A 115,343-nucleotide genomic window follows, 5' to 3' on the forward strand; every position below is an offset into this window, starting at 1 on the left:
AAAAGAAGAGAAAAGTTGCCTTTTCAGAAATGAAGGGGCTTTTTTCTGTAGATATGATTATGTTTTAACAATAAAAATGTTTTTATCCATTATTCGGAAGATAACCTTTTGAAAAAAGCAGTGATCATATTCCAACCAGCTAATGATGATGAGGTTTTTTTGTTGATGTGATAAACGAAATATATGCCTAATTTCTTTTTTTAGAAAAATAAAATAGTATCTAAATTCCACTAATAGTTTTTTGAATTATTTTAATTTTATAAAAAATATTGTTGACATCTTCAACAATAACATTCTATGATTATTAACGTAAACGCTTACCGTAAACGTTTACTTAAATTAGGCGAGGAGGAATTTGTTTATGAAACAGAAAGAAAAATGGAGTGGTGTATTCCCGGCTGTATTGATCCCTTTTAAAGAAGATTATTCAATTGATGAACCTGCATTTCGTGAGCTTGTCCGTTGGGTAGCAGGACACGAAGGCATTAATGGGATTGTTGTAAATGGACATACTGGAGAAATTATGACATTACTTCCTCATGAACGAGCTGAGGCTGTGCGTATCGCAGCTGACGAATTAAAAGGGGAAATTCCTGTCATCTCTGGTGTTTCTGCTGAAGGGACAATTGAAGCGATTCAACATGCAAAAGCTGTTGAAGAGGCTGGAGGAGAAGGTATACTTCTCATGCCGCCACATTCATGGCTTAGATTCGGTATGCAACCTGAGTCACCTGTTCAATTCTTTAGAGACGTTGCAGAAGCGATTGGTATTTCAATCATCGTACATCAATATCCAACATGGACAAAAACCTCTTATACAACCAGTCAATTACTAGAAATGTCAGAAATTCCAAATGTCGTATCATTTAAAATCGGTCAAAGAGATATGGCTCAGTACGAAGTGGACGTTCGGGCATTGAAAAAGCATGCGCCCGATGTATCATTGCTTACGTGCCACGATGAATATTTATTGCCTACGTTAATTCAAGGTATTGATGGAGCGCTCGTTGGTTTTGGTTGTTTTGTGCCTGATTTAATTGCTGAACTTGTCAAATGTGTAAAAGAACAAGATCTAGTAGCCGCTAATAAAGTATACGATAGAATATTTGAACTAAAGCATGCTGTATATAAAATGGATGAACCTTCATCTACGTCTCATTTGCGGATGAAAGAAGCTATGTTCCAGCGAGGCTTGATAAGTAGTTCACTAGCTAGAAAGCCAGTATTACCTCTCACTAATGAGGAGAAAGATGAGATTCGCCAAGGCTTACAAAGAGTGGGTTTGCTCAAGGAAAATATTATTAAATAAAAACAAGTAAAGAGTGAATCCATTGATTTCATGATGAAGGTGAGTCAGGTTATAATAAAGAATAAAACAACAGACTCCCGGAGGTATGAAATGTGGCAGTAAGTATTAAAGATGTAGCGTTAAAAGCAGGTGTATCCATAGCCTCTGTTTCTCGAGTGTTGAGTGGTAAACCTGGAGTAGGTGCAAAAACGGCTGAAAGAATAAGGCAAGTTATCGATGAATTAGGCTATCGTCCTAATTTAGGAGCGAGAGGACTCGTCAAACGCAAAACTGGGAATATCGCTGTAGTGGTTCCTCGTGGTTCATATATTTTGAATAATCCGTTTTTTTCAACGATTTTAGATGGTATAGCGAAAGAAATAGATCAAACGGAATTCAATTTGTTGATGTCATTTACGTCTGTACAACAACAGCGGTTGCTTGAAACGCAGGCTGTTGATGGAGCTATTCTATTTTCACCGAGAAATGAAGAATTAAGCATGGATTGGCTAAAAAGTTTAGCAATTCCTATTATTGTAGTCGGAAGTTACCTGGAGGATTCTCCATTCCCATGTGTGAGACCAGATGATGAAGAAGGGGTACGTCAATCAGTGACAGCCTTATTTAATAAAGGCCATCGAACCATTGGGCTTGTCAATGGTCCAATGAGTTCGATGCATAGTGTTAGGTATTACAAAGGATATGAAAGCACACTTAAATATTTAGGAATACCATTTTCTAAGGAACTTGTATTTGAGTTGGATGAATTTGATGGGGGAAAAGTAGTAGAAGTGGTTTCTGAATTCTTAAAAGGAAACCAACACATGACTGGAGTTGTTTGCTCTTCGGATTTTTTGGCGATGGGGGTCATGAAAGCTGCAGATAACGCAAATGTGTCGATACCTCATGATTTGTCTGTCGTTGGTGCCGATGATGTGCCTATTTCAAGTTTTCTTACTCCTTCTTTATCTTCTGTTCATGTAGATTTAATTGGGATGGGGAGAAAAGCAGTATCTATACTGACACAGTTGTTGGAAGAGAAGGAGTTAGAGAAGAAGGAATACATCTTTCCTATGCACTATGTAGATCGAGGCACTACAGGTACGCCAAAAATGAAAAGATAAATGCTGAAAACTCAAATGATCACCTCTAAAGTTTACTTTACAATTTAATGTAAGCGTTTTCTTGGAGGCGTGCTTCAGTATGTACTTTTGCATCATTTCCTCTATATTAAGGAGGAGATAAAATGACATCAGAATTCAATGAAAATATCGTATCTCAAGATAGAGAAGCTGGTGATAGAGCGTCACAATTATTGACTAGGATGGAGAGTGTTCCTTTTTCTCGATGGCATTTAAAGCCTCGTATCATTATGGGATCTGCCACTTTTTTTGATGCTTTTGATGCCCTGTCTTTAGCGTTTGTTCTCCCGGTTCTGATCGGACTATGGAATCTATCACCTGCTCAAATTGGTCTTCTTATTGGAGCTGGTTATATAGGACAAGCGATTGGTGCCATTTTCTTTGGGTGGTTAGCTGAAAAGTATGGTCGAGTATTTAGTGCAAAGTGGACGGTATTCCTCATGTCAATCATGAGTATCGCCTGCGTTTTTTCTGGGAATTTTATGGCTCTTTTTATTTTTCGTTTTATACAAGGGATTGGGGTAGGAGGAGAAGTACCCGTGGCAGCATCATATATCAATGAGTTGTCTCGGGCGCAAGGAAGAGGTAGATTCTTTATGCTTTATGAGATGATTTTTCCATTAGGATTAATGATCTCAGCTCAAATTGGCGCATTTATCGTGCCTAGCTTTGGGTGGAAATGGATGTTTTTAATTGGAGGCATTGGAGGATTAATCGTTTTTGTATTTTTTTTCATGCTGCGTGAATCCCCACGTTGGCTTATATCAAAAGGTAGGTTAGATGACGCAGAAAGAATTATTGAAGAAATTGAAGCAAGTACCGATAAACGAGTGCCTGTTCAGATGAAAGTATCTAGTAGTAATGCAAAAGGTGACTGGAAAGAACTATTTTCAACTTTTTACCGTAGGCGAACATTGATCGTATGGGGATTATGGTTTTCTGCCTACTTTGTGTCAAATGGTTTAAATAACTGGTTGCCGAGTCTTTATAATACAGTGTATCATTTGCCAGTTGAGGACTCGCTTAGAGCTGCATCGATAACAAACATTTTACAAACAATTGGGGTATTTGCATGTGCATTTTTAATCGATAAGGTGGGACGAAAGCGTTGGGCAACCATTGCTTTTATGATAACAGGTGCTTTATTAACTGCTTTATGGATTAACGGAGCAAGTTCCCCAGAAAGTGTTATTTTTTTAGGCTCTGCTGCGTACGGTATGATGGGGACAATTACAGTTCTTCTATATTTATATACACCTGAAATTTATCCAACACGTATGAGGGTTATTGGAACAGCATTTGCAACAGCTTGGCTAAGATTAGCTTCAGCGATAGCTCCAATTATGATTGGTTTTATTTTAGAGGTGAGTGGTGTTTCAACCATTTTCATTCTCTTTGCAAGTGTTACCGTGATTGGGGCGATCCTTGCTTTTAAAATGATAGAAACGCGAGAGAAAGTATTAGAGGACATTGCACCGTAATTCATGCATGTGATAAAAGCCGAGGCTTGATTGAAGTGTGTCGTGAAATATATGCCCTTCATAAAGGACTAATTATATTGTGGACACGGCTGAGATTTATACTCAAATAAAAAGTCTACCGTCAATGGTAGACTTTTTTCTATATAGAAAAGGGTTAAACAAACGTTTAATTAAACACGAAGATTTCGTTTTTTAATATAAGTCCAGACGCTGATCTGTCATGACAGGAATTTGTTGTCTCACTTCATCCACTAGCTCAAGCTCAATTTCTGCATAATAAATGTCTTCGTCATGGCTTGTTTCAAGCAGGATACGGCCGAGTGGGTCAATCACCATGGAATGTCCAGGGAATTCAGTGTCCCTGCTTGTGCCCGTCCTGTTGACAGCAATCATAAATGATTGGTTTTCGATCGCTCTTGCGATGAGCAGGCTGCGCCAATGGTCCACTCTTGCTGACGGCCATTGGGCGGTATTGACGAGCACTTTCGCACCTTTGTTCACAAGTGTTCTGGAAAGCTGCGGGAAGCGGAGATCATAGCAGATCATTGCGCCGATCTTCACATCTTCACCATAGTCAAATAAACCAAGCTGATCACCAGCGGTTAAATAGTTGTGCTCATCCATTAAGCGGAATAAATGAATTTTATTATAATCTAATACAAGCTCACCTTGACGGTTAAACACATACATTGTGTTAGTGGTGTCTTTATTTTCTGTACGCTTATTCAATATACTTCCTGCGATGAGATACACTTGGTGTTTGCGGGCAAAGGAAGAGAAGAGCTGTTTTGTACGTTCTCCGTTTACATCGGCAAGCTGATCTGCCTGTTCTAGCGCATATCCGGTATTCCACATTTCGGGTAAAATGATCAGGTCAGGCTGCTCGCGGACCGCTTTTTCTAAAAACGCTTCTGCTTTTTGAAAGTTCACTTTAGGTTCTCCAATTTGTACATCCATTTGGATAAGGGCGATTTTCATAGGGGTTCCTCCTTTTTTCGCTATATGTCATGTGAAAATTCATGAACGATCGATCATCTTCATGAATATATGTATAGAATGATTCTGCCTGAGAACATCTAGTCTTCATGGCCAGTTTCTTTATCATAAAGGTTTCCATCATCTTTGCCAATAGAAATGTCAGAAGGTTTTGTTAAATGACTTTCTCAATCGAGAAATGAGTGTTATGATACATATAACTAATAAAACAAAGGGGAATAGTAGGTTATGCAATTGTTCGATTTATCACTAGAAGAGCTAAAAGAATATAAACCAAAGAAAACAGCACGTCCTGATTTCTCAGACTTTTGGAAGGCATCGCTCGAAGAACTGCGTCAAGTGGAGGCAGATTCAGCGCTTGAACCTTATGACTATCCAGTGAAAGGGGTCAAGGTGTACCGCCTGACGTATCAAAGCTTTGGACATTCTCGAATTGAAGGATGGTACGCCGTACCAGATCAATCAGGTCCGCATCCAGCGCTCGTTCGTTTTCATGGCTATAATGCCAGCTATGATGGCGGCATTCACGACATCGTCAACTGGGCGCTGCATGGCTATGCAACATTTGGTATGCTCGTCCGCGGTCAAGGCGGCAGTGAAGATCAGGCAGTGACACCAGGCGGTCACGCTTTGGGATGGATGACAAAAGGCATTTTATCCAAGGAGACTTACTATTATCGCGGCGTTTATTTAGATGCCGTTCGTGCACTCGAAGTGGTTCAATCCTTCCCCGAAGTAGATGAACACCGAATCGGCGTGATTGGAGGAAGTCAGGGAGGTGCATTAGCGGTAGCCGCTGCAGCTCTTTCAGACATTCCGAAGGTCGTAGCAGCAGATTATCCTTACTTATCAAACTTCGAGCGTGCAGTGGATGTGGCATTGGAGCAGCCTTATTTAGAAATCAATTCGTACTTTCGGAGAAATAGTGATCCGGAAGCGGAGGAAAAGGCATTTGAGACATTAAGCTATTTTGATTTAATCAATTTAGCTGGATGGGTGAAACAGCCAACATTGATGGCGATCGGTCTGATTGACAAAATAACCCCGCCATCTACTGTGTTTGCGGCATACAACCATTTAGAAACAGATAAAGACTTGAAGGTGTATCGCTATTTTGGGCACGAATATATCCCGGCTTTTCAAACAGAGAAGCTCGCCTTCTTACAAAAGCATTTGCTCAAATAAAAGAAAAAAGAGGCCGCTCTAGGAGGGCCTCTTTTTTAATAACTCGTATTCTGTCTCGTTTTTTCATCAGGCACTAACGCCGTGATAATGAGGGCAAGAGCTGTGATGATATGAAGGATGAATCCGAGTATCGGAATCCAGGCGAGGCATGATGTGACAATTCCGATGATACTTCCAATCATTGGTCCTTGGTCTCGCCTCGATAAGACGAGTGTGATAATATGCAGAATAAGCATGACCATGAGCGGTGAATAACCATTGCTGATAACAAATAATCCTCCAATTACAGGGATAGCCAGACAGGCTTCAAAAATCCCGGTGATCCATTTCATGATGCGAGATATAGACATGAGATCCAACTCCTTTTTCTTATATGTCTTATTCGTATTTTCCCTAAACATGAAGAAGTCATGCAGAATTCTATAGAAAGAGTTGATGGATGATGAGAGAGAGAATCAAGGAAGAGCTGAAAATCATTGAAGAAACATATGACGTAAAGATTTGCCTCGCGGTCGAATCAGGCAGCCGGGCATGGGGATTCCCCTCGACTGATAGTGATTATGATGTTCGTTTTTTATATGTTCCTCGAAAAGAATGGTATTGGGCGATGGAAGAGCATCGTGATGTCATTGAACGGCCGATTGATGACATGCTTGATATAAGCGGCTGGGAGCTTAGAAAGGCACTTCGTTTATTCAATAAATCGAATCCGTCCATCATGGAATGGCTGTCTTCTGACATCATCTATGCTGAATTCTTCTCGTTGGCAAAGCAGCTAAGAGACTTAAAGGATCAAGCCTTTTATCCTGCAGCTTTGATGTATCACTATCTCAATATGGCGAAGCGGAATGAGAGTCAATATTTACGAGGAGAGCAAGTCCGAATCAAGAAGTATTTTTATGTACTTCGTCCGCTGCTTGCCTGTCAGTGGATTGAACGCTACCGGACGGTTCCGCCGATGGATTTTCATGAATTGTTGAAAGAGCTTGTGGAGGATGGACCGCTTTTAACTGAAATTCATGAGCTGCTCAAACGCAAAATGGACGGGGTAGAGATGGATGTAGAGAACCGTCTTGCGCATGTCCATCCATTTATCGACAAAGGGCTGGCTCACTTTCATGAATTGGTGAAAAGCTACAATCAGCCGAAAGACAATCTAACTGAAGAATTAAATGAGCTACTGCAGTCTACCCTTGATGAGGTATGGGCGTAAGTGATCAAGAGCCAGCCGATTAGCGGCTGGCTCTTTTTGATCTCTTATTGTGATAAAACCACAAAAAAAGTCAGAATTTTTGTCATCTTCAAATATTGTAGCGGACAGCTCATGAGCCTTACAATAAAGACATAGCTTACAAAGAGTGGGAGGTGCCCTTTATGGAGTCGGTCACAAGAAATTTCTTCTTGTTTTTGTCAAAGAGCAGTCTCTTGAACCATATTGCTCGTAATTGGGGAAGTGCTGTTGCATCTAAGAAAATCATCGGAGGGAAGGATTTTGAGAGTGCCATCCCTGTCATCAAACGATTAAATGAACAAGGAATGGCCGTGACAGTTGATCACCTTGGTGAGTTTGTCACAAAGGCAGAGATTGCAAATGAGCGGACGACTGAGTGTATTCAAACCATTCAGCGGATTGCAGAGGCCAAGCTCAATTCCCACGTGTCACTCAAAATGACATCACTTGGCTTGGATATTGACGATGACCTTGTGTATCGCAATATGAAAAGCATTTTAGATACGGCAGAGAAACACCGTATCATGGTAACAATCGATATGGAGGATGAACAGCGCTGTCAAAAAACGCTGGACATATTTAAAGAGATGAAATCTCAATATGAGTATGTCAGTACGGTCTTGCAGGCGTATTTGTACAGAACAGAAAAGGATCTTGATGACCTAAATGAGTTACAACCATTTTTAAGACTTGTAAAGGGTGCCTATAAGGAATCCGCCGATGTGGCGTATCCAAACAAAAAAGACGTCGATCAGAATTATCAGAAGCTGATCGAAAAGCAATTACTCACAGGGAACTATACAGCCATTGCGACACACGACGATCAAATGATCGAGTTCACGAAACATATTGTGAAAAAACACAACATACAGACAAGTCAATTCGAATTTCAAATGCTGTATGGCATGAGATCAGAAACGCAGCAGGCGCTTGTGAAAGAAGGCTATCAAATGAGGGTCTATACCCCGTATGGACGAGAGTGGTATGGCTACTACATGAGACGTCTTGCAGAACGGCCGGCAAACATTGCCTTTGCTTTAAAAGGGATGACGAGAAAATAATTTGAAACGGGAGCGTGACAAAAATGACAACACCTTACAAGCATGAACCATTCACGGATTTTAGCCAGGAAGAAAACCGCAAAGCGTTTGAACAAGCATTAGCCAAAGTAACAGAATCTCTTGGTCAAACCTATCCGCTTGTGATTAATGGAGAAAGAATCGAAACGAAAGACCAGATTGTTTCAATCAATCCAGCGAAAAAGGATGAAGTCGTTGGAACCGTATCAAAGGCTGGAAAGGAAGAGGCAGAACAAGCAGTTCAAGCTGCGGCGAAAGCATTCGAAACATGGCGCTACACGTCTCCAGAAGAAAGAGCCGGCGTATTATTCCGTGCTGCGGCAAGCATTCGCCGTAAAAAGCATGAGTATTCAGCCCTTCTTGTAAAAGAAGCAGGTAAGCCTTGGAATGAAGCAGATGCAGATACAGCGGAAGCGATCGACTTCCTAGAGTATTACGCCCGTCAAATGCTGGAGCTGGCGAAAGGAAAGCCAGTAAACAGCCGCGAAGGAGAACGCAATCAATACGTGTACACACCAACTGGCGTGACGCTCGTTATTCCGCCGTGGAATTTCTTGTTTGCGATCATGGCAGGAACAACAGTAGCTCCGATCGTCACAGGAAATACTGTTGTCTTAAAGCCAGCAAGTGCGACGCCTGTCATTGCAGCTCGTTTTGTGGAGGAGCTTGAGCAAGCAGGTCTGCCAAAAGGTGTTGTCAACTTTGTACCAGGCAGCGGTGCAGAGGTGGGAGATTACTTAGTGGATCATCCGAAAACAAGCCTCATTACATTCACTGGTTCAAGAGAGGTAGGGACACGTATCTTTGAACGTGCGGCAAAAGTACAGCCAGGACAGCAGCATTTAAAACGTGTCATTGCTGAAATGGGCGGTAAGGATACAGTTGTTGTAGATGAGGATGCAGATGTTGAACTAGCAGCTAACGCCATTTTTACATCAGCCTTCGGTTTTTCAGGACAGAAATGTTCGGCTGGATCTCGCGCTGTCGTCCACAAGAAGCTGTATGATCAAGTGATCGAGCGAGTGAAGGAAATCACAGAAACGAAAACAACAGCCAATCCTCTATCTGCTGATGTCTACATGGGACCTGTCATTGATCAGGCTTCCTTTGACAAGATTACGGACTATATCGAGGTTGGCAAGCAGGAAGGACGCCTAGTTACTGGCGGAACGAGCGATGATTCGGAAGGATACTTCATCCACCCAACCATTTTTGCAGATCTTGAGCCAACGTCCCGCTTGATGCAAGAAGAAATCTTTGGACCAGTCTTGGCCTTCTCGAAAGTCTCTAGCTTTGATGAGGCACTTGAAGTAGCCAATAACACAGAATACGGATTAACAGGTGCTGTCATTACCAATAATCGTGATCACATCAACCGTGCGAAGCAGGAGTTCCACGTGGGGAACCTCTACTTTAATCGTAACTGTACAGGAGCCATCGTAGGATACCACCCATTCGGCGGCTTCAAAATGTCAGGGACAGATTCAAAAGCAGGCGGTCCAGATTACCTAGCACTGCATATGCAGGCAAAAACGATTAGTGAAATGTTTTAATATGGAAAAGCATGAACCTGTGCAGGCAGGTTCATGCTTTTTTTGCCTGTCTGCGACTTGTTTCTATACAAATCTGACTGGAAAGCAGTATGATAAATGTATCACTTATTCAGGGAGCAATCGGGATGGAAGAGATATTAGAAAAGCTTCATACATTTTTTGATGTCGATAAATTAATAGCATTTATTAGCGGTTATTTAAAAAAACCAGTCATTTTAGAAAGCACAGAGTGTCAGCTACTTGCTTATAATTCTTACAGCATTCAGCAGTTTGACCCAGTGAATCAGCAAACGATTTTCTCAAAGGAATGCCCGGGGTCTGTGGTCGATTGGTTAAAAAAAACAGGGGTGATCGAGCGGCTTCTCGCAGATTCTAACCCTTTTTATGTGAGTGGTCATGAGGAGCTTGGTTTTAATCGCCGGGTGGCTGTGAGCGCAAAGCATAAACAAGAGGTTGTGGGCTTTATTTGGGTGCAGGACATTGAGGATTCCCTCTCCCAGGAGGAGCTGCAATTTTTGCATGAAGCTTCCTTTCAGGTTGGAAAAGTTATTTATAAAAATAAAAAACAGCTGGAGAAAAAGGAAGGCAAAATTGAGGAATTTTTCAAAAAGGTCATGGATGATCATTTTTATACAGAAGAAGAGCTGAAATGGGAGGCTGAGAACTTAAGCATTCCCCTCCCGGCTGTCTTTACCGTCATGGTTGTTCACGCTGCCGATAACAAAAGTGAAACGGCGGAAGATGTAAAGGATGTCATTAGAACATATTTGCAGCTAGAGGATAAGGTGAACCATGTCTATTCTGTTCAAGCAGACATCGTCGTCATATTAGGCAGTCTATCAGACCGGCACTCACCGAAAGCGACCGCCGCGGATGTTATCGCTCATCTGCAATCGAAAACGCATTCACATCCATCCCCTTTGTATATTGGGATGGGAAGAGAGTATCGCGATGTGATGAAAATGAGTACAAGTCGATTTGAAGCGATAGAGGTAGTGAAGGCTGTGAAAATTGTCGGGAGACAGGAACTGATTCCCTATGATTACGAGAAGCTGGGGGTCTTCCGTTTCTTAGACTCGATTTACAGCCATCAAAAAAAGAAAAACGACTTCAATCCAGATTTGTTACGTTTGAAGGAAAAAGACCGCGATAGCCAAACCTCTTTTTTAAAAACCCTTGAGGTCTACTTATTGAATAATTGCAAGTTAAAGCCAGCTGCGGAGCAGTTGTTTATTCATCAAAATACATTAAACTATCGAATGAAACAAATCTTTGATATGACCTCGATTGATTTGAGTCATTTTAGTCAGCGATGTGAGTTATTTATTGAATTGATGCTGATGAAAAAAGATCAATAATCATGGAAGCCGCAGGTGCACAGGGAGACCTGCGGATTTTCATGCGAAAATGGCATACAACTGCTGCGTTTCGTTGTATGATAGATAAAGATTTTATGAGAAAAGCGAAAGGGGGGCCACCCTTTGGGATCAATCACCTTGGCCATTTTAATTTTCATCATGACCCTCGTCCTTGTCATTTGGCAGCCAGGACGTTTAACCATTGGATGGTCAGCATGTGGCGGAGCCATTCTGGCTCTTGCCTTTGGTGTCGTTCATCTGAGCGATGTATGGGAAGTCACGCAAATTGTATGGAACGCCACCTTTGCATTTATTGGCATTATTATCATTTCGTTAATTTTAGATGAGATCGGGTTTTTTGAATGGGCTGCACTGCATATGGCAAAAGCCGCAAGAGGGAATGGTTTCCGCATGTTTATTTATTTAACATTGCTTGGCGCTGTGGTGGCAGCTTTTTTTGCCAACGATGGAGCGGCGCTTATTTTAACCCCTATTGTCTTATCTGTGGTGAGAGCGTTGAAGCTGGATGAGCGTATGGTACTGCCATTTGTGATGGCAAGCGGCTTTATTGCAGATACCACCTCCTTGCCATTTGTCATTAGCAACCTCGTCAATATCGTATCAGCCGACTATTTTCATATTGGCTTTCTCGAATATACAGCGAACATGTTTGTGCCAAACCTTGTGTCGCTTGGAGCGAGCATGCTTGTTCTTTATGTGTTTTATAGAAAGCTTATCCCAAAAACATACGATCTGTCACAGGCGAAGGAACCAGCATCTGCGATTCGAGATGTTCGCATGTTCCGCTTGTCTTGGTATGTGCTCGGCTGTCTGCTTGTTGGTTATTTTGCCGGGGAACTGATTGGGATTCCCGTGTCAATCATTGTAGGAGGCATTGCCCTTGCTTTCTTGTGGCTGGCGAAAAGAAGTCCGCAAGTGGCGACAAAACGAGTGATCAAAGAAGCACCGTGGTCCATTGTATTTTTCTCTATCGGCATGTATGTCGTCGTATATGGACTGAAGAATGTCGGTCTTACAGAGATATTGGCCGCTTGGATTGAACAAGGGGCATCGCATGGTTTGCTTGCAGGAACGATGTTTATGGGAGTGCTTGCCGCAGTGCTATCTTCTGTGATGAACAACCTTCCAACCGTTTTAATTGATGCGATTGCCATTGGTCACACAGATACAGCAGGCGTCATGAGAGACGGACTGATTTATGCCAATGTCATCGGCTCAAACCTTGGTCCAAAAATGACCCCAATCGGCTCATTGGCGACATTGCTGTGGCTTCATGTCTTGAAGAAAAAAGGCGTCCATATCTCTTGGGGCGCATATATGAAAGCTGGAATCATTCTGACCATCCCAACATTGATCCTTACTTTATTGGGGCTATATGTGTGGTTATGGCTGATCCATTAAAGAGAAGGTGCAGATCTTATCTACGCTGAATATAAAAAAAGAGCAGATCGATTGGATCTGCTCTTTTTTGTTACAGATATGTCGCATAGCGTTTTTCCAAATGGTCTTGTAGCAATGAGACCACACTGCAAATACCCCAGTAAATCATTGCGACCAAAATATACATGGTCATATAATCGAATTCTCGTCCGCCAACAATTTTTGCTTGCTGGAAAAGCTCTGGCACAGTAATCATAGCTGCCAGTGAGGAGGCTTTGATCAAGTCGAGCATGACATTGGTCAATGGTGGCAGTGCAATGCGAACGGATTGAGGCAAAATGACCCCACGCATGGTTTGCCAATAGCTGAGACCTAGTGATTTAGCAGCTTCCACCTGACCACTAGGAACAGAGGAGAGGGCCGCTCGGTTGATTTCTGCAATATAAGCAGCACTATTGAAGGTGAACCCAATAATGGCAGCAGTGACAGCTGTAAACTCAATGCCGATATAAGGGAATCCGAAATAAAGAATAAACAAAATCACCAGAATGGGAACGCCTCGCATGAATGAGATATACAGCCGTGCAGGCAGCTGAAGAACCCACGTGTTCGCCATTCTGGCAAGGGCAATAAAAAAGCCAAGAATCGTGCCAAAAAACATGCTCACAAAGGATATGAGCAGCGTCAGCCAAATGCCTTTCATGACAAACGGAAACGACGCCTTTGCCAGTGCAGGATTAAATATATATTCTAAATGAATATCTCCCACGATTGTGGCTCCTTATTTGGAAATGTCGACATCTTCGACATCAGCATCAATTTTCTTTGAGACGTCTGCATGATTAAAGAATTTCTCAGAAATCTTTTTCATGGTTCCGTCTTTTTTCATGTCGTTTATTACACGATTCAATTCTTTTTGAAGCTCTGTGTTGTCTTTCTTCATCACAAAACCTTGTTCATTCGGCATGTATTTCAAGTCAGGGTGTATCGTAATATTTAATTTAGGAAATGCAGCAAGAGCAAGTGTTTGCAAGTAATAATCATTTAAAATGACATCTGTTCGGCCGTTTGCGACATCCTTTAAGTATTGCTCGTTTGTGGCATTATCATAAATGACTTCTTTTGCACCGTACTTACGGGCGACATCCATGTAAATGGTCGTTGCAGCACCTGCTGCTTTCTTGCCTTTTAAATCTTTTAAAGTTTTAATGCCAGACAAATCATCTTTCCGTACGATAGCCGTTCCGTAGGAATATTTATAAGGAGTTGAAAATGCAAACTTATCCTTCCGGTCATCTGTGATGTCGATGTCGTTTGCAGCGGCATCCACTTGACCAGAATTAATGGCGCTCAGCATCCCATCATAGCCCATTTCTTTAAATTCCACTTTCACGTCAAGGCGTTTAAAAGCTTCTTTGACGACTTCAACTTCATAGCCAGTCAACTGATCCTTGCCGTTAGATGTATCATGGTAAGACGTAGGATAAAGGGTGCCTGAAGTAGCAACCACGATTTTCCCTTTCTTTTGAATCTGATCCCACTTTGATTCTCCAGACTGAGATGAGCCTGATTGACTGCAAGCAGACATGACAAGCATGAAAGCAGACACAACAAGCATCGCCCATATAGATTTTCTATGATAAAAACGACTCATTTAAGAATCCTCCTCTATTTTTTATACAAAACAAAACATAGCACGCTTTTTCTGTTAGGACAACGTTTTCAGACGAAAAGCGAAAAAGTAAGAATATTATGTGCAATTTGACGTGTGAAAGAATGTATAAAAAAGGAAAGGGCGTACAAAATAAATTCGAATAAAGGAGGGAACAAAAGATATGAAAAAAATAAGTGGCTTGATCTTATTAACAATGATGCTGTTATTTGGTTTTCATATGGAAACGGCCCATGGAGAAACACCACAAATGGAAAAGCGTCCAGTGACGCATCAAGTAAAATTAACGACAGAACAACAAAAACAAATCGAAGTGCTGGAGCAGCAAATTCTTTCTAAACGAAAAGAAGTCATTGAGAAATACGTTCAGTATGGTGTGTTAACAAAGGAACAAGGCACACACATCACGAAACGAATGGATGAACATTACAATCACTTAAAAAATAACGGATTTGTTCCACTACTGAAAAAACCTCAGCACCATCGACCATAATGATGAAACCGGCAGAGAGGTGCCGGTTTTATCTTGTTTATCGATCCTATCTGAAGGTGAGAGTCTCACCGTCTTTAGGGACAAAAATAGCTTGATCTGCATGATGCTCTTGAATGTAAGCTTCCAATGTAGCTCTTGTTAACAAGCAATGATTCACAGCCTCAAGATGACAAGCGATTATTTGAGCATTTGGTTGAGAGCGGTGAATGTCTAAAATCTCTTCCTTGGTCATTGTAATCGGATCGCCTTCTAAAAATTGAGCAGCCCCACTATTGACCACAATGACATCTGGCTTACATGTATTCACAACCTCTTTCGGCTCATCACACCAAACGGTATCACCCGCAATATAAAGAGTAGGTTCATCAGGGTGAGAGAAAACAAAACCGCTGACCTGTCCCATCCGTTTTGCGGTTTCTCCTGTTCCATGCTGCCCGCCTGTACGTCTAATATGAACACCGCAAATATCCATTTCAACTTCAATGCATGTGACATGCTGGAAGCCAGCTTCTTTGACTTCTTTTCGATCCTTTTCCGATTGAGTATAAATTGGTTGATCTTGAGCTAATGCCCTTTTCGCCTCATCGTCAAAGTGATCAACGTGTAAATGAGTGAGCAGGACAGCATCCGGCTGTAACATCTTGTCTAAATCAATGTTTACAGGCAGATCGACAATGGGGTTGTTCAAATGTTGATTCGCTGTATGAGGGAACGGTGGATATGTTCCTTTTTCTGCTAAAAAGGGATCGATTAAGAAAGTTGACTGACCATAGTGAAGGTATAAAGTAGCATTGCGAATGAGTGTTATTTTCATCAAAAAGGCCTCCTTTTTTTCTGATTAAGTTTACAGTATATTAAAAGAGCTTCATGTGACAGAGGAACATGAAAGTCTTTCAGCGGAAGGACTTGATTTTTGAAAGAGGTGAGCCAATGCTAGATCAAACAGATATGGACATTTTAAAAGAACTCTCAAAGAACAGTCGATTAACCATGAAAGCACTAGGTGAAAAAGTTCATTTAACCGGTCAAGCGGTTGCAAATCGTGTGTTAAAGCTAGAAGGAGATGGTGTGATTGAAGCATATACCATTTCGGTAGATTGGCGGACTCAGAAGACCATCCAAACATTTATGCAGCTCTATACCCGAAGCCTTCATCATGAACCACTGCTGTCGTTTCTTCATCAAAAGGAAGAAATCAAGAATCTATTTAAAATAAGTGGAGAGGGCTGTTATATGGCCGAAGGACATTTCTCCAGTCATGATGAGCTTGATCAGTTTTTAACGGAGCTGATAAATTACGCAAATTATAAATTGTCTATTGCGGTTAAACGTCTCATCCATCAGTAATAGAAGAGCCGCAGGAGGAAATCAATAATGCAAAAATTAATCGAAAATCAAGCTGAACCGATGACAAAGGAAAGAATCAAAGCAGACTTGGTTCAACTTGGTGTGAAAAAAGGCATGATTTTATGTGTTCACTCATCTTTATCATCTGTCGGCTGGGTGAATGGAGGCGCTGTAGCCGTCATACAAGCATTAATGGAAACCCTAACAGAAGAGGGAACACTGGTTATGCCGGCACAAACGTTAGAACTGTCTGACCCCGCCGATTGGATTGATCCGCCCGTTCCCTATTCATGGTGGAAATCGATCAAAGAGACGATGCCTGCATTTGATCCGGCTCACACGACGCCAACAGCAATGGGAAAGGTAGCGGAAACGTTTTGGAAGTACCCAGGCGTGACGAGAAGCAATCATCCTAATTTTTCATTCACAGCTTGGGGGAAAAGGAAACATGAAATTCTGAAACACCATGCGCTTTCTTATGGTTTAGGAGAAAATTCGCCTCTTGGGCGCATGTACGATCTTGATGCTCAAGTGCTGCTGATTGGTACGTCATTTGAGAGTCATACAGCTTTCCACTTAGCTGAATATAGAATCTCTCAGCAAGACCTCATGACACGAGGTGCCCCTATTTTAGAAAATGGATGGCGGGTATGGAAAGAGTATCAGGATATCATTACTAGAGAAGAACTATTTGAACAGATTGGTCGTGATTTTTTACATTCAGGATATACCCATTATCGCGGTCAAATCGGGCTTGCCAATTCGTATTTATTGCCGGTGAGAGAATCGGTAGATTTTGCGGAAAAGTGGCTTGAACAGTACGACCAGTCGTGATCTACACAGTCTGGAAATCAAAATAATAGAGATCTTGATCAGGTTGTTGTGAGGTGTAGCAGGTGAGCTGATAGTCTCCTTTTGGAATGGAGAAAGACAGAACCTGTGCCATGACGCTTGTGATATGAACTTGATCGCTTGAATGTGTAAAAGGCACCGTTATGACTCTATCAACGGATGTTGGCGGCTCATTTTCATTTAATGTCACGATCACAAAAGCCTTTCCATTGTTGACGCCTTCAAAAGAAACACCCTGGTCTCCAGTTGCGAATCCTTGAAGAATGTCATCATCTGTCCAATCAATCACAGGGGGTGTATCGCTTCCAGCGTATACGGTGATTTGGTGATAGGAGATCGATAAGGAATGGGTTTGATTTAAGTCATTCATATAAAAAACTCCTTTATTAATGGATTTATGTTGAAAAGGGGATGTTAGGCAGCAAGACGATTGTCGCCGTCTTGCGCTACTGTTTGAGGGATCTAGATGCGAAATTGTGAGACCATTTCTTTTAAGTCTCCTGCTAAATGGGCAAGAGCTTCTGATGAAGCTGTTACTTCTTCCATTGCAGCAAATTGTTCTTCTGTTAAACCGGCTACTTGCTGTGAATGTTCACTTGTCAGTTTAACGCCTTCTGTGATTGAGGCAAAGGATTGTTTCGCATCGTTTGTATAAGCTGCAATTTTTTGTGATGCACTTGATAAATGATTAATGCCATCTGCCATTTCTCTCATTGCCTGCTGGATATCAATAAATGATTCCTCTGTATGAGAAATGAGAACAGCCCCTTGAGCCGCTTCCTCTTTTACTCGTTTTATGGCACTCGTCGAATGAGTCATCTCTTTTTGTATTTCAGAAATGAGGTGAGAAATCATGTTTGATGATGCTTGAGATTCTTCAGCGAGCTTTCTCACTTCGTCTGCGACAACGGCAAACCCTTTACCATGTTCACCTGCTCGTGCTGCCTCTATTGCTGCATTAAGAGCAAGAAGATTCGTTTGGTTGGCGATGTCTGTAATGACTTTGGAAATATGGTCAATTTCGACTGAACGTGTTTCCAGTGCTTGAATCGCTGTACCATTCTCTTCAATTGATTTTGCAATAGACGTCATTTGTGAGTTCACTTCTCCAATATTCTGTACACCTTTTTGGGCCATTTCTTGTGCGAATTGACTTCTTGCTGCCATTTGTCCCGCGTTGTTAGTGATGTTTGTCAGCTCATTGGATACTTGAATCATCGTGTGTTCGCTTGCTGTCATTTGATCCGATTGTTGTTCTGACGACTGAGCAACTTCCTGGATGGTGTGAGTGATTTTTTCTGATGCTGCACTCGTTTCTTCTGCGCTAGCTGATAGCTGCTCAGAGGAGGTGGCTACTAAATCAGACGTATTCATGACATTTAAAATGGTTTGATTTAATTTTTCCCGCATCTTATTAAAATGACCTGCCAGTTCAGAAAGTTCATCGCCTGCGTGATCCGTCACATTGATTGTCAAATTTCCTTCGCCTGCACTCTTAATAGCAGAAGCCATGTGCTTGAGGCGTGTCTGAATCCGTTTTGTGAAAATAGAAATTATGATAACAGAAACGATGAGACTTAACAGCAGGACAATGACAAATTGAATATAGAATGACTGAAGCATTTGTGAAATCATGCTTTGATTTGCACCGGTATAAAAAATACCAATCGTTTCGCCTGCTTCATCTTTGATGGGCATATACGCCGTTTGATAGTCTTTCCCGGCAACATTTGCTGTTCCGTAATAATTTTCTCCTTTATCTAAAACAGTGGCCTTTACTTCAGGTGAGACTTCTGTACCCACAGCTCGTTTCCCATTTACCATGACATTCGTGGCGACACGGGTATTTCCTTGAAAAATCGTGATTGTATCTCCAGTGTAATTGGCTAATTGATCAACCAATGTGTCATGATCATTGATTTGGGTATCGCCTTTGTATAGCTTGTCCTCTTTAATCTGCCATGAGCCAGCAACCTTTTCATTTAGGTAGGCGTATCCTAGTTTTAAATCACCTTTTGCTTTTTCGGTGGCCATTTGCTTGATGTTCTCTGTCATTTCGCGATTCACCACATAACCAACAACCGCTGAAAATACGATGAGGACACTTAAAAAGATCACCATTATTTTGGCACCAAGCCTCAGTTTTCCCTTTTTCTTCATGCTTTTTGACTCCTTTAGGTATAAGGTAGGGTATCCCTCCTTAAGGATTATCGGCATGAAAAAAATGTTTAAAATACCTGTATACAGTTACGTGAAACTTTTTTTAATGTAGAAAAGATGAAAGGGACTAATCAATGATAAATTGAATTCTTGTGCCATCAGGATCATCCGATAATTGATGACTTACCCAAGAGCCTGCTCCCCTGTTATCTGAAGGACGTACATATTTAACAGAAGCTCCTGTGCCTCCTTCTTTACACATCGCCATCGGCCATTCGTCCCGATCATATCCGCGCTTTGTTGGGATGCCCCGAAGTGATCGGTCTCTCTGCTCATCGCTATTTTTACGATCAATCGTACAAATGGAGGATTGACCTTCATCAATTGCCTCTTCAATGTGCTTCGCTGTTTCTGGATAACGATCTGATGGAAAGTGAATGGTTTTATCGTAAGATGAATTCGTCGTCTCTTGTTTACTTTGCTCCAGCTGGATATAGCCTGTTGCTACACCAATGACAATCAATAAAAGCAAGAGAATGGTTTTAAGAAGTTTCATAGATGCTAGCTCTCTTTCTTATTTTGTAAACAGAAGTATAGCAGAATTACTTACCAATTTCTCCTGGTTTTGAAAAAACGTCTTTTAAAGTTCTAAAAACGCTTTTTAATCGTTTTTTCTTGTTTCATATTTGTAGGAAATCATAAAAATTTTAATTTTGCTGCTCATAAAATGATTCTGCTTATGCAAAACGGCTTTATCACTGCTTTTTGGGCTAATTTCAAGATTTTAACACACAGAAATTTTAAAAAAATAAAATTGACTAGACCGATCTGCTTTAATAATATGGAGTCAAATATCAAAAAATGTCGTAATTTATCAAAATATGATTCCATTTACATTGCGGGAGGGAAGTACAAATGGCGGATGTCTCTTATCGGCTCGGAATAGACATAGGCGGAACATTTACTGATTTATCGCTCATGAATGAAGCAACAGGGGAGCTGACCGAACTCAAAACACCCACAGTGACTGATGACCCAGCCCAGGGGATTATCAATGGGCTAAATCTTCTAAAAGAGAGAGGTGTTGATTTATCCAAAATCCAATATCTCGTACACGGAATGACAATCGGTCTTAATACATTATTGCAGCGAAAAGGAGCAGATCTAGCCCTTTTTGTGACGGAAGGTTTTCAAGATATTTTGTCACTACAACGTTTACGATTACCCATTCCTTATGACTTCAATTCTCGTTTGCCAGAACCATTGATACCACGAAAGCATGTATATCCAATCTCTGAAAGGTTGATACACGATGGTACGATCAAAAAACCTCTCCATCTGCAGCAATTAGATGATGCTGTCCAGCAGGTCATATCCAAAAAGCTAGCAGGTATTGTCATTTCTTTTTTACATAGTTATCAAAATCCTGTTCATGAATTACAAGCAAAATCCTATATCAACCATCATTACCCGCAGTTAGAAGTCCTTACTTCATCTGAATTATGGCCTCAAATGAGGGAATACGAGCGTACAGTGATGTCGGTTGTCAATTTGTACATTCAACCAAAGGTGAAACAGTATTTACAAACATTGAAAAGCCGCTTGAAAGAAGAAGGTGTACCAACTTCTCCATACATTACGCAATCAAATGGTGGGTTGATGGATGCAGAAAGTGCAGCAACCTCACCCGTTAAAACCCTTTTTTCTGGTCCGGCAGCTGGTGTCATTGGTGCAGCAAGAATCGCAGCATCTGCGAACGAATCCAATCTGATCACTTTTGATGTTGGGGGTACAAGTGCGGATATCTCGATCATTCAAAATGGGCAGCCTACAATGGCCCAATCAAATCAGCTTTCAGGTTTTCCTATCATTCTTCCATCTGTTGCGATGTATTCAATAGGAGCAGGTGGAGGTTCTGTAGCGTGGATTGATCAGGGCGGACTTTTAAAAGCAGGACCGGAATCCGTTGGCTCGCAGCCGGGTCCAGCTTCGTATGGAAAGGGAGAGAAAGCAGCTTTAACCGATGCGTTTCTCATATGCGGTTATCTCAATCAAGAACGTTTTGCCGGCGGACATTTACAATTGCAGCTGTCTGCAGCGAAAATGGCCTTTCAGCCAATTGCAGATCAGCTTCATAAAACGGTTGAACAGGCGGCTGACCAGCTGATTCAAGTAGCTGTAGCCAATATGTACACGGAATTAAGCAATGTCATGGAGCAGCAAGGGTTTGACCCGAGAGATTTTAGTTTGCTAGCGTTTGGCGGCGCAGGACCTGTTGTGGCAAATTTCCTTGCAAGAGAAATTCATGCAAAAAATGTGGTCGTTCCTCCAAGTCCTGGCACATTATGTGCGTTAGGTGCTCTCACAGCTGATTTTATTCATGATGCGGTGTTGTCTAAAAAAATATGTTTACAAGACTATACGATAGATCAATTAAAACAAGATTATGAGATGCTTTCACGTAAAGCAACTGATTGGTTCAGTCAGCAAAACATTCAACATATCAACCAGACATCTATTCTATTATTGGCGGACGCACGCTACCAAGGGCAGGCATTTGAGATTGAATTGCCATTATCAGCTGATTGGCTGAGGCAAGAACAAGACATCGAGCAACTCACTGAAGCATTTCACAAACTGCATAAGCGTCAATATGGACATAGAGACGATCAGGCGAACATTGAATTTACGCATTTACGAGTTCGAGTCATAGGCGAGACGCCGCCGCTGCCTTTCTCTCCTGTTCATGAAAGCAGCGGACAGTCTTTGGAGCCACATGAATGTAGACGTATCTTTATAGAAGAAAAAGAGTACGAAGCATCTGTTTATAACCGAGATACTCTGTCAGTAGGTTCTGTCGTAAAAGGACCTGCCATTATTGAGCAGGATGATACGACAACATTGATCCTACCAAACTGGTTAGGCAGTATTGATCCATCAGGAAACTTAGTGATTTCAAGGGAGGCGGCTTTACATGAGAACTGATCCAGCAAAGCTTGAGATGATGCGCAGTTATTTTAATGCGATTGCATCAGGCATGGGGCATGTCATTGAGCGGACGTCATTTACGACCTTCGTAAAAGAATCTGCTGATTTTGCGACAGCATTAGCCACGCCTTCTGGTGATTTCTTTGTTTATCCGAAGACAGTCGGTGTGACGATCTTTCTAGGGCTGAGTCTAAAAAAAGCGATTGAAGAAAGCGGACCGATGCAGCCAGGAGATATTATCATCACAAATGACCCCTATACAACAGATGGTTTAGCGACTCATCTGCCAGATGTCCATATCATTAAACCTATTTTTGTAGATGGAGAAATTGTAAGCTATGCCTGGTCTTTTGTTCATGTAAGTGATGTGGGCGGACTTGTGCCTTCGAGTATTTCACCGACTGCGACGGATGTTCATCAAGAAGGATTAAGAATACCGCCAGTGAAAATTTATGAAGGCGGAAAAGAGAATCAGGTGGTTCGTACCTTTTTAAGAGCCAACAGTCGAACCAGTCATTTAAATGATGGGGATATCAATGCGATGATTGCCGCAGTAAATACAGCGGATATTCGGTTAAAAGAAATGATCGAGAAATTTGGGAAAAACGAAGTGAAACAAGGAATGATTGACCTGCTGAAGCAAGCCGAGGATCGTGCAGGAAAGGTCATTGAAGCTATTCCTGATGGAACGAGCGAATTCGCTGATTATTTGGATGATGATATGATCTCAGACGTGCCTATCCGATTGAAAATCACGTTAACGGTCAAAGGAAATAAGCTGACGCTCGATTTTTCTGAGTGTGACCCGCAAGTAAAAACGGCCTTTAACCTTGTCACCAATGGTCAGAAGCATTCCTTCCTATATCAAGGATTGATTAATTACATCATTAGTAAAGATCCTTTTATACCGATCAATGGTGGGATTACATATCCAATCGAAGTGATTTCTCCTAAAGGAACGCTTGTACATCCAGAATATCCAGCTTCTGTCGGTATTCGGCATTCGATTACGATGAGGCTGTACAATGTCGTGTTAGGCGCCATTGGTAAACTATTACCTGCAGCAGTACCTGCAGCAGGTGCTGGTCAATCTGCCATTGTTGTTCTCTCTGTTCCTGATGATCAAACAGGAGGCAGGAAGATGTCAGTTGTCGAACCATTAGGTGGAGGCGGTGGTGCTCAAAAAGGTGCTGATGGAGTGGATGGTATTGATCATTCATCAGGCTTTTTAAAGAATACACCGATTGAGAGCTTGGAACAGCATATTGATATTCATGTTCACCGATATGAGCTTCTGCCGAACACAGGTGGAGCGGGAGAAACTAGAGGCGGGCATGCGATCGGTTTGGAATTTGAGATGATCAAGCCTGAATCCATGGTGACAGCACGAGGAATGGAACGGATGAAGTTTCAACCTTGGGGATTAATGGGCGGCCGAGCGGGAGCTGTTGGTGAGGTAAAGCTGATCACAGCAAATGGGGAAAAACAAGACCAGCCAAAAATAGATGTCCTGCGTCTTGAAAAAGGCGATATTGTTCAATTGGTTTCACCAAGTGGAGGAGGCTGGGGGAACCCATTTGCTAGAAAGAAAGAAAAAGTCCTTCAGGAAGTGGAAGCAGGTCTTTTAAGTGAAGAACGAGCGCTGGAACAATATGGTGTTAAAGTCTATCGAGACCAAAATGAATGGAAAATTGACGAAGAGCAGAGCAAGTGGCTTCGCGAAAAGATTGATGATGATACTGACGTCGTGTGGGATTTTGGAGAACAAAGAGTAGCTTATGAGAAAGTATGGACGGACGAAGCAAGCAGCGAACTTGCTATTCAGCTGCGTTCATACCCAGCTAATGAACGTTCGCACTATAAACATGCGGTTCATACCCATTTCAGTCATAGAAATGAACCGTTAACAAAGACAGATGTTATTCAAGCACTTCGTCAAATGAATGAACAAAAAGGGGGAAATGAATCATGAAAAGAAGATTAATCACTATTTTTGCAGGCATCCTATCAATGGTTCTATTGCTGACTGCTTGCGGTGGAAATGGACAGGATCAAAGCAAACAGCAGACTGTCATCGTTGGCGTATACGGCGGCGATTGGGAAAAGAATATTAAGCCAATCCTTGAAAAGTTTGAAAAAGATACGGGAATAAAAGTTCAAACCGTCTCTGGGGCGGATTCTGAATGGTTTACGAAATTAAAAGCATCAAATGGTAAAAATCCACCGTATGATTTGCTGATTTTACAGCCTGATACGATTCAAAGAGGCATTGCAGCAAACGTACTTAATCCTATTGACGAAGATCAAGCACCGAATGTGAAAAAACTTTATCGTTCTGTTCAAAAGAAGCTCACTGTTGACGGAAAACAATATGCAGCAGGCTTTAGTATGGGGCAGCTAGGAATTGCTTATAGAAAAGACCTTGTCAAGCAGGAGCCAAACAGCTGGACAGACCTTTGGAGCAGTCAGCTTAAAGGAAAGGTGGCTATTTCTTCTCCGACCTATTCAGCCGGCTTGCAATTTTTCTCTGCGCTTGTCCACGCTCAAGGGGGAACAGAATCGAATCCTAAGGATATCGACAAAGCATTTAAAAGCCTAGCACAATTAAAAGGGCATGTAGCTGCTTTTCCAGATAACCCAGGGTCTATTCAAACCTTGTTAGAACGAGGTGACGTTGCGGCAGTTCCATATTGGGATGGCCGATCATTTGCTCTTGAAGAAGAAGGAATGGATATTGGTTTCTCATATCCGAAGGAAGGCGCTGTTGCAGCTGTTGCGAGCTGGGCTTTAACGAAAGGAAGTCAGCATGAGGAAGCTGCTTACAAACTATTAAACTATTTAAGCGGAAAAGAAGCCCAGGAGGCTTTCTCTGAAAAATCATATTATGGCATGTCGAATTCTGATGTGAAATACGGTGACAAGATTAAGGGGAAAGTGAAGGTTGGAGAGAATTATTATAGCAAGCTGACTTGGGTAGATTACGAAACAGCGACTTCGGAGCTTGGTAATTGGACAAATCGATGGAACGAAGTATTAGGCGGAGGAAAATAGGTGATCGCATGAGTGGAATCCATTTAGAACACATCAGCCAGCATTTCGGTGAGCAGATTGCTCTTGATGATGTCAGTCTTACGGTGCATGAGGGAGAGTTTTTCTCCCTTCTTGGCCCTAGTGGCTGCGGAAAATCAACGTTATTAAACATCATTGGCGGTTTTTTAGAACCGACAAAAGGAGTCGTCTATATTGGCGATCAGGATGTGACAGCTTTACCGCCTTATCAAAGAAAAACGGGTATGGTCTTTCAAAGCTACGCGCTTTTCCCTCATCTCACCGTATTTGATAATGTGGCGTACGGGTTGAAGGTTCAAAAGAAAAAGAAGGCAGAAATCAAACAAAAGGTCATGGAGAGTTTATCTCTTGTTCAATTGGAGGAATATGCGAAACGTATGCCGCACCAATTGAGCGGTGGTCAGCAGCAGCGGGTAGCCATTGCTAGGGCGCTTGCGATTCAGCCGTCTGTTCTCCTTCTTGATGAACCTCTCAGCAACCTAGATGCAAAACTAAGAAAAAATATGCAGACTGAGCTTCGAAATATTCAAAGGAATGTCGGGATTACGACCATTCTCGTGACACATGATCAGGAAGAAGCCTTAAGTCTATCTGACCGGATTGGGATTTTAGGAGAGGGAAGAATCCAGCAGATTGGGACGCCTTTAGAAGTGTATCGTCAGCCAAACAATCGATTTGTCGCTGAATTTATCGGACAGGTCAATCTATTTGAGGCAGTGTATGATGAAGCTGGTTCCACATTCACTGTTCCGCATTTAACCCAGTCAAACGGACAGCATGTTCAGCTGAAGCCTGCAGGGCATAAAAGAAAGAGAGAGAAGTATCTACTCATGCTGCGTCCTGAGAGAATCAGCATATCTTCTGTCAAAGAGGAATTTCAGCCAAACCATGTCACAGGTGTTTTAGCAGATGTCAGTTATATCGGGCACTCATTACGTTTGGTCGTGGGGCTTGATAAAGGTGAAATCATAGTACATGCATCAGATGCAGCATTTCCACAGTTGCCGGAGGTTGGAGAAACTGTCCATATCAATTGGCAGCCTGAAGATGTCGTTTTCTTAGATTCGAAGGTGCATACGTGATGCGAATCAAAAAAAAGAATCAACGATTTCATTGGTTTATGCTGCTGCCAGCCTGTTTGTTTCTTGTTGTATTTCTTCTGGCTCCACTTGTGATGATGTTCGTCCTCAGTTTTCGTGATGTTGATTCGATGATGAATACATTACAAACATACAGCTTTTCTCAATATATTCATGTGTTCACGACAGATGCATATGTGAAGGCGATCGGAAGTACAGTGTGGGTGGCCTTGCAGACAACGGTGATTTGTTTATTGATGGCATATCCCGCAGCGTACTTACTAGTCAAGGCACCTAACCGACGGCTACGGGCATTTTTCTATATCTTACTTGTATCGCCGCTTTTGACAAGTGTTGTTATTCGGACGTTTGCATGGATCGTTCTTCTCTCGCAAAATGGTCTGATTAATGGCATGTTATTAGATTTACATGTGATTGAGAAGCCGCTATCTATGCTCTGGAATATGAATGCGGTGATTATTGCTTATGTTCAAGTCATGCTGCCTTTTGCAGTGCTTCCTATCGCAACAAGCTTGACCGATATGGATCGTCATTTAAGACTGGCTTCTATGAGCCTTGGAGCTGGCCGTATTCGAACCTTTTTTCATGTGACTCTACCACTTACCATTCCAGGCATGATCACTGGAGCGATTATTGTCTTCTCACTAGCAGCAGGCAGCTATATCACCCCGCTTTTAGTCGGCGGAAGGATGCAGCCGCTATTGCCGCTGTCTATTTATCAGCAAGTCATGCAGGTCTATAACTTGCCTCTTGCTGCTGCCATGTCGTTTACTTTGTTGGTGTGTGTGCTTGTGGTGGTCAGTCTACTAAGCTATCTATTGAAGCGTTGGGAGGCGAGGATGCATGCGTAAAAAGTCAATTGGTGACCGCTTTCTTTCGATCCTGATTTGGACTGCTGGCTCATTGGTTTATCTCTTTTTAACCATACCTGTTCTTGTCATTGTTCTTTCTGCTTTTAGCCCGAATGCATTTCCTGAATTCCCACCGACATCGTTCTCCGTTCGTTGGTTTCATGAGGTGGTGTCAAATCCAGAATGGATGGAATCTCTGCGTATCAGTGTCATTCTGCTACTTATCGTGACGCCTCTTACTGTTCTTTTAGGAACAATGGCTTCGTATGCTTTAGCGAGGCTTTCCTTTAAGGGAAAAGAGGCCATCCAAGCCTTTATTCTTTCACCTCTCATGATTCCTCAGGTGGTGTTAGGGATTGCAATGCTTTATTTGTTTACAGCTATGGGCTTTACAGGTTCTTTGTGGGCGCTAGTCATTGGTCACGTCATCATTGGTTTTCCATATGTGGTTCGAACGGTAGGCGTTAGTGTCTCGAATCTTGATCCACGACTTGAGCTAGCTTCAATGAATCTTGGCGCAGGACCCATTCGTACATTCTTTCGAGTGACGCTGCCTTTGATCAAGCCAGGGATCATTGCAGGCGGAGTGTTTTCAGCTGTGACGTCATTTGGGGAAATATCGATCAGTTTGTTCGTCTCCACTCCCCAAACCATTACGATTCCAGTGAGGACGTTTAATTACATTGAGCAAACCTTTGATCCAAGTGTCAATGCGATATCTGTCATATTTATTATCATTTCTATCATTGCGTTGCTCATTATTGAGAAAACGATTGGTTTGTCTAAGGTGATGTAAATATAATGAAGAAACAAGGAGCTGTCATTTGAAATGGCAGCTCTTTTTGTATTGTTTTTATGGTAAAAATTTTCGGAGTTTCAGGGAATATAGTTCTTAAGATTTAAGAAATTGCAAGAAACGAAAGGAGACCTCTCTCCTACATTTTCGGTCATATTTGCAAAATTTAAGGGAAAACATGAAATTTTTGCGGTATTTAGTCGATTATTTTCGGTGATGCGCAACTATTATTAGTTATTTTCGGTAAATATCGTAAATTATGATGTGATCCCTTCGGCATAACGCATGAATCTTTACACCCATTTTTCGGTGAAAAAAACAATAATTTCATATAAAGTGGACGTAAATAGAAAATATCTAAAAGAAAAGAAGAAAAAGGCAAATCTATGGAAACATAGAGACGCAAAGCCATGTCCTAAGGTAAAAGTTGTTTTTTTGCTAAGGTCGGCAGGCTACCGAATCAAAATGGGAGTCTCTCCGTTTTATTCGGGGTGGGCTCCTTTTCCGTTATTCCGTCTATTTTAATGAAATAGACTTGGTTCTTTTGATATAGAGGGTGCAAGGTTTCATGTTGGTGGAGAAAACATAGAAGAGGCGGAGGATAAGAATGAATACAGTTTATTACCCCTTAACACATGCGCAAAAGAGAGTATTCTACACGGAAAGATTTTATCCAGGTACAAGTATTTCTAATTTGGGTGGATTCGCCAGATTGAGATCGGTATCAGGTCTGAATCCCTCTTTGGTCGTTGACGTTCTTCAAGAGTACATTCGCCAAACTGACTCTCTTCGTTTGAGGCTTGTGTATCGAAATGAACAGGGGGAGCCTGTTCAATATATCAAACCATATGAGAAGCAGCCGATTCGCCTGGTGAAAGGCTGGAGTGAAGAGGATGTGAGGGCTTGGGCGAACGAGCAAATTCGTGAGCCGATGCCGTTGATTGACAGCCCCTTGATTGAATTTACGGTCTTTCAAATCAGTGATCAAGAGTGCTGGCTGTTCTGTAAAGCGCATCATATTGTGGCAGATGGTATTTCTATTATCTTGATGGGAAATCGCATCATCGATTTATACCATGACATGCTGCACGGGGGAGACATTTCGCCAGTTGAGGAGATTTCCTTCGTTGATCACATTATGAGTGAGCAAGCCTATGAATCTTCTAAACGTTTTCAAAAAGACCAAGCTTTTTGGAACGGGCAATTTGATCATATTCCAGATTTCGCTTCTTTAAAACCGCATAAGGGATACGAGATAGGTTTACATGCGGAGCGATTTTCAGGGGATATTCCAGATTCTTTGAAGGAGAAGCTTCGTGTCTTTTGTGAAGAACAGAAAGTCAGTATGCTTTCTATGTTTATGTCCACTGTTTATATATATTTACATCGATTTAGCGGCATGGAGGACGTGGTCCTTGGAACCTTTATGGGCAACCGGACGAATGCCAAAGAAAAAAAGATGATTGGTATGTTTGTTTCCACGATCCCAATGCGCGCATCTGTTCATGGGTCACAAACCTTTCTTGATTTTGTGAAACAGGTCATGGCGGATCAAATGAAGATATTGCGTCACCAAAAGTATCCTTACAATCTGCTTATGAATGATTTGCGAGAAAGAGAAGGGTTTACAGGGCGCCTTTTTGATATTTCTTTAGAATATCAGGTCATGCAGTGGCAGAAAAAAGAGAATCTGTCTTTTATTACCGAACCGATTTTTAGTGGGAGCGGAATGAATGATATTTCGATTCATGTGAAAGACCGCTGGGATACAGATACATTGACCATTGATTTGGATTACCGTACAGATTTATTCAGTGAAAAAGATATGAGTAAGATGTTTGATCGGTTCACGATCTTGTTGGAAGCGGCGGTTTCTCAGCCTGATCAGCTGATCGGGACATTGCCTTTACTTTCAGCAGGTGAGCAAAAGGAGCTGCTGCAATTATCTGAGGGAGAATCGTTTGAACTACCAGCAGCGAAACCGGTTCATCAGTTATTTGATGAATCGGCAAACAAGTATGCAGAGCGGGTTGCCGTTGTAGCGGAAAATGAAACATTGACTTATGGTGAGCTGTCTCAAAAGGCAGAAAAGCTTGCACGATTTTTACAAATGAAAGGTATTTCGCGTGATGTACCTGTTGCTGTTTTAATGGATCGAACGGTAGATGCCATGGTGGCGATCTTCGGCATATTAAAGGCTGGCGGGGCGTATGTACCGATTGATCCGGCATTACCTGAGGAGCGTATTCAATTTATTGTGGAGGATTCAGGTGCTTCCATTGTGTTAACAGAGGAATTGTTAGCTCAGCAGTACCCAGTCCTCTCGGAGAAAATGATCGTGCAGCAGCATATTTTATTAGATGATGGCTTGCTGCCTGAGCTCGTAGATCAGACAGCACCCGAGGATTTGGCTTATATGATTTATACATCGGGTACGACGGGAAAGCCGAAGGGCGTCATGATCGAGCATCTTCAGCTGCATCATTTGGTCCATGCTTTGCATCATGAAATGTATCAAGGGGCTAGTGAGCTTCAAATGGCGCTTCTTGCACCATTCCATTTTGATGCATCGGTGAAACAAATCTTTGCAGCCCTTTTATTTGGGCATACGCTTCATATTGTCCCAAGAGAAACGACGAGAAATGGTGTGCAGTTAGCGGCTTATTATCAAAAACATCAAATTGAAGCAGTGGATGGAACACCGGCACATGTGCAGCTTTTACTTGCAGCGGATTTGAGCGGGCTGTCATTGACTCACATGTTGATTGGAGGAGAAGCATTGCCTGCGAAAGCGGCGCAGTCTCTGATCGAAGCTGTTCGTATGAGTCAGCCTGACTTTGCTCTATGGAATGTGTATGGTCCGACAGAGACGTGTGTGGATGCGGCGGTTCATCGCCTAGATCTCAATGAACTGCGGGAACTATCCGAACAGCGTTATGTCTCGATTGGAAAGCCACTTGGTCATCACCGTATTTATATTTTAAATGAACATAATCAATTACAGGTGAAGGGGGCTGCTGGAGAGCTATGCATTGCGGGGATAGGTGTTGGACGAGGCTATGTGAATCAACCTGAATTGACGGAGCAGGTATTTACAGCAGACCCGTTTTCTCCACATGATCGAATGTATCGAACAGGGGATTTAGTCAGATGGCTTCCAGATGGCACGATTGATTATCTTGGCAGAATGGATGATCAAGTGAAAATAAGGGGTTACCGCATAGAAACAGGCGAAATTGAAGCGGTGATGGAGCAGGTAGAGGGAGTCGATCAGGCTATCGTACTTGTGGTTGATGAGGCGGATGGTGAAAAGGAGTTAAGCGCTTATTACCAGGTCCATCAAGAAGGTGTGTCAGTGGACACACTGCAAGCTGCTATCAAACAGCAGCTTCCTGCTTACATGATGCCTCTCTATTTTAAAGAACTCGATGTATTTCCACTCACAGTAAGCGGAAAAGTCGACCGGCGTGCACTCGCCGCATTAAAAGGGGACAAGGCTGGCAGTGCGGTTTATGTAGCGCCTAGAAACGATGTGGAAACGAAGCTTGTTCGCTTGTGGGAAGAAGTTCTTGATCAAGAGAAGATCGGTGTATATGATTCATTCTTCGATCAAGGCGGGCATTCGCTCAAAGCGATGACAGTACTCACACATATTCAGCGAGCTTTTCAAGTAGAGGTGCCGTTGTCTGTTTTATTTGAACAGCAAACGATTGCCGCATTGGCTGCCTATATTGAGCAAGCGGAAAAATCTGCTCAAATGGTCATACCGAAAGCACCGATTGCAGCCGATTATCCATTGTCACCTCCACAGCAGCGCGTCTATATGGTGAGTCAATTGGAGCAGAGCAACGCATATCATATGCCAGCTGTTGTGAGGTTAAAAGGAACACTGCAACGAGAAAAGCTGACTGAAGCCTTTGAAAGACTGATCACACGTCATGATATGCTGCGCACTTCTTTTCATACAATCAAAGGTGTCCCTCGTCAGCGGATAGCTCCATCAGTGCCATTTCAAATGGAGCAGCTGACAGGCGGCACGCTGGAAGAGAACATGCAGCAATTTGTTAGACCTTTTGATCTTGAGTGTGCACCACTTCTTCGTATTGGCTTGCAGTCAATACACGATCAGGAGCATCTGCTCTTTTTCGATATGCATCACCTGATTTCGGATGGTCTTTCGATCGATTTGCTGCTGCGTGAGCTGTCAGATGCTTATGAGGGATCGGTGAAAGCGCCACTTAAGCTTCAATATCAAGATTATGCTGTTTGGCAAGAACACCAAGGTTTTCAAAAAGAAGAGGCATTCTGGCTGCAAGAATTTTCGGGAGATATTCCTGCTTTACAGCTGCTAACAGATTATCAGCGTCCAGCTGTTCAATCCTTCGCAGGGGATCGTGTGATCAAAGAAATAGATGAAGCGTTAAAAGATCAATTACATGAGCTTGCAGCGAATCATCACACGACACTGTATACAGTTCTGCTTTCTGCTTACTATACATTGCTTGCGAAATACACAGGTCAAAAGGAATTTGTGGTCGGGACACCAACAGCAGGACGTGTGCATGCAGATCTGAATGACATGATCGGCATGTTTGTCCAGACGCTTGCTTTGCGGTCAGAGGTTGATCCGAACAGAACAATGGCGCAGTTGATTGAGCAGGTAAAGGAAAAGACGATGCGGGCATTTGAGCATCAGCAATATCCATTTGAGAGGTTGCTTGAAAAGCTGAATGTGCAAAGAGATTTTAGCCGCCATCCGTTGTTCGATACCGTCTTTACGCTGACGCCGGATCATTCAACAGCCCAGTATATTGGAGAGATGCAAGTCGAAGTCGAAGAAACCAATTTCCACATTGCGAAATTTGATTTAACACTGCAAGCGATGGAGTCGGGTCATGGTTTATCCTTCGTTCTTGATTACAGTACAGCATTATTTAAACGTAGTACAGCAGAGCAGATGCTCAAGCATTATGTTTATCTTCTGGAACAGATGGTCAAAACGCCGGAGGAAGCCATTCATTCCTATCGTTTACTGTCTGAACAAGAGGCGGAAGCTCAATTGAATATGTGGAACCCGTTACCTACGCCTTATCCGGCAGATGAAACCATTGTGACGCAGTTTGAAGCACAGGTGCAGCAATACGGTCAAAAGTCTGCATTGCAATGTAAAGATGTGGTTCTTTCTTATCAAGAACTGAATGACCGAGTGAACCAGCTGGCTCATTATTTGCGTGAAAATGGTTTTGAAAAAGGAATGAAAGCGGCCTTATTCTTTGAACGATCCAATGAGATGGTGTTGTCTGTTCTGGCTGTACTAAAGGCGGGCGGTGTCTATGTACCAATCGATCCCGATTTCCCTGATGAGCGCGTAAAGCACTTTTTGACAGATAGCGATGCACAATTTTTACTGACACATTATGTGCTGCGTCATCGCTCGGTGCTCACTGCTTTTGAGGGAACAATCATAGAAACAGAAGATCAGGCTATTGATCAGCAATCAGCTAGCAATATAGATGCACGTATTTCACCTGAGGACTTGGCGAATTTGACCTATACATCTGGTACAACTGGCAAGCCTAAAGGAAATATGGTGACACACCGGAACATTTTGAGAACGGTGAAGCAATCGAATTATCTCACCATTTATCATGAAGACACGGTGATGAGCCTCTCAAACTATGTATTTGATGCCTTTATGTTTGATGTGTTTGGTTCTTTATTAAACGGAGCAAAGCTCATTGTTCTGCCAAAAGACACCATTTTAAACATGAATAAGCTTTCTGGAGCGATCGAGAAAGAAAAAGTGAGCATTTTAATGATCACGACAGCTCTTTTTCACTTACTCATTGATATGAAAAAAGACAGCCTGAAGAATGTAAGAAAAGTTCTGTTTGGCGGAGAGCGAGCTTCTGTACCTCATGTCGTGTCAGCGCTTGAAACGGTTGGGGAGGACAAGCTTGTTCATATGTACGGACCGTCTGAAAGCACGATTTTCACCACGTATTATCCTGTGGATTACATCGATGATCAGGCGTTAACCATTCCAATCGGAAAGCCAGTGAGCCAAACAGCCGTTTATATTGTTGATGAATTTGGTCATGTGCAGCCGCCGGGTGTTGCAGGAGAGCTGTGTGTTGCTGGTGATGGACTGGTGAAAGGATATTATGGGCAGCCAGAACTCACAAGCGAAAAATTTGTAGAGAATCATTTCCGCCCTGGTGAGAACATGTATAAAACGGGTGATCTTGCACGTTGGCTGTCAAATGGAGATATTGAATTCATTGGACGGATCGATCATCAAGTCAAGATTCGAGGACAGCGAATTGAACTTGGAGAAATTGAACATCAGCTGCTGCGACATCCGCAACTGAAGGAAGCCGTCGTAATTGCAGCATCGAATGATACATTATGTGCGTATTTCACAGCAGAAGGTTCTGTCTCATTAGCTGATTTACGTGATCAAGTAGGACGTGAATTACCTGTATATATGATACCAGCATTCTTCATGCAATTAGACGAGCTTCCGCTGACGGGTAACGGCAAGGTAGATAGACGGGCTTTACCGGCGCCTGATCTAAGTGAGCAGGCAGCAAATGAATACGTCCTTCCTCAATCGGAGACAGAGCGTACGTTGGCACACATTTGGGAGGAAGTACTTGAAGTGCCGCGAATCGGCAGGCACGATCATTTCTTTGAGTGCGGGGGCCATTCGCTGCGCGGCATGAAAATGCTGAACAGGCTGTACGAAGAGATGCAGGTGGAGCTCACCTTGAAGTCTTTATTTGAATCCCCAACATTAGAGGCATTTGCCCTTGCGGTTGATCAAGCGGATCAAACGGAGATCAAGCGAGTGGAGAAAGCGGAAGAGGCAGCCTATTATCCAGTGACGTCTGCTCAGAAAAGACTGTACGTTCTGGAGAAAATGACTAATGCTGAGCAAAGCTATCATATGCCAGCTGTCTTAAAGCTTGAAGGCGTATTTGATGAAAAACGATTTGAAAAAGCCATTGAACAGCTTGTTCATCGTCATGAGGCTTTCCGAACGAGCTTTGATTTTGTTCAGGATGAACCTGTTCAGCGAATTGAAGAAAATGTCTTTTTGGATATTGAAAGAATCGAAGGGAACGGTCGAGATATTCAAGAATTGATGAATGATTTTATCCGTCCGTTTGATTTAGGAAGAGCACCTCTACTCAGAGTGGGTCTTGTGTCTGTTGCGGTAAATGTTCATTATTTACTGATTGATATGCACCACATCATTTCAGATGGAGCGTCTGTCGGTATTTTAATTGATGAGCTTTCGATCTTGTATCGAGGAGACAAACTAGAGGACTTACCTGTTCAATACAAGGATTATGCGGTTTGGTCAAAAAGTGAGGAATCCGTTGCACAAAAGGATGAAGAAGAGGCATTTTGGCTGGAGCAATTACACGGAGAACTGCCTGTACTGGCATTGCCTGAAGACCTGCCAAGGCCAAAAGTACAGACATTCGCAGGAGGTCGCATCGCATTCACGATCGATGGTCCGCTTAAAGCACAATTTGATGAGTTGGTCAGGTCACTCAACAGTACGACTTATACAGTCCTGCTAGCTTGCTACAGTACCCTTTTAAGCAAGCTTTCGAGACAAGAAGATATCATGATCGGTTCTCCGATTGTGGGCAGAACCCATCCTGATATTCAATCTGTGATCGGCATGTTTGTGAATACGCTGGCACTTAGAACGAAGCCAGCAGGACATCAGACATTTGCTGAATTTGCGATAAATGTTCATCAGCTCGTGTTAGAGGCAAACGAACATCAACTGTATCCGTTTGAAGAATTGGTGGACCAAGTGCAAACGGTTCGAGACACAAGCCGTCATCCAATCTTTGATGTGGTGTTCTCAATGGAAAATGCGGATATCCGTGACTTGTCGATGGCTGGACTTCACATTGTTCCGCAACCATATGAAGAGAATATCGCTAAATTTGATTTGACCTTAACTGGAAACGAATCTGCTGATCAGATTGAGCTTGTGTTTGATTTTAATTCTTCTATCTTTCATCAGTCGTCAATTGAGAAGTGGAAGGAGTATTTCCTTTATCTGATTGAACAAATGGTGTCAGCGCCAGATCAATCGTTAGATCAAATGCAATTATTATCACCGCAAGAGCAGCGAGAATTGCTCAGCGAATGGTCAGGGCCTAACCTTGACGTTCCCGCAGATCAAACTGTTCATGCACTGATTGAGGCTCAAACGCACAAAGCACCTCATCAAAAAGCGGCGACCTTCTGCGGAACAAGCTGGACGTATGAAGAGCTGAACAATAGGGCGAATGGAGTCGCTCAGAAACTCATCTCTCTCGGCACAAAACCAGGAGATCGAGTGGGCATTCTCACCCGCCCATCCCTTCACATGACGGCCGCCGTCCTTGGCGTCCTCAAGGCTGGTGCGGCATTCGTCCCGATTGATGCCGATTATCCTGCGCAGCGCATTGCGTTCATGCTTGAAGACTGCGGGGCAGAGATGCTTCTTATCCAAAAAGGACTCAATGCACCACCTTCTTTCACAGGTCATGTTCTGTTTATAGAAGATGCCGCAGAAGGAAAAGCACAAGACGTTCAGGTTGATGTCAAACCAACTGATCTCGCATATATGATTTACACATCCGGAACGACTGGACAGCCGAAGGGTGTCATGGTCGAGCACCAGTCACTTGTGAATCTTGCTTTCTGGCATAATGATGCCTTCCAGGTGACGAATGAAGATCGAACCGCCAAATATGCCGGCTTTGGCTTTGATGCCTCCATTTGGGAGATGTTCCCAACGTGGATTGCCGGCGCAGAGCTGCACATCATCGACGAAGCAATTCGCCTCAATATGATCAAGCTCAATACGTATTTCAATGAAAAAGGCATCACCATTGCTTTCCTACCGACCCAGCTATGTGAGCAGTTTATGTCGATGGACAATCACTCTCTGCGCTACTTACTGACAGGTGGAGACAAGCTGAAACAGGTGAAGCCGGTTCGATACAAACTAGTGAATAACTACGGCCCGACTGAAAATACGGTCGTGGCAACAAGCGGTATCATCGATCCATATCAAGGCACGCTTCCTATCGGAACAGCGATTGCCAATACCCGTTTTTACATTTTGGGTTCGTTATATGACTTCTCGCCGCCAGGTGTACCGGGTGAGCTCGTCATTGCGGGGAAAGGACTGGCCAGAGGCTACTGGAATCTCCCGGCGGAGACGGACAAACGATTTGTCCCAGACCCATTTTATCCAGGCGAGCGTATGTATCGCACAGGAGATTTGGTGAAATGGACAGAGGATGGCGAGCTGATCTACCTCGGTAGAAAAGACCATCAGGTCAACATTCGCGGCTTCCGTATAGAGCTATCGGAAATTGAAGCCCAGCTCCTTGCGCTGGATGCAGTCAAAGAGGCAGTTGTAACAACAGTCAAAGATACGAGCGAACAAGATTCGCTTGTCGCATATGTCATCACCGATGAAGAAAGGACAGCCCTGAAAGAAAGTCTAAAACGAACATTACCAGACTATATGGTGCCATCATGGATTATCCATCTCGATCAATTTCCGATGACGGCAAACGGCAAAGTCGATCTCAAAGCATTGCCAGCTCCCGATATAGAGGCGAATCAAACAGCATACGAAGCGCCAAGAGATGAAATCGAAGCCCTTCTTTGCGACATTTGGGCAGACGTGCTCGGCGTGAGTCAGGTAGGCATTCACGATCACTTCTTTTTCCTAGGTGGAGATTCCATTAAAGGCATCCAAATGGCAAGCAGGCTCACGCAAGCGGGCTGGAAGCTTGATATGAAGCTGCTATTTCAGTATCCAACGATTGCCGAGCTCCGCCCATATATTGAAGAAGCTGATCAAATGAAAGCCGACCAGTCACCAGTCGAAGGGGAAGCCATTTTAACGCCAATTCAGCGCTGGTTCTTTGAGCGAAACTTTAGCAGCCAGCATCATTGGAATCAATCCGTTATGCTTCATGCGCCAAATGGTTTGAATGAAGCAATCGTCAAGCAAGTGTTGGAGCAGCTGATGATCCATCATGATGCCTTGCGAATGGTTTATCCATTGGAAGAAGGACGCATCATCCAGCGTCATCGTGGAGTCGAGGAAAACGTTGTGACAGTTGATTTGATTGAAGTACAAGGAGAGCTCACGCAACAAATGCAGCAGGTAGAAAAGCTGGCAAATGAAGTGCAGGCGAGTATTTCTTTAACAGAGGGACCATTAGTGAAACCTGCTATTTTCCGAACGGAGCAGGGAGATCACCTATTGCTCGCCGTACACCACCTTGTCATCGATGGTGTGTCATGGCGTATTTTCCTTGAAGACTTCATGGCTCTTTATGAACAGTCGAAGCGCGGGGAGGTCCTTACACTTCCTGAAAAAACTCATTCCTTCCAAGAATATGCCCAGAAGCTGACAGAATACGCTGTGTCAGATGACCTGCTAGCGGAAAGAGCCTATTGGAAAAAGCTCCTTGCACATTCAGTCACGCCGCTTCAGAAGGATCATGTCACGGAGGATCAACGAATGCTTCATACGCAGACAATTCGATTTACATTGTCTGAAGAGGAAACGCACAGCCTCCTGACGGGTGTACACGAGGCCTATCACACAGATATAAACGATATTTTGCTGACAGCATTAGGGTTATCAATGAAAGAGTGGACAGGTGATGACAGACACTTTATTCACCTGGAAGGGCACGGAAGAGAAGAAATCCTTCCGGCGGTCAATGTGTCGCGGACTATTGGCTGGTTTACAAGCATGTATCCTGTGTTACTGGATATGTCGCATGCAGACGATCTTTCTTATCAAATCAAGCATTTAAAAGAGGAACTCAGGCACATTCCGAACAAAGGGATCGGTTATGGCATTTTAAAATATTTAACACCTGACAAAATGAAGGGGGATATCGCCTTTGATGTCACACCGGACATCAGCTTTAACTACCTTGGCCAGTTTGACGAACAGATCGGCGGCGGTGAACTGAATCGATCCGCATGGCATGCAGGTCAATCGCTTAGTCTTGAATCAGAGAAACCTCATGCGCTAGATATTGTTGGTTTTGTTGAACAAAGCATGCTCCATGTGACGATTTCATATCATCACCTTGAATTTGAAGAACATACGATGGAACAGTTCAAGGATCTCCTAGAAAAGAATGTGAAGGCTCTGATCTCTCATTGTGTATCTCAGGATGAGACCCAGATCACACCTAGTGATGTAGGGGATGATGATCTCACGATGGATGAACTTGAAAAGCTAATGGATATATTTTAAGCAAACGAAGAGGTGGACTATGAGCAAACAGAAAATTCAAAAGGTATATCCTTTAACACCAATGCAAGAAGGCATGCTGTATCATGCCATGCTAGACCCTAATTCCTCCTCTTATTTCACACAGCTTGAGCTGGGAATAAGCGGAGAGTTTGATCTCGATCTTTTTGAAAAGAGTCTCAATGAGCTTATACGAACATATGACATTCTCCGTACAGCCTTTGTCTATCAGCAATTACAAAAGCCTCGTCAGGTTGTACTAGCTGAACGTCATTTAGATGTGTATAGAGAGAATCTATCTCATCTGAATCAGATGGAGCAGCAAAAGGTATTAGATCAATATAAGAGGCAAGTGCGCAAACAAGGATTTCACTTAACGAATGATCTGTTGTTGAAAGTCGCTGTTTTTCAACTAAATGAAACAAACTGGCATCTCATTTGGAGCAACCATCACATCATCATGGATGGTTGGTCCATGGGTGTTTTGATGAAAAAACTGTTTCATTACTATGAATCTGATCGAAACGGCCGAACGCCTGACCGCTCACAAGGTAAGCCTTATGCAGACTATATCCATTGGCTTGGAAAGCAAAACAAACAAGAAGCGGAAGGTTATTGGAAGAAGCGTCTAGACGGTGCTGTTCAGCATCAAGGGCTGTTGCAGCAAAAAGAGGCGAACGGACAATACGATCATCAGGAATGGACGTTCACATGGGATGCTGACATGGTACAAGCCATTCAGGATGCAGCAAGACAATGCCAAGTGACAGCACCGAACCTGTTTCAAGCTGTCTGGTCCGTTCTTTTAGGCACATATCATGCGGAAGATGATGTCACATTCGGAACGGTCGTATCGGGAAGGCCTCCAAGTGTGTCAGGGATTGAGCGCATGGCAGGGCTGTTTATCAATACGATACCAGTCCGGGTGACGTTGGATCAGGAGCAGACCTTCAAACAGCTGTTTCAAAAGGTTCAGCAGCATGCACTTGAAGCGGAAAACTATGATTTTATGCCGCTTTATGACATTCAGCAAAAGACAGCTGCTGGAGGACAGCTATTTGATCACTTGGTTGGATTTGAAAATTATCCTTTAGATCAGGAACTATCTGGTGACACCATGTCTGCACGTCTTGGTTTTTCGATTGATGTAAAGGACGGATTTGAACAAACGAATTTCGATCTGAATGTCCTTGTATATCCAGGTAAAACGTGGACATTAAAAATCAAATACAATGCCAAGGCGTTTGAAGAAATGGTCATTGAAAACATATCTAAACACCTAACGAATCTCATGAAGCAAATCATCCAAAACCCTGAAGTACGCCTTCATGAAGTGACATGTATCACAGAAGAAGAAAAACAGCAGATTGAAGCGTGGAACAAAACAGAGCGAGATTATCCGAAGCACCTGTCCATTCCTGAGCTTCTCAAGGAACGCATCAAGGCGCAGCCTGACCATCTGGCATTAGTCGAAGGAGATCGAGCATTCACATACGAGGAGCTTGGACAAGAAATCCATCGATTAGCTGGCAGTCTGGTTGAAAATGGTGTACAGCCCGAGGATGCTGTCGCAGTGTATATGAACCGATCAGCAGATGCGGTCATCGCCATTTTAGCGGTTCTTCATGCAGGGGCTGCTTATGTACCGATTGATCCATCCCAGCCTGAGGAGAGAATCCAATTTATGCTTGAAGACAGCGGCGTATCGCTTTTGATTTATGCTGACAGTCAGCCGCCAGTTTATGAAAGCATCAAGGCGGTTCATGTGACAGAAACGTCTAATTGCTCACACGTGGACATATTAGCTCAGACGTCTCCTTCTCAGTTGGCGTATATCATGTATACGTCGGGCTCAACTGGACGACCAAAAGGTGTTCAAATTGAGCATCAGCATATTGTGAGATTAGCATGTTCTCAGGAAAAATTAGGTTTGAACACTTCGGATCGTATGGCGCATACAGGGGCAGTCAGCTTTGATGCCATTACCTTTGAAATCTTCACCACGCTGCTGGGTGGTGCAACGCTATATCCTGTTGACCGTGATACTTTACTGGATATCAATCGATTCGAACAATTTATTCAAACACATCAGATTTCGGCGCTCTTTTTAACGACAGGATTATTTAATCAGCTGGCTCAGCAGCGGCCGCAGATGTTCAAAGGATTAACCACATTAATCACAGGCGGCGATGTGATCAATGTGAAGAGTGCAGAGCTTGTGAAAAAGAATCATCCAGCACTTGTATTACTGAATGCATATGGCCCGACAGAAAATACAACGATCTCGACCATTTACGAGGTGAGAGGGAATGAAATGGGCACAATCCCAATTGGTCAGCCGATCAATCATTCGTCAGCCTACATTTTAGATGACTATCAAAGACTTCAGCCAATTGGGGCGCCTGGAGAGCTGTATGTTGGCGGTGATGGTGTCTCAAGAGGATATCTCCATCTTCCGGATTTGACTAATCAAGTATTTATGGCAGACCCATTTAAGCCGGCAGGACGTTTGTATCGAACAGGGGATTTGGCTAGGTATGGAGCGGATGGCCAGATCGAATTCCTCGGCCGGACAGATGATCAAGTGAAAATTCGCGGCTTCCGTATTGAGCTCGGTGAAATTGAAACGGTGCTTCAGCAAGAAGCAGAAATAGATGATGCGGTTGTGCTCGTCCATGAGTCTTGTGCAGATGAAAAGGAAATCACCGCTTACTTCACAGGTACTATGACAGAAGAAGAGGTGAGGGCTTTATTCAATCAAGAGCTACCAGCTTATATGGTGCCGCACCATGTGATGAAGTTGGATGCATTTCCACTTACATCAAACGGAAAGGTAGATCGAAAAGCCTTACCAAAGCCAGACGAAGCGCATCGTGAAGAGATTAAGATCATTCTACCTGAAACCGAAACGGAAAAGGCACTCGCTCAAATTTGGGAGGAGCTCCTTGGGAAAACGATTGGAGTAGATGAGCATTTCTTCATGGCTGGCGGACATTCTCTCAAAGCGATGATGATGTCAGCAAAGATTCAAGAGGTGTTTCAAAAGGAAGTCCCAATTCAAGTGATTTTTGAGAAGCCAACGATTCGTTCACTTGCGGCATATATCGAGCAGGACAATCAAGAAGAACAAGGACATCCAATCTTGCCAGCAACGCAGGCCGAAGAATATCCTGTGTCGCCAGCTCAGCGTCGCTTATACATTTTACAGACACTCGAACCGGACAGCACGAACTATCATATTCCGATCGTATTAACACTAGAAGGTGTACTCGATCATCAGCGGCTTAGCTCAGCGTTTGATCAGTTGATCCAAACGCATGAAATTTTAAGAACGAGTTTTCATATGAATGGAGAAGACATTGTACAAAGGGTGCATGAACGTACTGCATTTGACCTTCCTGTCCATGACATAAAGGAAGAAGATGCAGAGGCGTTTCTTACTGAACGTCAATCACCATTTGATTTGACATCCGCACCACTTTTACGAGCACAGCTGTTGAAAGTCAATGAAAACCGTCACCTTCTAGTATTGGAAGCACATCATCTCATTACAGATGGCAGCTCCATGAAGACGTTCATTCAAGATTTGGCGAAGGCCTATGATGGAGAAGCACTTGCAGAAAGAGCCATCCATTATAAAGATTACGCTGTCTGGCAGTTAAGTGAAGAAGAGACGGAGAAACAGCGGGAGCATGAAGCGTATTGGCTGAAGCAATTCGAAGGAGAATTACCGGTTTTAGATTTACCAACAGACTATCCGCGTCCAGCCGAACGTGATTTTTCCGGAGAACGAGTAATGTTTGGCTGTGATCAAGTGACGACTCAGCGCATTCATGAATTGCTTCAGAAAACAGATACGACCTTGTATATGTTCTTGTTATCTGCATTTCAAGTGCTGCTCGCTTCCTATAGTGGGCAGGAAGATATCATCGTTGGTTCCCCTGTTGCAGGGCGGACACACCCTGATATACAGGACATGCCGGGAATGTTCATCAATACCATTGCGATGCGCGGGAAACCAGAACAAACCAAATCATTTTTACAGCTGCTTGAAGAATTAAAAGAAACGAGTGTCGAGGCTTTCGCACATCAAAGCTATCCACTCGAAGAGTTAATTGCGCGTCTTCCGCTAGACCGTGATACAACTCGGAGCCCGCTCTTTAGTGTTTCATTTAATATGCAGAACATGGAGGTTCCGGCTTTAAAGCTTGGTGATCTTGACATATCGCCTTATGCCATTCAGCATCGCTCGGTCAAATTTGATCTGTCTCTAGAGGCATTTGAACGTGATGGAGAATTAAAACTGAGCCTTGACTATGCAACGGCATTATTTAAAGAGGAGACCGTCCGCCGGTTAGGAACTCATCTTCTGGCGATTATTCGTGAGGCGATCCACCATCCGGATGAACAGATCGGCTTGCTCAATATACTGGACCAGCATGAGCAAATGGAGCGGTTGGAGAAAAAAGATGAAGGGCAAACGAATCGTCATGAGCCATTTCATATCCAATTCTCACGTCAGGCAAAGGAAACGCCAGATGCCATTGCGGTCATGGATGATCAAAGGAAGCTCACCTATTGCGAGCTTGAGGACATGTCAAATGCACTTAGCAGTGAACTGAAGATTCGAGGCGTAGAGAAAGAATGTACAGTGGCGCTCATTCTTGATCGCTCTGTTTATGTCATTGTCTCAATGCTCGGTGTGATGAAAGCAGGAGGTGCATTCGTACCAATTGATCCGGCTTTTCCTGCTGAACGTATCCGCTATACATTAGAAGATTCAGGTGCACAAGTCATCGTCACAAATGAGACGCATACCAATTCCTATAAGGATCAGCAGTCTCTTCAAGTGGTACATGTCGAAAAAGCAGTGCACCAAAACCATTCGTTAGATCTGCCGGATGTATCGGTTGATCAGCTGGCTTATGTGATTTATACATCTGGTACAACAGGGAAGCCGAAGGGTGTACAGCTTACGCATCGTAATCTATCACACTATGTCAACTGGCTGACGAATGCGGTAACACTGCAAGAATGTGATCGAACTGCACTTCTTTCTTCTTATGCATACGATCTCGGTTACACAAGCATTTTCCCTGTTTTAAAAGCAGGAGGTACACTCTATGTTCCTCGTGAAGACGTGTACACAGATCCTGTGCGTCTCATACGTTTCATTGATGAGCAAGAATTGACTTATATCAAAATGACACCATCCCTATTTCATATGATGGCAGATACTAAGAATCATGAATTTGCTGCTTTACGCCTTGTTGTACTTGGAGGAGAACCCATTGTACCTGAGGATGTTGAGACATTTATGAAGCAGCATCCATGCGTGGCAGTGATGAACCATTACGGTCCAACAGAGACCACCATCGGAACAGTGACCAAGCTGATCACACCGCATGAGCTGGGCGCTTTGAAGGAACGCTCTGTGATCGGGCAGCCAATTGCTCACACAAGAGCGCTCGTATGCAATCGAGAGCAGCGCCTTGTCCCTTATGGCGCACCGGGAGAGCTTTATATATCTGGGGAAGGCGTGTCGAAAGGGTATTTGAATCAGCCTGAATTGACAGCAGAACGTTTTCTTGAAAATCCATTTTTCCCTCAAGAGAAGATGTATCGGACAGGGGATTTGGTCAGACAGCTTGCAAATGGAGACATTGAGTTTCTTGGAAGAGTAGATGATCAAGTGAAAATCCGCGGCTACCGAATTGAAAAACAAGAAATTGAGCATGCCGCGCGTGCACTTTCAACCCTTCAAGAAGTGTATGTCAAAGTGATTCACCTGTCCCGTTTGCCTGAGCTGGCGCTATATTATACAGCGCCTGAACATATTGGAACGCTGATGTTTAGAGAAAAGCTTGCGGAGGCACTGCCGGATTATATGATTCCAACCTATTTTGTCAAAGTGGATCACATTCCGCTTACACAAAACGGAAAGGTGGATGCGAAGTCTCTGCCGCTTCCACATGAGATGCATATGAACCGCGCGAAGCACGTAGCACCAGAAACGGCACTTGAGCAAACGCTTTGTGACATTTGGTCAGATGCTCTTGGGGTTGAACAAATCGGTATTCATGACCATTTCTTTGAATTAGGAGGTCACTCCCTCAAAGGCATGGTACTCATTTCGAAAATGCAAGCCAAGCTGAACAAGCATGTGCCGCTCAAGATCCTTTTTGAAAAGCCAACCATACGGGCGATGGCGGCATATTTGGAAGAGACGGATTCTTCAATTGTCACATCCATTCAGCCAGCGGAAAAGCAAGATTTCTATCCAGTGTCTTCTGCACAAAAGCGTATGTATGTGTTACAGCAGCTGCATCCAGAAGCAGTCACCTACCATATGCCAGCCGTTTTAATGATGGAAGGAAGCCTTGATCTGCAGCAGCTGGAAGAAGCGCTTCAAGCTTTAATCGAAAGACATGAATCTTTGCGGACAGCCTTTGTGGAAATTGACGGTGTACCAGTTCAAAAAGTATATCGCCGAGTACCGTTTACGTTAGAGATTGTTGAAGTAGAGAGTGGTCAAGAGCAATCTGTCGTAGAGGAATTCATCACACCATTCTCCTTACATCAGGCACCATTAATGAGAGCGAAAGTGGCAAAGCTTTCTGATGAGAAACATGTGTTCATGATGGATATGCACCATATCATTGCAGATGGTGTCACGCGCAGTCTGCTCATTCAAGAATTGGCGCAGCTGTATGAGAAAAAGGCGTTACCACCGGTTCAGCTGCATTACAAGGATTATGCAGTATGGCAGCAGGAGGAAAAGCAACTAACATCGCTTGAAAAAGAAAGGCATTATTGGTTGAAGCAATATGCACAGCCTCCAGAAGATTTGGCGCTTCCGCTTGATTTCCCGCGTCCTAGTGTTCAGTCATTTGAAGGAGACCGAGTCGATAGATGGTTATCTGCTGAAAAGGCGCAGTCCATCAAATCGCTCATGGCTGCAAAAGGTGTGAGCTTGAACATGGTGATGCAAACCGCGTTTGCCATTTTCCTTCATAAATTAACTGGGCAGACAGATATTGTGATAGGCGCTGTGACAGCAGGACGTACACATGCTTCACTCGAACGGATTCCAGGCATGTTTGTGAATACACTGGCCCTTCGAAATGAATTGCAGCTAGAAGAAACCGCCGAGCACCTGCTTGAAAAAATGAAAGATCGCAACCTATCAGCCTATGAACATCAAGGATTCCCGTTTGAGGAATTGGTGGCACAGTTAGATCTTTCGAAAGACACGAGCCGCAATCCATTGTTTAGTGTCATGCTGACAACAGATGACCGTGACTTGACGTTACCGAAACTGAATGGACTAAAGCTCTCCCAAAAACAGCAGGACACGGTACATGCAAAATTTGATTTAACACTCGGTATATTTGAAGAACAAGATCAAGTGGGCTTGCGCTTTGAATATGCAGCAGCACTGTTTAAAAAGAGTACCATTCAGCGCTGGAGTCGATACTTTGAACAAATCATAGATGAAATGCTGGCTAAGCTGAATCAGCCAATTTCAGCGCTATCTATATTAACTGAAGAGGAAAAACGAGAACTGATCAATGAATGGTCAGGGCCTAACCTTGACGTTCCCACAGGTCAAACCGTTCATGCCCTGATTGAGGCACAGGCACATGGAGTACCTCATCAAAAAGCGGCGACCTTCTGCGGAACAAGCTGGACGTATGAAGAGCTGAACAATAGGGCGAATGGAGTCGCTCAGAAACTCATCTCTCTCGGCACAAAATCAGGAGATCGAGTGGGCATTCTCACCCGCCCATCCCTTCACATGACGGCCGCCGTCCTTGGCGTCCTCAAGGCTGGTGCGGCATTCGTTTCGATTGATGCCGATTATCCTGCGCAGCGCATTGCGTTCATGCTGGAAGACTGCGGGGCAGAGATGCTTCTTATCCAAAAAGGACTCAATGCACCACCTTCTTTCACAGGTCATGTTCTGTTTATAGAAGATGCCGCAGAAGGAAAAGCACAAGACGTTCAGGTTGATGTCAAACCAACTGATCTCGCATATATGATTTACACATCCGGAACGACTGGACAGCCGAAGGGTGTCATGGTCGAGCACCAGTCACTTGTGAATCTTGCTTTCTGGCATAATGATGCCTTCCGGGTGACGAATGAAGATCGAACCGCCAAATATGCCGGCTTTGGCTTTGACGCCTCCATTTGGGAGATGTTCCCAACGTGGATTGCCGGCGCAGAGCTGCACATCATCGACGAAGCGATTCGCCTCGATATGATCAAGCTCAATACGTATTTCAATGAAAAAGGCATCACCATTGCGTTCCTACCGACCCAGCTATGTGAGCAGTTTATGTCGATGGACAATCACTCTCTGCGCTACTTACTGACAGGTGGAGACAAGCTGAAACAGGTGAAGCCGGTTCGATACAAACTAGTGAATAACTACGGTCCGACTGAAAATACGGTCGTGGCAACAAGCGGTATCATCGATCCATATCAAGGCACGCTTCCTATCGGAACAGCGATTGCCAATACCCGTTTTTACATTTTGGGTTCGTTATATGACTTCTCGCCGCCAGGTGTACCGGGTGAGCTCGTCATTGCGGGGAAAGGACTGGCCAGAGGCTACTGGAATCTCCCGGCGGAGACGGACAAACGATTTGTCCCAGACCCATTTTATCCAGGCGAGCGTATGTATCGCACAGGAGATTTGGTGAAATGGACAGAGGATGGCGAGCTGATCTACCTCGGTAGAAAAGACCATCAGGTCAACATTCGCGGCTTCCGTATAGAGCTATCGGAAATTGAAGCCCAGCTCCTTGCGCTGGATGCAGTCAAAGAGGCAGTTGTAACAACAGTCAAAGATACGAGCGAACAAGATTCGCTTGTCGCATATGTCATCACCGATGAAGAAAGGACAGCCCTGAAAGAAAGTCTAAAACGAACGTTGCCAGACTATATGGTGCCTTCATGGATCATCCATCTCGACCAATTTCCAATGACGGCAAATGGCAAAGTCGATCTGAAAGCATTGCCAGCTCCCGATATAGAGGCGAATCAAACAGCATACGAAGCGCCAAGAGATGAAATCGAAGCCCTTCTTTGCGACATTTGGGCAGACGTGCTCGGCGTGAGTCAGGTAGGCATTCACGATCACTTCTTTTTCCTAGGTGGAGATTCCATTAAAGGCATCCAAATGGCAAGCAGGCTCACGCAAGCGGGCTGGAAGCTTGATATGAAACAATTATTCCAATACCCGACCATTGCCGAGCTCCGCCCATATATCGAAGAAGCTGATCAAATGAAAGCCAACCAGTCACCAGTTGAAGGGGAAGTCATGTTGACACCGATTCAGCGCTGGTTCTTTGAGCGAAAGTTCAGCAGTCAGGACCATTGGAATCTCTCGATGATGCTTCATGCGCCAAAAGGGTTTGACTTGGCAATCACAGAACAAGTCTTGCAAAAACTGATTTCACATCATGATGCACTGCGTATGGTATACAGGCAGGAACATGGTGACATCCTGCAATACAATCAGCGGGAGCTCACAGAACCGTTTTCGATCATTTCTTGTGATGTTTCAAAAGAGCAGGACGTGAAAAAGGCCATTTCCATATATGCCAATGAGTATCAGCGGCAGCTGAACCTCGAAAAAGGTCCGCTCATGAAAGTGATTTGTTTCCATACAGAAAACGGTGATCATCTACTCATGGTGACCCACCATCTTGTCATTGACGGTGTCTCATGTCGAATTTTACTAGAGGACTTTATGTCCCTTTATCAGCAAGCAGAACAAGGACAAACGTTTGTTTTGCCGTCAAAAACCCACTCCTTCAAAGAATGGGCAGAGGCGATAGAGCGCTACGCACAGTCACAGCCATTAAAAAGCCAACACGAGTATTGGACAGAGATTGACAGCATGCCATTTACCACTTTACCTGTTGATCATGAAGTGAAAGGAAGAAAAGTCGCTCAAACCAAAGCGGTCCAAATGCAGCTGACAGAAACAGAAACGGAGCATCTTTTGACCGATATTCACCTTCCGTACACAACAGAAATAAACGATGTTCTCCTGTGTGCTCTTGGCCTTGCCGTTCAGGAATGGACAGGTCAATCTCATGTACATGTGCAGCTCGAAGGTCATGGAAGAGAGGATATTTTATCAGGGTTAGATGTATCCCGCACGGTTGGATGGTTTACGAGTATGTATCCAGTCGTTCTTGAAGCGAAGCAGGGTCAGACAATAGCTGATGCCATTAAAGGAACGAAAGAGATGCTGAGACGTGTGCCGAATAAAGGAATTGGCTATGGCATTTTAAAATACGTGACAGCAACGGAGCCATCAGCACAACACGTACATCCTGAAATCAGCTTGAACTATCTTGGGCAGATTGATCAAGAAGTGACGACAGAACTCTTTAGGCCGTCAGCCTATGATATGGGGCGCCAAGCAAGCCCAGATTCGGAAGCTGTTTATAAGCTGAACCTCAGTGGTCTTGTTCAACATAATCGTTTCATTCTGTCGTGCTCCTATTGTGCAAGTGAATATGAAGAACAGACAATTCAGCAGTTCATGGCATTGCTAAAGGAAAAAATTCAATCCATTATCACGCATTGCTTAGCGCGTCATGAGCGAGAGTTTACGCCAAGTGACTTCTCTGCTGCTGATCTTGAAATGGATGAGATGGACGACATTTTTGACATGCTTGAGGAGAAATTGACCTAACACTACTAGATCAGTCATGAAAAAGGGAAGGAGGAGTGAAATAGATGAGTCAATTTAAAAGGGATCAAGTTCAAGACATGTATTATCTGTCACCGATGCAAGAAGGAATGCTGTTTCATACCCTCCATCATCAAGAAAAGGGCTTTTATGTAGAGCAGATGGATATGAACGTGAAGGGCACACTTCGTCATGACTTACTTGAGAAAAGCATGAATATCATCGTGGAAAGGTACGATATTTTTCGTACCGTGTTTCTCCATGAAAAAGTGAAGCGCCCTGTTCAAGTTGTGTTGAAGAAACGTCCTTTTACACTTGATGTCGTGGACATGCAGGATCTTTCTGAAGACGAACAGCTTGTGCGTATTGAGGCTTTCAAACAAAAAGATCAACTGAGAGGCTTTGACCTCTCGAAGGATTCTCTCATGCGGGCATCCGTTTTCCAAACGGGTCCTGCTAGCTATCGCTGGATATGGAGCTATCACCATATCCTGCTAGATGGCTGGTGTTTTGGACTTGTCGTGCAGGAGTTATTTGCGATTTACCATGCACTTTTGCATGACATCCCTTACAGGCTGGAACCAGTCAAGCCGTATAAAGAATATATTCAATGGCTGGAAAAACAAGATAAACAAGCGTCACTTCAATATTGGCAGCAATCATTAGCAGGGTTTGATGGACAATCGACCTTTAAAGAACAACGAAAACAAACAAACGAGCATGAATTAGGCGAAATCGAATGGTCGATGAGCCAAAAAGAAACGGCTGCTTTATCAGAGCTAGCATTGCAGCAGAACGCTACGTTAAGCAGTGCGCTTCAATCGGTTTGGTCGATTCTGCTGAGCAGGTATCAGCGGTCAAACGATGTGCTGTTTGGAACGGTTGTGTCAGGACGTCCGGCAGATTTGGCGGGCGTTGACAGGATGGTTGGATTGTTCATCAATGTCATCCCAAGAAGAATTCAGCTGACAGATCAAATGACATTTCGTTCTCTATTATCAGACACACAGCAGCAGTCTCTTGCGGCAGAACTGCATCAATATATCCCGATTTATGATATTCAGGCAAAGGCAGGTCAGCAGCAACTCATTGATCATATTGTGGTGTTTGAGAATGTCCCAGCTGCAAAGAAGGACGAACAAGAGGCTCTGCTAGGGTTTACTGTGGAAGAAATGAATGTATATGAAAAATCGAACTATGATCTCAATTTGCTTGCTTCGCCTGGAGAACAATTGCAATTGAAGCTAGCCTTTAACCAAAGAGCATTTGACCCTGCATTTGTCCACCGGTTAAAGGAGCAGCTGATTGTTTTGATGAAAGAGGCGATCAAGCATCCAGATCAATCGGTTCATACACTTACTCTCGTGACGAAGCAGGAAAAGCAGCTGATTCTTGAGGAATGGAATGCACCTGAGCTTGAGCATGATCAGCTCTATTTGTCTAAATGGTTTGAGCATAATGTCCACAAACAGCCGAATGCGGTGGCTTTATCAACGGGAGAGCACACGATGACATATGCGGAGCTGAATGAACAGGCCAATCGATTGGCAAGGCATTTACAAAAATATGGGGTGGCACATCAAACGGTCATCGCCATTTTAGCGGATCGCACGTCTGAACTCATTGTCAGCTTGCTTGCTGTCTTAAAAGCAGGCGCAACCTATGTGCCAATTGATCCCGATTATCCGGAAAGCCGCATTCAATATATGCTGAAAGACAGCAGGGCGACGCATCTTCTGACTCACTCAACCTTCATTAGTCAGGCGAAGACACTCGCGTTTGATGGCACGTATCTTTTTGCAGATGATCAGGAAATTTCACTGATGAGCTCGGAGAATCTACCGCTTGAAGCAGGTTTACATGATACGGCATACATCATGTATACATCTGGCACAACGGGACAGCCAAAAGGCATCATGACGACCCATTCCAATATTGCCCGGGTGGTCAAAAATACGAATTACTTAACCATTTCAGAAACAGATACATTGCTGTCGTTATCTAATAGCGTATTTGATGGCTTTACATTTGATGTATATGGTGCGCTTTTAAACGGTGCGAAGCTCGTACTCCCGAAAAAAGAGACCATTTTAGACATGCGCGAGCTGACCGAGCTGATTAGAGGAGAAAGCATTTCTGTCATGTTTGTTCCAACGGCATTATTCCATCTTCTCGTTGATGAAGGGACAGACTGGATGCGTGGTGTGCGTAAGGTGCTATTTGGAGGGGAGCGGGCATCGGTTCAGCATGTAAGGAAAGCCTTTGATGTGATGGGGCAAGGCAGACTGATTAATGTATACGGCCCGACCGAATCAACAGTGTTCGCCACCTATTATCCTGTAGATGAAGCCATACCGGTAGAGGCACGTTCTATTCCAATCGGGAAGCCGCTCAATCAGACGAGTGCTTATATATTGAGTCAGCAAGGACAGCTTCAGCCGATTGGCATGGTCGGAGAGCTTTGTCTTAGCGGCAAAGGACTAGCGAAGGGGTATTTGAATCGTCCGGACCTGACAAAACAAGCCTTTATCGCGCATCCATTTGCTGCGGGGGAAAGGCTGTATCGAACGGGAGACCTAGCTTATTTTCGAGAAGACGGTCTGATTGAGTATGCAGGCAGAGTAGATGATCAGGTGAAAATTCGTGGACACCGAATTGAGCTAACAGAAATTGAAGCCCATCTTCTTGTACATCCAGGTGTAAAACAAGCTGCACTCATAGCTGACCATGATGAAACAAATCATACAAGACTGCTCGCCTATATCACATGTGAGGATGAATGGAAGGACAAGCTCGATGTGATCAAGTCTGGGCTGAAGGAGCGTCTTCCTGCTTATCTGCTGCCTCATGAGCTAATCAGACTCGATAACCTTCCGCTCACGACTAACGGAAAGGTTGATAAACGCCAGCTGCCAAAGCCTGAGGCGCCGCAAGGAAAGCGCCATGTGAAGCTGCCAGTAAACGAAGTAGAACAAAAGCTACTCGTGATGTGGCGGGAAGTGCTTGAACGAGATGATATTAGCACGGATGACCATTTCTTTGAGCTTGGCGGACATTCCTTAAAAGCGATGTCACTTTTGTCCAAAGTGTGTAAGGAATTCGAGGTCCAGGTGCCCATTCACTTGCTGTTTGAGACGCCAACGATTGAAGCGATCAGTCGTTATATTCAAAAGCAGGACCAGGAAGCCGCTGGCTATCTTGTATTCAATGAATCTCAATCGTCAACCGTCTTTGCTCTACCGCCATTACCGGGCTACGGTTTCATCTATCAGGAAGCAGCAAAAACGCTCGATGATGTGCGTCTCATTGCTTTTGATTTTATCGAAACGGATAACCGAATGTCGCAGTACGCTCAGCATGTTCAGCACCTTCAGCCAGAAGGACCGCTGACTTTAATGGGCTACTCTGGCGGCTGCTACCTCGCCTTTGAACTCGTTCAAGCGCTTGAACAAGCGGGGCGTACAGTCGAAAAGGTCATCATGATCGACTCCTATAAGAAAATCGGAGAAAGTGACTTAGAAGGACGATCCATTGATGACGATATAGAAGTGATCGTTCAACAGTCGAAGCAAAGTGAATTGGTTCATGCGGAGCTCGTCCAAGAAGCGCTTGCTCAAAAGACGCGGGCCTACTATGAAACATTTGTTAAGGGGGTGAATCAAGGAGAGATACAAGCAGATATTTATTTTATCCAATCTGAAGAACGAATTGAGATTCCGGACTGGATGGAAAATTGGGCGCATGCGACGACCGGTGTTTATAGCCAATATCAAGGCTACGGTCAACACGCTCAAATGTTCAAGCATAAAGAATGTGCAGCCCAAAATGCACAGCTGATCAAAAGGATATTCAATCAAAAAGATAGAGAACCAGTTTTGTAAACTTTAGGTTAGTCAGGGGTGCAGTCCTGCAGCCCTGATTGACAAAAAAGGAAAGGAACTCATATGAAACCATCAACCATTAACCAATCGAGTCTATATGAATCAATGGATGCCATTTTACAAGATGTAAAGACAACCATTTTACAAACCAACGAAATTGAACGCTTCGCTGTTTTTTCGCGTGAAAAAACCATTCGACCGCGGCCATATCACCTCTCTCATTTATTTCTCGACAATCATTTTGAGCAGGAGGCCGCAGCTGAATCGATACACATGCAAACGGCTGCGCCTGCTTTGGCGGACATGCCGCCCGCCCTTTCCTATGGCGGGGAAATAGATATCACAACAGGAGCACAGACCTTGCAGGACGTCTTAACAGAGGCTGCAAAAACGACAAATGGACTCACCTATATCGTGAATAGTGAGAACGAACTCACGCAATCCTACTCGCAGTTAAAGGAAGACGCCGAGCGGGTTCTGACGGGTTTAAGGGAGCTGGGTCTAAAGGCAGGTGATCCTGTTTTCTTTCAATTTTCATCGAATCATGCGATGGTGACTGCTTTTTGGGCATGTGTGTTAGGCGGATTTGTTCCGACACTTGTATCGGCTGCTCCGACCTACCGGGAGATGAATGCCGCAGTGAAGAAGCTCCATCATGCATGGGAGCTGCTAGAGCATCCGCTTATTTTAACAGATGACACATTGATCGAAGAGGTACAAGGCTTAGCTTTGCTGTGGCATACAGATCAATTACGTGTAGCAGCAGTCGAGCCGATGCTTTCTTTAGAAAGAGATACAGGGGCTTATCCCGCGGCGCCAGATGATTCCGTCTTTTTTATCTTAACGTCTGGAAGTACAGGGATGCCAAAATGCGTAGAGCATTCTCATAGAAGTGTGCTTGCGAATGTCAAAGGAACGGTGGCAGCCAATCAATTTACACAAGAAGATGTCTCGTTAGACTGGATGCCTTTAGACCATATTGGCGGTATTGTCATGTTTCACCTTGTCAATGTGTACACGGGCTGTGAGCAAATTCGGGCAAGAACAGATGATTTCATCGCTCAGCCGTTGCGCTGGCTTGACTGGATGGATCGCTACCGTGCAACGAAGACGTGGGCGCCTAACTTCGCGTTTGCGATGATCAATGATTATGAGAAAGAAATTTCTTCAGGGTCTTGGGATCTTTCTGCCATGACCTGCATGATCAATGGGGCAGAAGCGGTCGTACCGAAGACGATTCACCGGTTTTTACACTTGCTGGCTCCGCACGGCTTAAAGGGAGATGTCATCCGGCCGGCTTTCGGTATGTCTGAAATCTCATCAGCGGTTGTCTTCTCTTTTGCGATTGAGCGGGGAGATGAAAACAGCGGGGTACTGACCTTTGAAGAAACATCGCTGACAGAGCAGCTAAGACCAGCTGAGGCGCGTGAGACAGGAACCGTCAGCTTTACAGAGCTGGGAAGACCAATTCCAGGTATCACGATTCGCATCGTCAATCATCAGCAGGAGCTTCTTCCAGAAGATCACATTGGCAGCGTGCAAATCAAAGGGCTAACGACAATGAAGGGCTATTACAAGAATGATGAAGCGAATCAAGAAGTATTTCAAACAGATGGCTGGTTTCACACGGGAGATTTAGGTTTCCTGCACGAAGGAAGGCTGACGTTAACCGGTAGAGAAAAAGACATGATCATCATCAACGGGAAAAATTATCACAACTATGAAATTGAAGCCATTGCAGAGGAAGTACCAGGAGTAGAAACGAGCTTTGTGGCTGCTTGCTCCGTTCGGATGGAGGCTTCTGCATCCGATGAATTGATTCTCTTTTTTACACCGAAGCTATATGAGCCTTCCTATATCATGAGGGCAAGTCAGCACATTAAATCCCATATTGCGACAAAAATGGGTCTGTCTGCATCGCGTATTATTCCTGTCCAGAAGCATGCATTTCCGAAAACAAGCTCTGGAAAAATAGAAAGGGCGCAGCTCAAGACAAGATGGCAGGAAGGCGAATTCGATGAAATCATCAAGGAAATGGACATCAGACTAGAAAATGAACACACTTTGCCTGATTGGAGCTATCAAAAGGAGTGGATACCTGCTCCGCTTGATGCAGCTGAAAAGCAAATAGTAGGGGACATTGTGATCTTTGCAGATGCATTAGGGCTGGCAGATCAGTTGAAATCTCTTTCAAACAGTGAACAAACATACATTACGGTTGAACCGGGTCAAGAATTCACACAACTCACTCACACTCACTTCATCATCCACCCGAATCGGCCGTCTGACTACGAACAACTCTTTGAGACGCTCCGTTCGTATGGCGTTTCGGTGAAACAAATCATTCACCTTTGGAACTATACAAATCAGAAAGACAAACTTCATGTGGCCATGGCGAAAGAAGCACAGAAAACTGGCAGCATGAGTGCATTATATTTATCAAAAACGGTCGCCGTCTATGAGGAACCTGTTGAGATCACCTTTGTCTCAGCTCATGCGATGAATTTGCCGGAAGATCAAACACATGATGTAGAAAAAGCAACAACAGTGGGACTGATGACATCTGTTCAGCATGAATGGCCGTTTATCAAGGTGCAATGTCTTGATTTTTCTCTGACAGAATTGGAATCAACCCGTTCCCATGCATCAGCCATCATGACAGAATGCACACATGACAAACGCAGTTATATCGCCGCTTATCGCGGGAGTGTTCGTTATATTCCACTTTTATCGCCGCTTCATCTGGAAAAAGAACAAAAGATGAAGAAACCGCCATTTGAATCATCCGGGCTTTACGTGATGACAGGAGGACTTGGCGGAATTGGGAGCTTACTGAGTGAACACCTGCTGAAGTCTGATCAAGCACACCTCGTGTTACTTGGAAGAAAGGAGCGAGAGGCTTTATCTGCGGAGCAGCAAGACATATTGACTTCACTAGAGAAACAGGCGAAAGACCATGGTGGCACCGTTCTTTATGAAAAAGTGGATATCACTGATGCGAAAGAGGTTGAAGCCCTCATCTCTAGGCAGGAGGTGGCTCGAGGCAAAAGGCTGCATGGCATCATTCATTTCGCTGGCATCATTCAAGAAGAGCTGCTTGCAGACATGACGTCCGTTTCTTTACATGACATGTACGAAGCAAAGGTATATGGAACGATTGCACTTCATGAAGCTGCTTCCAAACGTCAGAACGTCTTATTCCTTTCTAGTTCGTCAGCACGTACGTTAAAGGGCGGGATGACCGTTGGCGCCTATTGCGCTGCCAATGAGTTCGTTGAACAATTTGCTCATTATCAGAAGCTGACATCTACAGTGAAGCCGTATTGCTTTAGTTTCAGCATGTGGGACGAGATCGGAATGAGCGAAGGCTCCATGATCAAAGGTATTTTACAAGAAAGAGGCTATCTCCCGATTTCAAAGCAGGTGGGCTTCCAGACGATGCTGGCATGTTTGATGACAGATGCTCCACTCATGTATATGGGATTAGATCGGTCGAAGAAAGAGATTGAGGAGATGGTGCATGCGGAGATACAAAAAGAGCAAGCCATTTATGTCTTTTTCAAAACCGATCAAACAAAGGCGATTGAAGAACGGCTGTATCATTCCATTCATACGTGTTTACAGTCTCGTCTATCTGGTGAATACTCCGTGCATCTCTATCCTGAGGAATGTTGGAAAGAAACAGAAGACGGGATGCCGGATGAAGCGTTTTTCAATGAATTAATAGAAGAAAGCGGACAGAATTCAGAGGATAGAGCTCCTCAAACAGAGACGGAGAAACTCTTGGCGCACATTTGGTCAGAGCTGCTCGATGTCTCAAATATCAGCTGCGGTGATCATTTCTTTCTACTGGGAGGTCATTCGCTGAAGGCAACGCAAATGCTGTCTGCGGTTAGACAAAGAACGGGATTTGACGTGCCGCTCGCTGTTCTTTTTGAACATACGCGACTTGGGGAACTAGCGGACTGGATTGATTCACATGCCAAAGCGGATGAAGCGATTCCGATTAGAAAAATGGAAAAGGGTCAGGAGATTCCGATGTCCTACGCCCAGCAAAGGCAGTGGTTTCTCTATCAATTACAGCCTGATCTTCCATTTTACAATAATACGATTTCCTTTCGGATGAATGGACCTTTAGATGTGAAGGTGCTTCAGAGCAGTTTGCAGCATATGGTGCAAAGACATGAATCGCTCAGAACATCCTTTTCCATGAGCGGAGATGAACCGGTACAGATTATTCATGAACATATGACCTTACCAGGGCTTGAGGTGGTGGATGTATCAGACCTGGCGTCACAGGAAGAAAAAGAACAAAAAGCGTCTGAATGGGCGAAAAGAGAGGCGGGCACAGCTTTCCGCTTAGAGCATGATCCGCTCTTTCGAGTGAAACTGATTCGGTTGTCGGAAACAGATCATTTGCTGCTGATGTCCATTCACCACATCGTGTCAGATGGCTGGTCGATCGGTATTGTCGCGCGAGAGCTATCAGAGTGGTATACAGCGATGATCAAAGGGCGAGAGCCTCACCTGCCGCCACTGCCTATTCAATATGCCGATTATGCGCTATGGCAGAAGGAGTATTTGACAGGCGAGACGCTGCATAAGCAGCTTTCCTATTGGAAGGAGCAATTTGCGGCACCTGTGGAAGATTTGATATTGCCGTATGACCATCCGCGGCCAGCCGTTCAATCCTATAAAGGAAAAACGAAAAAATATCGATTGTCGAAGTCGTTGTCTGAGCAGCTCGCTGCACTTTCTAAGAAAACAGACAGCACACTTTATATGACCTTACTTTCTGCTTTCTCTACGCTTTTACATCGATTGTCTTCACAGGATGAGTTTGTGATTGGATCGGTCATTGCTGGAAGAAATCGTACTGAGATGGAGCATTTGATCGGATTTTTCGTGAATACATTGGCACTTCGGATCGACCATAGCGGGAATCCTGCTTTTGCAGAGCTATTAGAGCGAGTAAAAGAGACAACAGTCGGCGCCTATGCGCATCAGGATGTGCCGTTTGAGATGGTGGTAGATGAACTGAACATTGTACGTGATGCCAGTAAGCAGCCGCTGTTTCAGGTCATGTTTGTTCTGCAAAACTTACCGCTGGAAGCATCTCCAATGGGGGAGGCGACATCGGTTTTAGCCATTGAAGATAACGATACAGCCAAATTCGATCTATCCCTATTTGTTTTTGAAGGGGCTGAGGGTCTTCAATTAAAACTTGAGTATGATGCGGACTTATTTTCTGAAGACACGATGGATCGATTCCTCCGTTACTATGAGATGCTGCTCGAAAGTATTTGTGAAAATCCGGCGCAGCCGATCAGACAAATGAATTACCTGCCAGAGAAAGAGAAGCATCAATTGCTCTATGAATGGAGCGGCAAAACGGATCAACCAGCAGGCTCACTTCTGATCACGGAACGATTTGAAGCGCAAGTGAAAAAGACACCTCATGCAGTTGCTCTCGAATTCCAGGGAGAGCAGTGGACGTATCGCGAGTTACAAGAGAAAGTCGATCTGCTTGGCGCTTATTTGCAGCAACGAGGAGTCGCCCCGCATGAACCCGTCGGGCTTCTTATCGACAGGTCGCCTGAAATGATTCTTGGTGTGCTGGCGATTGTGAAAGCGGGAGGCGCTTACGTGCCAATTGATCCTGAATATCCGGAATCACGCATTGATTATATGCTGAAGGATACAGGCATTAAGCTTTTGCTGACAAAAAACGAATGGCTGAAAAAGGTGTCGATCAGTCAAACCGAGCTCATTTGTCTTGACGAGGGGTATGAAGAGTTTTTACCAGAAGGAGAAGTCATCCCTGCTGCCCTAAGCCCTGATGGACTTGCTTATATCAATTACACATCGGGATCGACTGGACAGCCAAAAGGGGTGCTAATTCCGCATCAAGCGGTCATCCGGCTTGTATGTGAAACAGACTATGTCACCCTTGATGAACATACGCGCATTTTACAAATCGCGAGCTTTTCTTTTGATGCCTTTACGTATGAAATATGGGGGGCCCTTCTGAACGGAGGAAGGCTGATACTCACCGATCGTAATACGATTTTATCAATGAATACACTGGCTGACACGCTGAAAGCTTACAAAATCACAACAGGGTTCCTGACTGTGCCGCTGTTCAACCGGTTAACAGAAGAACATCCAGAAGCCTTATCTGGATTCAACGCTTTATTGGTCGGCGGTGATGCTTTGTCTGCCGCTCATATCCGTAAAGCACTGCCGTATTTGCCTGAAGGGCTTTTAAACGGCTATGGACCAACTGAGAATACGACGTTCTCCTGTGTGCATCACATTCGAGCATTGGACGACGGTCAGGCTACGGTTCCAATCGGTCAGCCAATCACTTATTCACAAGCCTATGTACTAGACGACCAGCTGCAGCCGGTCCCGCAAGGCGTCATCGGTGAGATTTACGTTGGCGGAACAGGGCTTGCACTTGGCTACCTTGGAGATGAAGAAAAAACAGCGCAATCATTTATTCCGCATCCTTTCCAAGAAGGAGCGCGTTTATATAAAACAGGCGATATGGGCCGTTGGCTGTCAAATGGCATCATCGACTGCCTTGGAAGAATCGATCATCAAGTGAAAATTCGCGGACACCGGGTCGAATGTGGAGAAATTGAAGCCGCTATGTTGAGCTTTGAGGACATCATAGAATGTGCTGTTATCCCGCATCAACACGAGAGTGGTCATAAACGCTTGATCGGTTATTTTGTCCAAAAAGGTGCATTGACCCAGCAAGCCATTCGCCAAGCATTAAAAGAAATGCTGCCAGATTATATGGTGCCAAGCCTATTGATGGAGCTGGATGAACTGCCGCTCACACCAAACGGCAAGGTAGACCAAAAGCGTCTCCCGCCGCCAGAGTGGAGACAGGAAGAAGTGGATACGCCAATTGACAGACCAGTCAGTGAGGAAGAACGAGTGTTAGAAAAGGTGTGGTCTCAGCTGCTTGGCGCTCCTTCCATCGGTGTACATGATAACTACTTTGAGCTTGGCGGAGATTCCATTATTGTCATACAAATGGTGGCACGCTTAGCGCAGGAAGGCTACATCATCCAGCCGAGAGATGTGTTTGAAAAGCAGATCATTTCACAGCTTGCCCTCGTCATGAAAAAGGCAGATGTTTCTGTGTCCTATAATCAGGCACCTATTACAGGAGATGTTCGTCTGCTTCCGATCCAATCTTGGTTCTTTGAGCAATCGATGACAAACCAAGATTATTGGAATCTATCGGCACATTTCCAATTCAAGCAGTCCGTGCCGCTAAAGCAGTTAACACAGGTTCTTTCAAAGGTTGCCGATCATCACGATATGCTGAGAGCGACATATACAAAAGAGGCAGATGGCACGTGGGTCCAAACGATTCGTGAGCCTGGCATTACCCCTTGTATCACATCCTTTGATTTGACGGATGTTTCTCAGGAGGAGGCGCTTGAACAAATCCGATTAGAGACAGGAGCTTGTCAAGGAACATTGTCATTAGAGCGGGGAGAAGTGATCAAGGCTATTCTTTTTCACACAAGTCATGATACGTCAGAGCTTTTCATCGCTGCACACCATCTCGTCATGGATGGCATATCGTGGCGCATTTTACAAGAAGATGTAATAAATGGACTGAAGCAGCTTGCTGCGGGGCAGGAAATAATACTTGCAAAGAAAACCGCCTCCTATAAGCAGTGGGCAGATGCACTATATGAATATGCACAAACAGATCAATTACAAGAGCAGGTCCCTTTTTGGGAAAAGATCACGGATCAAGAGGAAGAGGGTTCCCCTTTTCAAACGCCTGCGCTTTCTAATATAGAAGAACATGCAGATATCCTGTCTGTTCAATTGACGAAGGAACAAACCGACATTTTACTAAGGCAGGCATCTCAAGCGTACCGAACAGAGGTAAACGATTTACTCTTATCAGGACTTGCGCAAGCCGTTGGAAAGCCAATACTCATCACGTTAGAAGGGCATGGACGCGAGGATTTATTTGAACAGATGGATTTGTCACGGACAGTCGGCTGGTTTACGAGCTCTTATCCTATTTTTATTCCTTTTATTAAAACCGATGTTGAAAGACAAATCAAAGACGTCAAAGAAACCTTAAGAGCTGTGCCGCAAAAGGGAATCGGCTATGGCTTACTTCAATATATGACAGAATCTCGTTTACTCAAAACGGCAGCGCCGCAGATGAGCTTTAATTACCTTGGACAGTTAGATCAGACAGATGGCGAGGTGAAGCTTTATTTAGCAGATGAACGAAATGGACATGTACACGATCCGAAAGCAGAAAGGCAGCATTTAATTGATGTGTACGGATACGTTGTCAATGGGCAGCTTCAAATGAATTTTATGATGAATCGAGAGCTGCTCCAGCATGAAGATGTGCGCTTGTTACCTGAGCGTTTCAAAGAAAAAATGGAGGACATTCTGACGCATTGTGTAGAGGCAAGAGGCGGCTTTACACCATCTGATTTCTCTATGGTTCAGCTCACGCAAAAGCAAATAGACGAGCTTCCAGACAATGTGGTCGATGTGTATCCACTGTCTCCAATGCAGCAAGGGATGCTGTTTCATGCACTATTGGATCAAGCGTCACAAGCTTACTTTGGTCAGGTGCATATGACGCTTGAAGGCTTAACGGACGGCGAGTCCTATGAACAAGCATGGAATCTCCTTGTAGAACGTCATTCGATTTTGCGGACAAGATTTGCTTGGGAAGGGTTAAAGGAGCCTGTCCAGTTGATTCAATCAGAAGGAAGTATTCACCTCACTCAGCACGATGTGCGCCACCTGAGTGAAACGGATCAGAAGGAGATCATTGAACACTATTTAGTATCCGATCGTTCAAAGGATTTCGATTTAGAAGATATTGATGAACCACTTATCCGTATTGCATTATTCCATTGTGATGAAAGAAAATGCACGTTTGTCTTTAGCTTTCATCATATTTTAATAGATGGCTGGAGCTTGTTCAGCTTTATTGAAGAATCCTTTGCGCTGTATCGCTCCCTTGTAGACGAACGGGAGATCAACCTCCCTGCTGTACGTCCATATAAAGATTTTATCGAGTGGCTGCAAAAGCAGGATCAAGGGAAGGCGAATACGTTTTGGAAACATTATATGTCAGGGGTAGAGGAAGCAACACTGCTTCCTGGAGACAGTGAGCAGGCTTCGGATCATGGAGCAGGTATCACGCAGGTTAGTGTCAAACTGACGCCCCAGATGCAGCAGAAACTAGAAGAGATGACAGGCGCGCAGAAGGTCACGATGAGCACACTGATACAGTCAGCGTGGGGGTTGCTCCTGCACCTTCATTCAGGCTCAGAGGATGTCATATTTGGTGTGACCGTATCTGGCCGGCCAGCGGACTTACCAGAGGTTGAAAGCATGACAGGGCTCTTTATTAACACCTTGCCGCTCCGTTTGCTGATTGCACCAGACTGGACCATCGCCCGCCTGCTGGCACATACGCAAGAAACCGTTTTTCACATGCGTGAATTTGAGTATACGGTGCTGCCAGATATTCAGCAGATGACCGATATCCCGAGTGGACAATCATTGTTTGACAGCATTGTCGTGTTTGAAAATTATCCGATTGAATCCATTGAGCCGTATGGTGTACGCATCTTAGACATCGCAAGCCATGAAGAAACGAATTATGACTTAACCCTTGTGGCTGTTCCGGGAGATACGCTGGAGCTTCGGGTCACATACCGCTTAAATCAATATACAGAAAAGCAAATACAATCACTGATGCAGCAGCTGATTCACACACTTGAAGCCATGACAGAACAAGTGGAGACACCGCTCTCTTCCTTCACAATCGTGACAAATGAAGAAAAAGAACGGATGATCAGCGATTGGGCGAAAAACGCACAAGTCAGCGTGCTGTACCCAGACCAAGAAGAGGTCTACTCAGGTGTGCATGATCCTTCCTGTGAAACGGAAATTTATATCCTGAGTGATGAGCATCAGCTCATGCCGATAGGCTTTCCTGGGGATATCTTTATCGGTGCAAAGGATATAAAAGCACTTTGTGGGGAGCTTGCCGATTGGATGGAGGCGCATAAAATTCCGCATCCATTCAAACATCAAACAGGCGAATACCTCTATCCGACAGGGGATGTCGGCGTTTGGACTGAAAAAAGCAAGATTCAGATTTTGGATTGGATGTAGGAGGAGAAAAACCATGTTAGTCAGTAGACGAAAAGGAAATACAGCAAATCATATCGTCAGAATCAATGGAAAACGAATCGATCTCAAAGCAGTAGAACGTGTCATCATGCATCACTTTCCACTAGAGGAATGTGTTTTGATCCCGAAGAAAAATCAAGAGGGCGGCCTATCGCTTGTGCTATTTGCACAGGCGAAGGACCCTTCGCTGACAAGAGAGGATCTGATGAACGGCCCGCTTCATTCTTATGAAGTGCCATCCGCTCTCGTCTTATTACCTTCCTTGCCAAAGACAGAAATTGGAGCCGTCGATACAGAGGCACTGCTTTCAATTGATGTACTAGATCAAGAGGAATTAAGAAAGATAGAAGAACGCACCAAAGACATAGATGGAGTAGAGGAAGCGGCTGCTTTCATTGAGAGTCAGACAGAAAGACAGACGCCCTATCATTTAGATGACTTATTCCCTGACAGACAGCGTACTCAAGGCAACGAATCGATCTCAAAGGATGAAGCCAGCCAAACAAAACAATCATCCGCTCATGAAAAACCGCCAGCACTTATTTATGGCGGTGATGTCATCGAAAAACCAGGTACACCTGTCACATTGACAGAGGTGCTGATCCGTGCAGCCTTTATGTCACCTGACCACGGAGTGACTTATATCAAAGAAGGCGGTCACGCGGTGACCCAAACCTATCCTGAACTACTAACAGACGCTGAACGGGTCCTGTCTGGATTAAGGGCAGCAGGGCTGACAAACGGTGATCAAGTGTTACTTCAATTGAAGGATCATCACGATCTTATCACGGTGTTCTGGGGCTGTATTCTCGGTGGAATCATTCCAACCCCGGTCTCTGTGCCGCCTGTTTATGATGAAATGAATCAAGGTGTGAACAAGTTGAAGGGCGTATTTCAGCTGCAAAATGAACCATTCATTATTACAAACGAAGCGAGTGCTGAGGACATTGCTGGGTTGCGAGAGGCATTTGAATCAAAAGCGATTCCTATTCTAACAATCGAAACGTTGCTTGCATGCGAACCGGATGAACAGCATTATGAGCCAGAGCCGGATGAGCCTGTGCTTCAGCTGCTGTCTTCAGGAAGTACGGGTGTACCAAAATGTATCCGTCACAACCATCAAAGTATTTTGTCTAGAATCATTTCCTTTGAGCAGGCAAATGGTTTTACGTATGAGGATGTGTCACTTAACTGGATGCCGCTTGACCATGTAGGAGGTATTGTCATGTTTCATGTACATGATGTCTATCTTGGCTGCCAGCAGATTAGTCCATCCATTGATCAATTTATCGAGCGGCCGATGGTGTGGCTGGATTGGGTAGAAACATACGGCGTCACAAGGACGTGGGCACCAAACTTTGCATTTGCCATGATGAATGAATATGAGGATGAGATTCGCAAGGGGGGCTGGGATCTCTCCACCTTGACCTATATCATGAATGCAGCCGAAGCGGTTGTTCCGAAAGTAACGCAGCGCTTCATGCACATCATGGGTCAGCATGGGTTAAGCCGCCATGCGATGGTGCCGGCTTACGGTATGTCAGAAACATCATCAGCTATTGTTCAGTCAAAGGAATTCATGCGGCAGGATGATCAGGATGGACAGCTGACCATCGACCAGACCTCGTTAACGAGTGAGATTCAATATGTAACGCATGATCATCCGCACAAGATGACGTTTACAGAAGTAGGTGCACCGATTCCTTCTGTATGGATTCGGATTGTAGATGAGCATCACCAGGTGCTGCCAGAAGATCAGGTGGGGCGCTTGCAGGTGAAGAGCCCAACGATCATGATGGGCTACTATCAAAATGAGGAAGCCAATCAAGAAGTATTTGCGGAAAACGGCTGGTTTCACACAGGGGATTTAGGGTTTATTCATGAAGGGCGTCTTGTCCTCACAGGACGGGAAAAGGACATCATCGTCATCAATGGAGCGAACTATTTGAATTACGAAATTGAAGCCGTTGTGGAAGAAGTTGATGGGGTTGAAGTCACCTTTGCCGCTGCGTACGGCATTTATAATCCGGAATCAAGCAACGATACGCTCGCCGTCTTTTTTGTCTCACAAAAGGATTCAATAGAGGATCAAATCACGATGATTCAGCAGATTAGAGAGGCGATCATTCGAAAAATTGGGATAGAGCCTGATCACATCATTCCGGTGAAAAAAGACCAATTTCCGAAAACAGAGAGTGGGAAAATTCAACGTGCCCAGTTAGGCGCTGCGCTTAAAGATGGAGTGTTCCGCGACATTGAACGTGCACTTGATCTTGCCTCAGAAAATGAACAAACACTCCCGAATTGGTTTTTTAAACGCATTTGGGCAAAGGAACATATCGGTCCATCTCAGCCAAATTCTACTGATCATGTACTCGTTTTTGAGGATGAAAAAGGGCTTTACCAATCGCTTTACGCACAATTCGAACAAACGAATCAGCCCTATGTTTCTGTGAAAAAGGGGTATGAATTTTTACGCCTGTCAAAAGGAATGTATCAGATGAATCCGAGAATCAAGGGGGATTACGTCAGGCTCGTTGCAGCACTTGAAGCAGATGAACTAAAGACCGGCCGCATGCTCCACCTGTGGAATGTGTCGGACAAAGAAGAGATCGTTGATCCTGCTCAGTTCAAAGAACTGCATGAAAGTACCAGTCAATCCATTTTGTATCTATATCAAGCGCTGAGACAAGAAAATCAAGAGCCGATCCGTCTCGCCGTTGTGACAAAAGGTGGTCAATTTGTGAAGCCGCAAGACGATCTTCATGTTGAGAAAACAGCGCTGGTCGGTCTGTTAAAAACCATCCCGCAAGAATGGGAAGGGGCAGAGGTGGCTCATATTGATATTGAAGCGGAGAATGTGGATCAGGATGCCAAACGCATAGCTGAAGAACTGTCTGCGATTCATATGAAAGCAGAGGTGGCTTACCGACAGGGACATCGTCTCGTACCAAAGCTGGAAAAAGTCGATATGATCGAAGCACCTCAAACAGAAGGGTTTTTAGAATATGAAGGTCTTTATTTGCTTACTGGAGGACTGGGCGGTATTGGGTTTGAACTGTCTAAGCAGATGCTCCAATTTGGCTTAAAGCTCGTGTTAATTGGACGGACACCTCTTGAAGAAGACGTGGAAAAGGAAAAGGCGTTCACACAGCTTAAAGGTCTTGGAGATGTCATCTATGTCCAAGCCGATGTGACCCATTTATCTGATGTCGAGCAGGCAATTTATGAAGCAGAAAAGCATTTTGGACAGTCAATCCGGGGCGCGCTGCATTTAGCCGGAGCCGGCAATGTGTCTGAGCATTTTCAGCATGCGGACAAGTATACACTGGCTCATACATCAGAGGAAGATTTCATAAAAGAATTATCAGGAAAAGCAGACGGAGCCTGGGTGTTACAGGAAGCCTTCAAGCATAATCCGACAGTACCACTCGTCTTTTTTGGATCGGTCAATGGCTTTTTTGGCGGTACAACATTCGGGGCTTACTCTGCGGCGAACAGTTTTTTAGATGGACTCGCGCACGCTCTCACCTTTCAAGAAGGAAGAAGAGCGATCTCTTTGAACTTCAGCATGTGGGATAATCTTGGTTTGTCTAAGGGACATACTGGGGCAGCACTAACTGTTCGTAAGGGATTTCAATTGATTGGAAAGAAACAAGGTCTCCACTCATTATGTCTAGGTGTTCGGCTAAATGAAGCGCACCTATTTATCGGCCTGGACGGGGCGAATCCAGAGATCGCTGGGCATCTTCAACCAGCTTCAATGCCGCGTTTTGAGAAAAAGCTTTATTATACTGTTCAGCCCGGTAAAGAAGTGAATCTTGATGATATCACGGGCGTAACAGTGGGGGACTGGGACATCAGAGAAGTACCGGATATACCGAAAAAACAAGATGGCTCTATTGATCATGAAGCCCTCAAGCTGAATCATTACCAAAACGTACACCAGATTGAAAAACAATTGCCGGAAACGAAGACAGAGCAGGTGCTTGCGGCTATATGGGAGGACATTTTGGAAGTAGATCGTGTGTACAAAGAGGATCAATTTTTTGACCTTGGCGGGCATTCATTAAAGGCGACTCAAACGATTTCCCGTATCAATCATGAGTTTTCAATCAAGGCGCCATTAAAAATACTATTTGAAAGCAAACATCTGGCACATTTGGCACAAATGGTCGAGGACATCAAAGGAGCTCCAGCCGTTCAGGAAGCCAAGATTCCAAAGCTGGAAAAGCAAACAACCTATGAGCTGTCACATGCCCAGCAGCGGATTTGGTTCTTATCCACATTAGAAAAGAGCCATCATTACAATATATTAGGTGCTTGGAAGCTGACAGGACGATTACACATTCAAGCATTAACGAAGGCGATTGGCCATTTAACGAAGCGTCATGAGGCACTGCGTGCAACATTCAAATCACTTGGCGGCAAGCCGGTTCAACTCATTCGTGAAGACCTCCCGCCATCAGTGACAGTTGCGAATTTCTCATTATTTAATGAAAAAACAAGAGCGAGAAGACTGGAGCAGCTCATTCAGCAAGAAGCAAACCGCATCTATGATTTAGAAAGAGGCCCACTTGCGCAGTGGACGATTGTCGATATGGGCAAAGAGGAATATTACCTGCTTTGCGCACAGCATCACATCATTTCAGATGCATGGTCGCTCAGCCTGCTCATTCAGGAACTAGAAGTGGTATATGACGCGTTGCTTGCAGAGAAAACACCTCAACTCCCAGCGCTTGAAATTGAATGGACAGATTATGTTCATTGGGAAAATGAACAATTAAAGCATCATCAAGCTGATCAAACTTATTGGCTTGATACCTTACAAGGAGAGCTTCCAGTGTTAGAGCTGCCGTTTGACCGCCCTCGTCCGCCGGTTCAAACATTCAACGGTGCTACAGAGCAAATCGTACTAGATGAACCGCTTATCCGGCGCTTGCAGGCTTTGTCCAAGCAGCAGGGCACAACACTCTTCATGACGATGCTGTCAGCATATTACGTTCTGCTTCACAAGCTGTCAGGCCAAACAGATGTCATCATTGGTTCGCCTATCGCAGGGCGCGATGCCGAACAATCAGAGAAGCTTGTTGGGATGTTTGTGAATACACTCGCGCTGAGACAGGACGTCTCAAAAGTGGACACATTTGCTGATTTAATGAAAAACGTGAAAGAAATGACGTTAAAAGCCTTTGAGCATCAGCATTATCCATTTGACAAGCTTGTCGATGACCTTTCGATGGATAGAGATTTAAGTCGATCACCTATTTTCCAAGTCGCCATGGGATATGTAACAGATTCGTTAGAGGTAAACCTAAAGGGGCTGACATCTGAACATGTGATGGTCCATCATACAGTATCTAAATTTGATCTTACCCTGCATGTATTTGAACAGGAAGATCAGCTGTCGATTCATGTGGAATACAATACGGATTTATTTGATCAAGAGACAATCCATCGTTATATGAATTATTATCTTCATCTGTTAGACGGCATGACGGCTCAGCCTGAACGCGCATTTTCTGATTATTGCTTAATGGACAAAGCAGAACAGGAAGCCATGATCATAGGGAAAAACCAAACCGATACGTCTTATCCAAGACGAACACTTCAAGAGCTGTTTGAAGAACAGGTGCAGCGTGATCCGCATCGTATTGCCTTGTCCTATATGGAAGAGCATATGACGTATCAAGCCTTGGATGAGAAGGCAACACAACTTGCTGCTTACTTACAGTCAAAAGGAATTGGACCAGGTTCACTTGTACCGATGCTCTTTGACCGTTCCTTTGAAATGATTGTCTCGGTACTAGGTATCGTCAAGTCTGGTGCTGCTTATGTTCCGATGTCACCTGAATATCCAGATGCACGAATACGCCTGATTGTCAGTGATACACAAAGTGATGTGATCTTAGCCCAGTCTCATCTTGCAGATCGTCTAGAGGGTCTTGCAGGCACAATCGTTGAAATGGACAAGCCTTTACCAAAGACAGAAGCAGTGTACCAAAGAGAAAAATCAATCATAGGGGAAGATCAACTGGCCTATGTCAACTACACATCAGGATCAACAGGCACGCCTAAAGGCGTGATGCTCCCGCATGCAGGAGTTGTCCGTTTAGTCAAAGAAACGAACTATATTGAACTAGGCTCAGAAGATAAGATGCTTCAGCTGTCAAACTATGCATTTGATGCCTTTACATTTGAATTATGGGGAATGCTGCTGAATGGCGGTCAGCTGATTTTGATCCCAAAATATGCAGCACTGAATATGGATGAATTAACGCAGTTGATCAAAATACATCAAGTGACAGCCAACTGTCTGCCAACGGCATTATTCAATCGACTGATTGAGCATGACCCAAAAAGTGTGGCAGGCTACCGCACATTACTTGTTGGCGGAGAAGCCATGTCTAGTGAGCATGCCCGAAAGGCATTGCCGTATATGGAAGGTGTGTTGATCAATGCTTACGGTCCAACAGAAAACACGACCTTAGCGACAACTCATCAAGTCACACACGTACCAGAGGATGCAAGATCAGTTCCAATTGGGGTCCCAGTGGCGAACTCGACTGTCGTCATACTAGATGAATATTTCAAGCCAGTACCAGCAGGCGTCAAGGGAGAAATCTATATCGGCGGAACAGGACTGGCTAAGGGGTATCTCCATGATCCAGAACGGACGCAGGAACGGTTTATTGACAATCCATTCCCGGCTTTAAAAGGAGACAAGCTGTATCGTTCAGGTGATCTAGGGAAATGGCGGTCAGATGGCAGCATTGAATACCTCGGCCGAAAAGACAACTTGGTGAAAATTAGAGGCTACCGGATTGAATGTGGAGAAATTGAGACAGCCCTGCTCAAGCATCCACAAGTAAAAGAATGCACAGTCATCGCCAAAACGTATGGCAGTTCAAAACGGCTGGCGGCTTACCTTGTCACTGATGGAGAGAATCCTGTTCCGGGCTGGAAAGCATTTTTACAGGAAAGCCTGCCAAGCTATATGATTCCAAGTTACTTTATCGCAATGGATACGATTCCAGTCACAACGAACGGGAAAGTCGATCAAAAAGCCCTGCCAGAACCGACGGAAATGGTCTCTTCCTCTCATGAAGACGACAAACCGGCAACTGAAACGGAACAACTAATTGTCTCAGCTTTCATGGAAGTGCTTGGGGTGAAACAAGTAGGCGTGCATGACTCCTTCTTTGATTTAGGCGGAGATTCGATTATGAGTATCCAGGCTGTGGCCAAATTAAAAGAAAAGGGCGTTCGTGTTGATCCAAAATGGATTTTCATGCATCCAGCGCCAGCGCAGCTAGCCGCTTACTTGGACACATTGCCAGAAACCGGCGAGCATGTAGAAAGAGAACCGAAGGACTATGTGATCGAGCTGAAAAAAGGCGATCCAACTGAACCGATTATTTTCTTTGCACCGCCTGCCGGGGGGACGGTGATGGGCTATATCGATGTCACCAAGCTCATGACACATCAAGGAGCCGTTTACGCTTTGCAGTCACCTGGCTTATATGAGGATGAAGAACCACAATTCCTTCATTACACAGAGCTTGTCACCATATTTATCGAAGCCATTGAGACCTTCTATCGACCAGGAATTGACTACCTAGCAGGGCATTCAATGGGCGGCCATCTTGCCTACGGAATGAATCAGCGGCTCTGCCATGCAGGAAAAGCGCCGAAAGGACTGATCATTTTAGATACGGTTCCAGTGCTAAGAGATGAGGCAGATCAAGCGCTCCATGCGGATATGAACGAAGAAGAAGTGAAAATGCTTGCGCTCGTCCTTGGAATGGGGAATCTCGTTGGAATCCAGCCAGAAGCTTTACAAGGATTGAGCTTCCAAGAAGTGAAACAGAAAATACTCAAAGAGGCAGAAAAGGATGAAGTGGTCCATCAATTTATGAATGATCACTATTTAGATAAATACTTGCAAATGCAGACACATAATACGATCATGTCACAAGCCATTGAATTAGAAAAAGAACCATTCCCTGTGCCGTTTTATATTGTACAAAGCAGTGATCACGCCACAGATTTCCAGAAGAAGTTTGCAGACTGGGAGGCTTATACGAAAGAAACGTGCACGTATTATCAAATCAAAGGTGACCATGTCACCATGATGAAAAGGCCGCAGGCAGATGAACTTGCACGGATTCTTCAAACTATCATAAAGGGGTAAGGACGTATGAATCAGTTATTTAAAACCTTTGAAAAAAAATCAGACCTCATTCAGCTTATTTGTTTTCCTTTTGCAGGCGGATATTCCGCCTCTTACCGTCCACTCTTTGAAGAGCTTAAGGGCATTGCCGAAGTCACAGCAGCAGAGCCCCCGGGCCATGGGACCAATCTCATGCCGCTTGAATCAAGCATTGATCGGCTGGCTGAGTTGTACAAAGAAGGATTGACAGGCAAATTGAACCGTCCATTTATCTTATTCGGACATTCAATGGGAGGACTTGTGGTGTACAGACTGACCCAACTGCTAGAAAAGGAAGGGATATATCCTGCAGCCGTAGTGATCTCTGCCATTCAGCCGCCGCAAACAAAAAGACAGATTCTGACTCATTTATCCAATGAAGCATTTGTTCAGCATATTGCCGAAATGGGCGGGATTCCAAAGGAATTATTAGAGAACAAGCCAATGATGGATTACTTTACACCGTCCTTGCGCGCAGACTATCAAGCACTGGAAACCTTTCAGCACACAGACAAATCGATCATTGAATCGCCCGTTTATTTATTCAATGGAAAGCAAGATGAGAAATGTATGCAAGATGCAAGCGGCTGGCTAAAATGGGCAAAAACCATCGAACGCACCAATTTCGACGGAGGTCACATGTACATCAACACACACCTCGAGCATTTCACAGAACAGATGAGACATGTCATCCAACATGCAACAAATCATCAATTGATATAGAAATAAGAAAAAACGGCCCATATTGGGTCGTTTTTCTACTGAGGAATAATACTTGAAAAAGCTGATATAGCTATAGAAAATAAGAATAATAATACAAACGGAATGTAAAATTTATAACTCCTATTTTCTTTAGCTTTTACATAGGAATAGCACCATACACTAAATGATACTATGACAAAAATATTGACATTCCATAAAAATGGAAGTGTAATCATGTGTTCAGCATTAGATACCTTAAAGAGATATAAAATAATGACAATCAAATTACCTATTAAAATGAAATAGTAAGCTAATATCCCTCTTTTAAATATGCTTTTATAGGAGTCTTTTATTCCAAAAATTATAAAGCTTAGAAAAATGACTAATGAAAAAAATAAAACTTCTACTATAGGCTTAAATGTTTCTCCAATAACAGCAAGTGAAATACCTATCCACTTACTAACTTCAATTATATCTTGATTTCCTTCGAGTTGTAGCTCTAGTAAATTCTTATTTATTTCATCCATTTTCAATATAGAAAGGATGAAGGCTATAATACCAGAGAGTATACTTACTAATATAATGTGTTTTTTCATAATAACATCCTTTTTCAATATCAAATTTTTATAAAATAAAATTCAATAATCGAAGCAATAAATAACAAGAATACTCCTGTTATGAGCTGCTTGAAGTAGATTTTTCCTTTTGTTTTAAATGAAATTTTGTCTTTAGAAATTATGTACCGTACAATTTGCCTTGATATATCAAATGAGACAAAATAAAAAAGGAACAAACCAACAATCTCCACCGGAGAGTGGAAAATAACATAGTATAATGCTATATCAATGCCATATATATATGTATACGATATAAAAAATGCACCTAGGAAAAACCCATTTAAAAAAATAATAATACTAGATAACAACCCTAAACTAACTATTCCTGATATTAAGATTAGGAGTGACACAAAAAGATTATTGATAAAAATTTCCTGATAGCTATCAATCTGTATGTTGTTTTTAAAATCTACACTATCTATAAACGTTGAAGCAAAAATACTTAAGCTAAAACCTCCTAGAAATAGTATTAAAAAAACAGAGAAATTTTTAAGATAATATTTCAAAAAACTTCTTTTCGATTTGATCTTCATGAAACGTCACTCCTGAAGATTTTTTTTCTGAGTGTATGATACTACCATTGTCAATAAAAAGGATTTCATCGCATAAGTCTGATGCAAACTGAATGATATGTGTGGAGAGCAAAATGATTTTGTTGTCGTCTCTGAAACTTCTTAAATGTTTTTTCATGTCCGCCATGTTTGTAGGATCAAGGCCTGTAAAAGGCTCATCTAATAAAATGATGTTTGGATTATGTAGTATGGTTAAAATAAAAGACATTCTTTGTCTCATTCCTCGTGAAAGAGCAGATGAACGACGATGAGCTTGTTCTTCTAAACCATATTCACTCAACAGATCCTTGATTTGATCAATTTCTAAGGTTTGTTCTACAAGCATGGATTGGTATTTTATCAATTCAAAACAAGTTAAATTTTCAAATAGAATTGGATCGTCTTCCATGTATCCGATTGAAGAGAAGTTTTGTTTACTATCATTTATTAATATTAGACCTTCATCAGGGTTTATTAATCCAGCTATCATTTCTAAAATAGTAGTTTTTCCAGCACCGTTTTTCCCTAATAGTCCAATAATGGAACCTTCTTTGAAATGCATTTCAGGAATCATGACTTTAAAGTTAGATTCTTTGTATTCTTTGGTTAGATCATGAATTGATAACATACTATCCCTCACTCAAATAATGTTTTAAACGATTTATAGTTTTTATTTATTGTTCTATGCCAATAAGTAATTATTAAAGATATAATTATAATTGAACTAGCAGCCATAATTGCATTTGTCACAATGAAATATATTGTGTTATATGAGGAGATAACTGCTAAACCTAAAATGAAACTATAGCAAATATTCAAGGTCAATTTACTAAGGGAACTTGGAATTTGATAAACATATTCCCATTTAAAATAAGGAAATAAAACAGTAGAACCGACAGTACAAATAGCTATTAGAATGCTACAGTTGATTAAAGAAATGATCACGAACACAGGTTTATCTAAATGTATTGTAAAACTAGAGAAAATAGTATATATAATACAAAAAAACAAATGTATTACGATAGATAATACCATCTTGGCTTTAATTTTATTTTTCGCAAAATTAGGTAATTTTTGTTTTAAAGGGAGAATTGGACCGTCAATATCGAACGAGACATAACTTTGTATTGCGTTTGATAAAATAATCATAGGAAAAATAACACAAAAAATAAATAAGAAATCATTTTCTATATCTAGTGTTTCAAGTTGATTTGTATTAACACCATAAAGTATTAAACCTAATAAACCTCCAGATAATGTTAATATAAATAGTGAAACAGACCATTGGATAGGGGGATTTCTCATTAAAAGTGTAATCTCATAAAATAAGATATGATTAAAATTTCTAGATGTTTCTTTTTGCTTTTCTTTAGTTTTTTTCTGAAAATGAAAAATAGGTACATTATGAATATTTCTTTTCCAATTAATCACTAACAGTAAACTAATGAATGTGAAGATTAAAATAATATATATTGAATAACCGGCTAAAGAATTTATTAATAAATTGAATTTGAATACAGTAAATACCCAAAGTAAAATGAGGCCTGTAGTTATATACCCAATAGATGATGAAATTGTAAAAAATCTAGGATTTGAAAGTAAAAATAATAAATGTAATCTAAGTAGATATCCTAAAATAACCGAAGTAATTCCCAAAGCTGCTAATGTAAAAGGTTCTTGATACCCATTTATACTTAAATTTGTTAAGTAAGACCCTAAAAAAAAGAATAATAAACCAACAATAATACTGAAAAACTTGCTCATATCTTTGCCGAAAATGTACTGATCTAGATGGATTTTTAAAATAGCCATCTGTTTTTTATCTGAAGAGAAGAGAATTCTCATCAAACTCTTATCGATATTTACTGTTAACATTAATATCAAAAAAGATAAGTAGATGGTTGGTAAACTTTTAATGAAATAAGTAGTTAGTACACCTAGAAATAGAGGGGATATTATGTATAAGAAAGAAAATAATACAAAAATGAGAGCATTATTACGTTGATGCCTTCTAAAATCATTAATTAACAAGATTTTTGTGTAGGTTAAATATTTATGCATTTACAACACTTCCATTTTAAATTTGTTATAGAGAAGGTATTAAGACCTTCTCTATTAAAAAAATTAGAAAGAAATAGCATATTTTATTCCATATTTCTTAGCGTAATTAACCACTAGAGAAGCAATAACACCAAGTCCGAAAGTACCAAGTACAGCAGCGATAGCACCAACTGTACCAGCTGCATTTAGAATTGCACTAATAGAAGTTATTGCCCAACCAGGTATTTGAGGATAGTTTGCTACTAGATTTGCAAAAGGCGTTACTGGTTCAAGAGTCAATAAAATCATAGTTGTTAAAGTTAGAGTGAAAATAAGACTCAAGCCTAAAATAGCAAATAATCTGTTTTTTACTCCTAATTCCATATTCGACACCCCCTTTCTTACTTATATACCCATATTATACATAAAAAGATTTTATGATAAATGGGTTTTTTATACTGTATTTCATTTAGTTGTAACATAAGCTTTGGAAGTATTTTGATAAAATATTAGAATTGATATGAAATAATTGTTCAAAAATCATCACCTGATAAACTGTTTTAACATCTAGATTGTAAAAGTAGAACAATTACAATGTGTGTTGAATTACAATGACAACACTTCAGTAATTCAATAATGAAAGACGGGACAAAATCTCTGAACAGGTGATTGTCTCTATGTTTTCATCAAAAAAAGCTTTTTTATACGCATTTCTATTTAATAGGAAAGGTAAAGTGAGTAAGTTTGGGCGAAGCAAGGGGCTTCATGATTAGGAATGTCAAAGTAGTCGTCTGTCTAAAGAAATATGTCATCCAACATGCAACAAATCATCAATTGATCAGACATTAAAAAGAAAGCGGTCCTCGTTTGAGGGGCCGCTTTCTTTTATGAATTCTGCTTCTTCACTACATTCCCGCCAATCACCCCGCCAATGACCAACACAGCCCCGATGATATGATAGATATCAATCGTTTCATGTAAAATGAGAACCCCGGCGCCTATTGTGATAAACGCGGATAGATTGTTAAAGGTGCTGACCTTTGCAGCTTCAAGATGAGAGAGGGCATAGTTAGATAAATACGCAGTGAGAAGTGATGAAATAATGCCTAAAAAGAGCATAGACCATACAAAAGATGAATGTGTAAAAGGGCTGAAAAATTGCGTCATTGTATGGTTTACCGAGTGTCTAATGAGAGCGACGGCATTGAAAAAGACAAATCCAAAGAATGTCATCACGAAGGTGAGTTCAATCACATGGAACCGCCGTGTAATCACCCGGGCAAATACACTGTAAGCACTGGATGACAAGGCAGAAAGTAAAATCAGCACATAGCCGATCATGTGTGAATGTTTCACATCAATTCCCTTCATCACAAAGAGGAGCATCACCCCGGACACAGAAAGAATGGTAAAGAGCACCTGTATCCATGTGGCACGTTCTTTTAAAAACCAAGCTGCCAGCACCATCGTCAGAATGGGGATCGTCGCCTGAATGATGCCAGCCTCTGACGAAGACGTATACATTAGCCCCCATACTTGAAATGCAAAAAACAAGACAGGGTAAAGCAAGGAAAACGGTACAAGGTAGATGAGATCACGCCATTGAAAGGATAAACGGTATTTCTTACGTAAAAATGGATACAGCAAAAGAGCGGCTGCAAAAGAAATTGTAAAGCGATGTGCCAATAAATCAATCGGATTCGCTGATTCTAATGCGATTTTCACAAATAAGAATGAAAAACCAATGATACAGGCGTATGCTATCGCAGCAAAATACGCCTTTTGGTTGGAATTGTCCACAAATATTCTCCTCTACACGAGCATGCATGCTTCAGTTGAATTGACCGGTTCTGTCTTTTTATCGTAAACGGATCATCTTAGGTGTACAATAAGAGTTCATGATATCTGTACCGGTACAAGGAGGAAGTAGTGTGAGGAAATATGATCAGCTTGTTCTGAGCTTAAAAGAGAAAATCGAGTGCGGTGAGTACAGGGCTGGTATGAAAATCCCTTCAATTCGCCACTTAGCGGCTCAATATGCTGTGAGTAAAAGCACGGTCATCAAAGCATTAGACACATTAGAGCGTGAACATCTGCTTTATTCTGTGGAAAGAAGCGGCTATTTTGTCGTGAAAACAAATCAGTCGGCGGGTAAGCAGGACAGCACATGGATTGATTTTGCTTCATCTGCGCCTGATCCTGTTGTGTTTCCATATGTCGATTTCCAGCACTGCATCAACCAAGCGATAGATTTGTATCAAAATGATCTATTTATTTACGGTACAGCCAACGGATTACCATCCCTACTACCAGTCATTTCAAAGCGATTGATGGATTATCAAGTATTTGCAAATCCAGAACAGATCGTCATGACCTCGGGTATTCAGCTTGCTTTATCGATTTTAAGCACCATCCCGTTTCCGAATGGGAAACAGACCATATTAGTAGAACAGCCGGGCTATCACCTATACCTCCAATATTTAGAGAAAAATCAATTGCCCGTGCGCGGGATTCAGCGGACGGAAAAAGGACTCGACCTTCAGGAATTGGAGCGCATCTTTCGAGAAGAAGAGATTCGCTTTTTCTATACGATGCCAAGATTTCAAAATCCGCTTGGAACGAGTCTATCGAAACAAGAAAAAATAGCGATTGCAGCTCTTGCCGAGGCGTATGATGTCTACATCGTTGAAGATGATTATGTAGCAGATTTAGAATTCGACACAAAAAGAGACCCGATCTATTCGTACGATCAGGCGGGAAAGGTTATTTATTTAAAAAGCTTCTCAAAAATCATCTTTCCAGGGCTTCGAACAGGAGCTGTCGTCTTACCTGAAGAACTGATTGGACCTTTTAGTGAACACAAACGGCTCATTGATATCGACAGCTCTATGCTATCCCAGGCAGCCTTAGAAATTTATTTAAAAAGCGGGATGTTTGAGCGTCATAGAGAAAGGATGCAAACAACCTATCGAAACCGATCCAAACAGCTGGTGACATATTTAAAAAACGACCAAGGCGCCTATCAGCTGGGGGAAGAGGACCCAGCTACCCATACACATCTTCTTCTCGATCGTTCCATTCCGATGAATCAGCTCATTCATCAGTTGAAAAAGGCATCTGTTTACGTTCAGCCAATAGACCGCAATTACATCTCTACCTATCAGAAGGCGCCCATTCTTCAGCTGAACATCTGGCATGTGAAAGAAGAGCAAATCACACGCGGAGTCGATTTGTTAAAGACGGCACTTCAGCAAATCGCACGTTATTAAAGGCGTGACAGTACCTCTTTGCAAGTGAGTGTCTCGACGCTCTCAGCCGCAACAGGCTTTCTTGTGCACACGGCCATTTGATAAGCAGGATCAAGTGAGTATATATGGACAAAGCAAGGAGCTTCATGATCAGGTAATGTCAAAGTAGCTTGTCCACCTTTTGACAGGCGGGCTGTAAAGGACGAAAGACCATAGGATAATCCCTTTCCGGTCAGCTTGATAAAGGCTTCCTTCATTGACCAGAGATGAAAGAAGTAGGCTTCCTGTCGTTCCACAGGTTGTGAGAGTAAATCCTGATATTCATCATTTGAAAAAAAACGTTTGGCAATCGTAAGATCAATGGGTTTCATCTCCTCAATATCGATGCCAACAGGTGCATCATCTACTGCACAAACCACCCAATCGCCAGAGTGAGAAAGGTTAAAATGAAAAGAAGGAATTTGCCGGACGACAGGCTTGCCATTTTCCTCTGTTTCAAACACAATTTGATCTATAGGAATGGCGTACATATCATGGATGATTTGACGAATCAACACTTCACCTAACAGCGTTCTTCTTGCATCAATCAGAAAACGAAAGCGCTCAGCCGCAGCACGCTTTTCAGGTGACACAAAGGGCTTCAGCCGATCGATTTGTTTTCGTGCTTCTATGTCTTGTAAGTGTTGTAATTGGATAGCGAAAATCTTCATAACGAACCTCAATTTTTTACATTTATTGTACCATTTGAGGGGGCCGTGCAAAAGGAAAACAGGAATCATCGTGAAAAAGGCAGCGTGTCCCGCTGCTTTTTACGTCTGTTTGATGACGTGAACACCATTCGGATCCGTCATATTCATCGCCTCAGAATCAGACATTTTCACCTCGAGTAAGGAAAGGCGTTCTCCTATTTGCCAGTGGATGGGCTGGTTCAAACCAAACAGCAGCTGATCGAATTTTGGTGTATGTAACAAATCAGGAACAGCAATCGTCATCTCACGCAGCGCTTCTGCTCCATTCTCAATAACATCTATACGGCGCTGCAATTCGAGCCTGAAACGAAATGGTGTGGAAATAAATGTTCTTCGTTCCCCAGCTTGGATCGGCCAGTTCAGCTCTTTTGCCTGTACAAGCAGCTGATCATATTCTTCTTCTGTGACCAGAAAGCCGATGTGATCAAAAAGCACTTTCTTGCTATAACCGAATGTAAGGTTGATATGTCCCTTTCTCATTTCGACAATTCGAAAGCTCGGCTCTTTCTCTCTAAAATCATCCCATGTGAGCGGAGGGTGAAAAGAACCGTCCTTTGTGAAACGCTTCTTTACTTGAAAGCCTAGTGCAAAGTAAGCCTTTTCGGTCTCTTCAACAAATGGTGTCCAGTAATGATAGTGGAAAAGCTGCATGAAGACTCATCTCCTGTTTTTAATATAAGAATATTCAGTTTATTAAATGTAACACAAGAAAAGCCATTCTCATCAGTAGAATGGCTTTTTCCTATCGGGTAAGAGTTTGAACGGGCTTCTCTGCCGTTTTTGTAATGAGCAGCTGCAAGAGCCGTGTGGATTGTGGCAATGAGAAACGAAGCACAAGTCCTGTAAAAATGGCGGTCAAAATGGTCCCGATTCCGATCGGTCCACCGAGTATCCATGCAAATAGAAGCACAGTTAATTCAATGCCATTTCGGACCCATTGTACGTTCAACCCTGTTTTTGCTGAGATGAGCAGCATTAATGAATCTCTTGGACCGGCGCCAAGATTGGCTGAGACATAAATGCCAACGCCATATCCAGAAACAACAACGCCCGTAATAAATACATATAAAGCGGGTAAATACCCATGTGGTGCAGGTAATACCGCGTTAAAGAAATCAATAAACATGCCAATCAGCACCATGTTCAGTAAAGCGCCGATCTTTGGAAATGATTTCGTAAAAACAGATGTTAGTGTCACAATCAGTGCACCAATAATAATGGACCATTGTCCAATCGTAAGTCCAAAGTGCTGAAACAGTCCGTAATGAAAAGCGTCCCAAGGACCAATTCCAAGGATCTTTCCTTTCACTGTCAGCGATAGTCCAAAAGCAAGTACGATCAATCCAACAAAATAAAAAAACCAACGTAAAAGATGTTCCCGCTTCAAAAGCTTTCCCTTCTTTCTTAAACACTCGATTTCTATCGTAACATACTCACAAGCCCCTTTAAATGGCTTTGCTCGATTGTAATCGCTTACTTAAGAAAAAGATTTTTTTCGAAAAAATGAACGAAAACATCAAAACAAGCAGCAAGACTTTTGGATTGTTTTTTTTAACAAAGCGAACCAATTATTAACTTTTTTTATGAAAATAAGAAAAAAATGCAATTGAATTTGACAAAAAAATAATCTTTATCCATTTGAAGGATAATTAGCTTTAAATAGAAGAGATTGTATATAAATCACGTCATTAGACATGTTTCATTGGATAGGTAAAATGTGTGGAACGCAATGAAAAAAGCTTCTTTTATTGGAAAAAACATAGATGGAATAAATGATGAGAGGTGTATGTTACTAAAGATCTATTTTTGTCGAAAATAGTCGTTTAGTCATGTTGAGGCTTCTGAAATATTACTGATATTCTTTACCAAAGTATGGGGGGTGAGCTGGTACATACCTTTGCTATATGAAGCAAGAAAAAAGGGAGGTCAAAGAATGAACATGTTGAAAAAAACGAGTCAATTATTTCTTATATTGGTGCTGGTGGTTGGAAATTTATTAACGGTCTCACCAGTTGTTACGAAAGCCGCTGGAACGGTGGTTGTAAACAACACAGATTCCTACATGATTGGGAGTAGACCACTAGTTCTTCAGCAACTTGATGGGAATAATCCAACACAAGTAAAAGCTAGTGTACAGGTGAAAGGAATCGATATAGGCGCAGTGAATGGTGTTGCTGTAAGTGATCGAGAGAATGTTGTATATGCAACTGCAAATGGCACTGACCTCACTCTTTATAAAATAAATGCGACCTCCGGGCAAGCAGAACGCGTAACTAAATTACCTGAAGGCGCTTCTAATGCCGTTGTGTATAAAGATAAATATATATATTCTTATTCTTCTAATGGAGATTATTTCCTTGGAACGTACGATTTAGCTACGGGTCAAAAAACGTCCAAAAAAATTGTAGGCTATGACATCGGCTCTGGCGTTGGCGGGGACCTTGTAGTCGATAAAGACGGCTATCTTTGGTTCGCATCTAATGGAAGTGGAGCCATTGCGCAAATGAATCCAGATACAGCTGAAGTGATTCGTGTCATTCCAATTAAAAATGCGGATGGTAAAACGATTGACGGAGGCGTTCGAGGGATTAGCTTTTTGCCAAATGGACAAATGCTATTACAGTCAGGGTTAAATGAGTCTATCGGTCATTCTACTCTTTTTACACTTGATGCGAAAACATTAAGTACAACTTATATGGGCACTGCTGGTGATTCATTATCTTATGATTTAGCTTCACGAGTAAAGCCAGAATTTGATCCATATCCTCCTAACCTTGAATCAGAAAAATCTGTTGTCTTACAGAAAAAAGCAGAGGGCAACACAGATGAGAAGCATCCAGAAGTAGGAGACACGCTGCTATATACTATTAAAGCAAAAAATACCGTGCAATATGGTATTGTCAAAAATCTGATCATATCAGATAACCTTCCGAGCAGCTTAACCTATGTTCCAGGCTCACTTAAGGTGGATGGCGCAAGCGTAACAGATGCAAAAGATCAAGACAAAGGTGATTATACAAATGGCACTGTTACTGGTCAAATAGGTGATGTGAAAAATACCGATTGGCACACAGTGACATTTGAAGCGAAAGTAGCAAAAGGTCAAGCTGGCAAAGATATTCAAAATACAGCCAATGTAAAAGGGGAAAACACACCGCCAGACAAACCAACAACAAACATAGAAATTTATCCTCGTGATCCAAAGCTTGAATCAGAAAAATCAGCGGTCTTGCAGAAAAAAGCAGAAGGTAATACAGATGAGAAGCATCCAGAAGTAGGAGATACATTACTGTACACCATTCAAGCCCGTAACGCTGTTGAAGATAGCGTGATCGAAGACCTCGTGATATCTGACAAGTTACCTCAAGGATTATCATATGTACCAAATTCACTTCAGGTAGATGGAAACTCAGTCACGGATACAAAAGATGACGACAACGGTGATATGACAGACGGAACTGTCACTGGAACGTTCGGTGAAGTAAAAGATGCAAAATGGCACACAGTGACGTTTGAAGTGACGGTTAACAAAGGTCAGGCAGGCAAAGACATTCAAAATACAGCCAATGTCACAGGCGGCAACACACCGCCGGACGAGCCAACAACGAATGTAGAGATCTATCCTCGTGACCCAAAGCTAGCTTCTGAAAAATCAGCAGTTCTGCAGAAAAAAGCAGAAGGCAATACAGATGAGAAGCATCCGGAGGTCGGCGACACCCTTCTTTATACGATTAAAACAAAGAATACGATAGAAGACAGTCTCGTTGAAAACCTAGTGATCTCAGATGAACTGCCAGAAGGATTATCGTATGTGCCAAATTCACTTCAGGTGGATGGAGATGCAGTGACAGACACAAAGGATGACGACAACGGCGATATGACAGACGGAACCGTCTCAGGACAATTTGGTGACATTAAGGATACGGACTGGCATACCGTGACGTTTGAAGTGACGGTTGAAAAAGGACAATCAGGTAAAGACATTCAAAATACAGCCAACGTCACAGGCGGCAACACTCCACCAGATAAGCCGACAACGAATACAGAAATTTATCCACGTGACCCAAAGCTAGCTTCTGAAAAATCAGCAGTCTTACAGAAAAAAGCAGAAGGTAACAAAGATGAGAAGCATCCGGAGGTCGGCGACACCCTTCTTTATACGATTAAAACAAAGAATACGATAGAAGACAGTCTCGTTGAAAATCTAGTGATCTCAGATCAATTGCCAAAAGGGCTGAAGTATGTCGCTGGGTCACTTCAGATCGACGGGAATGCAGTCACAGATGTGAAAGACAATGATAACGGGGACTTTACAGACGGAACAGTCACAGGTTATTTCGGTGATATCAAGGATACGGACTGGCATAAAGTGACATTTGAAGTGACAGTCGAAAAAGGACAATCTGGTCAAGATATTCAAAATACAGCCGAGGTCACAGGCGACAACACGCCACCAGATGAACCGACAACGAACACAGAAATTTATCCACGTGACCCAAAACTAGCATCAGAAAAAACATCCGTCATTCAGAAAAAGGCAGAGGGCAACACAGATGAAAAGAAACCGCAGGTAGGAGATACCCTTCTTTATACGATCAAAACAAAGAATCTGGAAGAAGATAGCTTAATCACAAATCTAGTGATTTCAGATGAACTGCCAGAAGGTCTTGCATATGTCGCAGGTTCATTAAAAGTAGATGGACAAGCAGTGACAGATGCAAAAGATGAAGACAACGGGGATTACACAAAAGGTACGGTGACCGGTCAATTTGGCGACATCGAGGATACAAAGTGGCATACAGTGACGTTTGAGGCGAAGGTTACCAAAGGCCAATCAGGTAAAAGTATTCAAAACACAGCGAAAGTAACAGGCGAAAACACACCGCCAGATGAGCCGACAACCGAAACGAAAATTGATCCAAGAGATCCAAAGCTTGAATCAGAAAAAACATCAGAGATTCATCAAAAAGCAAAAGGCAACACAGATGAAAAACAAGTACAGGTAGGCGACACCCTTCTTTACACAATCAAAACAAAAAACAGTGTAGAAGACAGTGTCATCAAAGATCTAGTGATTTCAGATGAATTGCCAAAGGGTCTTGCATATGTCGCAGGTTCATTAAAAGTAGATGGACAAGCAGTGACAGATGCAAAAGATGATGATAACGGAGACTACACAAAAGGTACGGTGACCGGTCAATTTGGTGACATCGAGGATACAAAGTGGCATACGGTGACATTCGAGGCGAAGGTTGTCAAAGGTTCTGAAGGTCAGACAATCATGAATATCGCAGTTGTGAAAGGTGAGAATGTAGACGAACCAGACAAACCTGAAAACTCAACAACGGTTGAACCGCCTCGCGTGCCAGAGGTGCCAACTGTTCCAGATCAGCCATCTGAGCCACAAGATGAAACACCTGGTCATCACCTCCCGAATACAGCAACAGCGATGTACAATCTTCTTCTTGCAGGATTTGCACTTGTTCTCATTGGTGTATCCCTGATTGTGTGGAAAAGAAGAAAAAGAAACGGATAAACGGTCATGTTTCAAAAAATCATCTCTGCCGTATTGATCACAGTGGGTTTTTGTTTGGTGGTTGGCGGGTGCTTGAGTATCATTGATGGACAAAGGGAAGTAGAGACATCGTTTCAGGCTGCTCAAGCAGTCATCCAGCATAAGGTGCAAAAGGATTCTTCTTTTGCGCCGCAGGCTGGTGAAACAATTGGGCTTTTGCACATTCCAAAATTAAATGCTAAGTTACCCATTGTAGAAGGAACAGATGCGGATGACTTGGCAAAAGGTGTTGGACATTATCAAGAGAGCTATTTTCCTAATGAACAGGGACAAATCGTTTTATCTGGACACCGGGATACCGTGTTCAGACGAACAGGAGAACTTCTCAAAGGTGATCAGCTCGTCATTGAGCTTTCATATGGTCGATTTGTCTATGAAATAGAGAAAACAAAGATTGTAAAAAAAGATGATACAAGTATTATTACACTGCAACATGAAAAAGAAGAACTTGTCCTAACGACATGTTATCCTTTTTCTTATATCGGTCCTGCACCAAACAGATATATTATATATGGAAAGCGTGTTTAGTCACTGAACTAGCCTGCCACTCCTCCTTTAAATTTTTCAACCGACAGAGTATATCGCAGATAAGAGGATGATAGCTCATATAGTATCTATAGATGCAGGGGGGGGTCAATTTGATAAACGAAGACTATGTAAGGCATATAGATAAATTCGGGAGAGTTGTCCTTCCGACAAATATTAGAAAACGATTGAAAATTCGCCCGCAAGATTTTATAGAGATCTATCAGGAAGAAGGCCAAATTGTGTTAAAGCCTTATTGGCAGGACAAACCATGTATAGTGACGGGGCAAGTGACATGCTCCAATAAGGCGCTATCAGGTGGAGTAGTCGTCAGTCCAGAGGGTGCAAGACTGCTCCTGCAAGACTTACTGGCGCTACGCTTACAAAAAGAAATATAAAAAAAGGCTGTTCTCATCACGTGAGAACAGCCTTTTTCTATCATACTGGATTCAAAATCCGGTTTAAGAATTGTTTTGTTCGTTCTTCCTTTGGTCGTTTGAAGATTTCCTCTGGAGGACCTTGTTCGACGATGACGCCGCCATCAATAAAAATCACTTCGTCTGCTACTTCTTGGGCAAACTTGATTTCATGTGTGACAACCGCCATGGTCCAGCCTTCTTTCGCCAAATCCTTCATGACCTTTAAGACTTCACCGACAAGCTCAGGGTCAAGCGCAGAGGTTGGTTCATCAAAAAGCATGAGCTCTGGCTGAATAGCAAGTGCACGGGCAATGCCGACACGCTGCTTTTGGCCGCCTGAAAGCTGGAATGGATAAAGATCTTTTTTATCTTCAAGGCCAACCTTTTGCAAGAGCTGGATGGCTTCTTTTCGAACCGTTTCTTTTGGCCGGCGCTGCACTTGAACAGGACCTTCCATCACGTTCTCAAGCACGGTGCGATGCGGAAACAGGTGATAATCCTGAAACACCATGCCCGACTTCCGGCGAAGCTTCAGCAGGTCAGCTGATTTATTCTTTTTCGAAAAATCAATCGAGAAATCATCGAAGGTTAAGGAGCCACCATTTGGTGTTTCAAGTGCATTTAAACAGCGAAGCATCGTTGTTTTCCCTGAACCTGATGGGCCAAGGATGGCAATAACCTGCCCTTTGTTGATCGTAAAATCAATCGACTTTAGAATCTCATTTTCACCAAAGGATTTCTTTAAGCCTTTGACTGTTAGCATGTCATTTCCTCCTTACCTTGCGACATATCGATCAAGTCGTTTTTCAATTTGGTGCTGAACGAGCGATAGAATGAAGCAGAATATCCAATAAATCAGGGCCGCTTCCATATAAATGAACAAAATCTGATCCAAGTTCGCCGCAGCAATTTCCTGTGACTTCCGAAAAAGCTCTGCCACGAGGATTTGGGATGCAAGGGATGTATCCTTAACTAAGCTAATAAATGAATTAGATAGTGGTGGAATCGATACACGCACAGCCTGCGGTAAAATGACACGGACGAGCGTTTTGCGATGAGTCATGCCAATGGAATAACCAGCTTCCCATTGTCCTTTAGGAACAGATAGGACGGATGCACGGATAATTTCCGACGCATACGCACCTACGTTTAATGAAAAAGCTATAATGGCACTTGGATATGGATCCAGTGTGATATTAAATGTCGGAAAGAAATAGAAAATAATAAACAATTGCACAAAAAGCGGCGTTCCGCGAACGGCCGACACATAGATGGAAAAAATCCATCTGAGGGCTTTGATTTTAGACATTCTAGCAAGAGCTGTCACAAGCGCGATAAAAATACCAATAATGAAGGCAATGATGGCGAGGGGGATTGTATAATAAATCCCCTGCATCACCATTGGCCAAAAAGATTGCTGAAGAAGATCCCAAGGAATGACGACTCCTAGGGTATTACTTTGTAACATCTTCACCAAACCATTTCTTAGAAATCTTAGCAAGTGTACCGTCTTTTTTCATTTCTTTTAATGCGCCATTCACTTTATCAACGACTTCGCCGCTGCCTTTTCTGAATGCAAAGTAAGTTTCTTGAGGATCTCCTGTTTCAAATGCAACTTTTAGGTTTTTGTTCCCGCTTGTTTTCAAGTAATTCAATACAGCCAATTTGTCATTGAACGTCAGATCAGCACGTCCTTGCTGAATCAATTGAATGGATTGTGCAAGACCTTCAACGCCTTCAATCTTAGCGCCAGCATCTGTAGCCAGCTTATTGTAGTTACTTGTTAACGATTGTGCTGCTTTTTTTCCTTTGACATCAGATAGTTTCTTGATGTCATTGTTATCTGATTTTGTCACAACAATGGCTTGAGATGTTGTGTATTTATCAGAGAAATCGTATTGATTTTCACGTCCAGTTTTACCAACTTGGTTCGCTACCACGTCAAAACGTTTTGAATTCAGTCCAGCAAACATGCTGTCCCATTGTGTTTCCTTGAATTCAGGTTTTAAGTCAAGGCGTTTTGCTACTTCTGTGATGACCTCTACATCATAGCCAGTTAATTTATCTGTCTTTTTGTCATGGAATGTGAAAGGAGCATAAGTACCTTCTGTACCGATCGTTAATACGCCTTTATCCTGAATGGATTTCCAAAGGTCACCTGATTCCTTAGACCCAGATTGTTTATTCGCGTTGTCGTTTGCACCTGATCCACATGCAGTGATCAATGCAACACAAACGCCTAACATAATGGCAAAGAACATTTTTTTCATTTTATTCCCCACTTTTCTTGTTGGTATTTACAACATATGATCTTACAGAGAAGCAACCTAAAAGTAAAGCATTTGAAATTATCTTGAGCGAATCTCACCAACTTTATGCCTGCAAACAGTCGAACGGACAAACGATAGAACTATACCCAAATTAAAAGGTGAATAAAACCAAACGCAAGTTCAAACGATGATTAAGATGATTTGATTGGTGGAACGTTAGATAAACGATTCGATGGTAAAATATGCTATGATCATCACAACGAATTTTTCCAATCGATTCAGTTGACTTCTAAGAAACAAAAGGGAAGTGTGAACATTTGCATATATCGAAACAAAAACCTGTCATGATCTTAATACACGAAATATACGGAATAAATGATCATATGAAGAGTATGATCCATTATTTTGATAAAGCTGGTTTTGAGGTTTATTGTCCTCATTTATTGGGACAGGCGAAGCACTTCCCTTATGTCAGTGAAAATGAGGCTTACGACTACTTTATGAATAAAGTTGGTTTTGATAAGTCGGTAAAGAGTGTACTGAATCTGGCAAAAGAGTTGAAAACGAAGAATGCCGCGATAGACATATTTCTACTAGGTTTTAGTGTGGGGGCAACAATTGCCTGGCGATGCAGCCAAAATGATCAGCTGTTTACCGGAGTCATTGGATTTTATGGTTCAAGAATCAGAGATGACGTCGATCTTGCGCCCGCATGCAAAACGCTGTTATTTTTCCCGAAGATCGAAGCATCCTTTAATCCCAGGGAGATTGCGAGTGTTTTGGAGAAAAAGGAAAAGCTTTGCGTGACAATAGTAGAGGGAGAGCATGGATTCGCCAATCCATATTCTGCGGCTTTTCACGCTGAATCTAAAAATCGCTGCTTTGAGGAAATAGATGAATTTATCAAAGTGTGTTTGCTAAATGCAGAATGATTTGTGACTAAAGTGATCATAAGAACTGTCTAAAATGAGACTCGAAAAGAATGAAACGAAACCAGTGTGCAACCATAAAGTTTCATGCTGTTTTTTTTGTGCAATATTTTAGATATATGGCATCCTATCAAATGGTTTGATCCACCACATAGTTGTGCGAACATTACTAAAATAAAGACTTTGTAACAGTGACCATAGAAGGAAGCATATTTATTATAAAAGATGTATAATTAATAGGTTGTTTTGAAAATGGAATGAATCACATGGAGACATGTTTTGATAACAGAACATCTTAGAAGAAGGAGGGCATCATTGTGGATGTTGGACAAAATCAGCCTGAACAATTGAAAAGGGCGATGACCTCCCGTCATTTATTTATGATTTCACTTGGCGGCGTCATTGGGACAGGCTTTTTCTTAGGAACGGGCTATACGATTGGACAAGCAGGTCCAGTCGGAGCCGTTCTTTCTTATATTGTGGGCGGATTGATTATGTATTTAACCATGCTGTGTCTTGGAGAGCTGTCAGTTGCACTTCCTGTCTCGGGGTCGTTTCATACGTATGCGACCAAATTTGTCAGTCCAGCAGCTGGTTTTGCTGTTGGCTGGATCTATTGGCTCGGATGGGCGGCAACCGTCGCACTTGAATTCTTATCAGCAGGACAGCTGATGAGGCGCTGGCTACCACAAGTGGACGTGTGGATCTGGTGTTTACTATTTGGGCTGTGTCTTTTCTTATTAAATGCCCGATCTGCGAAAGCGTTCGGGGAGTCGGAATTTTTCTTTTCAACCATTAAGATTGTCGCCATTTTATTATTTATTGGAGTAGGCGGAGCGGCGATGTTTGGTTTCATTCAAACGACGAGCGGGGAACCAGCTCCTTATTTCAGTCATTTTGTGAGTGATGGACTGTTTCCAAATGGATTGCTCGCCGTTGTGGTCACAATGATCACGGTGAATTTTTCGTTTCAAGGAACAGAGCTGATCGGGATTGCGGCAGGGGAGAGTGAAAACCCTGAGAAGACCGTTCCACGTTCTATTCATCAGACGGTTTGGCGTACACTCGTTTTTTTCGTCTTATCTATTTTCGTCTTAGCGGGTATGGTGCCTTGGAAGGAAGCCAGTGTGCTGCAAAGCCCATTTGTCACCGTGTTTGAGAGAACGGGAATTCCCTATGCGGCAGACATGATGAACTTTGTGATTATCATTGCTTTATTATCTGTTGCAAACTCTGGATTGTATGCTTCAACGAGAATGCTGTACTCCTTATCAAAGGAAGGAATGGCAGGAAAAGCGTTTAGACGCGTGAATCAGCGCGGTATTCCGATGAATGCCTTACTACTCACCTTCCTATTTACAGGTATTTCGCTATTATCCGGGTTCTTTGCAGAGAAAACCGTTTTTGCCTGGATCGTGTCCATTGCCGGCATGAGTGCTCAGACTGGCTGGATCACAATCACATTATCACAGCTGCTTTTCCGCAGAAGATATTTAAAAGCAGGCGGAAAGCTGGAAAACTTAAAATTTAAAACGCCTCTATATCCGGCTCTGCCGATCATTGCAATCACGCTGAACTCCATCGTTTTGGTCAGCCTTGCCTTTGATGCGGAGCAGCGAATTGGGTTATATGTCGGCGTACCACTTATGATCATTGGGTATGTCGTCTATCACCGCTATGTGAAGAAACATCAGGCGAAAAGTGAACCGCTCAAGCTGCAAATTCATGGAGATGATGAGATCCGGTTTTAAACCAACAAAAAAGAAGCCCCCAGTCGGGAGGCTTCTTTTTGATTTAATGAACGCCTTTCATCGCTTTCTTAATCATTGGTGTAAGCAGAAGCATGACACCACATAAAATGATGGCGATGAGGCCGATGATACCGAAATAGACGGTTTCTGGCACTTTATCAAACAGTTTGACCACTTGTGCATTAATTGCCTGTGCCATTGCATTTGAAAGGAACCAAAGGCTCATTGTTTGCGCTGAGAAGGCAGCAGGTGCAAGCTTTGTTGTCGCTGACAAACCAACTGGTGACAAGCAGAGCTCTCCGATCACAACAAGGAAGAAGCTCAGAACGAGCCATAATGGACTCACAAGTGTGTTTGGACCAGACATGTATGCAGGAATGATCATGATGATAAAGGATAACCCAGCAAACAGTAGGCCAAGTGAGAACTTAATCGGGGTAGACGGCTGTTTCTTTCCAAGTCTGACCCATAACCAAGCAAATACTGGGGACAGCAGCACAATAAAGATTGGGTTCAATGATTGGAACCAAGAAGAGGCCAGTGTCATCCCGAAGAAATTCAAGTTTGTTCGTTGATCCGCATATGTGGCTAAAATGTTTGAGCCTTGTTCTTGAATGGCCCAGAACATCACCGCAGCTAGGAACAATGGAATATAAGCGAGTACCCTGGATTGCTCCACTGCGCTTGTCTTTTTACTGAAATACATCACAATAAAGTAAACAATCGGAATGAGGACGCCAAGGACACTGACAAACCAAGTGAATAGGTTAATGGTAAGCGCGCCTGTTTGAATACCAATGACAGCAAAAACAGCGAGCACAATCACGATCAATGTGCCGAAAATTTTGATGTTCTTGCGTTCAGCGGCAGATAGCGGATTTGTGACATAGGTGCCGGCAAGGCCAAGATTCGGCTTTTTCGTGATCACAAACGTAATGAGTCCAACAAGCATACCAACGGCAGCGAGTGAAAAACCAAGATGGAAATTCACTTTTTGACCGAGTGTTCCGACAATTAATGGCGCAATAAAACCACCCATGTTGATTCCCATGTAGAAGATACTAAAACCAGAATCTCTGCGAGGGTCCGTTTTTGTATACAGGTCACCAACAATGTTTGAAACGTTTGGCTTTAGAAGACCTGTCCCAATAATAATCAGCCCCATACTAATAAAGAGCGCCGTTGCTCCGCTTGGCAGAGCCAAAATGACATGACCAAGCATAATGAAGACACCGCCATAAAAGACCGTACTGGACGAACCGAATACCCGGTCGGCGAGCCATCCACCAATCACTCCTGACATATAGACAAGGGCACCGTAGACAGACATGATCGAATTGGCTGTCGTCTGGTCAAAGCCAAGACCGCCTTTTGTCACCTCTGTGTACATATAATAAATAAGCAGTGCACGCATGCCATAATAAGAAAAACGCTCCCAAAATTCAGTGAAAAACAGTGTATAAAGTCCTTTAGGATGTCCAAAAAACCCTTTTTGAGGCACACTTTTAACAATTTTATCGTGGTCAATTGTAGACATGGCATAGATCCTTTCTTAAAAAAAGAGATATGAGAAAAATGATATTCTTGTATAGTTCTTGTGTCAATATAAAACTATTCTAAAACAGGAAAATGTTAGTTCAATAGGCGTAAAGACTCAAAATTATGAAAGATTCATTCAAGTGAAAATTATCGGAAAGTTATTCTGGAAGAATTTATATAAAATTTGAAGTATTGTACAGGCAAACCTTTCCCACAGGCATAGGATGATGAGAGGGCATGTGTGAAAAGGAGGGATTTTGGTTGGGGGAATTAAATGAATCTGATCTGAAAAAACCCGTTGTCAATGTACTAGATTTTGGTGTGATTGCTGACGGGAAAACGGACTGTACAGCCAAGCTCAATGAATGCTTAGAATGGACGAAAGCACAAGGCTACTCCCACGTCTGGCTGCCGAGTGGAACGTATCTAGTAGATGCGGTGTACAGAAGTGATCCATTTTTTCCTTTCCGTGGTGCAGGCATACGGGTGCCAAGTCATATATGTATTGAGATGGCATCAGATGCCGTGATTAAAGTGAAACCAAACGATTCGTGGGGATATGCAGCCTTTTATATAGGAGAGGTTCAGCATGTGACCATCCGTGGCGGGCAGATTGAAGGGGATCGTCATGAGCATGTGTACACGTCACTCCCCGCTGGAAGAAAAACACATGAATGGGGTTTTGGCGTGTGTATTGAAGGCGCCTCCCATGTGAATGTGAATCATGTGCAAATAAAGAATTGTACGGGAGACGGCATCATTGTCAGCCCCCATGGTTTATTGACACAGATTGAATCGTACTCGCCGGCTTCGGCTATTCACATATCTGGCTGCACAATCACGGATTCAAGACGAAACAATATATCGATTACAGGCTGCGATGGGGTCATTGTTGAGGACTGTCTGCTGGAAAGAGCAGGAGTAGATGGGGTTGAGCCGAAAATGGGCATTGATATTGAAGGCTACGGAGAAAATGCGATTAATATGGAGGAACCGCTGAATATTCTGATTCGAAATAACATCGTTAGAGGTGGTGCCGCAAGCTCCATTTATAACTTCAACGGCTATGGTGTGATCATTGAAGGCAATCATACAGATAGCAGTATCTCCTATGGCTTTGCCACCGAAACAATCATTGCAAACAATTTGATCCGTGCAGTGGGAGGAGGCGTAACAAAAGCTGGGATTACGAGCTTAGGTGTCTCGCTTGGCCAAACGGAAAACAATGTGATCATTATTGGCAATATGATTGAGGGGTTTGAAAAAGGGATTGATGTGAGGGGAGACAGCGTTCACATCACAGGCAATAAGATCAGTCTTTTTGAAGATGCGGCAGTGTCCGTTTATATGGCGAATCGTATTTTAATAGAAGGAAATCATATTGAATCAGGGACGAATACACGACTAAGAAGCACATCCCTGCGTATCTATCAATCGGATAGCGTCGTCTTTTCAAACAATACGGTCTACTCTGTCATCGATGCGGCGATGGTGAGAGGAACGAATATCCTGATTCAGCACAATCAATTCAAAGAATTCAGCAGAGGGATATGGGTGCAGGAGGGAGAAGCTGGGATCAACGGCAATCACTTCATTCAAGAAGGACGACCGCAGCTCGCGTCTTCGTATACCATCAGTGTTACAGGAAATGCAAAGGCTTTCATATGGCAGAATCGCTTTAAGCACTACCAAAACTACGCCGTATACAGCAGCACAACGGGGCATTTAGAGATTAAAGATAATTCCTTTGAAGAAACATCCTTATATGTGGTGATGTATATTAAACATGGCTCACCACAAATTGGAGATAACCGCTTTTATTTAAATCGTTCGATCGGACAGCCGACGGCGATCTTTATTGATCAAGCCGCTTCGGCACGTGTGCTGCGGAATAATATCATCAATCTATCTCCTCAACAGGCGATTGCTATTCGCACATCGTCATCTACTCATTCTGTTATCGCCCATAACATGCTGGAGCGGAGTCAATTGATGACTCATACGACGGACCGGCTCATCGGAAATATCGAAATCGATACACCGTAATGGCTTGTGAAATCCCTTATTTTGGAGGTTCAGAAGGCGGTTGACAATCATGTAAAAAGGGCATATAGTAATAATTATTTTTCATTTTTCGCAACATTTGCCCTTTTTTTATTGTTAAAACCGATTAATTCAATCAGAAAAATGTATCTTATGAGGACTTCAGTTTGATATAGCAGGATATAGAAAGGATGAAGAACAAGTGTCACAGCCGAAAAGGAAGCTCAAGCTAGGCGTATTCATCGCAGGAACTGGACATCATGTCGCCTCTTGGAGACATCCAAATGCAGTACCAAATGCAGCCATGAATCTTGATTACTTTAAACAATTAGCGAAAAAAGCAGAGGAAGGAAAGCTGGATTTGCTCTTTTTAGCCGACAGCTTATCTATTAATCAAACCTCTCATCCGAACGTATTAACGAGATTTGAACCGCTCACACTGCTTTCGTCCATTGCAGAGTCTACCTCTACAATTGGCTTAGCAGCAACAGCATCCACTACATACAGTGAACCATTCCATATTGCGAGACAGTTTGCCTCACTCGATCATTTATCAGGCGGCAGAGCAGCGTGGAATGTTGTCACCTCTTCTATTGAAGAAACAGCGAAAAATTTTAGCGGAGAAGAGCATTTAGCGCATCACAAACGATATGAGCGAGCCGAAGAATTCGTAGAGGTCGTCAAAGGCCTTTGGGATTCTTGGGAAGAGGATGCACTTGTGAGAAACCAAGAAACGGGAGAATTCTTCGAGTCTAGTAAGCTTCATGAGCTGCAGCACAAGGGTGAGTTCTTCTCTGTACGGGGCCCGCTCAACGTATCACGTACGCCGCAAGGGCAGCCGGTGATCATTCAAGCAGGGTCTTCCGAAGATGGTCAAAAGCTTGCAGCTAAAACGGCAGAGCTTATTTTCACTGCACAAAACGATCTCGATAAGGCGAAGGAATTTTATCAAAGCTTGAAAGGGAAAGTAGAGGCTGCTGGACGTGCTAGAGAGGACGTCAGCATCATGCCAGGCATCTTCCCAATCATTGCCGATACAGAAGAAGAAGCAAAAGCGAAGTATGAAGAATTACAAGAGCTGATTGTTCCTGAGATTGGTCTAAGCATTTTGCAAAATTACTTAGGTGGTATTGATCTTTCCCAGTATCCATTAGACGGTCCGCTTCCAGAGATTGATCCAAGCACGTCAAATGCGGTGAAAAGTCGCTTTGATCTTGTGATGAATATGGCAAGAAAGGACAACCTGACCATTCGCCAGCTCTACCAATCTGTCGCCGGCTCTCGCGGTCATAATATTTTCATTGGAACACCGGAGCAGCTAGCAAATGTCATGGAAACGTGGCTCACTGAGGAAGCAGCAGATGGCTTTAACGTCATGCCGCCATTATTGCCAGAAGGACTTGATGTATTCGTAGATCGCGTCGTCCCGATCCTTCAGGAAAGAGGCTTATTTAAAACAGATTACACAGGACAAACCTTACGAGAAAATCTCGGATTAAAGCAGCCAAAAAATCGTTACACGACATAAGGATGAGGTGACTAACGTTGGGATACACTTTTCGTCTGGCAACAGAGGCAGATATAGAAGCACTGCTTGAACTGACAACAAGAGCCTATGAGCCAATTCGTGAGCTCGGCATCCAGTTCCAAGCAGCACATGCAGATTTTGCTCTCGTTCAGCAAAATGTACAAAAGAATCTTTGCTATGTCATGGAAGAAAACGGGGAGATTCTATCCACCTTATCACTCCGTATGCCTTGGGGAGAGCAACCAGGACCGTTCGGCGTCCCGCACATCTGGTGGTTTGCCTCAGAACCAGCCGCTAAAAAAGGTACAGGCTCAGCCTTACTTGAATGGGTTGAAACCGAAGTGCTAAGGGATACACTGAAGGTACCGTATGTGTCTCTCGGTACAGCGGATAAGCATCCGTGGCTCATGGCCATGTATGAGCGAAAAGGCTACGTCAGAGCAGGTGAAAAGGATTTAGGCAAGGGGCATATCACGATTTATTTTAAAAAACAATTAAGATCAGATTTGACACAACCATAAGAGGAAAGAAGGGTTTACGAACATGAAAAACAAAAAGTGGCTAGTCGTTCTATTTGCGGCAATGCTTGCGGTTTTAGCAGCTTGCGGCGGCAACAATCAAAGTGAAGGCAAAGATGAAAAAGTGTTAAAAGTAGGCGCTACAGGACAAAGTTATCCTTTTGCTTATAAAGAAAACGGCAAGCTTGTTGGATTCGATGTCGAAGTAACAGAAGCGGTTGCGAAAAAGCTGGGCTACAAATTAGACTGGCAGCTGAGTGAATTCAGCGGACTCATGGGGCAGCTGACATCTGGTAAGCTGGATACAGTGTCAAACCAAGTAGCGATCACAGATGAGCGTAAACAAACGTTTAACTTTACAGATACGTACGCTTACGCAGGAACACAAATCATCGTGAAAAAGGACAACAACGACATCAAAGGTCTTGACGACTTAAAAGGAAAAACAGTGGCGGCGGTTCTTGGCTCAAACCATGCCAAAAACCTAGAGAGCAAAGACCCAGATAAGAAAATCAATATCAAAACATATGAAACGCAAGACGGTGTATTAAATGAAGTGGCAAATGGCCGCGTGGATGCTTACGTCAACGGACGCAGTGTATTGCTGGCTCAGATTGAAAAAACAGGTCTTCCACTGAAAATCGTAGGCAACCCAATTGTGTATGAAGAAGTAGGCTATCCATTTGCCAAAGATGAAAAGCATGACAAGCTAAGAGAAGAATTTAACAAAGCCATCAAACAATTAAGAGAAGACGGGACACTTAAGAAATTGTCTGAGAAATATTTCAAAGACGATGTCACAGTGCCGATCAAAAAATAAAGACAGCGGCGGTGAACAGCAGACATGAATAAAATTGATTGGCAGTATATGGTGACGGTTTTTCCGACCTTGATTCAATACTTGCCGATAACGATCTTCATGGCGATTGTCTCCATGGTATTTGCCATTATCATTGGTGTGGTATTCGCTCTCATTACAAAAAACCGGATACCTGTCCTATACCAATTTGCCAAGCTGTATATTTCTTTCTTCAGAGCGGTTCCAACCTTGGTTCAGCTCTTTCTCATTTATTTTGGTCTTCCGCAGTTATTCCCTGCGATGACCTCAATGGATGCCTTAACAGCGGTCATTATCGGATTAAGTATCAAAAACTCAGCATACTTAGCAGAAATTTTCAGAGCAGCTCTGAACTCAGTCGATGAAGGGCAGCTGGAGGCGTGTCTGTCTGTCGGCATGACAAGATGGCAGTCTTACGTCAGAATTATTTTCCCGCAGGCCATCAGAAATGCGATTCCAGCGACGGGAAATACCTTTATCGGTCTATTAAAAGAAACATCTCTTGCCTTTACCATTGGGGTGGCAGAAATGTTTGCACAAGGGAAGATGATTGCATCGGCGAACTATAAATACTTTGAAACCTATTTAGCCGTAGGGATTGTGTACTGGGTGCTGACCATCATTTATAGCTTCCTGCAAGACCTATTTGAACGAAAAATCAGCAAACCTTACCGGAATTAAGGAGGTGTGGACATGATCAAGCTCACCAATTTGAAGAAATCATTCGGCGACCTTGTCGTCTTGGACGGAATCAATCTTGACATACAAAAAGGGCAGGTTGTGGCCATTATCGGACCTTCTGGCTCCGGTAAATCAACCTTGCTGCGCTGCTTAAATTTATTAGAAACGCCAGATGAAGGCACGATTGAAATTGGCGATGCAAAGCTGAATGCATCAAAATATACACGTAAAGAAGCGCATCACCTGCGTCAACAAACGGCCATGGTGTTTCAAAACTATAATCTATTTAAAAACAAAACAGCACTACAAAATATTACAGAATCACTGCTTGTGACGAAAAAAATGACGAAACAGCAGGCAAATGAGATCGGTATGAAGCTGCTGAAGCAGGTAGGGTTAGAACAAAAGGCTGACAGCTACCCGGTCACGTTATCTGGCGGACAGCAGCAGCGAATTGGCATTGCCCGTGCGTTAGCTGTTGATCCACATGCGATTTTACTGGATGAACCGACGTCAGCATTGGATCCAGAGCTCGTTTCAGGCGTGCTTCAGGTCATTAAATCCATTGCGATTCAAGAAACAACTATGATCATCGTCACACATGAAATGGCGTTTGCAAGAGAAGTGGCAGACCATGTGATTTTCATGGCTGATGGTCATATTATTGAACAGGGGACACCAACAGAGCTATTTGATGAAACGAAGAATGAACGTACGAAACGATTTATCCAAAAAGAAGCAGCGGCTGAAGAGGCATAAGCTGCTTTTTACTATTTAGAGGGGTGAGTGTCAGTGAAATCAATAGGAAATGAAGCTTTAAACAAACGTTTAATTAACATTCGCCGAGCGCTTCATGAACATCCAGAATTGTCATTTGAAGAACATGAAACGACAAAGAAACTGCGCCGCTGGTTAGAAGAGGAAGGGATCACTGTACTTGATGTCCCGGCCCTTCAAACAGGGGTTGTTTGTGAAATTAAAGGAGAACAAGAGGGACCAACGATTGCACTGAGAGCCGACATTGATGCGCTTCCGATTGAAGAAGCATCCGGTGAACCATTTTCTTCAAAGGTACCGGGCAAAATGCATGCATGCGGTCATGATTTCCATACAGCTTCGATCTTTGGTGCGGCCGTTTTATTACAAGAGCGGAAACATGAAATCAAGGGAACGGTCCGCATTTTGTTCCAACCGGCAGAGGAAGTCGCTCAAGGGGCGAAACGCGTCATAGAGGCAGGCGTATTAGATGGGGTTGATGCAATTTTCGGTATGCATAACAAACCTGACCTGCCAGTTGGCACCATCGGCATAAGAGAAAAAGCATTAATGGCAAGTGTTGATCGATTTGAAATCGATATTAAAGGAACAGGCGGTCATGCAGGGATTCCGAATCACACAGTGGATCCGATTGCCATCAGCGGGCAGATCACGAGCGCCCTCCAGCACATTGTCAGCCGCCGCATTAGCTCATTGCATCATGCGGTTGTCAGCATCACACGTATTCAAGGCGGGACGTCATGGAATGTGATTCCTGACCGTGCCGAGATGGAAGGAACCGTTCGGACATTTGAGCCAGAAGTGAGAGCGATGATTCCAAATCTCATGAAACAAATCGTGAGCGGGATTGCAGAAGGGTTTGGCGCAAAGGCAGAAGTGAGATGGCATCCCTATTTGCCTTCTGTGATGAATGACGAGCGCCTGACAAAGGTTGTAGAAGAAACGGCTGGTGCGCTTGATCTCACAGTAGCGCAAGCAGAGCAGTCACCAGGCGGAGAAGACTTTGCCCTTTATCAAGAGCGCATTCCAGGCTTTTTTGTATGGATGGGGACAAGCGGCACCGAGGAATGGCATCATCCTGCCTTTACGTTAAATGAAGACGCACTTCCAGTCGCTGCTGCTTTCTTTGCCGAGCTTGCCATTCGGGCTCTGGAGTCACCATCATGGAACTAACGAAACAGCTGGCAGAGGCTGTGCTTTCAGCTGATCCGCTGCAGGATGAGCGGGCCATACAAATGGCCAAAAACGGTCTATTAGACGTTGCGGCAGCAGCGCTTGCTGCTAAAGAGGATGAAGGGATTCAGAAGCTGATGCAGCTTGTTGAACAAGAAGGCGGGGCCGCACAGATTCCCGTCATCGGACAAGGGAAGAAGGTCAGCCGTCAATCCGCAGCGATGTTAAATGGCTATCTCATCCATGCCCTTGATTATGATGATGTGCATTCAGATGTGAGAGGACATCCGAGTGCGGTCATCGTGCCGGCATTGCTTTCACAGCTGACAGAATGCAAAGGATACGGCGAACGATTTTTAGCCGCCTACATAACAGGTGTCGAAGTGATGGCAAGGCTTGGTGAATCCATCGGCAAGGCGCATTATGAGAGGGGCTGGCATAATACGGGGACTCTTGGGGCCATTGCGGCAGTATGTGCCATTGGCTATTTGAAACAGGTCACACGAGAAGAGCTGACAAAAGCGATCGGCTTTGCCGGAGCGCAATCAGCCGGAATGCGAAAGCAGTTTGGCTCTGATATGAAACCATTACAAGCTGGCTTAGCCGCTAAAACAGCCGTGTGGTCCATGGACTTAGCTTGTTCAGGTTTTGGCGGGAGTGAATCGGTTCTAGATGGAGAGCTTGGTTTCTTTTCACTCTATGGAGATCAGGAGCTGGCGGAAAAAAGGTTGCTAGAAGGCTATGGTTCTATATGGCGCATTGTCTCGCCAGGGTTATGGTTCAAAGTATATCCGTTCTGCTCAGCAGCGCACCATGCAGCAGATGCGATTGAATTTTTGGTGAAAGAACGGTCTTCCTTACGGGATCAGATTGAACAGGTCGATGTCATTTTCCCGCCTGGCGGAGATGCGGCGCTCACTGAGCGGACGCCTTTGACTGGAGAAGAAGGACGATTCAGTGTCGAATACGTCATCGCACTTGCGGTATTTGGACATACTTTATCACTGGATGCCTTTACGAAAAAAACCATTTCACCAGAGATGCGGACATGGATGAAGCGAGTTAGCAGAGGATATGATCAAACGATAGAACAACATCCGGACGCTGTCCCAAAAGGACGCTTTACGATTGTAAAGCTCACCTTAACTGACGGCACCACCATCAGCAATCGGGTCGATATTCCGCGGGGAGCAGCCGGACACGCATTATCGAAAGAAGACATCATGCAAAAGTTAAGCAGTGTCATAGACGCTTCACATGCACAGCAGATCCTACAAGCAATTGAAGCGGCAAACGACTCTTCTTATCTGCAGCTGCTGGCTTAGTAAGGAAAAGGCTCATCAATCGAGATGAGCCTTTTTATCTAACAAAAACCAATGTGATTTACCTCAACATCCAAATCCATCAAAAAGTATGAATAAAAGATGACCAAACCATGATAAGTTCATGAAATCGTTTGAATCCAATTGAGATTTGAGAAGGAACATGTAAAATAAAGCTACATAAAGAAAAACAAGCAACAGCGGAGGCTGATGATGAAAATATTAATGATTGAAGACAATCAAAGCGTTTGTACAATGACAGACATGTTTTTTCAAAGAGAGGGGTTTCAAGCGGAATTCGTTCATGATGGACTAGAAGGACTGAATCGGTTTAAGCAAGAGGAGGATTGGGATTTGCTCATCTTAGATGTCATGCTTCCTTCGATGGATGGTTTGACCATTTGTCAAAAGGTGCGCAAGATCAGTGATGTTCCGATTATTATGCTGACGGCAAAGGAAACGGAGTCTGATCAGGTGCTTGGTTTTGATCTTGGGGCAGATGATTATGTGACAAAACCCTTTAGTCCTCTGACCTTGATGGCAAGAATCAAAGCGGTGAAACGACGCTTTGCTCATACATCCACTCTAGAAAAGGTGAAAGAGGACGAGCGGCTGGAGACAGCGCATTTTCAATTAGATAAGAAAACGAGAGAAGTCTTTTTGGATGGAGAGCGGATTGAAAACTTAACGCCAAAGGAATATGATCTGCTGTGCTTTTTTATTCAGCATCCTCGGCAAGTGTTTTCGCGCGAGCAATTACTGGAACAGATTTGGGGATATCAATTTTATGGAGATGAACGGACGGTTGATGTTCATATTAAACGGCTGCGCCAAAAAATTGGGGACGGGCCAAAGCCCTTTTTATATACAGTATGGGGCGTAGGGTATAAGTTCGATGAAGATTAAATATTTTTATCAGCTGCTGATTAGCCACCTTGGGTTATTGCTCATCGCCATCATGATTATCAGCACCCTCTTATCTCATTTTGTGAAAGATATTGCCTATCAAAACAGGGTCGATGAAATGAGCTCCTATGGCAATGAAATCTTGCAGAATTTTAAACAGCTGCCTAAAACCGAGATGATCTTCCGTCTGCGCCCATTTGAAGATATCCTCTCGACAAGACAAATTCGCTTTTTCGTGTTTGATGAGAAAGGGGATGTTCTGTCTCAGCAGCAAGGGATGCCTCCGCATGAAGCTTTGCTGACAAAGGATTTATGGGTCAAGCTCTCAAAAGGAGAGCAAATCATTGTAAAGCGGAGTGATTCACGCCGCCTCGATCAAGAGGCATCACTTGTTGCGCTCCCTGTCATGGAGGATGGGAAGCTGAAGGGCGGAGTCGTCCTCATTGCCCCAATTCAAGGAGCTGAACAGCTCATCGCCCAGATGAATCGCTATCTATATATCATCGTATTTGTGGCGCTGACGATCACCTTTATTCTGAGCCTTTTCCTTTCTAAGTTTCATGTGAACAGAATCAAAAAACTGAGAGAGGCAACAGAGAAGATTGCGCAAGGCGATTACAACATCAATCTTGAAAACAAACACCTTGATGAAATTGGCACTCTTAGTGAGGATTTTAATATGATGGCCAAACGTCTCCAACGATCAAGAGAGGAAATTGACCGGCTTGAAAAGCGCAGACGCCAATTTATCGCTGATGTGTCTCACGAATTAAAAACGCCGCTGACCACCATTCGAGGATTGGTAGAATGGCTGAATACATCGGATGTACCCGCAGAAGAGAAAGAGAAATGCTATGCCTTAATTACAGACGAGACAAAACGAATGCTGCGCCTCGTCAATGAAAATATGGATTATGAGAAAATTAGATCGAATCAAATTACCCTTCAAAAATTTCACTATCCACTCATTGATACGTTTGAAGTGATCAAGGAGCAGCTGAGCCGAATCGCTGAAGAGAAAAACAATCAACTGATCGTGGACGTTGATCCCGAACAAAAGGTATATGCAGATTATGACAGGCTCATTCAAATCCTTGTCAATATCACAAAGAACGCCATTCAATTCACAGAAGGCGGCCATATTTCCTTAAGAGGGAAACAAGAGAATCAAGAGACGATCATTGAAGTTGAAGACACGGGCATTGGCATTGCGCCAGACGAAGTCAAACACATATGGGAACGTTTTTATAAAGCGGATATCTCCAGAACGAATACACCGTATGGAGAATATGGACTTGGTTTGTCCATCGTGAAGCAGCTTGTGGACTTGCACGAAGGGCATATCGATATGAAAAGTGAAAAAAACAAAGGAACGACATTTACCATTCGATTGCCGTTTCCAGAAGAAAAGGGCTAAAACAAATCGTTTTAGCCCTTTTGACGGATCATCACTTATTCATGTTTGGTAAACGTTAAGCCGATATGAGCTAGCGCTTGCGGTAAATCTTTACGAATGGTGATGTCTTTAAATGAAATATTAGACTGAATCGCACTTAAAGCAAGGTCTTGCTTAATACCTGTTAATACAGCCGAAATTCCTAAAAGTCTCAGCGTTTGCGCATAGCTGACCAAATATTGAATGCTTTGTTCATTCAGGCGTTTTGTTCCCGATACATCAATAACCAGATGAGAGAGTGACAGCCTGTAGCTTTCCTGTAAAATGGTTTCTAAAATATGCTGAGCACGTGTCTCTTCGATATCACCAAGAAGAGGGAGCACGGCGACACCGTCAACAACTGGTACGATCGGTACAGATAATTGCTGAATCTGCCGGTTGGCACGGTCTAGTTCAAGGACGTAACTCAATAAAGAAGCCATCGTTTCAAACATATACACATGCTCTTCTGTAAACTGCTGCGGCCTTAAATCAAGTCCGCAAATCGTCCCGTAGTTCGTACCATCTGTAAAATCAATGGGAACCCCAATGAACGAGCCGCCTTGAAGACGTTTCGTGACCTCTAAGTATTTAGAACGGTCATCCAATGAAATATCAGGGATCACAAGTGTATTCTGATGATCAACCGCCAGCTTGCAAAATGTCTTCTCGTAAGGAAGTTCTTCCCCTTCTTCAAGAAGTTGCTCGTCATGATTTAGCACCTTTACAATCTGATTGGTGTTTTGATCGTTTTTAGCAATAAACAGTGTATTCACATCAATGAATTGACTCATCATGTTTAAAATACTTGTAGAAGCATCATGAAAATTGCGAAACTGTTTTAATAGTTGTTGACGAGGCATTGTTTTAGGACTCCTTGTAGCTCCGATCATAGGCCGGAACGATAGTTGATTTGTCTCTATCATACAAAATCAAACGAGAAATAGATATACTTTAATGCGCAAATCAGCTTGAATCGCGCGAGATCAAAAAAGACTGCCGATCCCGGGATCTGGCAGTCTGCTTATTAAAGGGAAACAGGTACAGTAGACATAGAGAAAAATTCCTCATACAAGGCCTGAACGGCTTCTCTTTCTTGAGCCGCTTTGACGCCAAACATCATGCTGACCTCTGAAGAGCCCTGATTGATCATTTCGATATTGACCTTGGCTTTTGACAGCGCCTTTGCCGCTCTTGCTGTTGTGCCAACATTATGACGCATCGCTTCCCCTACGACCATAATGAGCGATAGATTCCGCTCTAAAACGACCTCATCTGCATCAAGCACCAGTTTCAAGCGGTCTAACAGCTCTTGTTCAATATGCTGCTCCTCAAGCTGATCCTGCCTTAAAATAATGTTCATATCATCAATGCCTGAAGGAACATGCTCATAAGTAAGTCCATATTCCTCTAATGTTTGCAGTACCTTACGTCCAAAGCCGACTTCTCGGTTCATCAAATATTTACTAATATAAATGCTACAAAATCCATTGTCTGAGGCGATGCCAACAACAGGTCCATTCATATGATCTCGTTGACTCACGATTTTTGTACCCTTGGCTGCTGGGTTATTGGTGTTTTTAATCTGAACGGGAATGCCTGCCCGGAAAGCTGGAATGAGCGCTTCATCATGAAACACAGAAAAACCAGCATAGGACAGTTCGCGCATTTCCCGATACGTCAGCTCGGTGATCTCTTTTGGCTCGTGAACGATTGTTGGATTGACGGCGTAGACAGCATCCACATCTGTAAAGTTTTCATACACATCTGCCTTCAGCCCGTTTGCCAAAATGGAACCGGTAATATCTGATCCGCTTCGAGAAAAGGTGACGATATCACCCGTTAGACTGAATCCAAAAAAACCAGGGAATACAATGATGCCAGAGCGTTCTCTTAATTTGTACAAATGATCATATGATTCCGGGAGGACTTGCGCATGGCCGGGCTCGTCGCTCACAAATAAACCAGCTTCCTTTGGATTCACATAGTGGGCTTCGACACCTTGATGGCGGAAATAGGCGGCAATCAGCTTCGCATTATTATCTTCACCACTTGCTTTGATAGCATCAAGATAACGCTCAGGATGAGACGAATCAGCCTGTAACAATGCGTCTAGATCGTGCCGGATGGTGTCAATAATGTCATGACCTAAGCCTAGTTCATTTGCAATCGAGGCATACCGCTCGATGACAGCTTCCTGTAAATCGCTTGCTTCACCTAAACGTAAATGTTGTTCACCACAGCTAATTAATAGATCGGTGACCTTCGTATCCGTTGAATGCCGTTTTCCTGGTGCGGAAACAACGACTGCTTTTCGAGCTGGATCTGCTGTTACAATGTCAAATACCTTTTGCAGCTGCTTGCCAGATGCAAGAGAACTGCCACCAAATTTAACGACCTTCAATGCATACATCTCCTATAGTAAAAATTTTCTCACAAATTGAATAGTTCCTATTATCAACTCTTTTCTTTAAATTATCAAGGTTTTTCTTCACTAGAAAAACAAATGTGTTTTCAGGGAGGACGGTATAGAGGGATCATATGAAAAAAGAGCCGGCAATATGCCGAGCTCTTTTTCTTATGAAGAAGATGAGGAGGAAGATAGCTCCTGTTTCATTACTTTGTTCTCGCGTTTTTCCTTTAAGAAAAAGGTTAGGACGAGTCCCACGACTGCAATGAGACCAGAAACGATAAATGATGTATTCATGCCATGAACGGCTGATTTCAATGGATGAGCTATTTCTGCATTTGCAGCAGAGCTGCTCATAATGGAGACAAGCACAGCCGTCCCAATAGAGCCACCCATTTGTCTCATCGTGTTATTCATTGCTGTCCCATGCGGGATAAGCTGCGGTGGTAAAGAGTTAATACCTGCTGTTGTCAGCGGCATCATGATCATCCCAACCCCGATTAAGCGAAACGTGTAGGCCACCGTAATGAGAGCAATCGAAGAATCAAGGCTTAGCATCATAAATGGCAGAGAGGTGACGGCTAATATCGTAAACCCGCCTATTGCCAGCCCTCTTCCGCCGACTTTATCAAAAATCCGTCCGATAATTGGTGACAAGAATCCCATAAAGAGAGCACCCGGCAATAAGATGAGTCCTGTATCAAGTGCAGACAACCCTCTGACATTCTGCGTATAGAGCGGCAGAATGGTCTCAGTTCCAATCAGTAAAGCAAAGACGAGCATGCCGAGGAAGGTTGTTAAGCTAAAGACCGCAAACTTAAATACACCAAACTCAAGCATCGGTCTTTCCAAATTCGACTGACGCAGGATAAAGAAGAACAAGCTCACGGCGCCGACAATCAGCGAAATGAGGACAGTCGCATTCGTCCATCCATATGATCCGACACTAGAAAACCCGTACAGTAAACCGCCGAAACCGAAGGACGACAGGATGACGGATAAGACATCAATACGTGTATCTCTTTGCTGCGTGACATTTTTCATTAAGAAATAAGCAAGAATGAGATCAATGATACCGATTGGCAGAACAATATAGAACAAGAATTTCCAGCTAAAGGAATCGACAATCCAGCCGCCAAGTGCTGGCCCAAGCGCTGGTGCGAACGAAATGACAAGACCAACCATTCCCATGGCCTGCCCGCGTTTTTCTTTCGGGAAAATGGTCAAAAAGATGGTTTGCATCAGCGGCAGTAAAATCCCTGCGCCGGCTGCCTGCACAATTCGTGCTGCAAGTAACACTGGGAAATTCGTTGCAAACGCAGCAAGAATCGTACCTGCTGTAAAAATGCTAAGAGCCGTTAAAACTAAGGCGCGGCTCGAAAATTTCTCTATTAAAAAGGCAGTAATCGGGATGAGAATCCCGTTTGTCAGCATAAAGGCTGTAGTCAGCCATTGCCCTTTGCTGACATCAATATTGAATTCCTCCATGATGTGTGGGATCGCTGGAATGAGCAGCGTTTGGTTTAAAATCGCTACGAATGCTCCGACGAGAAAAATCCCAACAATCACAGGTCGATTATACGATGTTGTTGATTGGTTCATGTTATCCCTTCTTTATCTATAAAATGATGCTTTTCAGCTGTGACACGTTTTGTGATAAAACGCTGTTTTTGCCTAAATAATCGAGTAGTGAGCTGATTAAAAAGGTTCTCGGTTGGTCCTTTGATAATTCTTCACTTAGCAGTTCAAACGCAGAGAGGAGATCGTCCTTTTCTTCTCCGTTTGACAGTGTGTGAAGCTCTTGTTTGATCTTCGTTAAGTACGAGATGACAAGCTTTTCTTCATCGTATTCGTCCTGTGTGGAAAGCAAATAAGAGTCCATCAGCTGATCTGTTAGCACAGGCTCAATAGAGCAAGGCTTTTTCGACACACGGTCCATCACGCCGATAATCATTTCGGCGGCATTTTCTAATTGGATGTTCTTGCGCTCAATCGCCAGCATTAAGATGAATTCTCTCATTAATCCGTTGAGAACAATCACAAGATCCCAGACGTAAGGCGCAACAGATTCACCATATGTGCTTAAAATAATGTCTCTGTGCCGTTGCATGATAATGGAGCGTGTCTCGCGTAAATGCTTAATCACAATGGGCGAATGCTGTGAAAAAGCTTCAAAGGACAGCATATTCAAAAATTTATGATTCTCTTTAAACTCTTCAAGCTCAAGTTTGATCTTCTTTGTGAATTTTTCCTTTTTGGACAGCGTCGTTTCTGAATGAATGATCTGAGAAATCTCTCTCATTTTGCACTGATTGTATTTAATCAGTTCTAATAGAAGAGCTTCCTTTGAATCAAACAGTTTATAAATAGACGCTTTTGATATTTTACAGGCATCGGCAATTGACTGCATGGAGACACTCATATAGCCTTTTTGAGAAAATAATTTCTTTGAAACCCGCAAAATCTCTTCTTGCTTTTCGTTCATCTTCATAAGTCCTTTCCGAATCGGTAAAACCATATGGTCACAATGGAAACCGAGTGGTCACTTTTGCTATGATAACAAAACGAATGACTCATTTCAAGAAAACGAACTTAAAAAAATACCTATCTGTATGATAGGTATCTTATCCTTTCGCATGTGCGGCATATATGTTCATCTGTCCGTTATGTTCGACGATCAAAAGGTCTTCTCGCCCCTTTACAGAGTAAATAGCGGGCCCTTTTTTCAACTGAGATGCTGTGCCATGTTGAAAATGTTTGGTAGAAGTTTTCATGATGATCCCTACTTGCTGTTGTTTTGTGACGGTCAGATCGTTGGTCCAGTCTAAGTTTGTTTGATAGACAGTTCCTTTCTATTGAAATAAATCTGTATGTTTATCGAGAGCTAATAACTCCTCTGCACTTGGTGGTTTTGACGGGGAATACTGGACAGACTGGCAGGCGCATAAGGAAATAGTGAGTAACATTATCAATCTATTAATCCATATTTTACGTGTCAAAATGGTTTCCTTCCCTTTAAGACAGCTTCTCATTACAGTCATTGACGTTTGTGAAGTCATATCGTTCCTTTTCTAGACAATTCATGAGATTGTATGTTGTAAAGAAATACGGTACATTTATCGTATGAATACTCCAATCCATCCAAACCAAGAAGACATGAGACTGATTTCTGTTTTGCACGCATTGGCCGACCCAATCCGGTTAGAAATTGTCCGCTGCTTAGCAGAGGCGGGGGAGAGGACATGCGGCACGTATGAGATGAATATTGCCAAATCTACGCTTTCCCATCACTTCAAAGTGCTGAGGGAGGCAGGCGTCGTGAAAGTGCGAATTGACGGAAAACACCGCTACTATTCTTTAAGAAAAGAAGACATCGAGACTGCTTTTCCTGGACTTGTGTCATCGATTTTAGCTGTAGATAAAGAGCGGTGGTAAGCGAGCCTTGCATTAGCTCACATAGCACACATCCCCAAGGTCCAATGCTTTGGGGATGTGTGCGCTTCTTTCAAACCGAATTAGAGACAAGAATGGTCTAAAGATAAATGTGCGATTTCATAAATGCGGATGTGATTTTCTATATGTTCTGGTACTGAATGAAGAAAAGTATATTTCACAAACTTCCATTTATCGGGGTTATATATGATCACTTCTCCTTTGCTTCCTTTAACATGTGAAAAGCAATGATTGATCTCTAATTTTTCAAGGCAATCAGTAGGGTGAATGTTTACATACTCTTCAAGAACGTATTTACTACGTTCAAAGTCATTGGTTAAATGAACTGAATACGTGATGGCAATACGTATTTGCTTCCAACCAAACGAACGCAATACTTGATCAAAGGACCCTTTAAATATAAAGTCTGTCATGTCCTCCGATTGTGTCCAAATATATAATGGGCAATAGCTATTGTTCAAACTTCTAAATTTGTTTTTTTCAGTGATCAAATAAGCCTTAAAAAGTAACCCCTTCAATCCATCCGTTTTCCATCCATTGTCCAGCACTCTTCTTCTAATGATATCCATATCATAATCCGCAGGCAGATCAACATGATACTGCATGGCATGCATAGGAACACTCCCTTTCAAAAGCAATCATAATGGATTTCAAAACAGTTGAATAATACATATTTGTGTTATTGTTATCACTAAAAGTGATAGGTGATTTTGATGAATATAAATGATTTGGTGATTTTTATAGAGGTATATCAAAAAGGGTCTATTAATCAAGCTGCGAAATCTTTAGGATATGCTCAATCCAATATATCTCAAAGAATAAAATGGCTTGAAACCTCATATGATTCAACATTTTTTATCAGACATCACAATGGGATCAGTTCAACAGGGCAGGGTGATTTATTTTATCAATACGCTCAAACGATCATAAAAGAAACAAAGCTGATACAACAAAAGTTGACTCCAAGAAAAAAGAAAGTGCTATGCTCTGAAATTCTATTTAATGTTTTATACGAGCAAAAAGTGTTGGAAGATATTCAATTCACAGATTTTAGCATTGCGTCAACAAGTCATATCAACACAGAGTTGGAAAAGGATGTTTATGATCAAATTATTTCTTTTAACCAACTTGAAACAGCAGGATATCAGTTGAGAGAAGCAAAGAATTTAGCATTCAACTTATTTGGGAAATCAAAAAATATACACGATGATCATGTCCCATTGGTCGTGAATCGTGATCGGCTTTGTCCTTTAAGAAATGAGGCCATGCGTGTGTTGGGTCATCAAAATGTATTTGAGCTAGATTCGTTTGAAGGAATGGTTAATATCGTTGAACAGGGAGATGGTATTGCTTTACTACCAATCAACTTAAAAGGTCATAAAAATCTTGTGAAGATGCTAGAAGAAGATATTCACATCGGCTATTACATTTATGAAAGAATGTGAGGGCATTGAGCTCATTCTCTCATTCTTCTCAATAGTACTTCAAGTCTCTCCTTGATGAGGAAACGAATGTTGATTTAGTTCCATATGTTTTTCAAGCCATCAATCATCGGAACACCCCTCTATGGGTACTTGAAGAGGAGTGTCACGATTTATTTAAAGTACCTGTTTTATCTCCCATAAATCGACTCGTGCAGCCGTTTCACTGCTGGCTGAATATCCTCTGGCCGCATGTGCGAGAAGCCGAGGACGAGTGGAACAAAGCCTTCCTGATGCCCCGGCAATTGCTCATCAAGGGTAAAGCGATCCATCCCGTACATTTTCAGCTTTCTTTTTTTGGCTCGCTGTAAAATCTCATGCTGCGTTCGATCTGAGCGGAACTCTGCGATAAAATGAAGCCCTGCATTTTCCCCAATAATCCGCACATTTTCAGCAAAGACGATTTCGAGCTCTCCAATGAGCTGCTTCCGCTTTTCCTCATATAAACCATTCATTCTTTTAATATGCCGCTGATACGCCCCGTCTTTAATAAAGTGAAGAAGGGTGTATTGGGTAAAAAGATTAGTCGTTTGAATGAAGAAATGCTGTTCTTCTTTATAGCGCCTTAATAAATGCTGAGGCAGTACCATATAGCTAAGCCGCAACCCAGGAAGCAATGATTTCGAAAAGGTCCCCATATAAATGACTTTGTCATATCGATCAAGGCTTTGCAGGGCCGGTATGCTGTCTGTTCCATACTTAAATTCACTGTCATAATCATCCTCAATGATATAGCGGCCTGGCTGATCAGCTGCCCAGTTTAACAGCTGAATCCGCCGGGAAATCGGCATGATCACCCCTGTTGGGAACTGATGTGAGGGGGTAATGATCAAGACATTTGGCTGTTTCTTGTGAATGTCGCTCATTCGCACTCCTTTTTGATCAATGCCAATCGTTTCAATTCGGTGATGATTGTTTTTTAGCATTTGATAGAGCCTGCGGTAGCCAGGGTTTTCTAACCCGTATACTTGATCAGCCGGAAGAATGCTCGATAACGAATGAATGAGTGACTGTGTGCCTGCGCTTAAAATGAGCTGCTCTGGATAACATTTGACTCCTCGTGCAAGTCCGATCAACCGGGCAATCGTTTCCCGCAGCTCATAAACGCCTTGTGGATGCGGAAGTTCACCAAAGGCTTCTTGGTGAAGAGTGATCGCCTTTTGCTCACTTTTCAGCCAGCTTTTAAAAGGAAAGTTTGTCGTATCAACGGAGATGTGTGAAAAAGAGTACCAGTCGTTTCGTGCAAGGGGCTTTTCCTTTAAATCTGCTGGAAGAGACGATGGCTTCAGCTGACCCGACTCATGAAACGTTTCAAGTGATTCCACAAAAAAACCTTTGCGTTCAACCGAATATAAATATCCCTCGGCAAGCAGCTGCTGATAGGCGCCATTCACTGAATTGACGCTGACATTTAATGTATCGGCTAACTCTCGTTTAGAGGGTAATTGATCGTGCGGCTGAAGATTTCGATTTAAAATTTCACCTTTAATTTTCGTATAGATTTGATGATAAATAAATCCGTTTTCCCCTGTTTGATCTAGTTGAATTGTCAGCATCTCGCCATTTCATCCTCTCTGGTACCATGAAAAAAATCATATTGGTACTTTCTATCATACCAAAAAATATTCAGAATAATAAAAAAGACATAAAGGGGATGGATGACAATGAGTCAAACGACAACAAACCGTTTTTCAACAGAAGAATGGCAGGTGAAAAGAGATCAATACGTCGCAAGAGGCGTCAGTAATGGCAACCGTCATCTTGCAGCGAAAGGAAAAGGAGCCGAGCTGTTCGATATTGATGGGAATCGCTTTATTGATTTTGCAGGCGCCATTGGCACATTAAATGTAGGACATTCACATCCAAAGGTTGTGGAAGCCGTCAAAGCACAGGCAGACAGTCTGATTCATCCAGGATTCAATGTGATGATGTACGAATCCTATATCGAATTAGCAGAAAAGCTTTGCCATCTAACGCCAGGCGACCATGACAAGAAAGCCATTTTCTTAAATTCAGGAGCAGAAGCTGTTGAAAATGCGGTGAAAATTGCACGTAAATATACGAAACGACAGGCCGTTGTGTCATTCACAAGAGGCTTCCACGGCAGAACAAATATGACCATGAGCATGACGAGTAAGGTCAAGCCATATAAATTTGGGTTCGGACCATTCGCATCAGAGGTATATCAAGCACCGTATCCTTATTACTATCAAAAGCCTGAAGGATTAAGTGATGCGGCCTACGATGAGTACATCATCGATCAATTTAATCAATTCTTTGTCGCAACCGTTGCACCAGAAACAGTCGCTTGTGTGGTGATGGAGCCAGTCCAAGGGGAGGGCGGATTCATTGTTCCATCGAAGCGTTTTGTTCAGCACGTCGCTTCATTTTGTCAGCAGCACGGAATTGTATTTGTCGCAGATGAGATCCAAACAGGCTTTGCGAGAACGGGGAAATACTTTGCGATTGAGCACTTTGATGTCGTGCCAGACTTAATCACTGTGTCAAAATCACTTGCAGCGGGCCTGCCGCTAAGCGGTGTTGTTGGCAGAAAAGAGTTGCTTGATGCAGCAGACCCAGGGGAGCTCGGGGGAACGTATGCAGGAAGTCCATTAGGCTGTGTGGCAGCACTAGCGGTTCTTGATATTATTGAAACAGAACAACTGAATCAACGATCTGAACACATTGGACAAGTCATTGAGGACAAAGCAAATGATTGGAGAACAACGTACCCATTCATCGGGGAAGTCCGCCGGTTAGGAGCAATGGCAGCAATTGAAATTGTGGAAGATCAAACAACGCGTACACCAGATAAGAAAACAGCCGCAGCGATTGCATCATATGCAAATGAGCACGGGCTGCTCTTATTAACGGCAGGGATTAATGGGAATATTATTCGCTTCTTAACACCACTTGTCATCACAGATGAGCTGCTTCACGAAGGACTAGGGATCATCGAGGACGCCTTCAAAGCACGCTAAACAACAAAGGGGGATGGTTGTATGCAAAAACAACAAATGGCAAAAACCATGTCGCAGTCTGACGTACTGTTTTTATCCATTGGTGCAATGCTTGGATGGGGATGGGTTGTACTTTCGGGAGATTGGATTTTAACAGCAGGATTTTTAGGTAGTGTCATCGCCTTTGTCATCGGCGGTATTCTCGTCATCTTTATTGGACTCACGTATGCCGAGCTTTCGTCTGCGATTCCAGAGACAGGTGGAGGACTCGTCTTTGTCCAACGGGCATTCGGGATGAAATCAGCTTTTGTCTCAGCATGGGGCGTACTATTTGGTTATGTGTCCGTGATTACGTTTGAAGCTGTCGCACTGCCGACGGTCATTGATTATGTCATTCCAACACAGCATGTTGGTTTCCTATGGAATATAGGGGGATGGGACGTTTATTTTACTTGGGTATTGATTGGATCTGGCGGGGCGTTATTTTTAACAGCTCTGAATTACATTGGGGCAAAGCCTGCTGCCATT

Annotated in this window: 72 protein-coding genes and 1 riboswitch (2 of these 73 only partly in view); of the genes, 45 read left to right on the plus strand and 27 right to left on the minus strand. The window is 43.1% G+C overall.

Annotated features, from left to right (window positions below):
• The 4 genes from C6W18_RS20110 to C6W18_RS14690 all read left to right on the plus strand — a co-directional run.
• Positions 1-68, plus strand: the 3' portion of a protein-coding gene (locus tag C6W18_RS20110) for a hypothetical protein (RefSeq protein WP_223251721.1). It extends 109 nt beyond the left edge of the window; 68 of the gene's 177 nt are visible here — the last part of the coding sequence; its start codon lies beyond the left edge, outside the window; the stop codon is at positions 66-68.
• A gap of 293 nt (positions 69-361) precedes the next feature.
• Positions 362-1,309 carry a dihydrodipicolinate synthase family protein gene (locus C6W18_RS14680; RefSeq protein ID WP_105928027.1) on the plus strand — a complete coding sequence of 316 codons (948 nt, stop codon included), beginning with the start codon at positions 362-364 and terminating at the stop codon, positions 1,307-1,309.
• A 92-nt stretch (positions 1,310-1,401) separates the two neighbouring features.
• Positions 1,402-2,412 carry a LacI family DNA-binding transcriptional regulator gene (locus C6W18_RS14685; protein ID WP_034320685.1) on the plus strand — a complete coding sequence of 337 codons (1,011 nt, stop codon included), beginning with the start codon at positions 1,402-1,404 and terminating at the stop codon, positions 2,410-2,412.
• A gap of 122 nt (positions 2,413-2,534) precedes the next feature.
• Positions 2,535-3,911, plus strand: coding sequence for an MFS transporter (locus tag C6W18_RS14690; protein WP_034320688.1), 1,377 nt, complete (start codon positions 2,535-2,537; stop codon positions 3,909-3,911).
• Between the two features lie 192 nt (positions 3,912-4,103).
• Here C6W18_RS14690 and C6W18_RS14695 read toward each other — a convergent pair whose 3' ends face one another.
• Positions 4,104-4,889, minus strand: a complete 786-nt coding sequence (locus tag C6W18_RS14695; RefSeq protein WP_105928028.1) for a carbon-nitrogen family hydrolase — start codon at positions 4,887-4,889, stop codon at positions 4,104-4,106.
• Positions 4,890-5,135: 246 nt separating this feature from the next.
• Between C6W18_RS14695 and C6W18_RS14700 the strand changes: the two genes are divergently transcribed.
• Positions 5,136-6,092, plus strand: a complete 957-nt coding sequence (locus tag C6W18_RS14700; RefSeq protein WP_105928029.1) for an acetylxylan esterase — start codon at positions 5,136-5,138, stop codon at positions 6,090-6,092.
• A 35-nt stretch (positions 6,093-6,127) separates the two neighbouring features.
• On the opposite strand, the gene C6W18_RS14705 is transcribed toward C6W18_RS14700, so the two are convergent.
• Positions 6,128-6,442: a hypothetical protein gene (locus tag C6W18_RS14705; protein WP_044140457.1), complete on the minus strand. Its 315-nt coding sequence runs from the start codon at positions 6,440-6,442 to the stop codon at positions 6,128-6,130.
• Positions 6,443-6,534: 92 nt separating this feature from the next.
• On the opposite strand from C6W18_RS14705, the gene C6W18_RS14710 reads away from it, so the two are divergent.
• The 5 genes from C6W18_RS14710 (at position 6,535) to C6W18_RS14730 (ending at position 12,735) form a co-directional block, all read left to right on the plus strand.
• Positions 6,535-7,305: a nucleotidyltransferase domain-containing protein gene (locus tag C6W18_RS14710; RefSeq protein WP_105928121.1), complete on the plus strand. Its 771-nt coding sequence runs from the start codon at positions 6,535-6,537 to the stop codon at positions 7,303-7,305.
• Between the two features lie 161 nt (positions 7,306-7,466).
• Positions 7,467-8,384 carry a proline dehydrogenase family protein gene (locus C6W18_RS14715; protein ID WP_105928030.1) on the plus strand — a complete coding sequence of 306 codons (918 nt, stop codon included), beginning with the start codon at positions 7,467-7,469 and terminating at the stop codon, positions 8,382-8,384.
• 23 nt (positions 8,385-8,407) lie between these two features.
• A complete protein-coding gene (pruA, locus tag C6W18_RS14720) occupies positions 8,408-9,955 on the plus strand; it encodes an L-glutamate gamma-semialdehyde dehydrogenase (RefSeq protein WP_105928031.1) in 1,548 nt (515 codons plus the stop codon).
• A gap of 125 nt (positions 9,956-10,080) precedes the next feature.
• Positions 10,081-11,313 (plus strand): PucR family transcriptional regulator, encoded by a 1,233-nt coding sequence (locus C6W18_RS14725; RefSeq protein WP_105928032.1) that lies wholly within the window; start codon positions 10,081-10,083, stop codon positions 11,311-11,313.
• 123 nt (positions 11,314-11,436) lie between these two features.
• Positions 11,437-12,735, plus strand: a complete 1,299-nt coding sequence (locus tag C6W18_RS14730) for an arsenic transporter (protein ID WP_105928033.1) — start codon at positions 11,437-11,439, stop codon at positions 12,733-12,735.
• Between the two features lie 70 nt (positions 12,736-12,805).
• Here C6W18_RS14730 and C6W18_RS14735 read toward each other — a convergent pair whose 3' ends face one another.
• Together C6W18_RS14735 and C6W18_RS14740 are read right to left on the minus strand one after the other, a co-directional pair.
• Positions 12,806-13,483 carry an amino acid ABC transporter permease gene (locus C6W18_RS14735; protein WP_105928034.1) on the minus strand — a complete coding sequence of 226 codons (678 nt, stop codon included), beginning with the start codon at positions 13,481-13,483 and terminating at the stop codon, positions 12,806-12,808.
• Between the two features lie 12 nt (positions 13,484-13,495).
• The gene (locus tag C6W18_RS14740; RefSeq protein ID WP_034320714.1) at positions 13,496-14,368 is read right to left on the minus strand and encodes a transporter substrate-binding domain-containing protein; all 873 of its coding nucleotides are present in this window, start codon (positions 14,366-14,368) and stop codon (positions 13,496-13,498) included.
• 181 nt (positions 14,369-14,549) lie between these two features.
• On the opposite strand from C6W18_RS14740, the gene C6W18_RS14745 reads away from it, so the two are divergent.
• Positions 14,550-14,879, plus strand: coding sequence for a YckD family protein (locus C6W18_RS14745; RefSeq protein WP_105928035.1), 330 nt, complete (start codon positions 14,550-14,552; stop codon positions 14,877-14,879).
• A 46-nt stretch (positions 14,880-14,925) separates the two neighbouring features.
• On the opposite strand, the gene C6W18_RS14750 is transcribed toward C6W18_RS14745, so the two are convergent.
• Positions 14,926-15,693, minus strand: a complete 768-nt coding sequence (locus C6W18_RS14750) for an MBL fold metallo-hydrolase (RefSeq protein WP_105928036.1) — start codon at positions 15,691-15,693, stop codon at positions 14,926-14,928.
• Positions 15,694-15,809: 116 nt separating this feature from the next.
• Between C6W18_RS14750 and C6W18_RS14755 the strand changes: the two genes are divergently transcribed.
• Positions 15,810-16,226 (plus strand): Lrp/AsnC family transcriptional regulator, encoded by a 417-nt coding sequence (locus C6W18_RS14755; protein WP_189318102.1) that lies wholly within the window; start codon positions 15,810-15,812, stop codon positions 16,224-16,226.
• A gap of 27 nt (positions 16,227-16,253) precedes the next feature.
• Complete coding sequence (locus C6W18_RS14760) at positions 16,254-17,060, plus strand: AAC(3) family N-acetyltransferase (RefSeq protein WP_105928038.1); 807 nt, start codon at positions 16,254-16,256, stop codon at positions 17,058-17,060.
• Between the two features lies 1 nt (position 17,061).
• Here the strand turns inward: C6W18_RS14760 and C6W18_RS14765 are convergent, their stop codons facing one another.
• From C6W18_RS14765 to C6W18_RS14775, 3 genes are all read right to left on the minus strand, one after another.
• Entirely contained in the window at positions 17,062-17,448 is a 387-nt protein-coding gene (locus tag C6W18_RS14765) for a competence protein ComJ (RefSeq protein ID WP_105928039.1), read from the minus strand.
• Between the two features lie 92 nt (positions 17,449-17,540).
• The gene (locus tag C6W18_RS14770; protein WP_034320726.1) at positions 17,541-19,238 is read right to left on the minus strand and encodes a methyl-accepting chemotaxis protein; all 1,698 of its coding nucleotides are present in this window, start codon (positions 19,236-19,238) and stop codon (positions 17,541-17,543) included.
• A gap of 127 nt (positions 19,239-19,365) precedes the next feature.
• Positions 19,366-19,794, minus strand: a complete 429-nt coding sequence (locus tag C6W18_RS14775) for a NucA/NucB deoxyribonuclease domain-containing protein (RefSeq protein WP_034320729.1) — start codon at positions 19,792-19,794, stop codon at positions 19,366-19,368.
• Positions 19,795-20,153: 359 nt separating this feature from the next.
• Between C6W18_RS14775 and C6W18_RS14780 the strand changes: the two genes are divergently transcribed.
• The 12 genes from C6W18_RS14780 to C6W18_RS14835 all read left to right on the plus strand — a co-directional run bounded on the left by C6W18_RS14780 (position 20,154) and on the right by C6W18_RS14835 (position 73,098).
• A complete protein-coding gene (locus C6W18_RS14780; protein ID WP_105928040.1) occupies positions 20,154-22,223 on the plus strand; it encodes a hydantoinase/oxoprolinase family protein in 2,070 nt (689 codons plus the stop codon).
• Positions 22,213-24,198, plus strand: coding sequence for a hydantoinase B/oxoprolinase family protein (locus tag C6W18_RS14785; protein WP_105928041.1), 1,986 nt, complete (start codon positions 22,213-22,215; stop codon positions 24,196-24,198). The genes C6W18_RS14780 and C6W18_RS14785 overlap by 11 nt, the downstream gene beginning before the upstream one ends.
• Positions 24,195-25,277 (plus strand): ABC transporter substrate-binding protein, encoded by a 1,083-nt coding sequence (locus C6W18_RS14790; RefSeq protein WP_034320738.1) that lies wholly within the window; start codon positions 24,195-24,197, stop codon positions 25,275-25,277. Before C6W18_RS14785 ends, C6W18_RS14790 begins: the two co-directional genes overlap by 4 nt.
• An 8-nt stretch (positions 25,278-25,285) precedes the next feature.
• Positions 25,286-26,377 carry an ABC transporter ATP-binding protein gene (locus C6W18_RS14795; RefSeq protein WP_034320741.1) on the plus strand — a complete coding sequence of 364 codons (1,092 nt, stop codon included), beginning with the start codon at positions 25,286-25,288 and terminating at the stop codon, positions 26,375-26,377.
• Complete coding sequence (locus C6W18_RS14800) at positions 26,377-27,246, plus strand: ABC transporter permease (RefSeq protein ID WP_034320744.1); 870 nt, start codon at positions 26,377-26,379, stop codon at positions 27,244-27,246. Before C6W18_RS14795 ends, C6W18_RS14800 begins: the two co-directional genes overlap by 1 nt.
• On the plus strand, positions 27,239-28,042 hold the full coding sequence (locus C6W18_RS14805) for an ABC transporter permease (RefSeq protein ID WP_105928042.1): 804 nt from the start codon (positions 27,239-27,241) through the stop codon (positions 28,040-28,042). Before C6W18_RS14800 ends, C6W18_RS14805 begins: the two co-directional genes overlap by 8 nt.
• Positions 28,043-28,409: 367 nt before the next feature.
• A riboswitch (cyclic di-GMP riboswitch) is annotated at positions 28,410-28,502 on the plus strand.
• A 147-nt stretch (positions 28,503-28,649) separates the two neighbouring features.
• On the plus strand, positions 28,650-39,356 hold the full coding sequence (locus C6W18_RS14810; RefSeq protein ID WP_105928043.1) for a non-ribosomal peptide synthetase: 10,707 nt from the start codon (positions 28,650-28,652) through the stop codon (positions 39,354-39,356).
• A 19-nt stretch (positions 39,357-39,375) separates the two neighbouring features.
• A complete protein-coding gene (locus C6W18_RS14815; RefSeq protein ID WP_105928044.1) occupies positions 39,376-50,070 on the plus strand; it encodes a non-ribosomal peptide synthetase in 10,695 nt (3,564 codons plus the stop codon).
• Positions 50,071-50,114: 44 nt separating this feature from the next.
• Entirely contained in the window at positions 50,115-53,948 is a 3,834-nt protein-coding gene (locus tag C6W18_RS14820; RefSeq protein ID WP_105928045.1) for a non-ribosomal peptide synthetase, read from the plus strand.
• A gap of 63 nt (positions 53,949-54,011) precedes the next feature.
• Positions 54,012-64,145 (plus strand): non-ribosomal peptide synthetase, encoded by a 10,134-nt coding sequence (locus tag C6W18_RS14825; RefSeq protein WP_105928046.1) that lies wholly within the window; start codon positions 54,012-54,014, stop codon positions 64,143-64,145.
• 13 nt (positions 64,146-64,158) lie between these two features.
• Positions 64,159-72,357 (plus strand): non-ribosomal peptide synthetase, encoded by an 8,199-nt coding sequence (locus C6W18_RS14830; protein WP_105928047.1) that lies wholly within the window; start codon positions 64,159-64,161, stop codon positions 72,355-72,357.
• 6 nt (positions 72,358-72,363) lie between these two features.
• Entirely contained in the window at positions 72,364-73,098 is a 735-nt protein-coding gene (locus tag C6W18_RS14835) for a thioesterase II family protein (protein ID WP_105928048.1), read from the plus strand.
• Between the two features lie 35 nt (positions 73,099-73,133).
• Here the strand turns inward: C6W18_RS14835 and C6W18_RS14840 are convergent, their stop codons facing one another.
• The 6 genes from C6W18_RS14840 to C6W18_RS14865 form a co-directional block, all read right to left on the minus strand.
• A complete protein-coding gene (locus C6W18_RS14840; RefSeq protein WP_105928049.1) occupies positions 73,134-73,673 on the minus strand; it encodes a hypothetical protein in 540 nt (179 codons plus the stop codon).
• A 20-nt stretch (positions 73,674-73,693) separates the two neighbouring features.
• A complete protein-coding gene (locus tag C6W18_RS14845; RefSeq protein ID WP_105928050.1) occupies positions 73,694-74,227 on the minus strand; it encodes a stage II sporulation protein M in 534 nt (177 codons plus the stop codon).
• A complete protein-coding gene (locus C6W18_RS14850) occupies positions 74,184-74,873 on the minus strand; it encodes an ABC transporter ATP-binding protein (protein ID WP_105928051.1) in 690 nt (229 codons plus the stop codon). Before C6W18_RS14850 ends, C6W18_RS14845 begins: the two co-directional genes overlap by 44 nt.
• Before the next feature lie 8 nt (positions 74,874-74,881).
• Positions 74,882-76,306: a hypothetical protein gene (locus C6W18_RS14855; RefSeq protein ID WP_105928052.1), complete on the minus strand. Its 1,425-nt coding sequence runs from the start codon at positions 76,304-76,306 to the stop codon at positions 74,882-74,884.
• A 63-nt stretch (positions 76,307-76,369) separates the two neighbouring features.
• Positions 76,370-76,669 (minus strand): hypothetical protein, encoded by a 300-nt coding sequence (locus C6W18_RS14860; protein WP_105928053.1) that lies wholly within the window; start codon positions 76,667-76,669, stop codon positions 76,370-76,372.
• A gap of 501 nt (positions 76,670-77,170) precedes the next feature.
• Positions 77,171-78,085 (minus strand): DMT family transporter, encoded by a 915-nt coding sequence (locus tag C6W18_RS14865; RefSeq protein ID WP_105928054.1) that lies wholly within the window; start codon positions 78,083-78,085, stop codon positions 77,171-77,173.
• A 131-nt stretch (positions 78,086-78,216) separates the two neighbouring features.
• Here C6W18_RS14865 and C6W18_RS14870 point away from each other — a divergent pair, with 131 nt between their 5' ends.
• Positions 78,217-79,554, plus strand: a complete 1,338-nt coding sequence (locus C6W18_RS14870; RefSeq protein WP_105928055.1) for an aminotransferase-like domain-containing protein — start codon at positions 78,217-78,219, stop codon at positions 79,552-79,554.
• On the opposite strand, the gene C6W18_RS14875 is transcribed toward C6W18_RS14870, so the two are convergent.
• From C6W18_RS14875 to C6W18_RS14885, 3 genes are all read right to left on the minus strand, one after another.
• Positions 79,551-80,243, minus strand: a complete 693-nt coding sequence (locus C6W18_RS14875) for a 4'-phosphopantetheinyl transferase family protein (protein ID WP_105928056.1) — start codon at positions 80,241-80,243, stop codon at positions 79,551-79,553. The two genes, C6W18_RS14870 and C6W18_RS14875, sit on opposite strands and share 4 nt — an antisense overlap.
• A gap of 99 nt (positions 80,244-80,342) precedes the next feature.
• Positions 80,343-80,933: a hypothetical protein gene (locus C6W18_RS14880; RefSeq protein ID WP_105928057.1), complete on the minus strand. Its 591-nt coding sequence runs from the start codon at positions 80,931-80,933 to the stop codon at positions 80,343-80,345.
• Positions 80,934-81,024: 91 nt separating this feature from the next.
• On the minus strand, positions 81,025-81,669 hold the full coding sequence (locus C6W18_RS14885; RefSeq protein ID WP_105928058.1) for a YczE/YyaS/YitT family protein: 645 nt from the start codon (positions 81,667-81,669) through the stop codon (positions 81,025-81,027).
• A 546-nt stretch (positions 81,670-82,215) separates the two neighbouring features.
• Between C6W18_RS14885 and C6W18_RS14890 the strand changes: the two genes are divergently transcribed.
• The 3 genes from C6W18_RS14890 to C6W18_RS14900 all read left to right on the plus strand — a co-directional run bounded on the left by C6W18_RS14890 (position 82,216) and on the right by C6W18_RS14900 (position 86,780).
• Complete coding sequence (locus C6W18_RS14890; RefSeq protein WP_105928059.1) at positions 82,216-85,818, plus strand: isopeptide-forming domain-containing fimbrial protein; 3,603 nt, start codon at positions 82,216-82,218, stop codon at positions 85,816-85,818.
• A gap of 6 nt (positions 85,819-85,824) precedes the next feature.
• Complete coding sequence (locus C6W18_RS14895; RefSeq protein ID WP_105928060.1) at positions 85,825-86,385, plus strand: class D sortase; 561 nt, start codon at positions 85,825-85,827, stop codon at positions 86,383-86,385.
• A 110-nt stretch (positions 86,386-86,495) separates the two neighbouring features.
• Positions 86,496-86,780: an AbrB/MazE/SpoVT family DNA-binding domain-containing protein gene (locus C6W18_RS14900; RefSeq protein ID WP_105928061.1), complete on the plus strand. Its 285-nt coding sequence runs from the start codon at positions 86,496-86,498 to the stop codon at positions 86,778-86,780.
• A 40-nt stretch (positions 86,781-86,820) separates the two neighbouring features.
• Here the strand turns inward: C6W18_RS14900 and C6W18_RS14905 are convergent, their stop codons facing one another.
• Genes C6W18_RS14905 through tcyA form a run of 3 tightly spaced genes read right to left on the minus strand, consistent with a single transcriptional unit; the run spans position 86,821 to position 89,071 of the window.
• Positions 86,821-87,564 (minus strand): amino acid ABC transporter ATP-binding protein, encoded by a 744-nt coding sequence (locus tag C6W18_RS14905; RefSeq protein WP_034325164.1) that lies wholly within the window; start codon positions 87,562-87,564, stop codon positions 86,821-86,823.
• A gap of 12 nt (positions 87,565-87,576) precedes the next feature.
• A complete protein-coding gene (locus tag C6W18_RS14910; RefSeq protein ID WP_105928122.1) occupies positions 87,577-88,269 on the minus strand; it encodes an amino acid ABC transporter permease in 693 nt (230 codons plus the stop codon).
• Complete coding sequence (gene tcyA, locus C6W18_RS14915) at positions 88,256-89,071, minus strand: cystine ABC transporter substrate-binding lipoprotein TcyA (protein WP_034325167.1); 816 nt, start codon at positions 89,069-89,071, stop codon at positions 88,256-88,258. Before tcyA ends, C6W18_RS14910 begins: the two co-directional genes overlap by 14 nt.
• 317 nt (positions 89,072-89,388) lie before the next feature.
• Between tcyA and C6W18_RS14920 the strand changes: the two genes are divergently transcribed.
• Entirely contained in the window at positions 89,389-90,003 is a 615-nt protein-coding gene (locus C6W18_RS14920; RefSeq protein ID WP_105928062.1) for a dienelactone hydrolase family protein, read from the plus strand.
• 314 nt (positions 90,004-90,317) lie between these two features.
• Entirely contained in the window at positions 90,318-91,751 is a 1,434-nt protein-coding gene (locus C6W18_RS14925; protein ID WP_105928063.1) for an amino acid permease, read from the plus strand.
• A 43-nt stretch (positions 91,752-91,794) separates the two neighbouring features.
• Here C6W18_RS14925 and C6W18_RS14930 read toward each other — a convergent pair whose 3' ends face one another.
• Positions 91,795-93,288 carry a peptide MFS transporter gene (locus tag C6W18_RS14930; RefSeq protein ID WP_105928064.1) on the minus strand — a complete coding sequence of 498 codons (1,494 nt, stop codon included), beginning with the start codon at positions 93,286-93,288 and terminating at the stop codon, positions 91,795-91,797.
• Positions 93,289-93,551: 263 nt separating this feature from the next.
• On the opposite strand from C6W18_RS14930, the gene C6W18_RS14935 reads away from it, so the two are divergent.
• The 10 genes from C6W18_RS14935 (at position 93,552) to C6W18_RS14980 (ending at position 104,493) form a co-directional block, all read left to right on the plus strand.
• The gene (locus C6W18_RS14935; RefSeq protein WP_105928065.1) at positions 93,552-95,336 is read left to right on the plus strand and encodes a right-handed parallel beta-helix repeat-containing protein; all 1,785 of its coding nucleotides are present in this window, start codon (positions 93,552-93,554) and stop codon (positions 95,334-95,336) included.
• 199 nt (positions 95,337-95,535) lie between these two features.
• A complete protein-coding gene (locus C6W18_RS14940) occupies positions 95,536-96,861 on the plus strand; it encodes an LLM class flavin-dependent oxidoreductase (protein ID WP_105928066.1) in 1,326 nt (441 codons plus the stop codon).
• A gap of 17 nt (positions 96,862-96,878) precedes the next feature.
• Entirely contained in the window at positions 96,879-97,382 is a 504-nt protein-coding gene (locus C6W18_RS14945; RefSeq protein WP_034324294.1) for a GNAT family N-acetyltransferase, read from the plus strand.
• 22 nt (positions 97,383-97,404) lie between these two features.
• Positions 97,405-98,199, plus strand: coding sequence for an amino acid ABC transporter substrate-binding protein (locus C6W18_RS14950; RefSeq protein WP_105928067.1), 795 nt, complete (start codon positions 97,405-97,407; stop codon positions 98,197-98,199).
• A gap of 24 nt (positions 98,200-98,223) precedes the next feature.
• Complete coding sequence (locus C6W18_RS14955; RefSeq protein WP_034324297.1) at positions 98,224-98,898, plus strand: amino acid ABC transporter permease; 675 nt, start codon at positions 98,224-98,226, stop codon at positions 98,896-98,898.
• A 12-nt stretch (positions 98,899-98,910) separates the two neighbouring features.
• Positions 98,911-99,657, plus strand: coding sequence for an amino acid ABC transporter ATP-binding protein (locus C6W18_RS14960; protein ID WP_034324299.1), 747 nt, complete (start codon positions 98,911-98,913; stop codon positions 99,655-99,657).
• Between the two features lie 33 nt (positions 99,658-99,690).
• Positions 99,691-100,848, plus strand: coding sequence for an amidohydrolase (locus C6W18_RS14965; protein WP_105928068.1), 1,158 nt, complete (start codon positions 99,691-99,693; stop codon positions 100,846-100,848).
• Positions 100,839-102,173 carry an MmgE/PrpD family protein gene (locus C6W18_RS14970; RefSeq protein WP_105928069.1) on the plus strand — a complete coding sequence of 445 codons (1,335 nt, stop codon included), beginning with the start codon at positions 100,839-100,841 and terminating at the stop codon, positions 102,171-102,173. The genes C6W18_RS14965 and C6W18_RS14970 overlap by 10 nt, the downstream gene beginning before the upstream one ends.
• A 210-nt stretch (positions 102,174-102,383) precedes the next feature.
• Positions 102,384-103,076, plus strand: coding sequence for a response regulator transcription factor (locus C6W18_RS14975; protein ID WP_105928070.1), 693 nt, complete (start codon positions 102,384-102,386; stop codon positions 103,074-103,076).
• Positions 103,066-104,493 (plus strand): sensor histidine kinase, encoded by a 1,428-nt coding sequence (locus tag C6W18_RS14980; protein ID WP_105928071.1) that lies wholly within the window; start codon positions 103,066-103,068, stop codon positions 104,491-104,493. The genes C6W18_RS14975 and C6W18_RS14980 overlap by 11 nt, the downstream gene beginning before the upstream one ends.
• A 35-nt stretch (positions 104,494-104,528) precedes the next feature.
• Here the strand turns inward: C6W18_RS14980 and C6W18_RS14985 are convergent, their stop codons facing one another.
• The 4 genes from C6W18_RS14985 to C6W18_RS15000 all read right to left on the minus strand — a co-directional run bounded on the left by C6W18_RS14985 (position 104,529) and on the right by C6W18_RS15000 (position 109,406).
• Positions 104,529-105,374, minus strand: coding sequence for a GAF domain-containing protein (locus C6W18_RS14985; protein ID WP_105928072.1), 846 nt, complete (start codon positions 105,372-105,374; stop codon positions 104,529-104,531).
• 164 nt (positions 105,375-105,538) lie between these two features.
• Complete coding sequence (locus C6W18_RS14990; protein ID WP_105928073.1) at positions 105,539-106,915, minus strand: aspartate kinase; 1,377 nt, start codon at positions 106,913-106,915, stop codon at positions 105,539-105,541.
• A gap of 174 nt (positions 106,916-107,089) precedes the next feature.
• A complete protein-coding gene (locus tag C6W18_RS14995; RefSeq protein WP_105928074.1) occupies positions 107,090-108,523 on the minus strand; it encodes an MDR family MFS transporter in 1,434 nt (477 codons plus the stop codon).
• Between the two features lie 16 nt (positions 108,524-108,539).
• The gene (locus C6W18_RS15000) at positions 108,540-109,406 is read right to left on the minus strand and encodes a TetR/AcrR family transcriptional regulator (RefSeq protein WP_223250691.1); all 867 of its coding nucleotides are present in this window, start codon (positions 109,404-109,406) and stop codon (positions 108,540-108,542) included.
• 638 nt (positions 109,407-110,044) lie between these two features.
• Between C6W18_RS15000 and C6W18_RS15010 the strand changes: the two genes are divergently transcribed.
• Entirely contained in the window at positions 110,045-110,356 is a 312-nt protein-coding gene (locus C6W18_RS15010; protein ID WP_105928075.1) for an ArsR/SmtB family transcription factor, read from the plus strand.
• A gap of 80 nt (positions 110,357-110,436) precedes the next feature.
• Here C6W18_RS15010 and C6W18_RS15015 read toward each other — a convergent pair whose 3' ends face one another.
• The gene (locus C6W18_RS15015; protein ID WP_105928076.1) at positions 110,437-110,988 is read right to left on the minus strand and encodes a DUF4865 family protein; all 552 of its coding nucleotides are present in this window, start codon (positions 110,986-110,988) and stop codon (positions 110,437-110,439) included.
• 99 nt (positions 110,989-111,087) lie between these two features.
• Here C6W18_RS15015 and C6W18_RS15020 point away from each other — a divergent pair, with 99 nt between their 5' ends.
• On the plus strand, positions 111,088-111,819 hold the full coding sequence (locus tag C6W18_RS15020) for a LysR family transcriptional regulator (protein ID WP_105928077.1): 732 nt from the start codon (positions 111,088-111,090) through the stop codon (positions 111,817-111,819).
• A 167-nt stretch (positions 111,820-111,986) separates the two neighbouring features.
• Here the strand turns inward: C6W18_RS15020 and gabR are convergent, their stop codons facing one another.
• Positions 111,987-113,411 (minus strand): MocR-like transcriptional regulator GabR, encoded by a 1,425-nt coding sequence (gabR, locus tag C6W18_RS15025; RefSeq protein ID WP_105928078.1) that lies wholly within the window; start codon positions 113,409-113,411, stop codon positions 111,987-111,989.
• 108 nt (positions 113,412-113,519) lie between these two features.
• On the opposite strand from gabR, the gene gabT reads away from it, so the two are divergent.
• Together gabT and C6W18_RS15035 are read left to right on the plus strand one after the other, a co-directional pair.
• Complete coding sequence (gene gabT, locus C6W18_RS15030; protein WP_105928079.1) at positions 113,520-114,836, plus strand: 4-aminobutyrate--2-oxoglutarate transaminase; 1,317 nt, start codon at positions 113,520-113,522, stop codon at positions 114,834-114,836.
• Positions 114,837-114,857: 21 nt separating this feature from the next.
• Positions 114,858-115,343, plus strand: partial view of an APC family permease gene (locus C6W18_RS15035; protein ID WP_034324341.1) — the 5' end (the start) only. Its footprint extends 903 nt past the window's final position; the window shows 486 of its 1,389 coding nt (coding positions 1-486); the start codon lies at positions 114,858-114,860; its stop codon lies off the right edge, out of view.

Source organism: Bacillus sp. LLTC93 (genome assembly GCF_002993125.1).
GTDB lineage: Bacteria > Bacillota > Bacilli > Bacillales > Bacillaceae > Bacillus > Bacillus zhangzhouensis.

Coding starts and splice junctions, on each gene's coding strand:
- C6W18_RS14970 (WP_105928069.1), top strand. CDS start 100,839: ATGGAACTAACGAAACAGCTGGCAGAGGCTGTGCTTTCAGCTGATCCG.
- C6W18_RS15015 (WP_105928076.1), bottom strand. CDS start 110,988: ATGCATGCCATGCAGTATCATGTTGATCTGCCTGCGGATTATGATATG.
- C6W18_RS14765 (WP_105928039.1), bottom strand. CDS start 17,448: ATGAATGACTTAAATCAAACCCATTCCTTATCGATCTCCTATCACCAA.
- C6W18_RS14980 (WP_105928071.1), top strand. CDS start 103,066: ATGAAGATTAAATATTTTTATCAGCTGCTGATTAGCCACCTTGGGTTA.
- C6W18_RS14800 (WP_034320744.1), top strand. CDS start 26,377: ATGCGAATCAAAAAAAAGAATCAACGATTTCATTGGTTTATGCTGCTG.
- gabR (WP_105928078.1), bottom strand. CDS start 113,411: ATGCTGACAATTCAACTAGATCAAACAGGGGAAAACGGATTTATTTAT.
- C6W18_RS14750 (WP_105928036.1), bottom strand. CDS start 15,693: ATGAAAATAACACTCATTCGCAATGCTACTTTATACCTTCACTATGGT.
- C6W18_RS14850 (WP_105928051.1), bottom strand. CDS start 74,873: ATGTTATCAATTCATGATCTAACCAAAGAATACAAAGAATCTAACTTT.
- C6W18_RS14975 (WP_105928070.1), top strand. CDS start 102,384: ATGAAAATATTAATGATTGAAGACAATCAAAGCGTTTGTACAATGACA.
- C6W18_RS14790 (WP_034320738.1), top strand. CDS start 24,195: ATGAAAAGAAGATTAATCACTATTTTTGCAGGCATCCTATCAATGGTT.
- C6W18_RS14690 (WP_034320688.1), top strand. CDS start 2,535: ATGACATCAGAATTCAATGAAAATATCGTATCTCAAGATAGAGAAGCT.
- C6W18_RS14810 (WP_105928043.1), top strand. CDS start 28,650: ATGAATACAGTTTATTACCCCTTAACACATGCGCAAAAGAGAGTATTC.
- C6W18_RS14705 (WP_044140457.1), bottom strand. CDS start 6,442: ATGTCTATATCTCGCATCATGAAATGGATCACCGGGATTTTTGAAGCC.
- C6W18_RS14715 (WP_105928030.1), top strand. CDS start 7,467: ATGGAGTCGGTCACAAGAAATTTCTTCTTGTTTTTGTCAAAGAGCAGT.
- C6W18_RS14680 (WP_105928027.1), top strand. CDS start 362: ATGAAACAGAAAGAAAAATGGAGTGGTGTATTCCCGGCTGTATTGATC.
- C6W18_RS14960 (WP_034324299.1), top strand. CDS start 98,911: ATGATCAAGCTCACCAATTTGAAGAAATCATTCGGCGACCTTGTCGTC.
- C6W18_RS15010 (WP_105928075.1), top strand. CDS start 110,045: ATGAATACTCCAATCCATCCAAACCAAGAAGACATGAGACTGATTTCT.
- C6W18_RS15020 (WP_105928077.1), top strand. CDS start 111,088: ATGAATATAAATGATTTGGTGATTTTTATAGAGGTATATCAAAAAGGG.
- C6W18_RS14770 (WP_034320726.1), bottom strand. CDS start 19,238: ATGAAGAAAAAGGGAAAACTGAGGCTTGGTGCCAAAATAATGGTGATC.
- C6W18_RS14905 (WP_034325164.1), bottom strand. CDS start 87,564: ATGCTAACAGTCAAAGGCTTAAAGAAATCCTTTGGTGAAAATGAGATT.
- C6W18_RS14825 (WP_105928046.1), top strand. CDS start 54,012: ATGAAACCATCAACCATTAACCAATCGAGTCTATATGAATCAATGGAT.
- C6W18_RS14895 (WP_105928060.1), top strand. CDS start 85,825: ATGTTTCAAAAAATCATCTCTGCCGTATTGATCACAGTGGGTTTTTGT.
- C6W18_RS14710 (WP_105928121.1), top strand. CDS start 6,535: ATGAGAGAGAGAATCAAGGAAGAGCTGAAAATCATTGAAGAAACATAT.
- C6W18_RS14985 (WP_105928072.1), bottom strand. CDS start 105,374: ATGCCTCGTCAACAACTATTAAAACAGTTTCGCAATTTTCATGATGCT.
- C6W18_RS14755 (WP_189318102.1), top strand. CDS start 15,810: ATGCTAGATCAAACAGATATGGACATTTTAAAAGAACTCTCAAAGAAC.
- C6W18_RS14795 (WP_034320741.1), top strand. CDS start 25,286: ATGAGTGGAATCCATTTAGAACACATCAGCCAGCATTTCGGTGAGCAG.
- C6W18_RS14950 (WP_105928067.1), top strand. CDS start 97,405: ATGAAAAACAAAAAGTGGCTAGTCGTTCTATTTGCGGCAATGCTTGCG.
- C6W18_RS14780 (WP_105928040.1), top strand. CDS start 20,154: ATGGCGGATGTCTCTTATCGGCTCGGAATAGACATAGGCGGAACATTT.
- C6W18_RS14955 (WP_034324297.1), top strand. CDS start 98,224: ATGAATAAAATTGATTGGCAGTATATGGTGACGGTTTTTCCGACCTTG.
- C6W18_RS14875 (WP_105928056.1), bottom strand. CDS start 80,243: ATGAAGATTTTCGCTATCCAATTACAACACTTACAAGACATAGAAGCA.
- C6W18_RS14695 (WP_105928028.1), bottom strand. CDS start 4,889: ATGAAAATCGCCCTTATCCAAATGGATGTACAAATTGGAGAACCTAAA.
- C6W18_RS14880 (WP_105928057.1), bottom strand. CDS start 80,933: ATGCAGCTTTTCCACTATCATTACTGGACACCATTTGTTGAAGAGACC.
- C6W18_RS14760 (WP_105928038.1), top strand. CDS start 16,254: ATGCAAAAATTAATCGAAAATCAAGCTGAACCGATGACAAAGGAAAGA.
- C6W18_RS14910 (WP_105928122.1), bottom strand. CDS start 88,269: ATGTTACAAAGTAATACCCTAGGAGTCGTCATTCCTTGGGATCTTCTT.
- C6W18_RS14745 (WP_105928035.1), top strand. CDS start 14,550: ATGAAAAAAATAAGTGGCTTGATCTTATTAACAATGATGCTGTTATTT.
- C6W18_RS14830 (WP_105928047.1), top strand. CDS start 64,159: ATGTTAGTCAGTAGACGAAAAGGAAATACAGCAAATCATATCGTCAGA.
- C6W18_RS14860 (WP_105928053.1), bottom strand. CDS start 76,669: ATGGAATTAGGAGTAAAAAACAGATTATTTGCTATTTTAGGCTTGAGT.
- C6W18_RS14840 (WP_105928049.1), bottom strand. CDS start 73,673: ATGAAAAAACACATTATATTAGTAAGTATACTCTCTGGTATTATAGCC.
- C6W18_RS15000 (WP_223250691.1), bottom strand. CDS start 109,406: ATGAACGAAAAGCAAGAAGAGATTTTGCGGGTTTCAAAGAAATTATTT.
- C6W18_RS14890 (WP_105928059.1), top strand. CDS start 82,216: ATGAACATGTTGAAAAAAACGAGTCAATTATTTCTTATATTGGTGCTG.
- C6W18_RS14805 (WP_105928042.1), top strand. CDS start 27,239: ATGCGTAAAAAGTCAATTGGTGACCGCTTTCTTTCGATCCTGATTTGG.
- C6W18_RS14775 (WP_034320729.1), bottom strand. CDS start 19,794: ATGAAACTTCTTAAAACCATTCTCTTGCTTTTATTGATTGTCATTGGT.
- C6W18_RS14725 (WP_105928032.1), top strand. CDS start 10,081: ATGGAAGAGATATTAGAAAAGCTTCATACATTTTTTGATGTCGATAAA.
- C6W18_RS14785 (WP_105928041.1), top strand. CDS start 22,213: ATGAGAACTGATCCAGCAAAGCTTGAGATGATGCGCAGTTATTTTAAT.
- C6W18_RS14995 (WP_105928074.1), bottom strand. CDS start 108,523: ATGAACCAATCAACAACATCGTATAATCGACCTGTGATTGTTGGGATT.
- C6W18_RS14835 (WP_105928048.1), top strand. CDS start 72,364: ATGAATCAGTTATTTAAAACCTTTGAAAAAAAATCAGACCTCATTCAG.
- pruA (WP_105928031.1), top strand. CDS start 8,408: ATGACAACACCTTACAAGCATGAACCATTCACGGATTTTAGCCAGGAA.
- C6W18_RS14740 (WP_034320714.1), bottom strand. CDS start 14,368: ATGAGTCGTTTTTATCATAGAAAATCTATATGGGCGATGCTTGTTGTG.
- C6W18_RS14930 (WP_105928064.1), bottom strand. CDS start 93,288: ATGTCTACAATTGACCACGATAAAATTGTTAAAAGTGTGCCTCAAAAA.
- C6W18_RS14845 (WP_105928050.1), bottom strand. CDS start 74,227: ATGAAGATCAAATCGAAAAGAAGTTTTTTGAAATATTATCTTAAAAAT.
- C6W18_RS14700 (WP_105928029.1), top strand. CDS start 5,136: ATGCAATTGTTCGATTTATCACTAGAAGAGCTAAAAGAATATAAACCA.
- C6W18_RS14815 (WP_105928044.1), top strand. CDS start 39,376: ATGAGCAAACAGAAAATTCAAAAGGTATATCCTTTAACACCAATGCAA.
- gabT (WP_105928079.1), top strand. CDS start 113,520: ATGAGTCAAACGACAACAAACCGTTTTTCAACAGAAGAATGGCAGGTG.
- C6W18_RS14820 (WP_105928045.1), top strand. CDS start 50,115: ATGAGTCAATTTAAAAGGGATCAAGTTCAAGACATGTATTATCTGTCA.
- tcyA (WP_034325167.1), bottom strand. CDS start 89,071: ATGAAAAAAATGTTCTTTGCCATTATGTTAGGCGTTTGTGTTGCATTG.
- C6W18_RS14855 (WP_105928052.1), bottom strand. CDS start 76,306: ATGCATAAATATTTAACCTACACAAAAATCTTGTTAATTAATGATTTT.